This window comes from uncultured Dokdonia sp. (assembly GCF_937910895.1).
In the GTDB taxonomy this organism is placed as follows: Bacteria; Bacteroidota; Bacteroidia; order Flavobacteriales; family Flavobacteriaceae; genus Dokdonia.
Map to the genome: position 1 here is coordinate 1 of NZ_CALEMI010000040.1, position 104519 is coordinate 104519.

A 104519-nucleotide genomic window follows, 5' to 3' on the forward strand; every position below is an offset into this window, starting at 1 on the left:
GAAGAGAACATACCGTCATCCTTAAATACAGATTTTACTTTTTATGATGAACTGATAGAGAGTGATGCGTATAAAATACGTTTGCATGATCTGTCGCATTCCTACTTTAGCACGTTGGGAGTCCTTTTTGAAGAGCGAGATCCAAAACAAGATAAAAGCGATCAAAAAATCATGGCTTCGTATCGACTAGCGGCGACATATAGTTTACATTTTATGAACGCTTATCTTAAAAATGACCCAACCTCTTTAGAGTTTATAAACAATACGCCACTGGAAAACAAAATTTCAGAGCAACTCATTTCTATAGCTTCTAAAAAAGCGAGTAAAGTCCCACTTGATTTTTATCATTTTTTTAGCGAGGCAAAACAACAAGGATATAAAAATCTATTACCGCTTTATACAAACCTAAAAAGAGAACATCCTGCTTTAGTGATTCCAGAAGGAAATTTAAATACCCTTGGATTGCAACTCATTTTTAATCCTTCCATGTCTGAAGAAGGAATTGCGGTTTTTGAGTTTGCAACGATCTTATATCCTAACGCTGCAAATCTCTATGATAGTTTGGCTGAAGGCTATCTATCTATGGGAGATTATAAAAATGCCATTCAGTATTTTGAAAAATCACTTTCATTAAATCCTGACAATCAAAATGCCATAAAACGATTGAAGGAGTTGCGGTCTTAATAAAATAGAGATTGATCTCATAAAATATTATTTTTAATAAAACAGGTATCTTGTAAAAAAGTACGCATTCCTCATCACAAATAATATATGTCACCAGAACACATTGTCCAAAAACAACTAGATGCTTACAACAATAGAGATATAGATTCCTTTGTCGCTATGCACGCACCTGACGCCGAGTTATATATTTTCTCTGAAACAGTACCTTTTGTAAAAGGACAAGCGCAACTAAGAGCGACTTACAGCGAAATATTTGAAAACTCTCCTACCCTATTTTCAAAGCTTATTCATCGAATTGTCTTAGGTAATAAAGTCATCGATCACGAAGAAATTACAGGTCGTAAAGGAGTTGATGTGTTGGAGTTTATTGCGATTTATGAAGTCAATGAAGTGGTTATCACAAAAGCGCATTTTATACGTAAATAATTTTATTAATGATACTTCTCAAACACTTTTAAGGCTTCGTTATAGCTACTTTCAAAAGACATGGCATTGACATTATCATTTGCTTTTACAGAAGAAAAATAAGAGATTAATTTTTCTGTCGGCATATTTCCTGTGAGCTCATCTTTTGCCATCGGACAGCCACCAAAACCTTGAATAGCGCCATCAAAACGACGACATCCTGCTTTGTAAGCGGCATCTACTTTTTCATGCCAGGTTGTTGGTGTGGTGTGTAAATGAGCACCAAATTCTATGGTTGGATATTTGGGAATAAGATTCGAAAACAGATAGTTAATATTTTCAGGATTAGACGTTCCCACCGTATCAGATAAGGAAATAATCTTTACCCCCAAAGCACTTAACTTTTCGGTCCACTCCCCGACTATATCCACGTTCCACGGATCTCCGTACGGATTTCCAAATCCCATAGAAATATACACCACCACTTGTTTGTCATTGCTATGTGCCAGGTCTAAAATTTCTTTCAGTACCTCGACAGATTCTGCAATGGTTTTGTGGGTATTACGCATCTGGAAATTTTCAGATATCGAAAATGGATAGCCCAGATAATCGACCATCTTGTGGGTCACCGCATCGCTTGCGCCACGTACGTTGGCAACAATGGTCAGTAGTTTACTCTCCGTTTTTGAAAGGTCTAAGCTGTGCAATACTTCAGCGGAGTCTACCATTTGCGGGATCGCTTTTGGGGACACAAAACTCCCTACATCTATGGTATCAAAACCACAACGCAATAAGGACTGAATATACTGAACTTTAGCTTCGGTCGGAATCCAATCTTTAATTCCTTGCATTGCGTCACGAGGACATTCTATGATTTTTACCTTTGTATTCACTATGTAAAAATAGGGCTAATTACGCTTTTAAGGAACAACGTGACGAAGAAGTTTATGCTGAACAACGTTGAAGTACGAAAGCTAAATTAAAATGAAAACCGCGATCCCAATAAAAACAATAATCTGTAACCATTTAAGAATATTACCAATTTGATTGCTTTTTTTAAGATATCCCGAGATACTTCCCGCCAAAACGGCGATTCCGCCGAAAATAATAAACGATTCTATCATAAATAAAATCCCTAAAACATAAAACTGAAACACGGTATTGCCTTCTGGTTCCCATAAAAACCCGGGAAAGAACGCAAGAAAAAAGATGGTGACTTTTGGATTAAGAATATTCATCAGGACACCTTGTTTGAATAAACTCCAATGACTCTTTTTTGGAGCACCGTCTGTGAGAGAAACCTTAGCGTCACTCTTAAATACTTTATAGGCAAGAAACAAAAGGTAGGCAGCACCGAATACTTTGATAATAAAAAATATAGTAGGTGACGTGGCAATAATCGCCGAAACACCAAAAGCAACCAGCGTGGTATGAACAATGCAACCTGAGATCAGCCCAGCCGTAGTCGACAACCCAGAAGCACAACCGTTTACCACACTTTGCGTCAGCACATAGATATTATCAGGTCCAGGAGAAAACGCTAGTATGGCTGTCGCTCCCAAAAAGGCAAGCATGGATTCTAGCATGGGCTACAAAGTTTCATAAGGTATATTTCAGTAAAAATAAGTAAATAATTGTCTAGATAATTTATGAGCTATTGAAAGGAATATAATTTTACAATTTACAAAGTAAGCTTCTAGTTTAGTAGAACTTATGATTGCTTTAATTTTTAATCAATTAAAAATCCGTTAGATTTGTAGTGCATACATAGTATATAATAGCAATTGCTATTATATTGTTGTTAGCAACAAGCCAAAAAAACAATCTCAAATAAAATACAAATTGAAATCAGACTAAAATATAGTAATTCCTTATGCAGTGGCTCAACTCACCATATCCATTATTACAAAAAGCTAAATACAAGTGGTTATTTGCCTTATTATCAGGTCTTTTTGTTTTTGTGTTTTTGATTGTTTTTCAACCTTTCGGCGCAGCACAGTCAATAGCTTACAAATATGTATTCTTGGCGGGTTTTGGGGTTTCCGTTTTTCTTGGTGTGGCTGCTACTTATTTTATTCTTCCTAAACTATTTAGAGATTTTTTTCGCCCAGAAAAATGGACCATAGCAAAGGAAATTCTATTACAATTTTGTTGCATCTTGATCATAAGCGCTTTTAATTCCCTGCACAATTATAATTGGTGGCGCGATATTGATTTATATCAAAACTTTATTATTTTTCTTAAAATCACTACTTCGATAGGAATTTTCCCTATCATAGGTTTAATCTTTTTTAAAGAGCGCACCCTTTCAAAACGCAATATCGAAAGAGCACAATTGCTTTCTAATCGATTACCGATCGCAGCGGTAGAGGAAACGATTACAGTACAAATACAAGAAGAAAATGTAAAAGCATCGCCTATTGTAATGCAATTATCAGATTTTGTATATGCACAATCAGAAGGGAATTATGTAACGATATTTTATTTGGAGGATAGTACGCTTTCGCGAAAGCTAATTAGACTTTCTTTAAAACAGCTCGAAATACAGTTAGAAAATCATTCTCAAATAAAACGATGTCATCGCTCTTACCTTATTAACACAAAACATATAATGGCTATTGACGGCAATGCAAGGTCACTCACAATACAACTAGATAAGGTTGCTACACTTATTCCTGTTTCTAGATCATTTTCAAAGGCTGACTTTTAATAGCCTTCCCGTTCATCACAAAAGTGGCACACCCATCCCATTTTTTTATAACGTACTGATTTCAAGACTATTTTTGGGCTAAATAATTTTTAAAATATAGACTTATGAAAAATCGTATTCACAGCATCTTAATCTTAATGGCAGGAATCTTATTATTAAGCAGCGCTGCAAGTATGGAATCAGAAAAAAGAAATTCTAATCTCAAAGTAAAACTTAATGAGGTGGCATCCTATATTCCTGTACGGGATACAAAAAACCTTGAAGTTTCAGAAGCTGCTGTTGCGTGGCATATGGATCACATTTATTTAATGGTAAATCAGTTATATAAAGCGCTCGAGTATTCTGATGAAAGTAACTATAAAGCGGAATCCAATAAGACACGTGATTATGTCTTTACTTCTAATACGCTACCTAGAGGAAAAGTTACTGCGCCAGAGTCCGTAAGACCAGCAGAAAACTTAACTATCAATACGTTACGAATGCATTATGATGAAGCGCTTGCTAAAGTCGAAAAGTTGCCTATGCTTGCAGAAAAGAAGCACTTTAATCATCCTATTCTTGGGACTATGAATAGAGACGAGACCATTATGTTTCTTACTATTCATACTGAACATCACCTTAAGATTATACGAGATATATTGAAGGGCAAGTAGTTTTCTAGATCATTACTCATTGAATTAGGTAAAAAACCAAAAACCATCTAAAAATGAAAAAAATAATTATCCTTATAGTTTTAATTCAACTATCGTATTATGGATTTTCACAAACTTGTGACTGCTCTTCAAACCTAAAATGGCTCACTGAAACATTTGAAAAAAATGATGCAGGATTTCAATATGTTATTGACATAAAAGGAGAAAATTCTTATGCAACACATAATACACTTTATACTAAAAAAGCCTCAAAAATATCGGACTTAAATGAGTGCCATACATTATTAAATGATTGGACGGAGTTTTTTAGAGAAGGTCATCTGAATGTTCAGTTAATAGCACAAAGTCAGAATGCAATTGAGCAAACTGGACCATCGGACAAAGAAATCATAGAGAAATATAAAAATTCTGAACAATTTGAAATAGAGAAACAAGAGTTTGACAACTACGTAGATAAGCTTGGAAACAACTCAGGTTTTGAAGGTCTTTGGGCTTCGGGACCTTATAAAATTGGAATAATCAAGGACAACTTAAATCCTAACAGAGAATACGTTGGATTCATAGTTGACTCTGAAAATCCTTATTGGTTGAAAAATCAAGTTAAACTAGAGATTTTCAAAGCAAAAGATGGGAAACTTTCTATAAGGTATTACATGGGTGACCACTCACCAATTGATTTTGAAAGGTTTGAATTTTACGGAAAAAATTATGTGCTTGCTGGATCTGGTAATGACCTATATGCTAACCCAAGTAATATTTCTTTGAGAAGAATTTTACCAAAAATAATAACGAATGAAAAAGTTGAACGATACTTGAACTCAATATATTCCAACAAACCTTTTATTGAAAAAGTATCTGATAATACCGTGTTATTGAGAATTCCATCATTTAACTATTCAAATAAAAAATATATTGATAGTCTACTAAACAGCAATGATAATTTAATAAAGAGTACAGAGAATTTAATTATCGATGTAAGATATAATGGTGGTGGATCAGATTATAGTTATGAAGAAATAAAGCCTTATTTATACACAAACCCAATAAGAGGAATTGGTGTAGCATATTTATCAACAGAATTAAACAATAAACGAATGGTTGATTTTATGAATGATCCAGACTGGTCAGATGATGATAAAAAATGGGCAAAAGAAAGTTTAAATAAACTGAACAAGCATATTGGAGAATTTGTGAACTTAGATGAAAGTATTGTAAGTATTGATACGCTTAAAAATGTCTATCCAAATCCAAAGAAAGTAGCAATTTTGATAAATGGAAATTGTGGGAGTACTACAGAACAATTTCTATTAGAAGCAAAACAAAGTAAAAAAGTAAAACTTGTTGGAACCACTACAGCAGGTGTATTAGATATTTCAAATATGTACTATGTTAGTTCACCATCAAAAGAATTTGAATTATGGTATGGTTTGTCAAAAAGTTACAGAATCCCTGAAATGATAATTGACGAAAAAGGAATACAACCTGATTATTATTTTGATAAAACTATTAAACCCTATGAATGGATTGATAAGACAATAGAAATACTGAATTATAAATAGCTAGTTGCCAACACCGGTAACCGTTGCACAACCCCATAATTCTGATAAAAACGACTCATGCAAAGCCTCTCTTTCGAGGCTTTTTTTATGGCATCTCGTATGGATGTGTACTTTTAAAAACGTTTAGATACACGTATATGAGCTTATAAAAAGTGATTTTATGAAATCCTGACAAAAATCCCATTCTTACCCCACTTTTTACCTTTAAATGTCGCTATCGATCGCCACACATGAACCAAAACCTCTTGAAAAAGATCTTTGGCGTCTTCATGATCTTTTGAATAGATCGAGCAAATTCGGAATAGTTTTTCCTGATTTTCTTCTAAGGCAGTAAGAAATATAGTTTCACGTTCTTTTCTCATAATGAATTCTTGTCTCTACTATGTTAGTTACAGGAGGTGTATAAATATGACACTTTAGTATGGTTATTTTTAATGTGTGATGTATTAAAATTAATGGTACTTAGATTTTTTACTCCGATAGGACTATATGAATCGATATTGATAAAATAGCATTCAGTATCTATATTACAGAAATAGCATTAAATTTAAAGTCTAACTCATTAATATGAAATTTTACACTTCGATTCCAAAAGGATTAAAGCCCTATTACACATCAGAATTGGAAAAATACCGAATTGAATACTCGCATGGGAATTTAAGAAATGCGTGGAATCATTTAGAAAGAGCACACATTATAGGTCAAAAGTATCCCTACGCTCACACCTATGTACATTGGAAAATGTTACAATTCGGATGTAAAACTAAAAACAGAAAAGAAATCATCGGACAAATTCCACGACTGATTTTTGGGGGAGTAAAATCTTTTGTTGGAAAAATTCCTGTTGGAAATTCTGGAGGGGCAAATGTTCCGCCATTAAAACCATTTCCGATTAAAAAAGAATTACAAGATATTTTTACAAAAGCAGGAGTAAGCATAAGCTAAAAATATAAAACCAAACACTACAAAATCCACTTTATTCAATGAACTATAAATACATCCTTCTATTTGCAGTAACACTATTACTCACTTCTTGTGCTTTAAAGCCTATCACTTCTGAATTTACTTTTATAAAAACGGATTTAGAAAAAGTGGAACTTGAGAACTTAGGAAATGGGACCGTATTAATCTATAATGGAGCCGATATTTTGCATAAAATGGATAATACAGCCAGATTAAACATTTGGATAGACAATAAACCATTAGGTCAGATTCGACCGAGTGAATATGTAATTATTAACCTTAATGATGGAAAATATTTATTTGACGTGTTACATCTAGATCTTGTCAATATGAGAAGTTCGCATGATGTGCTTATTGATGGGAACACTAAAGTCATCAAAATCAAACCGAATCTTACCTCAAACAAATTAACCGTAACCAACGAATTACCAAAAAGATTTGAAAAATTTAGCTACGCAGAAAAAAGGTAACTCAAATACTAGAATTAAAAATATGGTTATTATAAAATACTAGGAACGCTAATTACCACTGACGCTCTTTCCACACCAAATAAAGCCCTAAGAGCAATAAGACACCCGCAATACCAACTTTTACAATTTGTGGGATAAAAGTAGCTAGGTCTGGTTTTAAAGAAAAAAGCAATACCATCACGGAAGCTAAAAGAACTTTATGAGAATTACGCATAGTGATCTAGATGCTTAAGAAGAATGAACCTCACGTTTTAAAAGCGCTTTATTAATATCGGTAATCAAGCTTGGACCTTCATAAATAAACCCTGTATATAACTGAATAAGACTCGCACCTGCATCTAGTTTGTCCAATGCATCTTGTACAGAGTGAATACCACCCACACCAATAATTGGGAAGGACTTGTTACTCTTTTCTGATAAATACCGAATCACACGTGTAGACTTGCCAGTGATCGGTTTGCCACTGAGGCCGCCGTTTCCTATTTCATCTAAGCGTTCTTTAGACGCTTTTAATCCGTCTCTAGACACAGACGTATTACTAGCAATCACACCATCTAAGTTGGTTTCTTTTACTAAATCTACAATCTCATCTAATTGCTGATCGTTTAAATCGGGTGCGATTTTTAACACGATTGGGCGTTGTACTTTGTATGTTTTGTTTGCTTTTTGTACCGCTTGGATCAACTCTATGAGATAATCCTTATCGTTCAGTTTTGCGTGACTCGACACATTTGGACAACTCACATTCAGTACAAAATAATCTACATACGGATGCAGTGCGTGAAAACATGTTAGGTAATCCGCTGTATAATCTTCTGGTTTGGTGTCTGTGTTTTTACCAATATTCCCGCCTATCAATACATTTCTATTCGACTTAAGACGTTCTACTGCGGCATCAACACCACCATTATTAAAGCCCATTCGGTTAATAATTCCTTGATCGCTTTTTAATCGGAACAATCTTTTTTTAGGATTTCCAACTTGTGCTTTGGGAGTCACAGTACCAATTTCTATAAAACCAAAACCTACATCATCCAGTTCTTTATACAACTTGGCGTCTTTATCAAAACCTGCCGCAAGTCCAACAGGATTCTTGAATTTCAACCCAAATATCTCACGTTCTAGTCTTTTATCTTTGACCTGCCACAAGCTTCGAAAGAGTCCGCCAAAGCCCAATTTGACCATATTCCGAATCAGAGAAAAGGTGAAATGGTGCACTTTTTCGGGGTCAAATAAAAAAAGAATAGGTCGGACAAGAAGTTTGTACATAATCGTTTGAGATCTTGAGTGCAAAAGTAATTGAAAATAGGTAATTTTATGCTTTCGCGAAAGCGGAAAAAAAATCAATGACATTTATGAAAAAAATATACGGTTTCTTATTCCTATTCCTCTCTCTATATACGTTCAGTATAGCACAACAAAACGAAACCATCGCCACCCTAAAAACAGTACCTTTTACGATAGGCGAAACCCGTACTTTTTATTCCAGCGAACTTGAAGAAAACAGAACCATAAACGTATACCTACCACTTTCTTATGATAAAAAAAAGGAAGCTTCCTATCCAGTGATCTATTTATTGGATGGTAGCAAAGACGAGGATTTTATACATATCGCGGGAATCGTACAATTTGGAAATTTCCCATGGATTGATATGCTTCCCGAGTCTATTGTAATAGGAATCAGCAACGTAGATCGAAAACGAGATTTTACCTACCCAACTACCAATACAAAAGACAAGGAAGATTTTCCTACCACAGGAGGTTCGGCAGCCTTTATTTCGTTTTTGGAAAAAGAGTTACAATCCTACGTCGCAAATACGTATCGCGTGACAGAAGAACGTACTTTAATTGGACAATCCTTAGGTGGATTACTCGCTACCGAAATTCTTTGGAAACAACCCACGCTTTTCTCTAATTATATTATCGTGAGCCCAAGTTTATGGTGGGATGACAACTCATTACTGCCTAAAGAACGCGCACCAATCACATCGCCTACAAAAGTATATGTGGCGGTGGGAAAAGAAGGTCCATACATGGAAAGTGCTGCATTTAGCTTGATAGGTGCTTTGAAAGAAGATCGGCAGATTACATCAAGTTTTACCTATTTTAATGGACAAGATCATTCCAATATTTTGCATAAAGCAGTATATGAGGCTTTTGTTAATTTTTATACGGTAGAGGAAGAAGATGGAAAAGAATGAGATCGCTTTCGCGAAAGCGTGGAAAAGAGAGAACATAGTTGGGAGTTGGATTTTTTTTTGAAAAGAGAGAAGAGATGAAGGAAAAGAGACTGGATGCTAGATGAGGGAAGTGGAAAGTTCTTTTTGTGATTTGAGATTTGGAACTTGTTTTAGAAAAATAATATAAATAAGAAAGCGGGATGAGATTTCCGCCTTCGCGGAAATGAAAATAGTATGATTGATAAACAAGCATTGATAGATCGTTTTGTAAGTTATGTAACGATAGATACGGAAAGTGATCCGAATAGTGATACCACGCCTAGTTCTGAAAAGCAATGGGATCTGGCGCGTAAGTTGGCGGGTGAATTAGAAGCTATGGGGATGACAGATGTTACTATAGATGAGAATGCCTATATCATGGCTACACTTCCTTCTAATGTGGCTCACAAAGTGCCAACGATTGGTTTTGTATCACACTTTGATACGACGCCTGATTTTACAGGAAAAGATGTAAAACCTCAAATTATAGAAAATTATGACGGTGGTAATATTGTTCTTAATAAGGAGCAAAATATCATATTATCTCCAGATTATTTTGATGATCTTCTCCAATACAAAGGACAAACTATTATCACAACAGACGGAACTACTTTATTAGGCGCCGATGATAAAGCGGGGATTACAGAAATTATGGAAGCGATGCAATACCTATTGGCGCATCCAGAAATTAAACACGGAACTATACGCGTTGGCTTTACTCCTGATGAAGAGATTGGTCGTGGGGCGCATAAATTTGATGTAGAAAAATTTGGCGCTGACTGGGCATACACCATGGACGGAAGTCAGATAGGTGAGCTAGAATATGAGAACTTTAATGCGGCAGGTGCCGTCGTGACCATAGAAGGTAAAATTGTACACCCAGGCTATGCTAAGGGAAAGATGGTCAATAGTATGTATATCGCAACAGATTATATCAACTCATTACCCAGATTTGAAACCCCCGAACATACAGAAGGTCGTGAAGGGTTCTTTCATTTGTATAGTATCGAAGGTGGTGTAGATAGCACAAAACTAGAATACATTATAAGAGATCACGATAAAAACCATTTTGAAGCACGTAAGGCAATGATGGTACAATTGGCTAACGAACTTAATGAACAACTAGAAAAGGAACTAGTCACTGTAACGATGAAAGATCAATATTTCAATATGCGAGAAAAAGTAGAACCTGTCATGCATATTGTAGATATTGCTGAAGAAGCCATGAAGGCGCTTGGTATCCGACCGCTTATAAAACCTATTCGCGGAGGTACTGATGGATCTCAACTTTCTTTTATGGGATTACCTTGTCCCAATATCTTTGCTGGCGGTCATAATTTTCATGGACGCTATGAGTATGTGCCTGTAGAAAGTATGATGCGGGCTGTAGAAGTGATTGTAAAGATTGCTGAGATTACGGCTCAGAGAGAACAATAATATCCCTATTCTATATAATTTAACAAAGCAGTCTTAAAAGACTGCTTTGTTAAATTATACTATTAAGTCAATATATTAGTTATAAAGGAATACTGTTTAAAACAGCGCTTACTTTATAAAATCATGTTAATCTTAGGTTAAGCTATAGCTATAAGAAGCAACCTTTTTACAATCTTTGACTCTATAGAATATATTAATTAAAACTACAATACTAAAAGATAGTAGATGTGTTTAAAAAAGTACATTTTTAGAATACTATCACTAACAACAATCCTTATGAAAAACAAGATCACATTTTTATTCTTAGCTATTACTACTATTGCTTTTGCACAAGAAGATGCAGATGATCAACCTGTAAATCTTAATGAGATCAATAACAAAAAACATGAGTTTCGTATAGATGTTCTAGAAAGTCTTGCTTTACCCGCTTTAGATATTAGTTATGAATACGTTCTGAGTAAATATTCAGGAGTCGGAGCGAGTATCAATATTAATTTTCAGGATGAAGATTCTGATTTTAGACAAGAATTTGCATTTACACCTTACTACAGACAATATTTCTTTAATAAAAAAGACTATGGAGCTAGAGGCTTTTTTGCCGAAGGTCTATTACAATATGCAACTGGAGAAAATGGAGATTTTCTATTTGGAGAAGATGGACTTGATGAATCAGAAAGAGGCACTTGGAATAAGTTTGGAGTAGGAGTTGCTATAGGTCAGAAATGGGTGAGTCGAAATGGTTTTGTTATAGAATTATCTTTAGGAGGGGGTCGTTACCTAGGAGGTGATGATCGCTTCTCACCCGAAGGATTCTTTAGAGGAGGCATTTCTTTTGGATATCGATTTTAATTAAAAATACATCTATTATATAACATAGAGAGCTGCCTTTTTAAGGTAGCTCTTTTTTTTGATGCCAATAGTTCCAATACGCAATTTCAAAATTTATAAAAAAGAAGCAAATTTGCGCTCCTTGCCTACACAATTGTGTAGTTCATCGATAAAAAAGATAATTAAAATTATCGACGAATCGATGAACTACACAAAATTCTGTTGTAAATGTTAAAATATCGAGTATTTGATCGAAAAAATCAATCCCTTCATCGTTGGCTTTAAGATTCTAATTAAATTAGTACCACCCAAATCAAGCAACCAATATGAAAATTTTTACTCCTCTAGCCTTAGCGCTATTTATTTCTTTCAGTTCTTTTGCTCAAATTTCTAACGCTGAAAAACAAGCTTTAGTTGACCTTTACTCACAAACAAATGGTGACTCTTGGACAAATTCTTGGGATTTACAACAATCTCCAAAATCCTGGAAAGGTGTTGTTGTTGTTAATGATAAAGTCATTGCATTAACACTTACTGATAATAACTTAACAGGTACACTACCCGAAAGTATTGGAAACCTAACCAACCTTAAGGTTTTAAATCTTCATAAAAATAATATAGAAGGAACGATTCCTGAATCTATAACCGCTATTACAGGATTAAAAGTGTTAAACATCTCTTTTAATAAATTAGAAGGTTCACTTCCTTCTAGGCTAACAAACCTTGCTAGTTTAGAGTATTTGGATTTATTCTTTAATAATTTAACGGGAACGTTACCACAAGACTTAGGTAATTTAACAAATCTTAAAAGATTAAGTTTATATAGCAACAACTTTGGAGGTCAGCTTCCATCATCTATTGAGAATCTTGAAAAATTACTAGATATACAAATTAGTAGCAACCAATTTGAAGGAGAGTTACCTGTAGGTATTGCTTCTTTAAATTCGCTTAAAAGGCTAAGTATTTTTGACAATAATTTTTCTGGAGAATTTCCAGAAGTAATTAATACGTTGGAACTTCAAGAACTTGCATACCAAAACAACAAATTCAATTCGGTAGCAGTAGTTGCTATCAGCGATAAATAAATTACAGTCATATACTAGTCGTAAGCTAGTGTATTTACCCCAAATCTTTATTAGATTTAGTTAAGAGCCTCTTTTTAGAGGCTTTTTCTATGTTTAAAAATGAAGGATTTATATTTCTAAACTCCCTTTTCCTTCTCGTATCAAGATAGGCTCTGCTCCTGTAAGATCAATCACTGTAGACGGTACATTGTCACCATAACCACCATCTACAACCACATCCACAAGATGTCCCCATTTCTCATAAATAAGTTCAGGGTCGGTCATATATTCTATCACCTCATCTTCATCATAAATAGAGGTAGATACAATCGGATTTCCTAAAACGTCAATAATGGTACTAGTAATTAAGTTATCAGGAACTCGGATGCCCACTTCTTTTTTCTTTTTAAAAACGGTAGGTAAATTGTTATTTCCGGGTAGTATAAATGTGTACGGGCCTGGCAACGCTCTTTTTAGAAGCTTAAACGTAGCGGTATCTATTTGTTTTACATAATCAGAAAGATTGCTTAAATCTTTGCACACAAAAGAAAAGTTTGCCTTCGCAAGTTTGACGCCTTTAATTTTTGCCACGCGTTCTAAAGCTCGGTTATTTGTGATATCACACCCTAAAGCATACACCGTATCACTAGGATAGATAATTAAACCTCCATCTCGTACAATAGAAACAATACGCTCTATATCCTTCGGATTAGGATTCTCTTCATATATTTTAATGAATTCTGCCATATAGCTAGGTAACGTTATTTACTATAAGTCAGTTGCTTGGATAAGCAATGACTTACAGTACTATTCTATTTTATTTTTTTAATTTGAAATATCTATGTTCGTCACAAATTTGATCATTCTTAAAAATTGCTTTTTTGAATACACCTTCTTTTTCATATCCATTTTTCTCAAGTACTTTCATAGAAGCCACATTGAATTCAAATACACCCGAATAAATTCTAACGAGGTTAAGTTCTTCAAATCCATACGTAGTTATTAATGCTACCGCTTCTGTTGCAATTCCTTTTCCCCAATAAGGTTCTCCTAACCAATATCCAATTTCTGCTGATTTTTTATAAACATCTTCTTGTAGCACTAATCCAATGACTCCGCAAATTTCTCCTTGGTATTCAATTCCAAAACTTTGTTTAGGATTTTCGTTATTGGTTAGGGTTATAAAAAATTCTGCATCAGTTTTATCGTAAGGATTAGGTATATAATCTCTTAAATTATTCCACACTTTTCTATTATTAGCAAGTTTCGCTAATTGTGATGTATCGGATACTTTGAGTGATCTTATTTTAATTTTTGGATTGCTCAATTATGTTCGATTTTCAAATGACATATAACCATCAAGTAAAGTTATGAAAAAAGTGGTACGCTTTCGCGAAAGCGTATAAAGTATCATAAAAAATACATAATACGTGTTCTTCATTATGAAACAGATACTGTAGAAAATAGTTGAAATTTTCAATTTTCATCTCAAACCTAAAGGAAAACTGAAAAATTCACAGATAATTACTTTCGCGAAAGCGTATAAAACATCTTAAAAAATATATTTTATATTTTCTCACTAAAAAGAGGTACACTAATTGATGAAGGATAGAAATCGTCTCTACGAAACATACGTAAAGCATCCATCCCAACGTTATACTAAAAAACTAGCTATGAAATATTTGCAAATCCTTTTAATTACAATTAGTTTTTCTATACTCTTTTCTAGCTGTTCATCTTCAGATGATCAGATCCTAACAGATGATACTACCGTCATTATTGATGCTTCCTTAGAAGCAGCAGTCTTGACAAATGTTTCTTATGGTGATAATTCGCAACAAGTGTATGATCTCTATTTGCCTGAAGGAAGAACAACTGAGACCACAAAAGTAATTGTACTGATACACGGCGGTGGCTGGACTTCTGGAGACAAAAGTGATATGGCAGCATCGGTTGCTTTTATACAAACGTTTCATCCAGATCACGCGATTGTGAATGTCAATTATGTATTAGCATCATTCCCAAATACACCTGCGTTTCCAAATCAATATTTTGATATACGTTCCATCATTAATCAGGTTACAGCACAAAGCGAAGAATTACAAATACTACCCGAATTTGGAATGATCGGCGTGAGTGCTGGAGCGCATCTGGCAATGATGTATGATTATGTATACGATATGAATGACCAAGTAAAATTTGTGATTAATATTGTAGGTCCTAGTGATTTTACAGATCCTTTTTATGCAGATGATCCTGACTTTGCGCTAGCCTTAGACTTTTTTGTAGATGAAAATCAGTATCCATCAGGTACCGATTATGCATTTGTAAATAGTCCTGCATTGGTAGCAACTGATAACAGTAGTCCTACCCTACTCTTTTACGGGAATCAAGACCCGCTAGTACCCCTTACCAACGGAACACGATTAGACAGTCGATTAAATACAGTCAATGTACCTCACCTATTTACCGTATATCAAGGCGGACATGGAAATGACTGGAGTGAGGAAAGCAACTTAGATCTAGCACTAAAATCAAGTCAATATATCGAAACTTATCTCCCGATCCCTATTATTCAATAATCTTAAGTTTGGCAAAACGTAATAGTAGTTTTTTTAAGCCACCGTTTTCAAAGTTGATTTCGGCTTTTTGATCCATTCCTTTTCCTTCTAGACCTTCTACAATACCACGTCCAAACCGAATGTGCTCTACAATAGCACCTTTTTCTAAAGCACCCACTACGCTAGATCCTGACACATCAGAAGCATCCGTAGGTTTGATCTTACGCAATTTACGCAACTGATCTCCTGTAGGCGTTCCTACGCTTGGCGGAGCGCCGCTGACAGGTTTTTTTAAACGTAATTTACTCTTATCTACATCGCCAAAAATATCGGTATCCATTAAAGGCTTATAGCGATACGTTTGCATAGGCGTTTGATAATCTAAATACGCATCATCAATCTCTTCTATAAACCGACTAGGCTCTGCTTCTACTAGTTTTCCCCATCGATACCGAGACTCTGCATAGGTAAGATAGGCTTGCTTTTCAGCTCGGGTCAATGCCACGTAAAAAAGACGCCGTTCTTCTTCGAGTTCGCTACGTGTATTCATACTCATCGCACTTGGAAACAAATCTTCCTCCATCCCGACGATATACACAAATGGAAATTCCAATCCTTTGGCTAAATGAATGGTCATTAACGCAACGCGATCTTCATCGCCTTTATCATTATCCATATCAGTAGCGAGCGCTACATCTTCCATAAACTCGGCTAATGATCCTGTGGTATCGGCAAGTTGTTTTTGCTCTTCCACAAAATCACGCATTCCATTCAAAAGCTCTTCTATATTTTCTATACGTGCCACTCCTTCTGGAGTTCCGTCTTTTTTGAGTTCTTGTAGTAAGCCTGTCTTTTTAGCAACCAATTCAGCTACCTCAAAAGCATCACTTCCTTCATTAAAGATTTGAAAGCTTTTGATCATGGTAACAAAATTTGCCAACTTGGTTTGCGTCCCACGGTTGATATTCATGGAGCCACCTAACTGTTCTATCTTTTCCATCACCTCAAAAATAGAACGCCCATAATGCTTGGCAGCGACGATGAGTTTATCGATGGTCGTACCGCCAATCCCACGTGCAGGATAATTGACCACACGCTTCAACGCTTCTTCATCCTTGGGATTAATTATCAAACGCAAATACGAAAGTACATCCTTAATCTCTTTACGTTGATAAAAAGATAGTCCGCCATAAATCCGATACGGGATATCGCGTTTACGCAACGCGTCTTCCATCGCACGCGATTGTGCGTTGGTACGATACAAAATTGCAAAATCACCATTCATTAATTGGTGATTCATTCTATTTTCAAAAATACTTGACGCTACATAACGCCCCTCTTCCCCATCAGTAGGAGATCTGTGGACTACAATCTGGCCGCCATCATCATTAGACGTCCAAACCGTTTTATCCAGTCGGGTTTTATTTTTTTCGATCACAGAATTTGCCGCCTCTACAATATTCTTCGTAGACCGATAATTCTGCTCCAAACGATACATCGCTACATTGTCATAATCCTTTTGGAAGTTGAGAATATTATTAATATTTGCTCCTCTAAAAGCATAAATACTCTGAGAGTCATCTCCTACCACACAAATATTCTGAAACCGATCAGAAAGCGCTTTAACAATCAAATACTGACTGTGGTTGGTATCTTGGTACTCATCCACCAAGATATACTGAAAACGATTTTGATATTTTGCCAATACCTCTGGAAACCGATTTAAAAGTTCGTTAGTACGTAACAACAGATCATCAAAATCCATCGCGCCTGCTTTAAAACAGCGGTCTACGTACTCTTTGTAAATCTCACCCATCCGCGGCCGTTTTGCCATCGCATCTGCTTCCACCAAATCGGGATCATTAAAATAGGCACGAACCGTAATCAAACTATTCTTAAAAGAAGAAATTCGGTTTTGTACCTGTTTGTACTTATAAATATCTTTATCAAGTTGCAATTCTTTAATAATTGAACTGATTAAGCGTTGCGAATCTTGCGTATCATAAATCGTGAAATTAGAGGGGAATCCAAGCTTATCAGCTTCAAAGCGGAGGATTTTAGCAAAAATGGAATGGAAGGTTCCCATCCACAAGTTTTTGGCTTCGCTACTTCCTACAATACTTGAAATTCGTTTTTTCATCTCACGCGCTGCCTTATTGGTAAACGTCAGAGACAAAATATTAAAGGCATCAACCCCTTGACTCATCAAATACGCAATCCGCATGGTAAGCACACGTGTCTTTCCAGATCCCGCTCCCGCAATCACAATAAGTGCCCCATCTTTATGTAAAGTAGGCGCTCGTTGAGCTTCATTTAAGCCCTCAATATATACTTCTAGTTTAGAATCCATAGCTATCCGCAAAGTACGATATGAAGCCCAATTTTAAAACCAATCCTTAGCGTTTTTATACTGATTTTTCAACAGGATTAAAAAAAGAATATGGAGCATAGAATATAGACTAATTAAAAAGGAGAAATCTCAAATAACAAAAAACAAACCTCAAAAGTCTTGTTTGTTAACTTGATGTTTTCTGATTCACTCTAATGAAAAAAAGAAGACCATTCTATTTGTGAAATATATTATTATAGTTTCCGCTTTCGCGAAATCAAATTAATCAGTCATCTCGAGCGTAGTCGAGAGATCACACAAGAAGCTCCATGCTACGTTTGCATACTGTTATGTGATTTCTCGTCACTCAAACCTCGCTCTGTCGAAAGGACGCAACTCTTCAAACAAAACATCCAGCATTCAGCAACTTCCAAATTCCAAAAAAACAAATCTCAAAAAAACTTCCCACACCCAGTCTCTTTTCTTTCATCTTTTTTCTCTTCTCTCAAAAATGCTTCCCACACCAGACAAAACATCCAGCATCCTACAAATTTCAATTTCGATTTCAACAAATTATAAAGTATCTTCACAGAGAAGAAAAAACGTATGAAACCACTAGTATTTATTTTTTGTTTATTCGCTTTCGCGAAAGCGTACCCACAACAACCTGTAGCCCAATCTGGAAATGTAATTCCTGAGTTTGGAAAAACCTATAAAACCCCCAATCCTGATTTTAAAACAGATACCGATTTGGTGTTTAAAGCCGTTTTTGATGTCTCCAAAGCACCCGAAGATCCCAGTGTGCGAAATCCGTATATCGAAACCATTGCACGTTTTCTGAATATGCACGAAAGCGCTGGCGTTCCTGTAAAAAATCTGCACGTACGTATGGCAATGCACGGACAGGCATCCTATGGATTACTGACCAATGAAGCGTATAAAGAAAAATTTGGCGTTGATAACCCGAACATTAAATTACTCGAAGCGATTGATAAAGCAGGTGTCGATATTATTTTATGTGGTCAAACGGCGGGCGCTCGAAATATTACCGAAGATCGTCGTTTACCACTGACCCAAACCGCACTTTCGGCGATGACGATTTTGATTCAGTCGCAAGGGGAAGGGTTTCGACTGATTGCTTTTTAGTACTTTTAAAATACATGATAATACTCGATACTATTCTCGATAACATTTAATGAGACTCCCGCCAGAGTTTATTCAGAGTGTCACACTGAGCTTGTCGAAGTGCGATAATTGAAGAGCGGGAATGAAAATTAGAATTATGAAAAAACACATATTCCCACTACTCCTACTAATGGTAGGAACTACATTTGCACAAACCAGTTTTGACGCAGACATTGAAGCTGTCAAAGATAAAGTCATTGAATGGCGTCGTGATTTTCACGAAAATCCTGAATTGGGAAATCGCGAATTCAAAACCGCAGAGAAAATTGCTAATCATCTTCGTTCTTTAGGCATCGAAGTCCAAACAGGGGTTGCCAAAACAGGGGTTGTCGGCATTCTAAAAGGAAACAAACCTGGAAAAGTCATCGCCCTTCGTGCCGATATTGATGCGCTTCCGGTGACGGAACGTAATGACTTATCTTTCAAATCAGAAGTAAAAACCACATTTCTAGGTGCAGAAACAGGTGTGATGCACGCTTGTGGGCATGATACACATACGGCTATTTTAATGGGCGTTGCAGAAGTTCTTGCCAAGAACAAAGATAAAATCAACGGAACGGTAAAATTCATTTTCCAACCCTCTGAAGAAGGTCCACCACCGGGAGAAGAAGGTGGTGCTAAGTTGATGGTGAAAGAAGGGGTACTGGAAAACCCTAAAGTAGATGCCATCTTCGGATTGCATATTAATAGTGGTACACCCGTCAATACGATCCGTTACAAACCTGGCGGAACGATGGCAGCCACAGAGCGTTTTGTGGTGAATGTTAAAGGAAAACAAACCCATGGGAGTCAGCCGTGGTCTGGGGTGGATCCGATTTATATTTCGGCGAAAATCATTGATGGGTTTCAGAGTATTATTTCGAGAGAAAGTAAATTAACCGACGAAGCTGCGGTAATTACCATTGGAAAAATCACATCTGGGCTACGTTTTAACATCATTCCTGAAAGCGCAGAGCTGATTGGTACCGTGCGCACATTAGATCCTGATATGCGAACTAAAATCATCAGACGTATGAACGAAATGGCACGAGACATCGCCAAAGCGTACGGAGGCGAAGCCACCATCGAATGGCAAAATATGACAGTGGTAACTTTCAATGATCTTGATCTGACTGCACAAATGCTTCCAACCCTTCAAAAGGTAGGCGGTACTGAAAATATTCAATTACAGAAAGCCGTAACAGGCGGAGAAGATTTCTCCTTTTTTCAAGAAAAAGTGCCTGGTTTCTATTTCTTCTTAGGGGGAATGACACCAGGAAATACAGAAGTATTTCCGCATCACACCCCCGATTTCTTTATCGACGAATCTGGCTTCCAATTAGGTGTCAAAGCGTTAAGTCAGATGAGTATTGATTATTTGAATGGGAAATAAATAGCTTCTTAATGGAGCGGGTGGTTGTTTTCTATTTTTTATAATTTGCGTAGCATAAAAAATAGAAAACTTTCCGTGCCACTCTTGTCGCCAAATGTCAATAGACTACTTGAATGGGAAGTAAGTTGTTCCTTTTGGAGCGGGTGGTTGTTTTATAAATTGCGTAATTTATAAAACTTTCCGTACCACTTCTGCTACCAGATGCGTATTGATTATTAGAATGAAAATACTATTTTAAAATATTTATGTACCTTGAAATAGAAAACGAACTCCCTATGGACAAGATCGACAAAGCCCTACAAAGCATGATTGATAATATGCCTGAAAAGACAGGTAAATCATTAGCGCAATGGAAAGCGCTTCTCAAAACAACTTCGTTCAGTAAACACTCTGAAGCTGTCAACTTTCTAAAGAAAGAACATCGAGTCACGCATGGCTTTGCAAATACCATTGTCGCTTTATCAAAAGAAGAAGACAACTCCCCTGCTGATCTTGTGGAAGCTCAATACAAAGGAAAAGAAAACCTACTTCCTATCTACAAACAATTACTTACGGTCGTTAAAGGTTTTGGAAATGATGTAATTATTACTCCTAAAAAAACCACGGTGAGTATCATTAGAAAAAAGCAATTTGCTTTAATCAAACCAGCAACCAAAACTCGTATTGATTTGGGCTTAAAATTAAAAGACACTCCAACCACAGAGCGTCTTGAAAATTCAGGACCTTTTGGTACGATGTGTACGCATCGTGTCAAGGTATCTCATAGTGATGAGATAGATGATCAACTTATCGGGTGGTTAAAAGAAGCCTATCAAATGGCTGATTAACTGACTATATCAACAAAACAGTTCCTTACTTCCATAAATTCCCTCAATTAATTCGTATTTTTCAGTCAAATCAATTTGTTATTTACTTCAAACCATACCTATGAAATATACAAAAGCACTCCTTTTAAGTGGGATGATTCTTGTGTCCGCTTTCGCGAAAGCGCAATCATTAGAAAAAGAAATTAAGGCAGTAGAATCTAAAGTCATTGAGTGGCGTAGGGATTTTCACCAAAATCCAGAACTAGGAAATCGCGAATTCAAAACCGCCGAAAAAATCGCAGCGCACTTAAAATCCTTAGGGATTGAGGTGCAAACAGGTGTTGCCAAAACAGGCGTCGTAGGAATCTTAAAAGGAAAACGTGACGGAAAAGTAGTCGCTTTGCGTGCCGATATTGACGCATTACCTGTCGAAGAACGTGTGGACTTACCCTTTAAATCAACCGCTAAAGGAACGTATCGCGGGAATGAAGTGCCTGTGATGCATGCCTGCGGTCACGACACACATATTGCTATTTTAATGGGCGTTGCCGAAGTACTCGCAAAAAACAACGACTTTGCAGGAACGGTCAAGTTTATCTTCCAACCTGCCGAAGAGGGAGCACCTCCGGGAGAAGAAGGTGGCGCCGAACTCATGGTGAAAGAAGGGGTGCTGAAAAACCCTGATGTCGACGCTATTTTTGGATTACACATCGGTGCAGGACAAGACATTGGTACAATTGCGTATAAAGCTGGCGGAATTATGGCGGCTTCTCAAAGTTTTGAAATCAACGTCAAAGGAAAACAAAGTCACGGTTCGACCCCGTGGACGAGTATCGATCCCATTATGGCATCTGTCAAAATCATAGACGGACTCCAAACAATTATTTCACGAGAATCCCCACTGACGCAAGAAGCAGCGGTACTTTCGATAGGAAAAATCAATGCGGGTGTGCGTAGTAATATCATTCCTGAAAGCGCACAAATTATAGGAACGCTCCGTACGCTAGATTATGATATGCAAGCCATGATCAACAAACGTATGCAAGAAATGGTCCCTGCGATTGCAGCGGCATATCGCGCCGAGGCGACCGTTGATATTTCAAAAGGCTATCCTATTACCTATAACCATTTGGATCTCACAGCACAAATGCTTCCGTCGATGGAAAAAGCCGCTGGAAAAGAGAATGTAAAACTCATCAAAGCCATTACGGGCGCTGAGGATTTCTCATTCTTTCAGAAAGAAGTGCCTGGAGTATATTTCTTCTTAGGTGGTAAAACACCCGGAGATACCAACGCAGCACCGCACCATACTCCTGATTTCTACATTGACGAAAGCGGATTGTTATTAGGTGTGAAGACGTTTGTGCAAATGACGACGGATTATCTTGGAAGTTAAAAGTGGTGAAAGGGTGGTTGTTTAATAAATTGCGTAATTTTTCTTTACGTAATTTATTAAACTTTCCGTTTCTATTTAGTTTGTGCAAATGACGACGGATTATCTTGGAAGTTAGTATCTGGTGAAAGGGTGGTTGTTATTGCTTTTTTGTAAAATGCGGAGCATAAAAAAGGAATAACTTTCCGTTTATATCCTTGTGAATGCAAATGACGACGGATTATCTAGGTAACTAAATGTGGTGAAAGGTTTTTAAAGAAGAAAAAACAGTTCTCGACTGCGCTCGAACGGACAATGATTATCAATTCATAGTGTTGGAAAATAAAATAATTAAAGTTTTCCATTTCTATTTCTTTGTATAAATGATGACGTGATTTCGATACACTCGACTTGCTGCGAAGTTGGCAATCAACTATAATTTAAATACATCACAAAATCACACGTTATTATTTTGTGGTGTATTTTTAACGGGAAATCTTTCGATGTATACATCATATTGTTCTTAAATAAACAACTACAATAATTTGAGTTATATTTAATCTTTGTATAGTAATCGATTAGTAAACTAAATGAATGAACTCATCTAAAAACGTGTCCCTTTTTGAAAACACAATTCAATCTATGAGCACTTCATTACACCTACACCATGACAGAAAATCAGCATAAGATCAATCAGCTTTTTAGTGCCGTAGAAAGGTTATTAAAGAAACAAGAGTCTATCGCTAACGATATTACCTTGTTACGCAATGAAATACAAAAAGTACAAGATGCTGAACCAAAAGTCGATGCTGTAAAAGAAAACTCTTCAAAAGAAGAGGCGACAACACCGCCAATTTTTGAAACTGTAAAAGAAGCAGAAGTAGTTTCCCCTACTCCTGTAGCGAAAGACTCATTTGAAGAACAAAAAATAGAACATACCCCAAAACCAACTGCCACACCTCCTACTAGAAAAAAACCAAAAACCAAGAATGAACTCGAAAAGTTTATAGGTGAAAACTTAATCAACAAAATAGGAATTGCCATTACCGTGATTGGTGTTGCCTTAGGTACAAAATACTCTATCGAGAACGAATTAGTGAGTCCGCTCACAAGAATTATTTTAGGATACCTTGCTGGAATAGGTCTCTTAGGATTTGGCATCAAACTCAAGAAAAAATACGAAAACTATAGTGCGGTACTCGTAAGTGGTGCGATTGCTATTCTATATTTCATCACATTTTCGGCATATAACTTTTATGAACTCATTCCGCAGACCATGGCGTTTGCGCTTATGGTGGTGTTTACCATCTTTAGTGTCATCGCTGCCATCAACTATGACAAGCAAATTATTGCGCATATAGGTTTAGTCGGCGCGTATGCAATTCCGTTTTTATTGAGTGATGGCTCTGGGAAGGTAGTGGTATTGTTGAGTTATATGGCGATTATCAATGTGGGAATTTTAATTATTTCTTTCAAAAAATATTGGAAACCACTCTACTATTCATCTTTTGGATTAACGTGGATCATTTTCTTAGTTTGGTATGTTGCCGAATTCCAAACCGACTTACATTTTAGTCTAGCATTTACGTTTCTTACGATCTTCTTTGTCATTTTTTATCTCACCTTTTTAGCCTACAAACTCATTAAAAATGAAAAGTTTGGGATTGAAAATATTGTGTTACTTCTTATCAATTCTTTTATATTCTACGGATTAGGATATGCAATTTTAAGTGAACACGAAACAGGCAAAGACCTCGTAGGACTTTTTACACTTTGCAATGCCATTGTGCATTTTGTGGTAAGTGTTATCATTTACCGTAAAAAATTAGCCGATAAAAACCTATTCTACTTGGTAGCTGGTTTGGTACTCGTATTTATCACGATAACCATTCCTGTACAACTAGATGGTAATTGGGTGACCTTATTATGGGCAGCAGAAGCCGTACTCCTCTTTTGGATTGGAAGAACAAAAAAGATTACGGTCTATGAAAAGCTATCCTATATAGTGATGATTATCGCATTTTTTAGCTTGTTACAGGATTGGACAGATGCCTATAACTTGTATTATTATGGTTATGACCAAGTGCAATTGACTACAGTATTCAACATTCATTTTCTAACATCTTTATTAGTGATCACTGCCTTTGGTGCGATACAGTTTATCAACAATACTAAAAAGTACATCTCTGCATTTGGCGAACAAAGTGGGCTTACTAAAATCATCTCATTCTTAATTCCTGCGGCACTTATCTTTATTAGTTATTTTGCAATTCGTTTAGAAATCTCAGCCTACTGGGATCAGCTGTATAATAATTCTAGTATTTCTAAAAATGCAGATGTTTCTACCTATATAAATAGCGATTATAACTATAGCCTACAAAATTTTAAAGCAGTCTGGTTGGTCAATTATTCCTTGTTATTTTTCTCACTACTGGCTTTTATGAATCTTAAAAAGATTAAAAATAACTACTTGACCTACGTCAGCCTTGTGTTACTAACACTGATGATTTTTGGCTTTTTAGTCCGTGGACTCTATGAATTAAGTGAACTCCGCGAAACGTATTTAGATCAATCATTATCAGAATATTATAATAGAGGTTTCTTTTACATCGGCATACGCTATATTTCATTTGTATTTGCAGCACTCGCTATTTTCTTGTGTTATCAACTTACACGACAAGAGTTTATAAATAAAAAACTTCATATCCTATTTGAAATACTGCTTCATATTACCATACTTTGGACACTAAGTAGCGAACTCATTCATTGGATGGATATGGGCGCATCAGAGCAATCCTATAAATTAGGACTTAGCATTCTTTGGGGGGTGTATGCACTTTTACTCATCGGGTTAGGCATTTGGAAAAAGAAACAATACCTACGTATAGGTGCCATTGTATTATTTGGGATTACACTCATCAAACTGTTTGTGTATGATATCTCACACCTCAACACCATTTCAAAAACCATCGTCTTTGTTTCCTTAGGCGTTTTATTACTTATCATTTCATTTTTATATAACAAATATAAAAGCAGTATCGCTAATGAAACTACAGACTAACTTAAGTATAGGAATAGGATTACTAGCTTCTTTCTATTCTTATGGGCAGATGCAAGACTATACCTATGCACGTGAGTTAAAAGGAATCAGCGACTCGTGGCACAAAGTCGTTATACCGGAAACGATGTTTGGTACGCTTTCGCGAAAGCTAACCGACATTAGACTCTACGGCATTACAAAAGAGAATGATACCATTGAAGCGCCTTATATTCTTCAAAAAACCAAAGATCAGGTAACTACTAAAGAAATTACATTCAATACCTTAAATACTTCTCGTAATAACGAAGGCTATTTTTACACCTTTGAAATTCCGTCAACGGCTCCTATCAATCAAATAGATTTGGATTTTGGACAACAAAACTTTGATTGGAAAGTCAGACTAGAAGGAAGCCAAGACCAACAAGAATGGTTTACCATCACAGATGATTACCGAATCGTCTCTATAAAAAATACTTCAACTAATTTTCAATTCAGTACACTCACTTTTCCTGATGCAAAATACCGCTATTTCAAACTGCGCATCAACGCCGAATCGGAGCCTGAACTAAAAAAAGTGAGTATCTCACAGCAACATATCATAGAAGGTAACTTCAACGACTACAAGATAAAATCAATTCAAACAGAAGAAAACAAGCAAGCCCGGCAAACCGAAATCAGCATCGACTTACAATACGCCGTTCCTGTGAGTCACCTAAAAATGAATCCAAAAGCTTCCTATGATTACTATAGGCCTGTCACTATCAAATACCTTACAGATAGTATAAAAACAGAAAAAGGATGGATTTATAACTACCGTACCCTCACGTCTGGCGTACTGAATTCTTTAGGTAAAAACGAATTCAAAGCAAGGAGTAGAGTCATCAAAAAACTCAAAATAGTCATCCATAATCAAGACAATCAACCGCTGGAATATGATGATATTCAAATCAAAGGATATGCGCACGAACTCATTGCACGTTTTACAGAACCTGCGACCTATTTTTTAACCTACGGAAATGCAGAAGCACGGCTTCCTACCTATGATATTCAGAAATTCAAAGAAAATATTCCCACAACACTGACCACCTTAGAACTAGGTGACGAAACGATGATCCAAAAAACCAAAGCAAAGACTACATCCCCATTATTTGAAAATAAAATCTGGCTTTGGGCAATCATGGGACTGCTGATCATCATCCTTGGAGGGTTTTCGTTAAAAATGATCAAACAGAAATAATGGTAGCGTCAAAAATACCTTTAAAAGGAATCTCACCTATTTTTGACCATTCGGCTAAGACCATTGTACTTAAAAAAAATAACACATATCTATGGATACTATTTTAAACGTTCTAGGAAATATCCCTTGGTGGGGTTGGATCCTCATTGTCATCGCTATTATTGCCTTGCGAGATATTTTACAACGTAGACACACCATCAGTCATAACTACCCTATCGTCGGACACTTACGCTATCTGTTAGAAAGTATTGGTCCAGAAATGCGTCAGTATTTTGTGGCAAATAACCGAGAAGAGTTGCCTTTCAATCGTATTGAACGTGGATGGATTTACGCTTCCGCGAAAAAAGAAAACAACTACGAAGGCTTCGGAACCGATCGAGATATCTATGCCCATCAGCATATATTTATCAATAATGCGATGATGCCTTATAAAATCGAGGATAACCATCCCAACGCAAAAGACAAAACCTTTTTACCTTGCGCTAAAGTCATTGGCGTCTATCACAACCGTAAAAAACCATTCCGTCCCGCATCTGTTATTAATATCAGCGCCATGAGTTTTGGTTCGTTGAGTGCCAAAGCTGTCGAATCCCTCAACAAAGGAGTGAAAATTGCAGGCGCCTATCACAATACAGGAGAAGGTGGTCTTTCTCCGTACCACAGTCATGGAGGTGATGTTGTTTTTCATTTTGGAACAGGCTACTTTGGCGTACGTGCCGAAGATGGTGGTTTCTCTATGGAAAAAATGATTAAACTTGTAGAAGACAATCCTTTTATCCGCGCTATTGAGGTAAAGCTATCACAAGGTGCAAAGCCAGGAAAAGGAGGCGTATTACCAGGTGCAAAAATCACACCCGAAATTGCAAAAATACGTGGCGTCGAAGTAGGTAAAGACGTCCTTTCACCACCGAATCATAAAGCCTTTTCTAACGTTCCAGAAATGGTTGATTTTATAGAAGAAATCGCAGCAGCTACAGGATTACCTGTCGGCATCAAAGCGGCTATCGGGAAACTAGGACAATGGGAAGAACTCGCTGATATTATGGTAAAAACAGGAAAAGGCCCTGATTTTATTACCGTAGATGGTGGTGAAGGTGGTACAGGCGCAGCGCCTCCGAGTTTTGCAGATCATGTCTCCTTGCCTTGGGTATATGGATTTAGCGATCTCTATCGCCTATTTAAAGAAAAAGGACTCTCAGAACATTTGGTCTTTATAGGAAGCGGAAAATTAGGATTTCCCGCCAAAGCTGCGATGGCATTCGCGATGGGTGTTGATTGTATAAATGTGGCTCGTGAAGCAATGATGAGTATTGGTTGTATCCAAGCGAAAGTCTGCCACACCAACCGTTGTCCTTCTGGAATAGCGACACAAAGCAAATGGCTTCAAAACGGAATTGATGTACCACTTAAATCAGATCGACTGGCACAATACTTTAGAACTTTTAGAAAAGAGTTTATCGAGATTACTCACGCGGCTGGCTATGAACATCCATGCGAGTTTCAAATGAGTGATATCGAAATCAACTTAGGCGATCATCATATTTCTACGGAGTTAGATAATACTTTTGCTTACAAAAAAACACCCGTTCCCTTCAATGGAATGCAAGAACTCTATGATTGCCAGTATTTAGGAGGTCAAAACAAAATGGAGATGGAAAAAGCAAATATTAGATATACTAAATATTAATATCAAAATTATTTTTATATAGTTTTTTTGGTATGAAAAGATTTTCGCAAAGTAAAATATATTCTTCTTCCTCTTCTGTTAAGGAGTATTTGTATATTTCATCAGATACTATCAACTTATATAAATTATCATTCCTGTATGCCCATTCTATTGTAAAAAACTTTTTGAAAATTTCAAAAGAGTCAAATACTTGATGATTATTTTTAAATTTTCTTATTAAATTCGAAAAATTTTGTTCAAATTCAATTAATTTTTGATTGTCAAAAACTTTATCATTATTGTTTATCAAGGAATTGTACAACACAATAAAACTTAATGGAATAAAGATAGATTTTTTAAAAATTGGTTTTTCAAACTCTAACCTATCTAAAAATTCAACAATAAACTTTATACTAAAATAGTTCTTACTTAAGTATTCAAAAACTAACTTATTAAATGCTATTGAATTATCAGCTGATAAACAAATTGCAATAGCAAACTCATTTGAAATACTAACACCATCATTTCCAATATATTTGTAAGGCAATTCATGCATTTTTATCATGAAATCAGCAGCTAAATATTCCTGCATAGATTTATGAGAAAATTGATACTTATCAAAACCTGTGTTAATTACAATTCCATTTTGAGCTTGTATTTCTTTAATTACTTTTTTGAGTTGATTTTTAGGTAAATCATGATTGTCATGAATTCTACTATAAGAATTAAAAAAATCATCTTCACTGTAGGCTCTTGATTTAACATTTACACATAAATCATAAGCAAATTGACTTAAAAAGTCATACTTGTCATCATTGTCAAATTTTGAATATTTAGACCCTTTGTCTAAAACACCTTTTCTATTAAGTATACCTCTTTGCAAATCCCATTCTTCATTTAAGAGTTGTATTAACTTCTTATAAATGAGTTTAGGTCTATCATACAATTTACCTGTAGATTCATAAATAGCACATAAATGTGCTAATGTTAATGGGCGTAATGATAAATCATAAAACTTTGAGTTATTTAGAGAATCCATAAAAGACAGAGATAAATTTTCATCATTAAACCATTTCTTAACGAACTCAGCAACTTGATTGTCTTTTAAGTCACATAGTTCATATTTCTTAGCATAATCAAAATTATAATCTAATGATGCTGATCTAGAAGTAAGAATAACTAATGAATTATCTAGACTTCTCATCAAATCTTCAATTTCCCTGTAAAAAAAAGATAAACGCTTTGGTTCTACTTCATCTAAACCATCTAAAATTATTACTGCATTGATCTCATTTAAAAATGCATTAATAATTTTTTCTCTAATTGTTATATTCGAAACAATAGATGTCTCGTTAGTTTTATTGTCTTTTACATGAAATAATATCCCTAAGTTGCCTGTTATTCTTGAATAAATTGTTTCATCCTCTAAAAGGTCTTTTAAATTTATTAAGATAGGTATACTGTAAATACTACTTGTATCTCCTTCAATTAGTTTTTTACAGAGATTTCTGACTGTTGTTGTCTTTCCAGCACCAGGACCTCCTAATAAAATAATATGTGAATTTACATCGTTAGATCTATTTTGTATTAAATCTTCTATTGTAGAATTACCATTGTATATTGTACTGTCATAACCCTCGATTCGAATGTTTATTCCAATATATATATCTTTTAAAAGTTTATTTCCTTTTCTATATGATGCAAAATTTATTGTATTTAAAATATAATTGATATGCCTGTTAATTGATTCTTCTGTATATTTTTTTGTTATCACTAATTCATAATCACTTTGCTTTGAAATTCTTTTTATTGCTTTAAAAGCTTCTGTTAACAATTGCCCTACTGCAAAATCAATTAAAAATTTATTCATAAAATACACTAATATATTGTTTTCCACTAAATTAATAAAAATACTATAGATACAAAAGTTGCTTTTTGTCTAGTTAGAAAACACAAGTGTTTATAAAATTTGAAGGTAAACAAGATTTATATTACTGCCAGTATTTAGGAGGTCAAAACAAAATGGAGATGGAAAAAGCGCATGGATAATAGATAGTTTCTATGTTTGCTCCTACCAGCAGGCAGGCAGGCTCGCGAAAGCAAAAAAACCCACTCAAAACGAGCGGGTTTTCTATTAATAATAAGGTGAAAAATATTAATCTCTAAGTACGTGTAATGACCCACTTACAGGTTGCACTGCCGCTGAGTTATCTGTATACGTACCTGTAAAGGTAATATCGATATAATCACCTACGGCACCAAAAGCATTGAGTTGAAAAGTAATATTGATAGGTGCATTATAATCTACATCTGATTGCGATAATAGTTCAAACATTTCCATTTCAAAAGAACCTGGAGGTGCTTGAATACCATTACCCCATACATACGTTCCTACCGTATTATCTGAACTACTCATATAGAAAAAGTCGTTTCCATTACTAGCATTAATACTGAACGCATCTCCGTTATCAAATGTATTTATTGGAGAGGTTAAGAAATGCTGTACACCTTCTATCTCCCACTCTATATATTCTGTCACTGCATTACAAGAAGTAATGGTTCCTAAGTCTGTCGTTGGAGGTGTAAATGTATAATTAATAACGCCACTAGACTGTTGATTTATAATATCGATTGCCTCAAGTGTAAAGACATTACTCGCTGGACAGCTAATCAAATTGATATCAAAAGTTCCTGCTGTTACTGGCTCATAAAATGTATTTCCTGCATACTCTAAGACAACATACCCATCTGTAATGGCAACATTAGAACAATCATCAAAGTTACCTACTACTTGCTGTGACGTTGATGAACCAGGGATTACTGAAATAGGTCCGTAAGTGACTGCTGCTGCAAAGGGTCCAATCACATCTGAAAAAACAGCGTTTCCACATAAATCAACAACCTCTATGGTCATGGTCAATCCAGAGGGTACTTTTCCACATACCTGTCCGTTCTGATCTGTAATTCCAGACCTTGGATACGGAGTGTTAGGACTCGTAATGTGTACCGTCGTATTTGCTAAAGGATTTCCGTTGTCATCTAATACCGTTGTACAAAAATCGACGACTGGAAATGGTGCATCACAATTCCAAAAAGAGAAGTGAGAAACCTGTCCTACATATTCGTTACCTTGTAAAGTCGCCTCTCCGTCTTCTATCCAATAGCCTAAGGTATCATCAAAACTCCATAACGGAATCGTCGCTGGTGCAATACCCTGTAAAGCTGGATCTAGTGGAAAACGTAATTCGGCGGGACTGTTAGGATCTATATTGAGTTCATTTCCGCTGGCATCGCGCAACTCTACAGAGATCATCCCAAACGTTTCAAGATATACCTCATCTCCCGCAACATCTTCTGCATACAACATCCCTGGCATGACAGCATCTAAGTCTTGGGATGCTGGATCGAGAAAGTCCAAAATAACATCTACAGTTCCTGCATAAGGATTTCCATTTCCATCAATATAATCTCCTGGTAAAGCAACGCTCGCTCCATTTCCTAATTGCACGGTTTCTGGTACACCACTAGTTACGGTGGCAGTCACATCTGCGCTCAATAACATCAATTTAATACGATTTGTACTGTCTGTAGGTCGTAAGGCTCTACCACTTGTGACATACCCAGATGCTGTAACTCGTAGGTACGCAAACTGCTCATTTACCGAAGCATCTTGCACAGAAAAAATTCCGTTACTGTCTGTAAATACCGTTTGTGCTCCTACGGCGACAAGCGCTCCGGAGATTCCATTATTGTTTTCATCGACGACTTGACCAAAAAAACTTCTTGTGGCGGCTGCTCCAAAAAACTGATCTAGATTCCCTGTATCATTCGGATCATCTACAATAACCGTATCATCAGGAATATCTGGATTGTCTTGTGTAAAATCATCATCTCGCTCACAAGAAGTAAGCGTTAGCATACATGCTATAAGTACGGTGGTTAAAATTCTAAGTGTTTTCATGAGTATATGTTTTGTTGTTACACCCCTATATCCAAAAGGATATAATTTTGTTACCCCTTAAATTCATTTTTTTTAAAACACGCTAATAAATTAAAGCAGACACGATAGTGTACATACAACATTCCTATAGCTTACACGTTGTAAAACTGTTCAAAAACAAGTACATTAGTCATCCCAAATTTGTAGATCTATGGAAATAAATTTAGTCAACCTCGCCTTTAACCTATTACCAGCACTTATCGTAGCGGGTATTTCCTATTTTTTCTTTAGCCAATACACCAAGAGTGAAGAAGGTAGAAGACGTTTCTTATTACATAAAGCCAATCAAGCCGCTGCCCTACCACAAAAATTACAAGCCTATGAACGATTAACACTGTTCTTAGAGCGTATATCACCTGGCAACCTGCTGATACGTGTAAAACCATATAGTGATGACAAAAACGAATATGAATCACTACTGTTACGGAGCATAGAACAAGAGTTTGAGCATAACTTAGCTCAACAAATTTATGTGACAGAAGAATGTTGGAATGTCGTTAGGACGGCAAAAAATGCCACGATTTCTATCATTCGTAAAACCAATATGAGTGGTAAAATAGATAATAGTGACAAACTTCGTAAGACCATTTTACAAGATCTGATGGATCAGCAAGCCCCTAGCGAAACAGGAATTACGTATATAAAGAGAGAAGTTGCGGAGATTATTTGAGATCGTCTAGAAATAGAGGTGAGAGAATATAGATCGCTTTGCTTTTGGTTGTTTACTAAATCACAAATTCCAAAAAATCAAATCTCAAATTCGATTATAATTTTAACTTCGATTTTAAAATCGGGATTTCGATACAATTTTTTGATAGCCTATTGGCGAAAAAAAATACTCAATCGTCTAGCTTTTTGATTCAAATCTCAAACTACAAAAACTTCCCGCTTCCACCTTCCTACCTCCAGCATCCTGCAAAAATAAAACTTCTAAATAATCGTAAATTTTCAATTTAGATTTGAACTTTAGTTTTACTGATTACACCAGTCTCATTTCACTTTTCTCATTTAGTCTTCTTCCCGCTTTCGCGAAAGCGTACATAATTTAAAACAATTAGGATTCAAGACAAAAAAGGGGGCTACGAGCCTATGAGTCGTGAGTTTTGAGTTATCTTGACCGCAAAAGAGATCACGTATCTGGCTTACTCTCATACAATTTCTTTCACTCGTACCTCGTCGTTCGTACCTCGTATTTCTTATCTCGTACCTCACTAACATGACTAAAAACAACGTCGTGAGTCGTGAGTCATCAACCCCAGCGATCCTGAGTCTTTTATTCCTAATATAAACTTCTATACTCATTTTAACCTATATCCTTTAACTTTTAACCGTTATCCTCCTAATCTTTTATTTTCTTTGCACCCTTACTAAATAATTAATAAGTTTGAAATATTAGAAGAACTATCTTACTTTTAAACATAAAAACATAGGGTACGTATGGCATCAAAACTATTAGATTTCAGTAATTTAAAAGGTGATTTAACAGGTGGTCTGGTTGCCGGAATCGTCGCTTTACCTTTGGCACTTGCCTTTGGGGTACAATCAGGAATGGGTGCTACAGCAGGGCTTTATGGAGCTATTATGGTTGGGATATTTGCTGCTATTTTTGGCGGAACACCCACACAAGCCAGTGGACCTACAGGGCCGATGACGGTGGTTTCTGCTGCCTTAGTTGCCGCAGCCATACAACTAACAGGAAGCCTAGAGACTGCTATGGGCATCATTCTTTTAAGTTTTTTATTAGGAGGTGTGTTACAAATTGTTTTTGGACTCATCAATATTGCAGGATATGTTAAGTATTTTCCGTATCCAGTGGTCTCTGGATTTATGAGCGGTGTTGGATTGATTATTATCATTCTCCAAGTATTCCCCTTTGCAGGACTCAAATCTGGAAAATCCACCTTTGCTATATTACAAGATTTACCAAGATTTTTTACCGAATTTAATATCTATGCACTCGCATTAGGTGCTTTAACTGTTTTGATCTACTATCTATTTCCGCTGATTACCAAAGCAATTCCAAGTGCTTTGGTAGCCTTAGTCGTCGCTGCGCTTGCAGGCTATTTTCTAGGATGGGATGTGCCTATTATTGGAGATATCCCATCAGGAATCCCAAGTATACAAGTCGGCACCATGTTTAGTAATATCCCACCAGAAGCGTATATGTTAATCGTAGAATATGCCGTCGTGCTTGCTGTATTGGGTAGTATTGATTCTTTATTAACATCGGTTATTGCAGATAATATGACAAAAACACGTCATAATAGTAATCGAGAATTGATCGGACAAGGAGTTGGTAATATGCTCGCTGCTATTTTTGGCGGAATTCCTGGTGCAGGAGCCACAAAAGGAACCGTTGTCAATATTAATGCGGGTGGTAAAACCCGTATTTCTGGAGCCGTTCATGGACTGTTTTTGCTAGCCGTTCTTTTAGGGTTAGGATCACTCGCAGCTTATATTCCTTTATCCGTTTTGGCAGGATTACTGATCCCTATTGGTTTTAAAATCATTGACACCAAAGGATTAAAACACCTACTTCGCGTACCAAAAGCAGATGCCGTTGTTTTAATTTTAGTTCTACTGATTACCACTTTTGGCAGCTTGATTCAAGCTGTTGGAATAGGCGTCGCATTGGCGTGTATCTTATTTATGAAAAAGGCAAGCGACCTTGGCGAAAAAGGGATTACGATGGAGTTGGTAGAAAATTTAGAAGACGAAAAACCTTGGCAAGATGAATTACCCTTTTACGATCTATACAAAGATAAGATTCTAATAAAGCACTTAAAAGGTCCACTATTTTTTGGATTTACTGCCCATCTTAAAAACCAGATAGCAGCCATAGATAAAAACATTAAAGCATTAATTATCCGAATGGATGAAGTCCCGCTCATCGATCAATCAGGATTGTACGCGTTGGAAGATATTGTCTTTGATTTGGAACAGCGAGGCGTACAGGTATTACTGGTAAACCTACAAGAGCAACCTTTAGATATATTACGATCTATTGATATTATTCCTGATCTCGTTAGCGAAGATCATATTTTCACTACGGTAGAAGGTGCTTTCGCGTATCTAAAAGAGACTATTGGAAAGTAATGAAAGGCTCTACTAGAGTTGTGTCTTCGCTCCTATCTCCCGACAGGCAGGTGCGCGAAAATGAACCAAGAATCAAAGGATTCAGTAGTCGGTAGTCGGTAGTCGGTAGTCGGTAGTCGGTAGTCGGTAGTCGGTAGTCGGTAGTCGGTAGTCGGTAGTCGAAAAAACTATAAAAAATCTTTGAAATAAGCAATTCTGAGTTTTTTTCTCGCTTTCGCGAAAAGGAAACAGGACGCAAAAGAATCATGAGTCAAGATGAAAACTCAAAATAGTCATGAGTTGTGAGTCCTGAGTCTTGGAGTATAGCGATCCTGAGTCATCTCGACGGCAGGAGAGATCACATATCTAACTCACTGTGATGCGATTTCTCGTTGCCCGTATCTTCGCTCGTTTAAAATGATTATAACAAAAATAGTACTACGTCCTATGTCGTATTCTCTAATTTCAAAATTACCATCCCTACTCTCATCACTCCCTTCTCTATATTCTATACTCTCTTTTCTATATTCTTTTTTTACTCCAATTGTGGGAAACCGTAAATAAATATCGCGTATGTTATATATATTCACAACTCAAGATAGCTGTTTATAACGGTTATAAACGTTTATATTTCCTAGTATTACCACGAAAACTACTCACAAACAAATAATTACAAAACCTTATTTTAAAATTTAGTGTAGATTTGTGAGTAACTATATAATAGGAATATCGTACATGTGCGATATAAACTAGTTGCCCACAATTTGAAAAAACATCATCGAAACATATTAACCTTTATTTTATTTATGGGATTTTTAAGTAAAATCTTCGGACAATCTGAACCGAAAAATGAATATCAACCTGATTGGACATTTTACTTTTCGAACGTAAATGACAAATTAAGTTCAATTGCAACCGATTTGAATTTAATAAATGTTGCACCTATAAAAGGACAAGAAAATGTAGTTTATGTCTCAATCAAAATGCCTAATCCGAAAGACAATGGATTGTCGAGTAACGAAGATGCGGATGAATTATGGAAAATTGAAGACGTAATAATAAGCGGATTTGACAAAAACAATCTGAATTACACTTTTGCTGGTCGTTTGACTTCTAACGGATTTCGAGATTTGTACTTTTTTGCAGAAAACACCATTTTAATGGAAAAAGAAGTCTCATCTGCAATGACAGCATTTCCGAATTTTAAATTTGATTTTGGACATAAAGCAGATAAAGAATGGAGCGGATATTTTGACTTTTTATATCCTTTGCCAAGACAAATGCAAATTATCCAAAACAGACGAGTACTTGAACAATTAGAAAAAGGTGGAGACAAACTAACGAAAGAAAGAGAAGTTTTTCATTGGATATATTTCAAAACTCAAAATGAACTTGACCAATTTGAGAAATTTACAAATGAATTAGATTTTAAGACAAAAAATAAAGGAAAAACAGAACAACCAAATGAATATAAATTTGTTATTCAAATATCACGAATTGACAAAGTTGGTTATGACGAAATAGATGAATATACATTGGAATTGTGGCAAAAAGCATCTGATTTGAATGGAGAGTATGATGGCTGGGAAACATCAATTGAGGAATAAAAACTGTGGGCAACACCGGTAACCGTTGCACAAGTCCATAATTCTGATGAAAATGGCGCATTATAAGCCTCTCTCTAGAGACTTTTTTTATGACACCTACTATTGAGATGGAATTTTAGAGACGTTTATATCGAAGAAAAAAAGCGATGGGAGGATGATTTACAAAATCCTAACAAAAACTCCATCCCTACCCCACTTTTTACCCGTTTTTGAGTGAATTTGAGGTATTTCTTAAGATTATACGCTATGGCAGATAAGTGCATCACCTTATTTGCCTGCACAATCCCTATCGTATTGATCTTCCTCAGCCCCATAAATTGAGTTAATGTACCAAATACGGGTTCTACCGTACTCTGCCGTTTTGATTTCATATAACGCCCCTCTGGACTGTTTACTCTAGCTATGTTGCGTTCATACTCCTCTCGGTAATACGTGACCGTAAATTTCTTCTCCTGTGCCCTCTTGCCTAAACAACTACTCCTAATAGGACAATCTATGCATAACCGTTTTGAACAACCCCTCGCTGCTAAGCAATTGTATCGCGTTCCAAAAGAAAAGGGATAGCGAAGCGACTTCGAGTCTTTTTAAAAAAGAAACTCACATCACTAGAAATACCCCTACCTTTGCCAAAACTAGCCATCTACAAAACGGCTAACATCACTATGGAAAAAACTGAATTTTTAGAAAAGCATATTTTTACAGATCTTCAAAACCTAAATACCAACGTTGAGGCAGATGATATCTATTCATTTTCAGAATTAGATTTTGGGACTATTCTTGAGCGCATTGAGCATTTTGGAATAGGTATCTATACGATTGAAGGTTTTTTGAACGGAAAATCGTATGATGTTAAAACCAATGAAGATTCTAGAAAGAAAGCCACAGATCCAAAATGGTATAAAGGAGCTTATTCAGGTCTTAAAAAACGCCAAGCCGATCTACAGTACACTGCTACCTTTAAAATTTCAGATAAGTTGCTAGCCAAAGAAAACATACAAGGTCCAAGCGCTCTTCCTAAAGCTGCTTCTGAGACGAGTGTTGATGAAGATTCAAAAGAATCATAAACACCTAGAATTCTGTAGGAAAATCTCAAATCAGAAAATATTGGATCCCTGAGTCATCTCGACCGCAGGAGGGATCACACAAATAGCGAAGACCCCACAACTAAATACCAAATATGATGCGATTTCCTACCTACGGCAGGCAGGCTCGTCACTCGTGCCTCGTTCTGTCGAAATGACTACAACAAAAAAGTCTTACGTCTTAAAGCGAAGCAGTCTTAGGTGTTCTTTTTAAAAAATATAGTTTCTAGAAGTGTAGCGGTCTAATATCTTTTTTAAGAATCTCAAAAAAATCTCACATCCTAGATCTTTCAGCGTAGCGATCTTTCGTCTTTCAAATACCCTTCCTTTTTCCTAAATTCGTTTAAAAATAAGCACATGAATCAAACGTGGTGGAAAGAAGGCATTGTCTATCAAATATATCCAAGGAGTTTTAAGGATACGACTGGAAATGGTATAGGCGATTTACAAGGCATCATTGAAAAACTTGATTATATCGCAAGTCTGGGTGTTGATATTATCTGGCTCAATCCTGTGTATGACTCTCCCAATGATGATAATGGCTATGATATCCGGGATTATCGTACCATCATGGCCGAGTTTGGCACCATGGCTGATTTTGACCAACTACTTTCAGGTATGAAAGCTCGCAACTTACGCCTGGTCATGGATCTGGTCGTCAACCATTGTAGTGATGAACACGAATGGTTTCAACAATCCCGATCCTCGCGTGAGAATCCGTATCGGGATTATTTCCATTGGTGGCCTGCTGAAAAAGGAACACCTCCCAAACGCTGGAGCTACTTTGATGTTAACGAAAATGCGTGGCAATACGATGCCCAAACGGATGCGTATTATTTACATTATTTCGCTGTAAAGCAACCCGACCTCAAGTGGGAGAATCCGCAGGTGCGTCAGGAGATTTATGAGATGATGCACTTCTGGTTTCAAAAAGGCGTGGATGGTTTCCGTATGGATGTGATTCCGTTTATAAGCAAGGACACGACCTATCCTGAGATAGCCGCAACGGCGCCGCATGAGTTTATTGCCTATTATGCTAACGGTCCCAAAGTACACGAATACCTTAACGAACTTAATCGCGAAGTGATCTCTAAATACGATGCGTTTACCGTTGGCGAAGGTCCTGGCATTCACATCGATCAGGCGCTGGATTTTGTGCATGAAGACCGTAAAGAAATGGATATGTTTTTCCATTTTGACTTGATGTCACTGGATCGTAAACCGGGCGAGGTGTTTACCATGAGAGAAGACAAATGGAAGTTATCGGAGTTTAAAAAAGTATTTAGTGATTGGGATTCCGCTTTCGCGAAAGCGGGATGGGGCAGCTTATTTTTAGCTAACCACGATTTTCCGAGATCCGTGAGTCGCTGGGGAAATGACAGCCCAAAACATTGGAAAAACAGCGCTACCCTACTCCATACCTTTTTATTGACCATGCGTGGTACACCGTATTTTTATCAAGGCGACGAAATCGGCATGACCAATGTTCGCTTTACAGAAATCGAAGATTATCGGGATATCAATACCATTAATCGGTATGAAAATATAAAAAATAACGGAGGTGATCTGGAAGCTTTTATGCAAAGTGAGCAGCACGCCGCCCGCGAAAATGCACGTACACCAATGCATTGGGATGCGACACCTAATGCGGGTTTTACAAAAGCTACACCGTGGATTCGATTGAATCCAAATTATAGTGATGGTATTTCCGTTGCTCATCAAGAGGAAGAGGATCATTCAGTACTTTCCTATTTTAGAAAGATGACGGCTGTCCGTAAATCAAATGTTGCTTTAGTGTATGGAGTGTATAAATGTTTAGATCCTGATCACGAGCAAATCTACGCCTACACGCGAACGTTAGGCGAAAATCGGTTTTTAATTCTGCTTAATTTTTCTGAAGATACGGTGACCTATACCCTACCTCATCATATTACTTACAATCGAAAAGAAAAAGTCATTTCTAATACACTCATCTTGGATGATAAAACCTACAGAGAGTTTATGCTCAGTGGTTGGCAAGCGGTGGTGTATCGATTGGAGGATTGACGATTGTTAAAACAATATATTACACATCAAAACAAATTATAACTACGCATGCATTCAAATTCTTGGAACACTTTTTTAAACGATACGCAGCAATTGACCAAACCTGCACGAGCAACCCAATTAATTTCAAAGACAGATATCGTCGAAATAAAGCTATTGATTATTGACGTTTTAAAAGGTTTTTTGAATAAAGAAGACCTTCATGTAGGGTTAAAAGTATATATCGATCATACCCTTCGTAACGATATGATTGATGAGATGGCGATGAATCCGCCTACAGTAGATGGGGATCTGGAGGAATGGTCACAACACATTTTTGGGAATCAAAAATTTGGTATAGTTCTCGTAGGTTTGGAACAATACAGTAATGCCTTTTCCGAAAAAGCGGCTACCATTGTTCAGCCTTTGCTAGAGAGGGCAGGATTACCCCTTCATGGATTGTCTTTCCTCTTTTTTATGGGGAATTATGGGTTTACGCCTTTTGGTATTCACAAGGAATCTACTGGAGAAGATGGCATTCTGTTTCATTTAGGTCCTGGAGATAAACAATTCTATACCTGGGACGATCCCAAATACAACGCTATAGAACATAATTCTGAAGTCTTTCATAACATTTCAGAAATGCTTGAAGATGGACAATCGTATAGATTATCATCAGGAGATGCCATGTTTATTCCACATTATGTCTACCATGTTGCCAATACACCTGAGTTTTCTTTAAGTTTTGTATTGGATTATATCAATCCGCCTAAAGATCGATTTGAAAATGAACTACTACAAGAGACGGCAGAAGAAGCACTATCAACTCAAACTGAATACGAGAAACCCATATCATTAGACACACCTTTAAATCAACTGAATACTACAATCGATTTTCAGTCAATTCAGAAGAAAATAGAAATTTCATTTGCTAGAAAAATACTACGTTTGAAGAGCAATGGAGGGATCAGAAGAAAATCAAATAACGCAAGAGTCGCCATCCCACCGATAGAAAATTTTTCGATCAAAGGCAAAAAAGCATTTCCTATCTATCTGGATGAAGAAGATTCAAAAAAGACCTTTATTTTTGCAAGAGGTCATCGCATCATGAAAGCAAAACATCCTATGCTCTCACAACTTATTAAGCAATTAAATCAAGGAGACGTGATCACTATGGCGTCTATAAGAGATCAAATGGAACCTTTATGGGATCTCATAGAAGTGCTAGGTTTTGTGCAAGAACTTTTGAATACAGAGGCTGTTACTGTAGAAAATATTTAAAACAAAATGTTGACGACACAGTCGTACATCTTTGTACGATTTCGTATCTTTAGATCAAACATTTTTAATGAATATTCCCACTATCGACTTACCCAGAGTTGTTGTTATCGGAGCAGGATTTGCAGGGCTTCAAGTTGCTAAAAAGATCGATACAAGAAAGTATCAATTGGTCATCATTGACAAAAACAATTACCACACCTTTCAACCTTTATTATACCAAGTATCTTCTGCGGGATTAGAGCCAGACTCCATCGCCTATCCTATTCGGAAAATCTTACAAAAAAAACAGAATGCATTCTACAGACTTACCAACGTAGAATGTATAGATACCCAAAACTCAAGTATCAAAACTGACATTGGAGATCTTACATACAACAAGCTGGTGATTGCGACAGGTGCGACAAATAATTTCTTCGGAAATGATGCGATTGCTAAGGATTCACTGCCTATGAAGTCGCTGACAGATGCATTGAACTTACGCTCTAAAATCTTAGGTAATTTTGAAAAAGCCTTAAACACCACCGATTTAGAAAAACGTAAAGAACTCATGAATTTTGTGATCGTAGGTGCGGGACCAACAGGTGTCGAACTCGCAGGTGCGCTTGCTGAACTTAAAAACAAAATTCTACCTAAGGATTTTCCGGACTTGGACTTGAGTCTTATGAAAATACATTTGATAGAAGGTGCAGACCGAGTGCTCGCAGCTATGCATAAAGAATCTTCAGAAAGAGCATTTGCAGATCTAAAAAAATTAGGTGTTCATCTTTGGATGAACACCTCCGTTACCAATTATAAAGATAATCTCGTCACGACCAACGGCGATCAATCGTTTAGAACCGATACCCTCATCTGGGCGGCGGGTGTTAAAGGAGATTTCCCAGAAGGGATTACCACAGATATCGGAAAAGGACATCGTATCATCACTGATGATTTTTGTAAAGTAAAAGGTGTAGAAAACATATACATTCTCGGTGATGCGGGACTTATAAAATCTGAACAGTATCCGGAAGGCTTACCTATGCTAGCCGCTGTAGCAATGCAACAAGGCATCTATCTTGCAAAAATATTTAACCGCTTGGCGCGAAATAAAGAAGCAACACCTTTTGTATATATCGACAAAGGATCGATGGCAACCATAGGACGTAATAAAGCCGTTGTCGAAGTCAAAAGCTTTAGATTTCAAGGAATTTTTGCATGGTTGGTCTGGATGTTTGTACATCTTATGCTACTCGTTGGCTTTAGAAATCGACTCATTGTTTTTATCAACTGGATGTGGAATTATTTTAGATATAATAATGGCTTACGTCTTATTGTAAGACCTTATAAAAATTCTTCCAAAACATAAGAATCCTATTTTTTCAATAGATTTAAAAATCAGTATATAAAGCTACCTCATTTTCAGTAGTTGTACATACTGATTTTTGCGTTTAGGATATTTGAAAAATAGCTACACGATCTTCCCGTTATTTCAAATACAATTTCTAAAAATGCTTTATACGCTTTCGCGAAAGCGTGTAAAAAATCAATTCCACATATCTCAAAATAACAAGCACTCTTTTCCTTTGAATAATCAGGAATGCATCTTTGTATTTCAAGCAACATGTCTTTTTAAGGAAAGGGATTTATAAGCAAGAACACAAAACTGTAATAGCTTCACTACAAGTGCTGTAGGTTTTTATATTTAAATTTCACAAACGACTGAAACTACTGATCCAATCCTGAAAAAGTAGTATAATTTATCCCTTTCCAAAGTACTTTTATCCTGTGATTATGATGAAAGACATCATAATTATGAGTGTGAATACTAGTAAAGCACGAGTAACGATTAATTAATTTAAATCAAAAAAAATGAACAATTACAGAAGAAAAGAAGCGTTGGCAAAACGAAAAGAAGCCGCGCAACTTGCATTCGATCGCGAGCACTTACCACATATAAGTAATGGCGACGAACAAAGTTTTAGACACAAGCAAGAGACTGCTGAAAGACACGGTATTGCAAAAGGAGAGTCTTCTTACTTAATGACATTTACCAAAGGAATGCCGCACAATGAGAAAACGGGGTTAGTAAATACTCCAGACAATGTGCAAAAATTTATTAGAGCTATAGATAGTGGTGATGTACGAGATTTTAGAGATACACCATTAGGTAGTGAAGAAAATGTAGGGGATAACTGTGTGGTACCTGATTGGTTATCAGTAAAAGCAAAAACTGGAAATAATGGAGGACCTGTTGGCTTACGCGCTTGGGAAAGCCAGAGTGCAGGACTTGCATTTGATCTTGAAGGGCCTGATGCACAAGCAGTAACTATGCCACCTGCACCAAACCTTGCAAGTGAAGAACTAGAAGGTGAAATGGCGGAGGTATACACACAGGCTTTGTTAAGAGACACTCCTTTCCATGCATTTAGTAATGGCGTTATGGGATTAGGCGCTGGTCAAGATCCTAAAAAGGATATTTCGCCTAGTGGATTTTTGAAGGCTTTTAACACCAACACTAGTAATGTCAATTTTGTAAATCAATTCACTAAGAATTTACAAAAATTAGATTGGTTTAATGAAGAAGTATCATTAAAATTAAATGATCAAGAAGAAATTCGTAGATGTGATCGTTTTTGTCCGACTCCTGCAACTGGATACAGAGGAATCACCCCTGGTGATGACATAGGTCCTTATATTTCTCAATTTCTTTTAGTAGGAAATACAGGAATTAATGGAAATGATGCAGAGCGTTTATCCAGCGATGGATTGATCACTTACGGAGGTATTTCTGTAAATCAACGTGTGCGTACTGCAACGCCAGGACAGGATTATATGCAAACTTGGGAAGAGTGGTTAGATGTTCAAAACGGAGCTGCTGTAGGCGCTTTGGAAACATACCTTCCTGGAAATACTGCAGCAGGTCGTCGTTTTATCTATACACCGCGTGATCTTGCTACATACGTGCATTATGATGCTTTATATGAAGCGTATTTAAATGCTTGTTTAATTCTTCTTGGTAACGGTACACCATTTGATCCAGGAATTCCTTTCCAAGCAAATGATAAAGTAGATCACCAACAAGGATTTGCTCATTTTGGAGGACCACACATCTTGTCATTAGTAACAGAGGTAGCAACACGTGCGTTAAAAGCCGTACGTTTCCAAAAGTATAATGTACATAGACGTTTACGACCAGAAGCATTGGCTGCAAGATTGTTTCAAATTGATCAATTACAACACATGGCTCCAGATTTAAGAGAAATGTTTGACAATTTAGATGCATGTGACATTCTAAAAGCTGTTGAAGATAGAAATGGACAAGCAGGTAATTATTTATTACCAATGCCTTTCTGTGAAGGATCACCAATGCACCCTGCGTATGGAGCGGGTCACGCAACAGTCGCTGGTGCTTGTGTTACTATACTTAAAGCATTCTTTGATCATAGTCATAAACTGGAAGTAGTGCCTAAAAGTGAACTTCAAGATGATATTTTTGAGGTGTTCAAAACTATAGATCCAAACATTACAGAAGATAAGATTCATTCATCAAATCTTGCGTATGTATCTATAGAAAAAGGGCAAAAATTAGATCCTATACCTGTATTAGATAGTAATAACAAGATTGCAAATCTTACCATAGAAGGAGAGCTTAACAAATTATGTTCTAACATTTCTATAGGACGTGATTGGGCTGGTGTACATTACTTTACAGATTACTATGAGTCTATATTAATGGGTGAAGAAATTGCCCTTGGTATTCTTGAAGAGCAAAAATTAACGTTTGGAGAGAACTTCTCAATGACCGTTCCATTGTTTAACGGAGAGTCAAGAAGAATATAAGTATTCGTATTGTCTTAATTGATAAAGCGTCACTCATCTTTGAGTGGCGCTTTTTTTATATAGCTTTTTTAATTTTCTTCTGGACATACTTTATCACGACTGTCAAATACGCTTACACTACTATTCTGTTAACTAAAATATACATTCTCACTCACCCTTCTTGCTTTGTTTACCTATGGATATAATTAGTTGAACGACTTTCCGTTAAAGGGGCAAACACCCCTATCTAATTAATAAACAACACTATAAATTTGTAAAGTTGTTAAAACAACATGAGGGAATCACTAATTTTAACTTGAAAAAAAATGAATAATTACAGAAGAGAAGAAGCTTTAGAAAGAAGACGAAAAGCAGCACAGCTCGCCTATGACAGGCCACATCTACCACACATAAGTAATGGTGATGAGCAAAGTTTTAGACACGACCAAAATACTGCCGATAGCCACGGTATTTCAAAGGGAGAGTCTTCTTACTTAATGACTTTTACCAAAGGAATGCCGCACAATGAGAAAACAGGATTGGTAAACACACCGCTTAATGTGCAAAAATTTATTAACGCGATAGATAGTGGTAATGAAAGAGATTTTAGAGACACACCATTAGGTCGTGAAGAAAATGTAGGATATGTATGTAAGCTTCCTGATTGGTTATCAGAGAAAGCCAAAACAGGTAATAACGGAGGACCTGTTGGTTTAAGAGCTTGGGAAAGCCAAAGTGCAGGGCTTGCCTTTGATCTTGAAGGACCCGATGCGCAAGCAGTAACAATGCCACCTGCTCCTAATCTTGGAAGTGAAGAATTAGAAGGAGAAATGGCAGAAGTGTATACGCAAGCCTTATTGAGAGACGTCCCTTTTAACGCATTTTCTAATGGAGTGATGGGATGTGGACCTGGATTAAACCCTAAAAAAGACATCTCCCCTAATACTGTTTTGAATGCTTTTAACACAGCGCTTGCCGATGTAAAGAAAGTGAATGAATTAACAAGTAGATTACAAAAACTTGATTGGTTTAATGAGAAAAAAGAATTAAAATTAAACGAACAAGAAGAAATCCGTAGATGTGATCGTTTTTGTCCTACACCTGCAACTGGGTATAGAGGTATCACGCCTGGAGATGATATAGGTCCTTATATTTCTCAATTTCTCTTGGTAGGAAACACAGGAATTAATGGAAACGATGCAGAACGTAAAACCAGAGATGGATTGATCACGTACGGAGGTATTTCTGTAAATCAGCGTGTGCGTACCGCAACGCCTGGACAGGATTATATGCAAACTTGGGAGGAATGGTTAGATGTGCAAAATGCAGCCGCTGTTGGAGCTCTTGAGGAATATCTTCCAGGAAATACACCTGCAGGGCGTCGATTTATCTATACCCCTCGTGATCTTGCTACATACGTGCATTATGATGCTTTATATGAAGCGTATTTAAATGCTTGTTTAATTCTTCTTGGTAACGGTATACCATTTGATCCAGGAATCCCTTTCCAAGGAAATGATAAAATTGATCACCAACAAGGATTTGCTCATTTTGGAGGACCACATATCTTATCATTGGTCACTGAGGTAGCTACACGTGCATTAAAAGCTGTACGTTTCCAAAAGTATAATGTACACAGACGTTTACGCCCAGAAGCATTAGCTGCTAGATTGTTTAAAATTGATACCTTACAACACATGGCTCCAGATTTAAGAGAGCTATTTGATAACTTAAAAGATTGTAAAATTTTAGATGCTGTAGCAGACAGAAATGGACAAGCAGGAAATTACTTATTACCTATGCCTTTTTGTGAAGGATCTCCGATGCATCCTGCCTATGGAGCGGGTCACGCAACAGTCGCTGGCGCTTGTGTAACCATCCTTAAAGCATTCTTTGATCATAGTCGTCTTCTTGAAGTAGTGCCTAAAGATGAATTATCAAGAGAAGATTTTGAAGTCCTTAAAAAAGTAAAACCAGGAATTACTAGAGCTAAGGTTCACTCATCAAATCTTGCCTATGTATCTGTAGATAATGGTCAATCATTAAGTGTAGTACCTGTACTAGATAGTAATAATGAAATTGCAAAGCTTACGGTAGAAGGAGAACTTAACAAGTTATGTTCTAACATTTCTATAGGACGTGATTGGGCTGGTGTCCATTACTTTACAGATTATTATGAGTCTATATTAATGGGTGAGGAAATTGCACTTGGTATTCTTGAAGAACAAAAACTAACGTTTGGAGAGAATTTCTCAATGACTGTTCCATTATTTAATGGAGAGTCAAGAAGAATATAAACACTTTATAGTCTTAATTGACAAAGCGCCACTCAGTATTGGGTGGCGCTTTTTTTAAATTCTTATTTATAGAAATAGCTTACAAATAATGTACGCGTTTATTTCTAAGACTTTCTTCGGTGGCGACTTTGATTATTTTTAGAGCGACTACTACTAGCACCTTTTGATGCACCTTGCCCTTGTCGAGAACTACGAGGTTGCCTTCTATGATTTGCTTTATTTTCGGCAGCTTGTGCTTTTAACTCTTCGATGGTATCGGTAGGTTCAAAACCAGGTACTACGCTACTTGGTAAACGCTCTCCTAGTAATTTCTCAATTCCGCGTACATATTCCATTTCATCTACACCTACTAGTGAGATAGCTTCTCCGCTTGCTCCTGCTCTCCCAGTACGACCAATACGATGTACATAGTCTTCTGGCACGTTAGGAAGTTCGTAATTAATCACATGAGGTAATAACGGAATATCAAGACCACGTGCCGCAATATCTGTTGCCACGAGTACTCTGATGGAACCTTTTTTAAAACCTGCTAATGCTTTTGTACGTGCGTTTTGTGTCTTATTTCCATGAATCGCTGCCGATGTAATCCCAGCCTTATCTAGCTTCTGACTTAGTCTATTAGCTCCATGTTTAGTTCTTGTAAAAACAAGCACCTGATTCCAATTCCCTTCTTCGATAAACTTGGTAATCAATTCTGTTTTCTTTGATTTATCAACACGATAGGTCGTTTGATCTACTTTTTCAGCAGTCGTGTTTTCTGGAGTAGCTTCCACCAATATAGGGTTATTCAACATACTACTAGCTAGCGCCTTAATATCTTTAGAAAAGGTGGCGCTAAATAATAAGGTTTGTCGTTTTTTAGGTACTAAAGAAATTACTTTCTTAATATCTCTCACAAATCCCATGTCTAGCATACGATCTGCTTCGTCTAGAACCAGAAACTCCACTTTAGAAAGTGATAACTCTCCTTGGTTGAGTAAGTCTAATAATCTCCCAGGAGTCGCAATAAGAATATCTACCCCTTGCCGTAACGTACGTACTTGCGGATTCTGATTGACACCTCCAAAAATCACGGTAGATTTCATATCTAAAAACACGCTGTATTCTTTTACATTATCAAACACCTGAGCTGCGAGTTCGCGGGTAGGTGTAAGTACTAATGCTCGGATAGGGCGTCTGCGTTGTGGTGGTGTTTTTGCTAATAATTGCAACATCGGCAAGGTAAACCCTGCTGTTTTTCCTGTTCCCGTTTGTGCAGAAGCAAGCACATCTTTTCCCTCTAATATAGGAGGAATGGCTTTTTCTTGAATAGGAGAAGGAGTTGTATATCCTTTTTTACTCACTGCTTTGAGTAGGGCATCAGATAAGCCCAATGATTGAAATGACATAAATAAGTCTTAAGAAATGACTTTTAGTTAGTGGTGTCATTTCGTGTAAGGTGCAAAGGTACGTATATTTTAAGGGATACTATATTTTACTGTTTCTGTATACGCTTTCGCGAAAGCACATAATACATACTTAGAAATCAATTAGTTACAAATACATTGCTATGAACGCTTCCAGAATTTGAGTTTTTTCTTAAGTCTCTTTTTTTTGTGAAATCCTTTTTGGAAATCTTGGATGCCTTGCCACATTGCTCTAAAAACCGTTGTAGGATCTTCGCCGCTGGCACTAGCATAAGCATCTGCCATGACTTGTACCTGCGATTCAATAGATGAGAGACGTCTAAAATTTGACATCCGAGTGTTAAAGTCCATAGGTCCAAATTCCATTCGATTGAGATCCACCAAGTAAAAATCGTACCCATTATCTTTGATCGTAATCAGGGTATTTCCGGGAGAGTGGTCTAGAAAATGAATATTTTTTTTGTGTAGACTATGAGTAAATTTCGCGAAAGCGGACAACATATCCACATCCCCTACATATTCTGAGTCACGTATGAGTTCGCGATACGTCAAGTCATACGACTGATGCTTACTCACGTAATAACTCCTCCCAAAAAACAATCCCCGTTCTTCAAAATAACCGATAGGCTGCGGAGTGAGCACCTTATTTTCTAATAAACGATGGGCATACTCAAAAGAGCGTCTTGCCTTTGAGGTTCTGAAATATCGATACGCAATCTTATTGATAAGGTTAGGAACTTTAAAGGATTTTACATTGATCGTCTCGCCGTTAAGGTCAAATAACTTAAGGGAATTGCGGTTACGCTCATCAAAGTTTTTACCTCGCGACTCAAAATGAGTCACGATATCCAAAATATGATCTGCCTGATCTTGATATGCAGGTGCTATATGATACTTCACGGTGCAAAACTACAGAAACTACCGTTTATAAAACAATGAACAATCAGGAGTTTTCATTTATCTTTGTCGGCATGTCCAGAATTCCTAGTATTTTTTTAGAAAGTCATAATATCAAAAACCCATTTTCGGGTTTTGGACAGTTTAATTATCATCTTATTAAAGGGATCTATGAAGCTAAAATTTCTGACCTGCGTTGTACCTTATACGCAAAGAACCCTACACCATTGCAAGAAGAATTTGGCAATTACTTTGACTATAAAAAATACTACACCCTCCACAGGCGAGCTCCTTTTAGAATCCGTAAAAAGTATGATGTGTGGCATTCACTCAATCAAAATCTAAAAGTAGAACCACATCACGATATCCCATACATACTGACCGTACACGATGTAAATTTTATAGATGAAGTCTCTACAGATATGCACCATGAGAGCAATCAACGGTTTCAAGCGAAGTTAGACCGAAGCCATGCGATTACCTATATTTCTAAATATTCACAAGCGTCTACGCACAAGTACTTTAATGTACCCAATGTACCTGAGTATATCATTTATAATGGGAACACCTTAGAGACCATTACCCTACCCGAAGATCATATATCAAAGATTCCTATTGAAGGTCCATTTTTGTTTAGTATTGGGGAATTTAGCGAACGCAAAAACTTTCATTCGCTTGTTGAAATGCTCGCACTCGTACCTGAATACAAGCTTGTACTCTCTGGAAATAGTAACACTACCTACGCAAAAATAGCCTTACAAGAAGCCATTGATAAACACCAACTTCAAGACAGAATCATTATCACTGGGAAAATCTCTGAATTTGACAAACAGTATTACCTAAAACATTGCACCGCTTTTGTGTTTCCATCCTTACGAGAAGGATTTGGAATCCCGCCTATAGAAGCGATGCGATTTGGCAAACCTGTATTTATATCCAACAATACATCCTTACCAGAAGTAGGTGGCACACATGCTTTTTATTGGGATCACTATGATCCTGAATATATGGCAACCGTATTAAAAGAAGGACTAGCCGAGTATTTTAAAAATGAAAATACGCTCTCAAAAACATATATAACGCACGCACAACAATTTAGTTGGGCGAAGGCAGCACAACAATATATAGACGTCTATAGAAGTCTTACATCTTGATATTATACTTATGAAAGAAGAACACGACAACGCCATTGCAACGCTTAAAAGAGGCGGACTCATCTTATACCCTACCGATACGGTTTGGGGTATAGGATGTGATGCGACAAATGCTGATGCCATAGAAAAAGTGTATCAACTTAAAAAACGTGCCGAAAGCAAAGCATTAATTTGTCTTGTCAGTGACTTTAAAATGTTGCAACAATATGTCGAGGAGATTCCTGAAGTGGCGTATGATATTTTAAAATATGCTGTAAAACCTACGACAATTATTTATGACGATCCCATCCGTATTTCTGAAAATCTAATCGCACCAGACAACACCTTAGGATTTCGCGTATGTCGGAATAAATTTTGTAATTTCTTACTGAAGAAATTTAGAAAACCGATTGTGTCCACGAGTGCCAATATAAGTGGTGCGCCAACCCCTCGTAAATTTAGCGAGATTGACCCCATTATTTTGGAAGGCGTAGACTATATTGTAAATTTGGATCGAAATAAAAAAAGCCTTGCTCCATCTGCCATTATCAAACTCACTAAAGATGGAAAAGTCACGATCATTAGAGAATAACAGACAGGATTAAATACAGTACGAATGCCTAATTACCAAAATGCTTTATCACAACCTATTTTTAAAACCATCTCTCAAGCAGCCGATGCTCTAGGCGTAGAAACGTATGTGATAGGTGGCTTTGTACGCGATTATATTTTAAAACGAGATACCTCAAAAGATATAGATGTTGTCGCTGTGGGAAGCGGTATTACGCTTGCGCGAAAAGTATCACAGCTACTTCCAAATACACCTAAAGTTCAAGTTTTCAAAACCTACGGAACCGCCATGTTAAAAAGTGGTCAAACCGAAGTAGAGTTTGTAGGCGCACGGAAAGAATCCTATACTAAAGACAGCCGTAATCCCATTGTAGAAGACGGTAGTTTGCAGGACGATCAAAATCGGCGTGATTTTACGATTAATGCCCTTGCCATCCGACTGAATGATGCTCAATATGGTGACCTTATAGATCCGTTTGGTGGAATTGAAGATTTAGAAAAAGGAATCATAAGAACGCCACTTGATCCAGATATCACCTACAGTGACGACCCGTTGCGTATGATGCGTGGAATTCGATTTGCCACACAACTGAATTTTACGATTGAAAAAGAATCACTTGCTTCGATCAAACGCAATGCAGATCGCATCAAGATCATAACCAAAGAACGTATCGTTGTCGAACTTCATAAAATCTTACTCAGCCCTATTCCTTCTAAAGGATTTTTATTATTAGAAAAAACAGGATTGTTACCATATATTCTTCCTGAGTTAGTTGCTCTTAAAGGAATTGATGAAGTCGAAGGGCAAAAACATAAAGACAATTTTTATCACACGTTAGAAGTTGTCGATAATATTTCTCAATATACAAACGACGTATGGTTACGATGGGCAGCACTCCTTCACGATATAGGAAAAGCCCCCACCAAGAAGTTTAGCAAAAAAGTGGGATGGACCTTTCACGGACATGAATTTGTGGGTTCAAAAATGGTGTATAAACTGTTCAAACGTCTCAAAATGCCCTTAAATGACAAAATGAAGTTTGTTCAAAAAATGGTGTTAATGAGTTCGCGACCTATTGTCATTTCTGAAGATCACGTAACGGACAGTGCTGTACGAAGATTGGTATTTGACGCAGGAGACAACATCGAAGATCTCATGACCTTATGTGAAGCTGATATCACCACCAAAAATCCTAGACGTTTTAAGAAGTATCACAATAACTTCAAAGTCGTACGCAGTAAAATCAAAGAGGTAGAAGAGCGGGATCACATCCGTAATTTCCAACCACCTGTTTCTGGAGAAGAAATCATGAAAACTTTTGGACTTCAACCAGGAAGAGAGATCGGTATTATTAAAGAAGCGATTAAAGAAGCGATTCTTGAAGGCGTCATTCCTAATGAATATGACGCTGCTCATGCTTTTATGATAGAGAAGGGAAAAGAGATTGGGCTTCAGTTAAAATAAAATCTCAAAAAAGGAAATCTCAAATCACAAAAGAATCCATAAACGTATTATATGATTTGAGATAAAAAGATTAAAAATAAAAAATGCTGATTGTATAATTACAATCAGCATTTTTTATATAACGTATTTTGCTTTTTTATTTATGTGATCCATCGCAATACGGTGGATTCTTAGTTAATTTACAGGTACATAAATAGACTGTAGTTGTTTCTGTAGCTTCAAAACGTAAGCTAGGAGTGCTTTCGGCCGCTTTATGAGATCCGTCACAAAAAGGCTGATTTTCACTATGCCCACAGGTACACCAAGAATATTTTTTCCCTTCAGCTACTTCACATGCAATAGGAGCGTCTCCTCCTCTTTTTTTATTGTCTTCCATATCAATTATATTTCCGTGTAAACAGAAATCGCATTTTTTAAGTTAGTATTATACATCTAAGATATACATAAAGACTTTTGGAATTATTCTAAATTACTTCCAAGAGTATCGTTGGTGGTAAATAACTCAATGGTGTAATCGAGTAATGATATATCCCCTTTGCCTCCGTGTCCAGGAATGATAGTTTGTACTTCTGGATAGGCTTCTTTTACTTTCTTTACCGTTTTTGACCACACCTGAGTATCTGCATCTTTAATATTTCCTTGACTTGCATGTAAAGATTTTATCATACAGCCCCCGTATAAAATATGTTCCTCTTGGATATAAGACACAATGTTATCTTGTGTGTGTGCTGGGCCAAAATAAGTGTTTTCGACAGTGGTATTTCCAACTTTAATTTCTTGCTTGGTTTCAAAAGGATATGTAATTACTTTGGAATCTTTGGCTAGAATTTGAGCTGTTTTGCTAGATGCATAAGAAGGAATGTTCGCTTTCGCGAAAGCTTTCAATCCGCCGGCTGCATCGGTATGGGAATGATTTACCACAACACCTACAATCTTAACATTCAACTCTTTTTGTAGAAACTTAATAAGTTGAGAGGCACTCACTTCATCTACTGGAGAATCAAAAATTATGGCTTCTCCATTAGAAATGTAAACATATCCATTACACGGATAAAAATCAGATTGTTTTAGCTTTAAATAAGAAATATGTTGGTATTTATTTTCCGATAGCTTAACGATCTCTAAAGGTCTTACGTAGATGTCTGGATCAAATTTATTATCTCCTCCCATACAGGAAGATAAAAACAACGTGAAAAGACAAAAGATAGCAAGCCTAAAGAGAAATTTTTCTATCATTTACGTTTATTTCTTTTATTATAGTTCTTATCACCTCTCGTTTTAGGCTTTTTATATTTTTCTTTTATAGTCCGACTATAAGATCCACCTAAATTAACTTTTCGGTTTTTTTCTTTTTTCTCATGAAATGCAGGTCCAGGTGCGTCTTCATCTTCCTTATTTTTTCTATGAATAGGATTATAAATTTCTTTGGCTTCTGGTCGCTCTTCTGGAGCGAGTTCTTCTGAGATTTCAATAGTCTCTGGCAGCGCTGTCTGAGGAACTTTAAATTGCATTAACTCCTCTATATCTTCTAAAAACTTCTCTTCCTTTGGGGTCGTAAACACAATGGCTGTTCCTTGTTTTTGCGCACGCCCTGTTCTACCTATTCGGTGCAAGTAATTTTCGGGATAACTAGGAGTATCTACATTAATGACATGAGAGATATCATCTATATCTAATCCTCTTGCCATTACATCGGTTGCTACGAGGATGCGGACGACGCCTTCTTCAAAATCCTTAATACTATTAAGACGATAGTTTTGCGTTTTATTAGAATGTATGACTTCACATTGTGAGGGAAAAGCCTCGTCTAGCTTCTTAAAAAGACGATCAGCCATCCGTTTATCTCTTGTAAAGAGTAATGCTTTTGGGTACGCTTTCGCGGAAGCGAGTTCTTTTAAAAGAAAGTTTACTTTGGTATAAAAGTTAGGTATTTTATAACCTATTTGCGTAATATTCTCTAAAGGAGTACCACTACGAGCGACAGAAATACGTTCAGGATTCTGGAAAAAATCAGTGATTAAGGCATCCACATCATCTGTCATCGTTGCAGAAAACATAATGTTTTGTCTACGTGGAGGTAAGATATCAAAGATGTTCATCAACTGAGGTCTAAATCCTAAATCCAGCATCACATCTACCTCATCAATCACTAATTTCTGAATGGATTTGAGTTGTAATACCCTACTCACAGCAAGGTCATACAATCGTCCAGGTGTGGCAACAATAATATCCTGACCATCTGCAATTAGCTTTTTTTGTGTGTTGATATTTGCGCCTCCATAAACTCCTGCAATACGTATATTAAGGTAGGCAGATAGCTTTTCTATTTCGTCAACTACCTGAACAACGAGTTCTCGCGTAGGGACTAATATTAAAACTCTAGGCGTCTCTTGACGAGAATGTGTAAGAATTCGTAAGATTGGAAGCATGTATGCGTACGTTTTTCCCGTACCTGTTTGGGCAATACCCACCACATCTCTACCAGACATTACAGGGGAAAAAGCGAGTTCTTGTATGGAGGTAGGCTCAGAAAAACCTAGGTCTTCCAAGGCGTTCCACAAAGAATTATTAAGATTAAGTTCTCTAAAAGTCATAAGATTAGAAGGATCGAGCAAAGCTAGTGAATTTTAACAAATTTTTGTAAGAAATTCGCATGAACGATTTACGTATTAAAATTTATTGTAAAACTACACCTCTTTTTAACTCATATCTAATTATAAAAGGTATTAAACAAGAAACCCACTGAAAAAGCGGGATTTGTATTAACGATTCAAGTAGACCCAACCCGTCATATCATCAAAACCGTCATCACTTAATTTCAATACCCAAAAGTACACACCCGTTGGGGCTTCACTACCTCCAATACCTTCATTTGGAATTCCATCCCAAAATGGAATGGAATTATCTCCTTTGTAAATAAGATTGCCCAATCTGGAATAAATGGTAAGTTCGTAATCAAATATATCTCTAAGACCACTGATTTCAAAAGTATCATTGATAGTATCTCCGTTAGGAGAAAATCCTTCTGGCACAAAAGGAGGACAATTTTCTATATTTAAACGTAGGAGTGCCAGGTTGTAGCAGGTATCACTATCAGCACTATCGGTACGAATAAAAATGGTTTGGGGATTGATGGTATTAGTATATGCAAATGGATCTGTAATCTGATTTTCTTCATTAAAGGCATCGATTACGGTTACATAATAGCCTGTTATGGTTTCAGTATTCAATAAAACAATAGTTTCTGCAGCTGTGACTAAATCAAAAACAGCCATCTCTAGTCCTTCATTACAAGATATAATATCTGGTAGTATTTGTGGAGAAGCTATGGTTTGTACTTCTAAAGAAAAAATCCCTAAATCAAAGCAGTCAGGATTTGCTGGATTTTCTAATCGTACGTAGATGGTTTCAGGATTGGTTACATTTTGATAGCTCTCTGGATTCTGTATCGTCCCTATGTTATTTTCTGCATCTTCTATGGTCGTGTGATAGCTTATTATAAAGTCTTCTTGGTCAACGAGTATGGTAGCTTCTTGTTGGGTTAAGTCAAATATTAAAATACCATCATTGCTACTATCATCACAAGAAGACAGATCATCCAGAGAAGGGAGGATGGGTTGCTCAAACACTTCTATAAAAAAAGAGTCTATGGTAACACAAAGCGTATCGTCATCTTGTACAATGCGTATATAGATGGTTTGTGGAGATACCGTATTATCAAAAGTATCTGGATTAGGAATAGGGTTTGTTCCCTCGTTTGCATCTTCTTCTGTAAGGTGGAAGGTCACCGTGACATCTGTTTGATTTCCTATGGCAAGTGTTTCATTGATGGTGAAGTCAAACGTAAATACTCCGTCATTTCCTTGATCATCGCATACCAAAAAGTCTTCTAATGGATTTGCAATGACAGGAACGTCCTCTACGATGAGTTGAAAGGAAGCAATATCAAAACAAGCTGTTGCAAGTGTATTGGTAAGCCTTACAAAAATGGTTTGTGCATTTGAGGTATTTTGAAAAGCTGTGGGTGTTGTGATAGGATTGGTTGCTTGCTGTGCATCAGTAAGACTAGTATAAAACTGAAGAGCTACATTGGTTTGTGTTCCTATGATAAGTGCATTCTGAAAAGTGAGATCGAATGTCGCCACTCCGTCATTACTCACATCATCACAAACTTTACTATCGTCTAAAGTAGGAATGACAGGTTGTGCTTCTACTATGATCATAAAAGATTCAATAACGACACATAATGGATCTGCCTCCAAACTAAATCGTATGAAAATTTCTTGTGGGTTTGTGGTATTGGAATATGTATCTGGATTGGAAATGGGATTGTCTCCAGTTAAGGCATCTGCTTCACTTTCGTGATAGGTGACCATAATTCCTGTTTGTCCATCTAATGCCAAATTACCATTAACGGTAAGGTCAAAAATGACAAACCCATCATTACTCTCATCATCACACATAGTTAGGTCTGGCAAAGGAGTTACAATATCAATTACATTGAGATTTACAGTCACGCCTACTGATTCATTATTTACCTCGTTGGTTTCAGTGACGATACCATTTCCTGTGCCTTCATCATCTACTACGGTGATTAAGTTAAAAACGTCCGGAATCCCGTTAGGAATCGTGATTGTACTAGTTGCTAATAGCGATTCATTAGGAAGTATCGCTATTGTGGTTGTGGTTGTCCCCAGCAGTATTCCATCAGCATAAAACGCTATAGGGGTTCCTACAGGTAACGGATCTGTTCCAAGATTTGATACAGTGTAGCTAAGTTCTATATCTCTACTACCACAAGTCACATCTACCGTATTTATAGCAATCACGCCATCGGGAAGCTGACTATTTAATACAGTAATAATATTATTAATCATCACAAAATCTTGCCCTGATGTAAGCATAATCGTGGCAGATGTATCTCCTACATTGATGTTGTTTTCAATATTATAAAAATCAATATCCATATTATACAGATCATCTTGACCTGTGAAACTATTGGTTCCATTAAACTGATTGTCGGCTGGATTTAATGGTAGATTACTCAGGATATTTCCGTTAATCGATAAGGTTTCATTAACAGCAATGCCTGCATCGCCTTCCCAAGCGACGAACCCGATTCGTGCATTTTCATTATCTAAAACGTTGAGGTTTTCTAATTCTATAGTGAGTTCGTTATTAAACTGAGATACATTTTCTAGTCCATCAAATACATTGACCAGATTGAGGGGTAGATCTGGGTCTTCAAAAATCACTGTGATTGCCCACCCAGCAAAGTTGGTACCTGTAGGACAGAAAGGTGGAATCACATCGGTTAAGTCCAAATCACCAAAGGTATATTCGCCAGAACCTGTTTCTTGAACAATGGTGGTCACATCTATAAATCCAGCAAAAAATACACGATCTGCATCTATTTGATCTGCAAACGTACGCTCTGCGGTAAGGGGGATATCATTCAGGGTAATATCAAAATCTCCAGTGCCTGAACCTGCCCAGTATAGGTAAGCAGCTTCTACAGTCTGATCTGTTGCAAGCGTTAAGGTGGCGGTACTTTCGGTGAGAATTTCACAAGGCGCGTTTACACCATTTTCTCCTGTATTCAGGGTGTTTCCTATCGCTGTATAATCAAAACGTCCAGCAAAAACGGTAAACTGCGTGATCTCTTGTGCCTTTATAAAAGGACTTATAAAAAGAAATAAGAATAGGAGTGTTTCGTAGTTTTTTTGCATAACTGCCTCGTATCCTATAAATGTACCATTTCTTTTTTTTATGCGCTATATCAGAATCTTTTCAAGATGTATCAGTCTTTTTACGCTTTCGCGAAAAAGAGTCAGGAATCAAGATCGCTTTGCTACAGGGATCAGGACTATTTTGTGTACTCCCATCTTTAAAAACGGTATTTATTTACATCTTGCTTTATCAATTTTCGCGAAAGCATATAAAAAAAGCCAAGACTACAATATGAAGTCTTGACTCTTGATTCTTTTATGCTTTGATTCTTTTTTTGCTTTCGCGTAAGCAAAAAACTATAAATCCCGCCTTTTAAGTAATGCGAAAGATCCATAAATGAATAGGAAAATCCACGCAGACACAATGGCAATTTCATACCAGTATACAGCATAATCAAAACCGATATCGGTTTGTAATTGGTTGGCTGCAGACTGGATCACATTTAGTCTCGTAAAGGGTTGCTCTATAAGGTTACTCATAGATTCTAATGGTAAAAATTGTACCACAGAAGAGCGTAGTCCTTCCACGTCATATTTATTTTCAAAGAAGAGCATGATTAACTGTATAATTCCTTCTATAAAATACCAGAAGAGCAAAAAGCCTATCGCAAAAGCTGATCGCTTGATTAAAATTCCTAGGAATAAACAGAAAGAGAAAAAGCCCACTAATTTTAGAAAAAATGCAAATAAGTATTCTAAATCCTGTGTGATAATACTCAACTCATTAAAGTCTGAAAATACTAATCCTAATATCAAACTCACCACAAAAATAAAAAGTGTAGAAATTGCTGAAAAAACAATCACAGTAATAAATTTGGAAAGAATGAATTCCTTTTTACTTAATCCATCTATCAGGTTTTGTTTTAAAGTTCTGTTGCTATATTCATTGGCTGTCATTGATACGATCACAACCGCTAAGAAAAATTTGAGAATCGCAGCGATATAGGTATTAAAATGCCATATATATGGGAAGTTAAAAATCCCTTGATCTGCTAGTCGGAACTCAGCACCAAAAAGATTGAACTTTATGGAAGCCAAAAGTGCAATGGCTGAGAGTAATATAAAGTACCCTAAGATTAATACCCTTGAGGTCTTATTATGTTTAAGTTTATAATATTCTATCGTTAAAAGTCGTAGCATGGCGGTTTAGTTTAAGTTGTTAGTCAATTGTAAGAACTGCTCTTCTAAGCTTTCTTTACGTTGTACAAGATGGCTAAGAACAATGCCTTGCGCATGAAGTTGGTTATTTAATTCTTTCGCGCTAAGCGGCGTATTTAAAAAACCAGTCACCAAATCGCCTTCTGTTTTGACTTCTCCAAACATCGGATTGCTTTTTAGATATGTTATGAGTTTTTTAGTATCATCACATTTCAACTCAAAGAAACCGTGACTTGCATTCATTGCATCTACACGTCCAGAATATAGCTTGATCCCTTTGCGTAAAATCACCACGTGTGAACATACTTTTTCTACCTCATCTAGCAAGTGAGAGGCTAATAAAATAGTTGTTCCTGCAGCGGCAATTTTTTTTATGATCTCTCGTATTTGGTGTATTCCTTGAGGATCCAAACCATTGGTAGGCTCATCTAGTATTAAGATTTCAGGATCGTTTAATAAGGCGGATGCAATGGCTAGACGTTGTTTCATCCCTAATGAATAGGTGCTAAATTTACTATCCTTACGATCTAATAAACCTACTATTTCTAGCTTTTGGTCTATTTTATCATTAGAAACGCCTTTTATCTTACAGACCAATCCAAGATTCTGGCTTGCTGTCATATAGGGATAAAAGTTAGGACGCTCAATAATGGCTCCTACTTTTTTAAGTGCATTGTGTGTAGAGTCAGATCCATCAAACCAATGATAGTCTCCTCGTGTAGCATTTACGACATTGAGCACCATCCCTAAAGTGGTTGATTTTCCACTTCCGTTAGGTCCTAAAATTCCGTATACATTGCCTTTTTCTATAGTAAATGAAAGATCATTTACTGCGCGTACTGCACCATAGTGCTTGGTAAGCTTGTTTAAAGTGAGTATTGTTTCCAAAAAGATGTTGTTTTTTTGATTGTGTTATGTAAACAAGACGTTAAAGCCTAGCAATTGTTACATCACTTTCTTATATTGGGTTTTAAACCTACGCTATGGAAGAAAAGTTAATGTCAAAAAAAAAGCCAGCTTATCCCGTAAGCCAAAAGCTTCAAGATTATCTAAGTAGATACAACAGAGATATTAAAATTTCTGTCTCTTATGATGATCTTTTACGCTTTGCCGATGGGGTTAATCTTTATGACCAACAAGATAAAGATACCTTATGGATTAGTGTGTATTATGAGGAGCATGAAAGAGAAGAAATCATGGATAGCCTTAAACGTGTGTATGCTGTACTTCATTCTGATGGGAATGAGCAAATTCTCCCGTTTCTAGAAGTTGCCTCTATAGATTATTGCACATTTGGAAATTCAAAACCCTTCCGGATAAAGATCAAAAATATCTATAATGACAACTATACATATTTCTATGTAAAAAGAGCTGATGCTAGTAGAATTTACGGCTTAGAACTAGAACATATATTATCTCCTAATAGGATTAATTTCTTAGTATATTCCGACACACTTATAGAAGAGCATATTGCAGGAATTCCAGGTGATGAGTTTATAGAAAACTATCTTGAAAAATGTGATGATGTAGGAAAAGCACAAATTGCTAAAGAGTTTGTGAAGTTTAATGAGCGATGCACCATATTATTACTTGGAGATATGCGCTCTTATAACTATGTAGTGATCCCTACGCATGATTTTGATCATATCAAATATAAAATACGTGCGATAGACTTTGATCAACAATGTTATGAAGGCAAGCTCAAGGTGTACAAACCACATATTTTTAAAGAAAATTTCAAAATGGTAGATTTGGTTTCTAATATGTTAAGTACAGGTGTTATAGAATTGTACCAAAAAGAAGAACGCGCAGTACTTGCAAAACGTATCATTACCTCTCGTACACGACTTAAACAGCTCATGACGTGCATGACAACTGATAAAATATCTACACAAGAAAACTTACAACAGTTACGAACTGAGTTATACGAATACACCAAAGACATCAAGTTTAAACGCTCTCGATCTATGGGTCAAATTGTAAAAAATGCGTTAGAATTTGTAAGCCGAAATTACGAAGATGTAAGTCTTAAAAGATTAATGCAACAATCGTTTTAATTTTCTTTATTAAAATATACGAGATAATAATACATTTGCTTCTCTTCATCCCAACCTTTTTCGACATATTTTTCTGCACTCTCAGGATTTATAAAATCAAGTTTGATTTGAATGTTTGTATCTAACTGTATTAAGTTTTTAATCTTTTTACGTTGTGTACTTACTGCTTTATTACTAATATGAAAATCGGTTAAGTCTTCTATTTTATATTTTGGTGCTTGTTCTGTTTTGTAATGCTTAAACTCAGGAATCAATTCTGGATTTTCCATCACCTCATTCATAAAAGCAGTTTCATTAAAAGAATCGTTTTTTGCAAAGTGATTCACTGCTCGGTTCATAAAGAGCACTTCTTCCTTCTTATCCTCGGCGGGAAGAACAACATCTTTTGCAAAATCCTGACAAAACTTTAAGTACTTTTTGGTATAGAAATTATCATCCTCAAAAATCTCAACACCCAAAAAATTTTCAATCCAGTATTTAGTGTCATATCGATTAGAATCTACCGAAAGGATTTTATATCCTTCTTCTGCTTTGTGATTTATAATCAAGCAACCTTTATCTAATTTATTAAGATTGATCCCTTGTTCTAAAAACATTTCTAGGTTAGACCCGCTTTCGCGAAATTGTAAAAAGTCTTGCTTTAATTCGCTTTTGAAGATACCGATAGCATCTGTCTTAATATTATCAATCATCACATTTTCTAAATGTGCGATGTATAATTCCCCAGCTTTGATATGTGGGTGTTCACTTTGATCATACAGATGTTTTGCAATTTCTTCAGACAGGAGATGCGTGGCACTTGGATTTTCAAAAACCTTTTGTGCGATTCCAAATAAGGTGTGAAATTCCAAATCAGTTTCATGATCAAAACGATAATAATTTTCTTCCTTTTCTCTAAAAGATTTAAAAAAGAACTCCTTTACCAAAGGTGTGATTTCATCACTTAGAGGATATGGATCATTAGATACAAAGAGACCTTCTGCTTTACTTTTATTCCCTACTCTATGAATAGAAAGTGACTCTATTTGCGCATTGTATAAATTAATCATGTGTGGTTTGTTGTTGATTGTTTCAGGTAGGTGATTTTAATAGAATTTTCTATAAAATCAGTTAATCACCTCAAGAGAAATAAAATACTGTCTTGTTACATAGTAAATTCGACTAATTCCAGTTTTGATCAAAGTTAAGATCATCCAGATCGTCTATATCCAGACCATCTTCAAATTCAATGTCATCATCACTCTCCTCAGCTTCAAAAGTAATCTCTGGTGCTTGATCTGGAATTTGTCCGTGTACATACATAAGATTAGGATAGGTAATCCCATCTTCACGTTCTGCAATCTCTCCAAGCTCTAGCATAAAGCGCCACATACTTAAAAAGTCATATACATATAGCAAACGAGTTTCTGCCTCACTGATCACATCTTCCACCAAAGTCTCACTCATGAGGCGCACATCTGTATCACCTTCACTCATATCAAAAAGGGAAATTTCCTGTCCTTGATTCCACTGGTCATCACTCTTATAAAAAGAAGCCATCTCGCCACCATCAAATCCAAAAGATTGATTAACAGCATTATGCAAATCTTCAAGAGTCGCTTGTTGATCAATCTCTAAGTCTCTAAACACATCTTCTTCCGTATCTAGAATGACTCTAAAACGATATATCATATCCTACAAATTTTTGGTCTGTAAAGATACTAATACCATTAGGAGTATACGCATGGTATGGATAAGAAGTTATTAAAAGGTATTTTTCTTTTGAATTAATTGATGCTGTTACTGAATAGTATTGATAAACATATTGAAAAAAAAGAAGTACACAAAACCGCAACAAACACTAATAAAGAGATCAAAAGATATATCAGTGCTTAGTAATAATTTTTCTACGCCACTAAGAGCCAATAAACTTGAAATTAGAAATTCTGTAGGGTCTGTAGGAATATAACCTATAAAGAGATAGTTAGGAGTTAAGCTTTCTTCAAAATTTCTTACCGTACTAAAAAATATTAGCTTAAATCCATATTTATTTTACGTTAAAAACGTAAGAATTATCTTATATAAAAAATTTCATATTATCGTCAAGTAACACAAAAAATACTATATTTGTCTCCCCAAATCAATATTATATGTTATCCCCCAAATTATATAAGTTAGTTGTAATACTATTCGTTTTTATTTTTATTTCGTGTTCTGAGGAGACTGATGAAGATACTGGTATTGAAGATGCACCCCCAGCCTATGAAGTAAATATCTTGCCACTTGGAGATTCAAGAGTTCAAGGAAACAGACCCAATCATGAAAGTTACCGCTTTGAATTATGGAAAAACTTTGTAGAAAATAATTGGACTATTGATCTTTTAGGACCCAATACAGATACAAGTGAATATCCTCAATTTTTAGGGTTAGATTTTGATCCAAACCATGCAGGTGTCGGTGGATATACCACTATACAGGTATTAAATACACTAGAAAGCACGCTAGAAAATGTAGAAATGCCAGATGTAATTTTACTAGGTATTGGAGGAAACGATTTGGTGAGAAACAGCTCTTACGAAGACGCCATTGTAAACATACACGGAATCATCGATATTTTACAAGAACATAATCCTGATATATCTATCTTTATAGAACAAATAGCACCCGCCAAATCTGATATAGTAACAGAAGAAGATACAGCCTTACTTGAAAATTTCAATGCTAATATTATGACTGTTGCTGAAGAACGTTCTACAGAAGATTCAAGTGTAATCTCTATTGATATGGCAGAAGGATGGAATGACAATTTATTGGCAGACGATGTACATTATAATCAATTAGGAGCTAAATTTGTTGCCGATAAATACTTTGAGGCTATAGATGAACACGTAGAGTAATAAAAAACGTATTTGAATACTAGAAATTTAAAAAATACTCTTGAACAAGAAGGATATGCTGTTTTAGATAGTTTGTATTCAATTCCTGAAATACAACAGATAACTACTTGTATAGAAGAAGCCTCTCAAAATGGTAACGGTTTTCTAAAAACAAAAGACTTATTTGCTATTAGACAGCTCATAAACAATATTCCTCAACTCAAAAAAATCGTATTCAACGAAAACCTCATTTCGTTATTATCTACTATTTATACGACTCCATATTTCTTAACAAAAGCGATTTATTTTGATAAGCCAAGCACATCCAATTGGTTTGTTCCTTATCATCAAGACCTTAGTATTTCTGTTAATCAAAAAATTGATTCAGAAAAATATATAAACTGGACTTACAAGAAAGGGCAATATGGGGTACAACCGCCTTTATCTATTTTAAAAAATACGACTACTGTTAGAATACATCTTGATAATACCAACGCTCAAAATGGCGCTTTAAAAGTAATTCCTAGATCACATCAAAAAGAAATCATTCGTACGGATCAAAAAGATTGGAATACGCAAGAAGAATATACGTGTGCTATAAAAAAAGGAGGCGTCATGCTTATGAAGCCATTAATTTTACACGCATCAAATAGAACGACCAACAACAAACAACGGAGAGTTATTCATTTAGAATTTTGCAACCAAGCCTTAGAAACTCCCCTAGAATGGTTAGAATATCAAGAAATTTAATATCTCCAGTATTTTCAACCAATAACGTTAAAGCTATTTTAAAATTCCCAGTTCATCAATTATAGATAGTACCTTAGACATATTCTGTTTAAACCAACCAAATATGTATAAGAAAGTACTCCTTCTTAGTATGTGCCTGTTAGCTATTTCGCTTCAAGCGCAAGACCTCACCTTTGAAGAATACAATCCTATTTCTACCCTAGTGGTTCCTGGAGCGATTGTAAATAAAGCAAAATTTCCTTTTATAGACGTACACGGTCATCAATACCAGATGCCTACGCAAGATCTTGCACCTGTCATTGCTGCAATGGACACCCTCAATATGGGAATCATGGTCAACTTAAGCGGTCGTTCTGGTGAAAGTTTACAAAAATCAGTTCAAAATATTGCCGACCATTATCCCAATCGCTTTGTCGTATTTGCCAATATTGATTTTGAAGGTGTCGGCAGTATGGGATGGACAGAAAAAACAGTTGCACAATTAGAAAAAGATGTACAGCACGGCGCTAGAGGTTTAAAAATATATAAAAGTTTAGGATTACGCTATAAAGATACCAATGGAAAACGCCTTGCTGTAGATGATCCAAGACTTGATCCTATATGGGCATTGTGTGGAAAACTAGGTATTCCCGTATTGATTCATACTGCAGATCCAAAATCCTTCTGGGATGAATTTAATGGTGATAATGAGCGATGGCTAGAATTAAAAACACGCCCCAATAGAAAAAGAGCAGCTGATAATCCTGCACCTTGGGAAACGCTGATTGCAGAACAGCATCGTATGTTTAAAAAGCATCCTAACACTACGTTCATCAATGCACACATGGGCTGGTATGCAAATAACCTTCCGAAGTTAAGTCAGCTACTAGACGAAATGCCAAATATGAATGTGGGAATCGGTGCCATTATCGCCGAATTAGGAAGACAACCACGACAAGCTAAATCCTTCTTTATCAAATATCAAGATCGTATCTTATTTGGGAAAGACAGCTGGAAACCGGAAGAATTTCCTACGTACTTTAGAGTATTAGAAAGTGACGATGAGTACTTCCCATATCATAAAAAATATCATGCATTCTGGCCGATGTACGGACTAGACTTACCTGATGAGGTTCTCAAAAAAGTATATTATAAAAATGCTTTACGCATCGTTCCTGGACTAGATAAAACATTATTCCCAGAATAATAACTTTGTTAAACTTTTTTAAATAATTATTAAACAAAATTACTATTTCATACTTTAGAGGTATAAAACTACCTCATCATGAAATTTTCAAAACTTTCTTCTCATTTTTTATGCGTATGCGCTACTAGTATATTTCTTATTTCATGCGGATCTGATGATGCTGATACTACAACTGAAATGATAGATCCTGTTATTCCAGAAGCACAACGCACCCTTATCCCTGACCCAGCTTTTGAAGCAGCACTCATAGAATTAAATTTAGACAATGAATTAGATGGATCTGTAGTAACAGAAAATATTGAAGATGTCATGGATTTAATACTTAACGATAAAGGAATTTCTGATCTTACAGGGATTGAAGGCTTTACAAATCTGTACAACTTATGGCTTAATGATAATTCCATTTCAGAAATAGATTTGTCACAAAACAATAGAGTTAAATTTATTTTTATAGAAAATAATAATCTTTTTGAGATTCAAGTAAATAACATGCCTAATTTAGAAAAATTGGAACTTAGTGGAAACAATATTTCTACTTTGAATCTAGCTAATAATCAACAACTTCAATTTTTAATCTTAGATGATAATAACGTGTCTTCTTTAGATGTATCCAACAATCCTGAACTCTTTACCTTAGAAGTGCTTAACAATCCATTAGACTGTATTAAAGTAAGTGAATCCCAACTTAATAATACTCCTGCCAATTGGGTAATTGACGAGAATGACACTTTAGCTTTAGAGTGTAATTAAGAGTCTGCTACCAGTGAAAATCACGATCTTTTACAGGTAAATCTTCACGTACCAAATAATCTGTGATTTTACGACGTTTGTTAAACTGTTTGTGAGTATATGAGAGTGTCAAGGAATCATTACTTAGGTACATGATTTTAAAAAATTTCTCATTGGATTCCTGACCTAACAATTCAGAAATTTGATCACTGGTTAATTTCAAATATGCATCTCCATTTTCAGAAGTGGTAATTTCCCAAGAGGCTTCCAAACTAGGACCACAATTTCTTAGATCGCCATTGTTATCTTGTACTATTCCGCCGGAGTTTACACTGAGCTCTGCCGAAGTGCGAAAGCGTTGCCTGTATCCCAAGAAGCAATCTCCCATATTCATTCGAGTTTTACCGTTATATCGTCTTGCAATTTTCCAAGACTTTATAGAATCTGAGGTTAATAATTGTACCGCATTTTCAGGAACTACGTAAGGCTCTTCTGGCTTTTCTTTACAAGAAATGATCCCATAAATTAAAAGAACATATAAAATTAGAATCTTCTTCATCCCACTAAAATAAACATTCTACCTATTTAAGAAGTATCATCTTATACGTTACTACAAATTATTTTTAGTATTGTATCTTAGAAAGAAATTACACGTACAATGAAATCAGTGTTTATCATTTTCTATTGATTATATCAATGAGCTGTCAAAAGCACGCCGCTGCAATCGGATATGATAACAACAATATCTGGGTTAGAGTATAAAATGATTAAACGATTGGTTGGTCAACTTAATGTTCCTACTTCTTTAAATAAACGTACAAGCTACCCTCCTATTTTATCCAAAAGATTTCAGCATTCTATAAAAAATAGTACTTATTTATATCAAAAAAATAAACATCTAATTATGAAAGAAACGATAGAAAAATTCTATACTGCTTTTGCCGCAAAAGATCCCGAAGGAATGGTCGCTTGCTATCATAAAGATATCCATTTTGAAGACCCAGCTTTTGGTGTTCTTAAAGGAGAACAGGCGGGAAGTATGTGGCGTATGCTATGTAATTCTCAAAAAGAAAAAGAATTTTGTGTTACGTTTTCTGATATTACGTACACGGAAGGAAAAGGGACTGCGCATTGGGAGGCACAGTATGAATTTAGTGCCACTGGAAGAAAAGTACATAATAAAATAAATGCTTTCTTTGAATTTGAAGATGGAAAAATCATCAAACATATTGACTCTTTTAGCCTTCGGAGGTGGGCGAGTCAAGCTATGGGAATTAAGGGTTTTTTAATAGGAGGCACTCGCTTTTTCAAGAACAAACTTCAAGAAAAAACGAAGCATGCACTAGCTGCTTATATGGCAAAACAAAATAGCTAGTCGGCGATTGACTAGCTATTTCTTCATATTATACTCTATACGCTTTCGCGAAAGCGAACTCTTTATCTACTATAATTAGGTGATTCTTTGGTGATGGTTACATCGTGAGGATGGCTTTCATTAATACCACTTGCGGTAATCTTTACAAAACGACCATTCTCTTTTAAAGCATCTATAGTTCCTGCGCCACAATAGCCCATACCTGCTCTGAGTCCTCCTACAAACTGATGGATACTTTCATTAAGCTCCCCTTTATAAGGTACACGACCTACAATTCCTTCTGGAACTAATTTTTTGATATCATCTTCTACGTCTTGGAAATAACGATCTTTTGATCCTTGTCTCATTGCTTCTACAGATCCCATGCCTCGGTACGACTTAAATTTACGCCCTTCATAGATAATGGTTTCTCCTGGAGATTCTTTAGTTCCTGCTAGTAATGATCCTAACATCACACAATCGGCTCCTGCGGCGATAGCCTTCGGAATATCTCCAGTATATCGTATCCCGCCATCGGCTATGACAGGTACGCCAGATCCTTTGATGGCTGCTGCACATTCTAATACTGCAGAAAACTGAGGAAACCCAACTCCAGCTACTACGCGTGTGGTACAGATAGATCCTGGGCCTATTCCTACTTTTACAGCATCGGCACCAGCTTCTACTAGATATTTAGCTGCTTCAGCAGTGGCAATATTTCCTACGACACAATCCAAGTTTGGATACAAAGCCTTTACCGCTTTAAGGACAGAAACTACCCCTTTTGTATGTCCGTGCGCTGTATCAATCACAATAGCATCTACACCCGCTTTTACTAAAGCTCCTGCACGCTCTACAGCATCTGCAGTGACACCTATCGCAGCAGCGACACGTAAACGTCCATAAGAATCTTTATTGGCGTTTGGTTTTAGCGTAAGCTTTGTAATATCTCTAAAGGTGATCAAACCTACTAAGGTATTATCATCTGTGACAACCGGTAACTTTTCTATTTTATGATCTTGTAAAATTTCTTCTGCTTGTGCTAGTGAAGTACCTTCTTCTGCAGTGACTAGGTTTTCAGAAGTCATTACTTCTGAGACTGGACGTTCGTTATCTTTCTCAAAACGGAGATCTCTATTGGTCACAATCCCTAAGAGTTTTCCCGCATCATCTACAATAGGAATTCCTCCAATACTATGCTCACGCATTGCATTTTTTGCATCTGATACAATAGAGCTTAAAGGCAACGTCACAGGGTCTATAATCATCCCACTTTCGGCACGTTTTACTTTACGTACTTTCATAGCTTGTTCCTCTATCGTCATGTTTTTATGAAGTACGCCTATACCGCCTTCTTGAGCAATAGCAATCGCCATACGACTTTCTGTCACCGTATCCATCGCCGCAGATATGATAGGTACATTCAGGGTAATATTTCTAGTAAATTTTGATTGTATACTTACTTCTCTTGGGAGTACTTCAGAAAAGGCTGGAACTAGAAGTACGTCATCATACGTGAGACCTTCTCCTAAGATTTTATTCTCGTGTGCAGTCATTGCAATTATGTTTTATATTTCGCTACAACTACTTATTCAGTGTATGCTTTCGCGAAAGCGTAAAGACTAAGAATAGTCATTACTAGTTAACATTTAATTGCGTGCAAAGATACTAATAAAAAGGAGACTTCTTACACGGTAAACTTAATTCTTACGCGGTGACAATCCTTTGGGCACATACACCATTTCTTCATCATATAAACTGATGTAGAAAATGAAAGGTTCTTTTAATCCTTCATAGGTAAGTTGATACTTATCTAGCAAAGCTATTCCGCCTAATTGCGCATTTTCACTCTCATAACCGCAGCAACTTCCTAATCTTACAAAGCGCACGGTCTCTCCATCAGGACCTGCTAGTGACGCAAAATAACGTCTTTGATTGCTCGCACCACTTGAAAATCCACCTCCTATCATGATGGGATTTTTCTCAGAATATCCATAAGTTGCGTCCTCAGAGACTTCTGTAATGTCTAAAAAGGGTTCAATATTTTCACTCGAAAACATAGGTAATTCTCCGTTTACGTAGGTGGTAGATCCCACTTTGTTGGATGATCCGCAACTAAGACAACCTATTGCCACACATAAAATAAGTACTGCTTTTTTCATTCTTTTTGATTTTTGTTTGCATCAAAACTATTAAAACAAATCATATTCTAATACTTTAAATGAGGGAATAGTCATTTTGAATGAGGGAACGAAATACGAAATACGAAATACGAAATACGAAATACGAAATACGAAATACGAAATACGAAATACGAAATACGAAAATTAAAAAATCGACCGAGGAAATACTATTTTCAGTTAATTTTTTCTTATCAGTTTTCACCACTGCACTAAAATCTATGGATGTATGCTGAATCACAAATCTTTAAAATGTTATGTTGCTTTCGCGAAAGCAAAAAAAGGACAAAACAAGAATAACGAAAATTTTAAAACAATTGACTGAGTAAATACTTTTTCAGTCAATTTTTTATTGCTGTTGTTTTTACAACTTAAACTGCAAGGTCGTATAAAAAGCTAAAGGTTCTGCTGGAATAATACCTGGACCAGGATATCCCGTGGCTCTTCTGGTAAAATAGGATTCGTCGAGTGCATTATTAAGTCCAGCTTCTAGTTTCCAACGCTTATAGGTATAGGCCGCCGAAATATCTAAAATCCCATAGGAAGGAATACTCCCTTCAATCCCTCGTTGATTATCATTGACATCTTGTGCTGCGTTGGTTGCATCTGTAAATTGCTCTGTCAGATACGTATATTGAATACTTGCTGTTAAGTTCTTATACCCAAAATTCACACCTGTTTTTAAATTGACATCAGGAATAAACTCTACTTGATTACCTTCTACACCTATTTCTTCTGAGCTTATATATTCTGATTCTGTCAGCGCTAGATTGACAAATACACTTAGTTTGATATTTTCTTTTTCTTCAAAAAAAGTATTTCTCAAATTCCAATCTCCGAAGAATTCAAGACCGTAGATAAATGCATCTCCTATATTTCCTCTTCGTCTTTTTAGACTCCCGTCTGTGTCTTCAAATAAAACTTCTCCCAATCGGGCATCATAACGTACGCCAAACAGACTCATATCATACGAGAGTTTATTATCTAAACGTCCTCTGGCTCCGATATCAATTGTAAAACCTTCTTCGTCGGTGATATTTTCATCAATCACAAAGGAAGGATTCACCACACGGATATCATTAAAGGTCACCGAACGGTAGTTCTGACTTATGTTTCCATACAGCTCTACGGCTCTTTGGAATCTATAGGTAATGCCTGTACCGAGCAATACGAAGTCTCTTTCAAAAGTTCTGTTGTCAGGTACATCTTCATTTAGTAAAGGATTTCCAGCCAGATCTAATACGATGTTTTTAAAGCTACCTTCACTTTCGGTTTTTATGTATTCAAAACGAAATCCAGGGGTAACACTCAGTCTATCTGTAATATTAAAAATGTTTTCTCCAAAAACGGCTAAGTTCCTATTTGGAAAATCAAATTGTGCCTGACGTTCATAATTAGGAAATTGATCATCTGCAAAAGAAAAGTCAGCATCACCAGCTGTGGTGCCAGGTCCTTGTCGCTGATTATTATTCGCATCATAATATTTTGATCCGACTAAAAGAACCGCATTTTGATTTCCGATATCATAACGTGTAAGTAATCGTGCCTCGGCACCCCAGTTTGTAAAATTATCCACCAATACTTCTCTAGGTTCTTCCAAATCGTCTGGTTGCGAAACCCGGTTGGTACGAAAACCAACAGCGCTTCTGGTCGCATCCAATCCGAAAAGATTCAAACTAAAATTGGTCTTCTGACTAAATGTATGATGGAGTCGTACTGAATATACTTTCCAATCAATATCAAACCAATTACGATCTCTGTTGCTAAAATCAGGATCTTCTAAAAATTGTGCATCGGTCAATCCACCTGCTTGTTTGGCTAGGTAATTAAATAAGGTAAGTTCTCCTGTAATGGTGGTTTTCTCACTGAGTTTATACCCAAGATGCGCAAAATAATTTCGGCTATTGAATTGGGAATTTGATCGAAACCCGTCGCCTTCTTTATAATTAAAATACGTGTAGTAACTAAATTTCCCAACGGTTCCGCTCAAACTATTAAAGGAAGTGCGTAATCCAAACGAACCTACGGTTTGTCTTGAGATCAGTTCTATGTGCTTATCTGGATTTGGTTTTTTAAACTTGAAATTAATCAGTCCGCCAAACTGTGTTCCATATTGTAACGATGCGGCGCCACGTACCACTTGGATCTCGCTTAAGGCTTCGGCGGGTGGCGTGTAATAACTTTCAGGATATCCTAACACATCGGCACTGATATCATAATTATTCTGACGAATATTAAAATTTGCTGATCGATTCGGGTCTAATCCTCTTCCTCCAATATTCAGCTGTAAACCTGCATCACCATTCTCATAAATATTCAATCCAACCACTTGACTATAGATTTGCCGAGGTGCATTTGCCGCCAAGTTTCCTGTGATTTGATCTATGAGTACAACTTCACTTTTCTTCCCTGCATAAATAGCAGTTCCTTCTACTTTTCTAAGGGATCTTAAAGCAAATATTTTCTCTTTACGCGTACTTAAAACGACTTCAGATAAAGATTCTCCCAAAGGTAGTAAACTGTAGTTTTTTTGAACATTTTCTTGAATGGTAATAAGTTCTTCTACTAATTCATAAGACAATCCAAATACCGTAAGTACGTACGTTCCTTCTTTTACATTTTCAAAAACATACCCACCTTGAGCATCTGTTTTTGTGACTTTATCAGCGCCTTGCAAATAGATTTCTACATCAGATAATGGCGTGTTGGCTTCATCTGTAATGATACCAGAAAGCGTGTATTGTGCGTGTGCGCAAAGTGATATAAATGCAAAAAATACTAAACTATAAACCTTTAATTTCATCGTTGAAGGGTTTGATCCAATGTTTGTGTGTGAATGATTCTTTGATTTCGGCAAGATTTACTGCTGGATCAATATACGTAGTACTTAGCCGCCCGTTAAGCGCTACATACGATTCTACGTAGACCTCAACATTTTGATGTCCTTGTGCTGTAAAATGATCACGCAAATAGTGTGCATATTCCAATATAAAATCGGGTTGAAAACTCATTTGCTTTTCTTGTAGCGGTGTTAGAAAATCGGCGTTATTTACATAAAAACGTTTGCCTGTGACTCCGTCTTTAATCTTAAATTGTGCATAGCCAGACTTTTCCATAAGCATCACGCGCCATGAAAAACGATAGCCTTCTTCGGTCCAAAAAAGTTCGCCTGGATAGAGTGCGTATCGCCATGGCAATAGCAATTGTATACAAAAGAAAATCGCTATAACAGCTAATGAAATTTTGTATTTTTTGATAGAAACGGGTTGCCAAATAGTGGTAGTTTCTAGTAATTGTTTGGGGTATTTTACCGCTTTCGCGAAAGCGTATATCACCTTTTTATGAAGACTTGCATCAAAAAATATAAACGCACTTACGATCATAATGTAAGGAAACATCCCAATGGGAAATAGCACGCGTGTTAATATGTGGAAAATCACAACGGTCACAAAAGCAAAGGTACGGGTGGGTTTCCAAAGTAATAAAAACGGAATGAATAGATCATATCCAGCGCCTATCCAACTAAAGGCGTATTGCACCCATTCTTGACCTAACAAATCTCCAATCAATGGAATATCAAACTTAGAAGGCAACCAGATTTTAAGCGGCATGGCGTTGAGTAGCCAATCACTATTTAATTTGGCAAGACCTGCATATACATACACGATTCCCAACAATAATTTAATACTATCTAGAGTCCATCGGGGGATGTATTGTGTAGCCCTTTTGGATGCTTTTGAAGTACGCTTTCGCGAACCTACTTTGCCGGCAGACAGGAGCGTATCCAGCGAAAAATAATTCCCAGCTGGTAAAAAGATGAGTAAAAAACTAAGTATGGATATAAAATAGTAATGATTGAGATACATCGTTTTATCCATCAATTCTATATACGTAAAGCTCAAAAAGAAGGTAATCATTGCGAGACGGTATTTCCATCCTAGCGTGATCATAATTGCGCTTGCTGCACAGATTCCAAATAATAAGTAAGTCCACTCACCCAAAGGACGTACCCAACTAAAGCCATAAAACGAAAAGTGAAAATCGGGAGCGATGTAAAATTTTTCAATCCATCCATAACTCCAAAATCGAAGGATACTGACAAACATTAACACACCGAAAAACACACGAAAGACCGCTAAAGGAGCGGCCTCTGTGTGGCTATTCAAATATGTTTGTAGGTGTCTATTCATGAGGGGTTAATCTCCGTCTGCATCTGCAAAATCAATGCTGATGCTTAATGCGCTGACCATATCTACTTTTAATAAAGGAACGATACGCTGTACCTCATCATAGGCATTTAAAAAATTGGTAGGTGGATTGTTTTGTAGTTCTTGCTCAAAGTTCCCTAGTTCTTGTACGGACTGTCTCGCCGTGTTAAACTGACTGTTAATAATAGCACTTAAATCGGCACCGTCTTTTATCACATTTAAGGCGTCGAGATAGGTGTTTAAACTTTCGCCTTGAGCGTTTCCATTATAAGCACGACCATTAAAGAAATCTTGGACAGCATCTAGTCCTACTAAAAAGAATTGTTTTGAAAGATTTCCAGCGTACAAGCCTTCTATATTTCCTGACTCTACAGATCCCGAGAATACACCACCTGGGATTCCCATTTTACCAGCTCTTAAATGTCGCTCATAATAAAAGATATAATCGTTTACTAAACGATCTAAAGAGGCTGTAGAAGAAGCGCCGTTGTTACTTACAAACGTATCTCTAAACCCGTTTTGCCATTCAGCTAGTACGGTCGCGGTAAGTGTTTGCATATCTGTGACAAGGTCTTGTAGATATTGTCTGTATTGTGCTCCTTGTCCTCCTGTGTATATAGCAACAATGCTTGCATCATCAGAAGCAATTCCGTATAGCAGATAGTCTAATGCTGGAAAACCTTTGGCTGATCTGTTTGATGATAAATTGAGATCATACGCACCGCTGGTGATATTGTCTTCTATCGTTGTTACGTTGGCTGGGAAGATATTTACGTTCAATCTCAATCCTACCGCTTCTGCAGGTCCAGTTTCAAACATAGACACCCGTTGCCACGTCGTGTAGGCATCTAACCAAGATGCTCTAAGCGTTTCAAGATTTGATTCGTTAGGTTGCGTTGTAAAAAGAATCGTACTGCTTTCTAAAGAGCTTAGTTTTGAAGTAAAATCAATATACCCAGGGATAATGATATTGTCTGCCCAGTTTTCTAATAAGGCTGTTCTATCAAAAGCAGAAGGTATAGGATCAGGTCCTTGATCATCTATTGTGCTATCATCACTTGAACAAGCGTATATAAATAATACCAATGTTAAAATTCCAACTATTTTTTTCATTTATTTTTCTTTTTATTTTTAGTTAGCTTCCTGCTTGTGTCACTGTAAACGTGAAACGATTTGCAATGGTGCTTGACATCTCATTTAAGGTTGCCGGAGTGATATCCCAGAATCCGTTACCAGCTGTCAACTGATCCATAAAACCTTGTACTTCTGTTGCTGAGAAATAGGGTGCATTGGTTTGCGGATTTCTAGTGAATTGTAAGCTGTAGATAAATCCGAATCCTTCTGATAGATCGTGGAAAGCAGTACCTAAATTATTAGTTTCGATTCCATTTTTTCCTTGTTGTAAATAATACACAGCACGTATTCCTACTACTTCAGAAAGTAATTCTCTTAAAATAGCTGCTTGCTGATCTCTAACATCATAATCTTTGGCGACGATGGCAGCACGTCCTAATTTAAAGGCATTGAAAACGTCTTCTGCAATTCCTGCAAAGTCAGGATCACCTTCTACTCTTCCTATATATTTATTTAAGAAGTTATCGTCTAATCCTATGGTTGTATTTGGATTTGCTAAATCTGTAGCGGTTCCATATACATATCCATAAGCTTCATCCCACTTATGCTCCATATCTGTATATGCTTCCCCATCGACAACAACATCATTAGTATTATCGGCTATATTGGTTCCTGCGTCTAGAACAGCGGTTCCTAAGTAATTATTAAGTGCTTGATCTATCATTAAAGCACCGATGAGTCCTTTGTTCACGGCTTGATCGTACTCTAATCCTTTTGAGTTGATATATCGAGTGCTTCCGCCATCTGCTATTTGTCCAGCAACTCCAATAGAAGCTACGGTATTTTCTGCTGGAAAAACTTCTGTGATTTGAGCTGAAATAAGATCTGCGAAATAGGTTTTGATTATTGCAGATGCAGCGCTATTCGTACTAAAATAATCCTGAGAAGCAGCTACCTTCGCTCGTATGTTTTTTGTAGAATTATTAAGTGCATCACTCTCAAAAGGTGAGTTCTCATTCGCATACATATTTAACAGCAATTCTTCAGTTGCTGTATCAAAATCTCTCATAGAGGAGATCAATGCTTCTCCCATCAGAATACGAGTGGTTTGTCCTGAAAAATTTACTGTAGACACCCCTTCTCTTTCAAAAGAATAGGTTGTAGGAACTTCTATCGTTACTTGTGAACCTGGTGGATCTATGATAGCTCCATCGTCATCATTACTACACGAAGTAAATGCTAATATTGCAATGGATAAGGTAGAAAATAGGATTTTTTTCATGTTTATTTAGACTTAATATAAATAGTTTTTTGTTTTCGATGACAAAAATAATACAGAGAATTGATTCTGCAAAGTTTATTTAGATTAAATTTAAATAAGATATATTATCTTTTAGTTATGAGATGTTTAAATTAAGTTACATCTGACTTTGTAGTTGAGTTCGTACAGATCTAGCCCAAGTTTCTAGCAGTTCTTTTTCCTCCTGAGATAAATTTCCGTGAATGAGTGTATAGGATTCTAATGGCATTTCGCCTTCTTCTACCTCTTCTATAAGCTCATCTAGTTTGTGATCTTTCTTTTTTAAAGAATAGCTTTCCCATTTTGCAAAATCAAGGTGCTTTTTACCATCTTCTATATGTTCATCAATAAAAAAGGTAAGTGGAGCTACTTCTGCATACCAAGGGTATACTGTGCTATTACTATGACAGTCGTAACAATTATTTTTAAGAATTGCTTTTACTTCTTCAGATGGTTTTGTTTCTGCTTCAAAAGCAGCAATATCTGAGTAATCTCCTAGATTTTTTTCTGGTCTGATAAACTGAATAATAACCAATGCGATAAGTGCTACAACAGCAACAATTTTTAAAACTTTACGGATCATAATATTTTTATATACCGCAAAAATAAAAATATAAACACGTATTCACAATACTTATTTTTAATTATTCTAAATAAAAGAAATACGTCACAAATCAAAAATACACGTTAAAACATTCCAAAACGTCTAGTTGTATAACTGAAATATTATGTAGACTTTTATAAGAATGAAAATAGTAGACATCATACAAAATTGGTCAGGGTATTTCACTTATCCTATCTATGATAAAAAAGGGAATATATCTGAGGAGGAGGAGGAACGCGTACGTTTTCAAATGTCTATAAATCTGCATCATGGAACATTTACTGGGACTGCTACAGATGAAGAATCTAAACATCTTTTTGATAAACCTGCTTTTATAAAAGGGTTTATAGAAAAAAATCTAATTAGTTTTACGATACAGTATCCTTGTCATTATTACATAAACGAACAAGGAAAACTTACTATTGATCCTCAGGAAAAACATCCAGAAATACGATATACAGGTTTTTTTAATGAAACAGAAGACGAAATTATAGGGAAATGGGAAATGGGCGAATCGCCAGGTGAAGGAGATTGGGGTGAATTTGAATTAAAAAAAGGATGATGGAAGACTTTATAATAGACCATTTAGATCATGTGGCAATACGCGTAAAAGACATAGAAGTATCTGCGTCTTGGTATGAGAAGACTCTAGGACTCAAACGCAAAATAGTGCCTGAATGGGGAGCCTATCCTATTTTTCTTTTAGCGGGCAAAGCAGGAGTTGCCCTATTCCCTGCAACGATAGAGGATCCTATGGTAGATCCTACTTCAAAAAATAGTAAGATAGACCACTTTGCTTTTCACGTAAGTGCAGAAAATTTTATAAAAGCAAGAAAGAAATACGAAGCTTTACAATTGGACTACATCTTTACAGATCATCACTACTTTCATTCCATATACACCAAAGATCCTGATGGACATACAGTAGAGCTGACTACGATTGTTGTAGATGCAACTGCATTTTATACCTAAAAATACTTGTGCCTTCTTAAAACAGGACAATCTTATGCATCAAAAAAGCCCTCTTAAAAGAAGGCCTTTCTAATACAAATTTCAACATGTTTCTTTTTAGAGACATCAGGGACTTTCGATGTTTACTTTATGTTTCATCTTGAAATAGGTCTTCTATCAAAAACAACGAACGTTTGTTCTTTTTTTATTGTCTACTCTTATCTATATAGAATCAAAGAACATACCACAAGTAATTATAAAGTTGATAGTTCCTGTCGCTATTGCTCAAATTATTATGACAACATATAAAAACAAACATCATTTATCTTATATTCATACAAGAATTAATTACATATTCAAATGATCTCTATTATATAAAAAATAAAAATGTCCCCCTTTATCAAAACAGTATCGTCTTACTCATGAACAATCTTAAAAACAACTAGTATGAAAGAATTTATGATGATTTTTGTAGGAGCCGATTATGCCGACCTTGGTTTATCGCCAGAAGAATTACAAAGCCGCATGGGAAAATGGTTTTCTTGGGGTGATAAAATGGAAAAAGCAGGCGTTTTACGTGGAGGAAATGCATTAACTCCTGATATACGTAGAGTTTCTGGAGAACACAGAACAGTCACAGATCTTACCTCTGCTGAGGTAAAAGAAATTGTAGGGGGTTATTATATCGTCGAAGCAAAAGATATGGATCATGTGCAAGAGATCGCACAAGACTTTCCCGATTATGACTTGGGTGGTACTGTAGAAATACGCGAAATCATGGTCTTTGACGAATAAAAGATGAACTCTCAGACCTTAAAATCGACCTAAGGGTCAAGGTATAAAGCCTTATATCCCGCTACAAAAGCGGGATTAGTTCAACTAGCCATTTTAAATTTATTGCTTCGCAATTCTTTAAAACAGCGTTTCACTAATAATTATGGAACCAAAACTTATAGACCATCTTTTCAGGCACCACTACGGAAAGATGGTCTCTGTTTTGGTCCGTATTTTTGGATTAGCACATTTAGAAACCATTGAAGATGCCATACAAGATACCTTTATAAAAGCCACTATCTCTTGGAAGAATACGCCTCCAGAACATCCTGAAGCTTGGCTCACACAAGCGGCTAAAAATAGAGTTTTAGATCTATTTAGAAAATTAAAAGCAGCCCACAAAAGAGTTCCTAATCTGACTACAGGAACAGAAACTATTGCTATCCAAGAACTATTTTTAGATACTGAGATTGAAGACAGTCAGTTACGTATGATCTTTACAGCCTGTCACCCTCGTCTCAATCCAAAAGACCGGATCTCATTTGCATTAAAAACAGTCTCTGGTTTTAGTCATAAAGAAATTGCTGCAGCTTTGTTGACCAAAGAAGAAACGATTAAAAAGAGATTAAGTCGTGCAAGAACCGTCATTCAAAGAGAAGGGGTTTCTTTTAAAATTCCACAGGGCAAAGCGCTGTCCAATCGATTAAACAGTGTGATGGAAGTCCTCTATCTCATCTTTAATGAAGGATTCCATTCTACCAAAAAAGAGTTACTAATACGCAAAGAATTGTGCGCCGAAGCTATGCGTTTGTGTCAGCTATTACTCACACATAAAAGCACACAAACCCCAAAAGTGTATGCGCTATTTGCTGTGATGTGTTTTCACGCCGCGCGTATAGACTCCAAAACAAATCACGATAATGAGCTCATGGATTTACGCCATCAAAATAGATCTTTATGGTATTTTCCATTAGTTGCATTAGGAAATACTGCCATGCATAAAGCTGTTGAGGGAGCTGATTTTTCTTCGTATCATTATGAAGCTGCGATTGCTGCAGAACATCTTAAAGCGTCCTCTTTCGAAAAAACAAATTGGAAAGCTATTCTAAAATGGTATCAGCACCTATATGAGTTGGAACCTATGTCTATATATATTCTCAATATGGCGGTTGTTCAATTACAAGATAAACGCTTTCGCGAAAGCTACCAACTTCTACAACAATTAGTCCCTGAAACTTTAGGACAACGTAGATACCTTTACTACGCAACACTGTCGGATTATTATCTCACACAAGAAGAGTATCCAAACGCCATAAAATATATTGATCTTGCGCTAGATCTGGTAACTAACTTACAAGAAAAAAAGTATTTAGAAAAGAAGAGGGTCGCGATGATTCTTTAAACCATCTACCTCATCCTTAAGTGTTTTTTCTGCCCAAATCATTGCTTCTTCTAACCCATTATTGAATAACTGAAAAGGTTTTCTACAAAAGATTTGCTCTATAGCGGTTGTAGAGGGATCTGTACCCGTTGGGACAACAATAGAAAGCGCTTTTAAAGTGTTAATTTTATGTAGATATTCGTAATCTGTAGGCACTACAGAGTACGAGTGTACACGATGAGAAATATAAACCCAATGCCGATTTTTCAAAACCAATAATCCCTTAAAGAGTAGCGATGCCGCCGAAGCATAAGAAAGATTAACACCTTCATGTACCTCTACAACAGCGATATTCTTGTTGTAAATATAAATAGTTGCAATCTTACTAGTGATTCGATTCGTAAGTTGGAATCTATCACTTAAATGATGAGGGCTTGAGGACTTCATTGATTAGCAATATAGTTTTTTTATTCTAATTTACAATTCCCAAAACAGAAACCTACTGATTCTATAGTTTTATATAATTATAAAATAATAAAACCCTGTGAAAGATCATTCACAGGGTTTTATTATAGTCAACTTGATATGTTTATTTGGTAGCTTCTTAGAGTACTATTTCTTAATAATTTGTTTTACAACACCACCTCTATTTTTAGATTTTATTTGAAGAAAATATACTCCCTTTGCATAATTTTCAAGTGATACCAATGTTTCAAGAAATGAATCTTTGAGGTCTATTACTTTAAGTACACGCCCCCTCATGTCTGTAAGAATAGCACTGCTTAATTCTATATTTCCTCGATTTTCAATAGTAAACAGATTTGTTGTTGGGTTTGGATATATAGCTATTTCTTTAGCAAGTAGATTATCTTCTATACTGAGAGGTTCTTCAATAGTTACAATGAATGCACGTTCCTCACTTATATTACCTGAAGTATCTGTTACACTCATTACAACATTAGCAGTGTCTCCTATAGTAAATACAGTTCCGGGTAAAGGGTTCTGATTAATAATAATATCAATAATACAGTTATCGGAAGCCGAAACTAATGATGTAAAGTCTTCTAGTATATACGTAGTTTCTCCTATCTCTGTGTTGACAATCATATCACTAGGTAAGTCAATAATAACCGGTTCTATAGTATCTACGACAGTTACTATAGCCTCACAGACACCTGTTTCACCTCCATCAATTACGGTAACTGTAACGACTACTTCTCCTAAATCATCACAAGTAAATGTAGAGATATCTATACTTGCTTCTCCTATCATTTCTACTAATAAATCTTCTGCAGAAATAGACGCCACACCTGAATTATCTAACGCAACAGTAATATCGGTACATTCAATCTCCAATGGTGGCAAAAATGGCTCTCTTGAAAATAAAATTTGAACACTACTTGAAGGTAAACCACATCCGTTGTCTGCATTATCCTCAAAAATTAATATAAATTCCGAGTCATCCAAACTATCAAATTCACCACCTTCAGAGATAGGGTCTAAAACAACATCAAATACACTACATTGGGATGTTGTCACTTGTCTTCCTGAAAAAGTTACATTATTGGTACACTTATCAAACGCCATGATATATGGCGTATCAACACCAAAATCATTATAATCTGCCTCAAAAGATCGCTCGTTAATATCTAAAGGTTCTGACGGGTCAGAAGGATTTATATCTAAAAGTTCTATAGGCTCATCTGTAGGACTAAAATATTGATCACTAAAAGCACCTGGGGTTAATTGTTGTATATAATAAGGTCCTGTAAATAAACTAGGCACTATATCCGGAGCACATGACTCCTCTACAGTTATTGTAAATATACAAGTCTCACTCATATTACCTGAAGCATCAACAGCACTGATTTCAACACCTATAGTATCTCCAATTGTGTATGGCGTACCTATTGCAGGGAACTGTTCAAATGTAACTGTACAGTTATCATCAAAAAGCAAAGACCCAGAAGAATTAGGATTCTGAGAAGTATAATCTTCTAGAATATATATTCCATCTTCGTAATCTGCACTTACTACAGTATCATTAAAACAACTTAACAATAAAGGAACTGTAGTATCTACTACGGTTACTGTTGCCTCACATTCACCTATAAGCTGCCCATCAATTACGGTTACTGTAACAACAACTTCTCCTAGATCATTACACGTAAAAGTAGAAATATCGATACTTGCCTCTCCTATAGTTTCTACTAAAACATCACTCGAAGAAATAGACGCGATACCCTCTTCGTTTAATTCTACTGTAATATCTTGACACGTAATTTCCAATGTAGGTACAATGGGTTCTCTTGAAAATAAAATCTGAACAATTTGTGATGAACTACCACAACCATTACTTGCATTATCTTCAAAAACTAATATAAATTCAGAATCGTCATTAGGATCAAACTCCCCTCCTTCTGACACAGAATCCAAAATAACATTACTTGCACTACATAAAGAAGTTGTCTCTTGTTCACCAAAAAAAGTAACATTATTCGTACAGAGGTCAAAGTCTATTACATAGGTTATGTCAACACCAAAATTATAATAATCTGCTTCAAAAGAACGCTGACGGACTCCTAAAGGCTCAGGTGGATTACCACTTGTCATGGTCTCAGAAAGCGCTATAGGCTCGTTTATGGGACTAAAATATTGATCACTAAAAACACCTGGATTTAATTGTAATATATAATATTCTCCTGTAAACAAACCAGTCGCTATATCTGGACCACAAGATTCTTCTACAGTAATTGTAAATATACAAGCGTCGCTCATATTACCTGAAGCATCTGTAGCTGTAATTACCATATCAATGGTTTCTCCAACTGTATAGGATGTACCAATGGGCGGAAACTGTTCTATTATCAATGGGCCACAATTATTTATGAATCTAGGTGTTAGTAGACCATTATTGTAATAGGGAGAAGAAACTGCTCTAAAATCTTCTAATATATAAACTCCATCTTCAAAATCGACTTGTACTGAAAAATCATCAAAACATCTGCTTACTAAAGGAGCAATAGTATCTATTACGGTTACTGTTGCCTCACACTCGCCTATGAGTTCTCCGTCAAGTACAGTAACTGTAATGACTACTTCTCCTAGATCATTACACGTAAATGTAGAGATATCTATACTTGCTTCTCCTAGAGTTTCTACTAAGATATCTCCTGGAGAAACAGATGCGGTGCCATTTTCATTTAATTCTACGGTAATGTCTTGACACGTAATTTCCAATGTAGGTACAATAGGTTCTCTTGAAAATAAAATTTGAACAGATCGTGATACTCTACCACACCCGCTTTCTATATGATCTTCAAAAACTAATATAAATTCAGAGTCATCGGTAGGATCAAACTCCCCACCTTCTGATTCTGGGCCTATTAGTACAGGAGCAATACAATTTGCATCTGTAACTTCTATATCTGAAAAAGTGACATTACCCGTACAGGTATCAAACTCCATGATATACGTAAAATCTTCATTTAAAGTCCCTACATATTCTGCATTAAAGGATCGCTGATTAATCTCCAAAGGTTCTGATGGCTCATAAGGAGTGGGAACTGTCATTACCTCAGACAGTTCAATAGGCGTATCAACAGGACTAAAATATTGATCACTATAAGCTCCTGGTATTAATTGAAGTATGTAATATTCTCCTGTAAATAAACCAGGTGCTATCTCAGGACCACAAGGTTCTTCTACAGTAACTGTAAATGTGCAAGCCTCACTCACATTGCCAGAATCATCCGTAGCCGTAATCACGATATCAATAGTTTCTCCAGCGGTATATGAGGTACCAATAGGCGGAGATTGTTCTTTAGTTAGTGTAGTACAATTATCACTAAAAACAGGAACACCTGTAAAATCTTCTAATATATATACCGTCTCACCAACATCCACCCCGACTGCAAAATCATCAACACAAGTGATCAATTGAGGATTCATAGTGTCTACTACAGTCACTATTGCCGAACAACTTCCAAGTTGTTCTCCTTGAGTTACAGAAACTGTCACTACTACTTCACCAATATCTTCACAGGTAAAAGTAGTGACATCTATAGCTGCCACTTCTGGGGTTTCTACTAGGATGTCTTCTGGAGAAATAGAAGCCAAACCCTCTTCACTCAATTCTACTGTAATATCTTGACACGTAATTTCCAATGGTGCTAGAATAGTTACTGTAGAACTACACGAACTAACATGACCATCACCATCTGTAACTGTTATTGTTACGGTATTTTCCCCTACATCATCACAAGTTAATATCGGTGGATTTATATCGTAGGTTAAAGGTATTGTACAGTCACTTGTAGATATCTCTTCTACAAAATGAAAATCTTTTATGTTTGTTTGAAGGTTTTCAAAAATTAAGACTTCAATTTCATAATCATCGCCATTTAGATCTATTAAATAGATTCTTTTACATAATTCTCCTGACGATAAAATACATTTACCATCACCCACATATTCCATTGCTTGAGTAGTACAAGAAATTGCAGGGATAAATTCAAATATAACATTTGGAATAGCAGTCGCTATTGGAATTTCTATTATTTGAGCTGGGGAACCTCCTACACCTACTAATAATCTATTTTCATCCTTATCAAAAGTAAGACTAGGATCACCTCCTTGAAGTGTATTAATAGACGAAGCATCTACAAAAGGGCTCATCACTAATGTAACTAAATCAAACTTATTAATCTCTCCATCTAAATACAGGAAGTAAAGATTTCCTTGATTGTCAAATGTCATTTTTATGGGAGAGTTCTCTCCCGTAGCAGAGGTCGGGTATAGTAGAAGTTGAAGAATTGGTTCTGGATCATTCAAATCTAAAGTATAAAGACCTCTAAAATCTATTAATCCTCCTAAAAAATATGCGATTTGGGTCGTTGGATCAATAGCTATTGAAAACATAGAATCATAACTCAACCCTAAATTACTAAAATATGTATCATCTAAAACAAGATCATTATTTTCTGACTCAAAATAATAGCGATCTATACCACCAGGATTATCTGCAGTTAAAGCATACAAAAAACCATTATTAGTCCCTCCAAGTAGTTGTTCTGGTTGTAACTGGACTTCACATGAGTCATCTAGAGCTATTGTAATATCTTGACATTGTATCGTACAATCTGGATTTGTTACATCAGAGGTAAGTACCTGTTTGGAAGAAGTCTCATTGCTTGTTAAGTTATCACTTCCATAACTAGTTGTCATAGTTAAAAAAAAACAAAAAAATAATAGGGTGTATTTTTTTATCATTATATATTCTTTTTGAGTGTTGAGAAAAATCCTTTCATTCATCTACAAACTATAATCATAGTAAATATCTTAGAAGATAAACTTCAAAAAAAGGGAGGGGAAGTATAATTTTATACTCGTAAAAATACAACAATTTTTTTTTACAAATTCATTCCCCAGTTTGCTTACTTTTTTATCTTTAGTCGTTTTCTAAGGCAACAGGATCACGAGAAATGGTTATAGGGAATTAAGTTTTACTTTCTGGAGAATATAATACTTGTTTTCATCTAATGATTTTAAAAAACAGAAATCAAATTACTTAGATTTTTAAGTAGTGGTTACTCCCCTATTCGCTTCCTTCTCTTTTTCTCTTTGGGAGCTTCTTCACTTTGCGTTGAACTTATAGTTGATGTTGGAACTGGAGTTGATGTTGGCGTCAACGTGCTATACTTATCAATCACACGATCTACACAGTTAATACCATCAATCGCAGCAGAAATAATCCCACCAGCATATCCAGCACCTTCACCACAAGGATACAACCCTTGCACTTCGACATGCTCTAAAGTAATATCATCGCGAGGAATAGAGACTGGAGAAGATGTTCTACTTTCTGGGGCATGTATGACAGCATCATTGGTTAGATATCCTTTCATTTTTCTACCAAAAGCGACAAACGCTTTCTTAAGACGCTTTGCAATTAATGGAGGTAATACCTTATTCAAATCAACAGAAACAATACCGGGTTGATAGGAGGTTTTGGGGAAATCTTTGGAGACACGCCCTTCTACAAAATCACGCATCCGTTGTGCAGGAACAGCTTGTGTTTTTCCTGCTGCTTCCCAACAATCATGCTCTACCATTTTTTGAAAATCCAGACACACAAACGGATCTCCTTCTTTGTAATTAGGTAAATCTTCAGGCGTGACACTTACAACAATCCCAGAGTTTGAATACGGATTATCACGTTTGGAAGGACTCCAACCATTCGTCACTACCTCTTCTTGTGCTGTGGCACATGGTGCTATAATCCCGCCTGGACACATACAAAAAGAATATACACCCATCCCGTCTACTTGTTGTACTAAGCTGTAAGAAGCTGGTGGCAAATAGGGATTATCGTTATCGCCATGGTATTGAATCTCATCTATTAATGCTTGTTGATGCTCAATACGCACACCTATTGCAAAAGGTTTTGCTTCTATTTTGACGTTCCGTTTGTTTAATAAATAAAAAATATCCCGCGCGCTATGTCCTGTTGCCAAAATCACGTTATCAAAAGGCAACCAATCTCCATCATTAATCTGAATTTCTTTGATCTGATTTTCTATTATTTTAATGTCCGTAAGCTTACTCCCAAAACAAACTTCACCGCCTGCTTCTATAATTGCTTCTCGCATCGCAGTAATAATACTAGGTAACTTATTAGTTCCAATATGCGGATGTGCATCTACCAAAATATCTTCGACAGCACCAAAATGTACAAACCACTCCAGTGCCTTTAAGACATTGCCTCGTTTTTTAGAACGGGTATATAACTTTCCATCCGAGTAGGTGCCTGCACCGCCCTCGCCAAAACAATAATTAGAATCTTCATTAACGATATGTTCTTTATTGATCGCGGCAAGATCCCGACGGCGTGCGCGTACATCTTTTCCTCGTTCAAATATAATGGGTTTCAGTCCGCCTTCTACGGCACGTAACGCGGCATACAATCCCGCAGGTCCAGCACCTATAATTGCTACTACTGGCGCATTGTGTACTTTTTGTGGTACAAACGAGGGAATGGATTCCCGTGCTTCGTCATGCTTCCAAAACTCAATCTGTAAGGATACACGCACTGGTGATTTACGTGCATCAATGCTTCGTTTGCGGATATCCCATTCTCGTACATCCTCTGCTCTTAATCTCGCTTTCGCGAAAGCTTTCTCAGCAACATAATCATCATCTTCAGCTTGGTGCGGTAAGACATTTATTTGAACGAGTGTGCTCATGGGATGGTTGTTGAATCTGTTAATTCGTTATTCGTTATTCGTTATTCGTTATTCGTTATTCGTTATTCGTTATTCGTTATTCAAAATAGAGTACTACTCTATTTTGAATGTTCACTATGTTATATTTTAACCAGATTATCTAAATGACTACTCTATTTATACGCTTTCGCGAAAGCAGAAATCGTAATCATTCAGTCATCTCGACAAAAGGAGAGATCACACAAGTAGCTTCTGTGATGCTCACTGTCATGCGATTTCTCGTCACTCGTTCCTCGCTCTGTCGAAATGACTACTCCATTTATACACTACTTCGACAGGCTCAGCATGACATTTCGCGAAAGCGATCTCAATAACTATACGCTATATTCTCTTTATTTCAATCTCTCCATCAACACATCCAATGTCACTGTCTCCTGCTCTCCTTCTACCATGTCTTTTACCGTAAATGTATTATCTTTCATTTCTTCTTCTCCTGCTAAAATTACAAACGGAATCTCTCGACGATTGGCGTGTGTCATCTGCTTTTTCATCTGTTTCCCTGAAGTTACTTTATCAGGATACAGTTCTGCAACAATTCCTTGCGCCCGAAGACTTTTAATCGCTTTCATCGCATACAAAGCTTCTTTTTCTCCAAAGTTGATAAACAACACTTTGGTGCCTTCTAGGGTTTCTTTTGGAAATAAATTGAGTTCTTCAATGACCAGTGCAATCCGATCGAGTCCGAACGAAATTCCTACGCCACTCACATTTGGGAGTCCAAAAATTCCTGTAAGATCCGCATAGCGACCACCGCCACCAATACTTCCCATATCCACACCTTCGGGAGCGGCTACTTCAAAAATAGCGCCTGTGTAGTAATTAAGTCCGCGGGCAAGTGTCACATCTAGTTGTAGCTTAGCACTTTCTAGTCCAAGATTTTCTATCGCTTTGTTGATGAACGTTAACTCCTCAATCCCTTGCATTCCTGTTTCAGAGTTTGCAAGCAAGATTTGTAATGTTTCTAACTGATCGCCAAAACTTCCATTAAGTGTAAAAAGTGGCGCTACGGTATTAATAGCTTCTTGCGTGATGCCTTTGGCAAGCATTTCTTTAGTCACGCCGTCTTCGCCTATCTTATCTAACTTGTCTAAAGCAACGGTAAAATCTATGAGCTTATCACTCGCGCCAATCACTTCAGCAATGCCTGAAAGGATTTTGCGGTTGTTCATTTTGATGGTGACTCCTTCTAGTTTCAACGCAGTAAAAACGGCATCATATAACTGTACAAATTCTACTTCTTGCCATAAAGAATCACTTCCCACCACATCGGCATCACACTGATAAAATTCTCTAAAACGCCCTTTCTGCGGACGGTCTGCTCTCCAGACGGGTTGCATTTGGTAGCGCTTAAAAGGAAATTCTATGTCGTTTTGGTGTTGTACTACGTAACGGGCAAAAGGCACGGTAAGGTCGTAACGTAATGCTTTTTCTGAGATTTGTGGAGTAAGTGCGGTTGAGTCCGCTTTCGCGAAAGCGTCATCCTTCACCTTCCCTAAATAATCTCCACTGTTTAAAATTTTAAAAATCAATCGGTCTCCTTCTTCCCCATATTTTCCCATGAGGGTACTACTATTTTCAAAACTAGGGGTCTCAATTGGTTGAAATCCATAACGCTGAAACTGCGTACGAATGGTATTCATAATATAGGCCCGTTTTGCCACCTCTACAGGTGAAAAATCACGAGTTCCTTTAGGTATCGAAGGTTTTTGTGCCATTTCTTTTAGTCGTTAGCTTTTAGTCGTTAGCGCTTTTGCTATTCAAAATAGCATTCTATTTAAATATAGCCTCTTTAAGCGTAAGCGTCTGCAAATATCTTAAAAATTGAGGGTATGAAATAATTAATTGGAAAGTTTGGTAACTTTTTTACAAGTCGATAGTCTTATCACAAACAACTATCAAAATTTGTATAGATGAAAAGAGTATTATTTGTTGTTTTAGTAAGCTTAATCAATCTCATTTCTTATGGTCAAAATGCGACGGGAGATTGGTATGGAAATTTAGAAGTACAGCCTGGCATGGTGCTTCCGCTGGTGTTTCATATCACCGAAGCAGATGGCACATATAGTGGCACTTTAGATAGTCCAGACCAAAAAGCATTTGGAATTCCAATCACAACCGTCACCTACACAGATGCAAATCTACAGGTAGAAATTACAAATATGGGCGTTAAGTACACTGGTACTGTAAAAAGTGATACTCTAGTTGAAGGTACTTTTACGCAAGGTCCACTTACTATCCCGTTACAACTCACACGTGAAGCAATAGCTGTAGAAGCACCAAATAGACCTCAAGAGCCTCAAGCTCCTTTTCCTTATACTGTACAAGAAGTTACCTTTGAAAATAAAGCGGCCAATGCTATTTTTTCAGGAACAATCACGCTTCCTAAAGTTGTTTTTAAAGGAAAAAAGAAATTACCTGCCGTTATTTTAATTTCTGGTTCTGGTCCCCAGGATCGTAATGAAGAATTATTAGGTCATAAACCTTTTCTTGTGATTGCGGACTATTTGACGCGAAATGGTATTGCTGTACTGCGATATGATGATAGAGGAACTGCAAAATCTACAGGAAAATTTACAGGAGCGACCAGCGCTGATTTTGCGACAGATGCACAAGCTGCTTTTGATTTTCTAAAAACCCATCCCGATATAGATGCTTCAAAAATAGGATTTGCAGGCCATAGTGAAGGTGGATTGATCGCTCCTATGGTTGCAGCAACCAATAAAGAAGTAGCGTTTATTGCACTTATCGCTGGTGTAGGACAACCAGGCGATGAGTTACTTATGGATCAAGGATACTTAATTGGTAAAGCACAAGGGCTTGATGACGAGATGCTACGTAAAAATCGTATTGCTCAAGAGACCATGTTTAACATCGTCAAAGAAAATTATGGGGATACTGAAAAAATCAAAACAGCACTTACCGCATATTTAGAAAACGCATTAGATCAGAATCCTGAAATGATTCCAGAAGGATCTACCAAGGAGAATCTTATGAAGAGAGAAATAAATACACTTGTATCTGATTGGTTTCAGTATCTCATCATTACGGATCCAAGACCTACCTTAGAAAAGGTAACCTGTCCCGTGTTGGCAATTAACGGATCATTAGATTTGCAGGTGCCTTCAAAGAAAAACCTTGATAATATTGAAGAATCTGTTAAAAAAGGTGGAAATACAGATGTCACTATTGTAGAATTCCCTAATTTGAACCATCTCTTTCAAACAACCACTACTGGTAGTCCTTCTGAGTATGCACTACTAGAAGAAACATTTTCTCCAGATGCTTTGAAGGTACTTAGTGATTGGATTATAAAAAAGACTAAATAAACAACCCATTATGTTTTCACTCTTTAGAGAAAATCTTCGTATTGCATCTGATAGTATTAAAAGTCAACTACTCAGAACTATCCTAACGGTTCTCATTATTGCCATAGGTATCACAGCACTTGTGGGTATTCTCACTTTTCTAAAAGCTTTTGAAAACACACTTACTAACGATTTTGCATCTATAGGGAGTAATACAATGACGATACAACGGTATGAGTTTACAAATCAACGTAGAGGGGAACGTAAGATCATCAATCCTGTGATTGGCTATCGCGATGTAAAAGAGTTCACCGAATCCTTCTCATATCCTACAGCACAGACAGCTGTTTCCTTTACAGGAACCCGTACTGCAGAAGTAAAATATGAAAATGATAAAACAGATCCTGAAGTTACTGTTCTTGGGGTGAATGAAAATTTCTTGCAAAATTCGGGTCTTAAATTAGACAAAGGACGCAACTTTACTCCATTTGATATCAGCAATAATACTAGAGTCTGTGTACTGGGAAGTGATTTTTATAAAAATCTTTTTAAAGATGATAATCCTATTGGAAAAACGATTAGTATACGGGGTACCAAATTTAATGTGATTGCCATCCTTGAAGAAAAAGGATCTACGTTTGGGAATAATCAAGATTTACGAGTTCTTATCCCTATACAGGTAGCACGCACTATGTTTACACAACCTAGTATTAATTATAGCGTAAGTATCATGGTAGATGATCCAGAATATCTAGATAGTGCAGAAGAAGAAGCGATACTTACCTTTAGAAATATACGTAAGCTATCCCCTGTGCAGCCCAACAATTTTGGAATAGGACGTAGTGATGACCTTGTCAATCAAATTGCGGAAATTACTGGATTTTTAAGTGTTGCAGCTTGGGCAATTAGTTTGATTACTATTTTTGGTTCTTGTATCGCACTCGTCAATATTATGTTGGTATCTGTAACAGAACGTACACGTGAAATAGGGGTTAGAAAAGCTTTAGGCGCAAAAAGATCTACCATCGCTTTTCAATTTTTATATGAAGCTATTATTGTAGGACAGTATGGCGGTTTATTGGGAATTGCCCTAGGTGTAGGTATAGGCGCTTTGATTGCTAAGTTATCAGGATTTGTTTTTACAATCCCGTGGAGTGCTATTCTTGCAGCCACGACAATTACCTTTTTTATAGCGATTATATCTGGTTTATTTCCTGCACTTAAAGCAGCAAAACTTGATCCTATTGAGTCGTTGAGGTATGAGTAATAAATAAAATTACTCCTTAATATCTACAAAACGAGAAAACCAAGTATACAAATCTCCTTTAGTAATGACAGCACCTTCTTGGATTAATTTAAATTTATCTGCATTTGGTTGATCACTATAATCCTTACTTGCACTCATAAACACAACTACATCATCTGCTAAGTTTTGTTGCAACCATTGATATCCTTCTTTTGTTGTGATATCGATATCTTCTTTATTAATCTTAACAGCGATCAACGTCATTTTATCTTCTCTTAAGTTAAAAAGATGCATTTGATTGGGAGAAATATGTTCTAGATACTTTGCCTTTGTCAATACATTTTCCCAAACAAGATCAGAAAAGATATCAATCTCTTCTTCGGCGACGTGAGGTTTAGTGATTTTGATTTCTTGCCATTCATCTGCAGTAATGGACTGTGTTGCTAAAAAATTAATGAACTCTTGGTGAAGTTCTTCTAGTTGTTCTTTGGTAAGTCGAGCGTATTGCATGCTATACTTTTTATTTCTGAGTACGCTTTCGCGAAAGCATACAATTTATTCTAATAAACGATGACACTTATGTCTATAAAAAAACCGCTTTCATTGGCTGAAAGCGGTTTTAAAATTATGTATTTCCAATTATGCTTCGGCAATTACGTCAAATGCAAATGGTACAACAACATCTCTATGAAAACGAATAGATGCTTCATAGCTCCCTAAACGTTTGATGTTATTACCAGGAATTGTTATAAATTTTCTCTCAATAGAAACACCAGCTTTTTCTAAAGCGTTTGCTAGGTCTGCATTGTTTACAGATCCAAAAAGCTTATCTCCATCTCCAGTTTTAGAACTAATCTTAATTTCTAAATCTTTCAATTTATCTGCTTCTTTTTGAGCTTCATCAATAACTTTTTGATCTTTATAAGCTCTCTGCTTTAAGTTCTCTGCGAGTACTTTTCTAGCAGATGGTGTAGCAAGTACTGCTGCGCCTTGTGGAATAAGGAAGTTTCTTCCATATCCATTTTTCACACTTACGATATCGTCTGCAAATCCTAGATTCTCAACGTCTCTTTTTAATATAAGTTCCATGAATGTCTAGTTTTTATTTGTATAAGTCAGTCACATAAGGCATAAGAGCCAAGTGGCGTGCGCGTTTTACAGCGACACTAACTTTACGTTGATATTTTAATGATGTTCCTGTAAGACGACGTGGTAACAATTTACCTTGCTCATTTACAAAAGACAATAACCAATCTGCATCTTTATAATCAATGTATTTAATACCTGATTTTTTAAAACGACAGTATTTTTTTGCCTTATTCGTCTCAATATTTAAAGGCGTGAGATATCTGATATCTCCGTCTTTTTTTCCTTTTGCTTGTTGTTCGATAGAAGATGCCATAATTACGCTTGTTTTTTGTTTCTAGCTACTCTCTTTTCTGCCCAAGCAACTGCGTGCTTGTCTAACTTAACAGTAAGATAACGCATTACACGCTCATCTCTACGGAATGTAAGTTCGTATTCAGAGATTGCCTCTCCTGGTACGGTAAATTCAAATAAGTGATAGAAACCACTTTTTTTGTTTTGGATAGGATAAGCAAGCTTTTTAAGCCCCCAGTCCTCTTTGTTAACCATCTTAGCACCCTTGCCTTTAAGAAAATCTTCGTACTTCTTAACTGTTTCCTTTATCTGCTCATCAGATAAAACGGGATTCAAGATGAAAACAGTTTCATAATGATTCATATACGTATGAGTTTAATTTAAAAATGTGTGCAAAATTAAGTATAGTTATTGGTTTAGCAAAGCATATATTAACAAATATGAAGATTAATTAACTATTTTTAGTTAACACGCCATAAAAGCTGATATAACCATCAGAATTTTAAATTATTATACGTCTATACACCTCGTTATTGCAAACACAAAGAGTCGATAAAAAACATAAAAATCCGACGAAATTCACTTTTTAATTGGTGTTTCCTTTTTTTTTGAGTATTATTGTATCACTTAACCTATTTAAATTAAAGACTGTGGAAGGAGTAATTCTAGATTGCGCTGTTGTTGACGACTCGAGTCTACAACGCCTTGCGATCGTAAAAATGATCAGTGATCACCCTAATTTACGACTCGTAGCCGAATACAATAATGCCATAGAGACAAAAAATGGTTTGCTTGAAACAAAAGTAGATCTTATTTTTCTTGATATCGAAATGCCTATTTTATCTGGATTTGACTTGCTTGATGACCTTATCCACAAGCCTCAAATTATATTTGTTACTGGTAAAACAAAGTATGCTTACAAAGCATTTAATTATAATGCCATTGATTATTTACGTAAACCTATCACAAAAGATAGATTTACAAATGCAGTTTATAAAGCTATAAGCTTATATAAACTAAAAACAGAAGGTGCTGTAGATGATGACGATTACATCTTTGTAAAGAGTAATCTAAAGAAGAAAAAAGTAATGCTTAATGAGTTAAAATACATAACCGCATTAGGTGATTACGTAAAACTTGTTACAGTCCACGACCCTATTGTAGTTCTTGCTACTATGAAATCCTTTGTAGCGCAATTACCGCCAGAGCGTTTTATGCGTATTCATAAATCGTACATTATCAACATTGATAAAGTAGATAAATACAACAGTAGAAATATAGAGATTGATGGGGAAAAAATACCGTTAAGCCGTCACAAGAAAACTGAATTAATTGAAGCATTATCTGCTTAAATCAATTCTATAATATATCATAAAAAATCCACTCACATCGAGTGGATTTTTTTATACGCTATATTTCCAAAACACTTTTCCAGAGGAATTATTTTTTTATATGCTTTCGCGAAAGCGAACAACAGCATCTAGGATTCAATATAAAACGAATCTTAATAAAAGGTATTACAACCCAAATCAAGACCTGAATCCTAATAATCTAGCCAAGGGTAGAGGTATTAAACCATAGATTCCACTGAAAAAGAGAGATTAGTTCAACTAACTATTTTGTATGGGGCTTTAAGACTTTATAAAACAGTTTTTTACTAATAACAATCTACATCTATAATAAGACGCACACTTCGATATTGCGGTATGGCTTTAAAACTTGTTTGCACTCTACCTATAAGTCCTTTGATTTGTGTTAGGTTTTGTTTTCTATTAATTTTAATGAGCACATTACGGCGGTATTGATTGCGTATACGTGCTACAGGAGGTGTTTCTGGCCCTAAAACAGCATCTGCTCCTAATACTTGACGCAAGGCTTTTGCCGTCCAAATACTAGCCTCTTCTATCTTTTGATAATCGCGATGTTTTAAAGTAACACGAATCAATCTATAAAAAGGAGGGTATTTAAAATTACGTCGTTCCTCCAATTGCTCTTCATACATAGCATCAAATTTATTGGCAGAAACTTGTTGTAAAATTTGATGATATGGATTGTAGGTCTGTACTAATACTTTTCCTTGTTTTTCTGTTCGACCTGCCCTACCTGAAACTTGTGCGATCAATTGGTAACTTCGTTCATGCGCTCTAAAATCTGGAAAATTCAGCATACTATCTGCATTCAGAATTCCCACTAAGGTGACGTTTCTAAAATCAAGCCCTTTGGTCAGCATTTGTGTTCCTACAAGGATATCGATCTCCTCCTGTTCAAAAGCAGTAATTATTTTTTCAAACCCATACTTTCCCCTTGTTGTATCAGAATCCATACGGGCAATTTTATGCTCTGGATATAGTTCTTTAAGCTCTACCTCTATTTGCTCTGTACCAAAGCCTTTGGTGGTTAATTCTGCGCTTCCACATGCCATACATTTTAATTGCATCGCAATGTGATGACCACAGTAATGACATCGCAATTGATTTCTATATTTATGGTAGGTAAGGCTTACATCACAATTAGGACATTGTGGAGCGTGTCCACAAGTTTTACATTCCAACACAGGAGAAAACCCTCTCCTATTCTGAAACAAAATAACTTGCTCTCCTAAAGCAAGTGCATCTGTGATTGCCCTTAATAAGATATCACTAAAATGTCCTGTCATTTCTCTCTTGCGTTGCTTTTCTTTTATATCCACAAGATTGATTTCAGGCATCAAAATATCACCATACCGATGTCCTAAATACACAGATCCATATTTTCCTTGTCTGGCATTATAAACCGTTTCTATACTAGGTGTGGCCGACCCAAGTATCACTTTTGCCTGAAACATATATCCTAATACAATAGCAGTATCTCTAGCGTGGTATCGTGGTGCTGGATCGTATTGTTTAAAACTACTCTCGTGTTCCTCATCTACAACAATTAATTCTATGTCGTGAAATGGAAGTAACATCGCACTACGAGCACCGATAATGATTTGTGCTTTTAATGCATGATGTAGTACATTATTCCATACTTCTACACGTTCATGCACAGAGTATTTGGAATGAAAAACAGCTACTTTTTCTCCAAAGTAATTTTGTAATCGTCCTATTAATTGCGTGGTTAATGCAATTTCTGGGAGTAAGTATAGAACTTGTTTCCCTGTATGTAATAACTCTTCAATTAAGGATACGTATATTTCTGTTTTACCCGAGGCAGTAACCCCATGAAGTAAACATACATTATGGATTTCAAAGCTTTCTTTTATTTGAGAGAGCGCCGTAGTTTGATGGATATTTAATGTTTTTGTGGTATTAATTTCCCCTTCAAATTCTATGCGATCTTTTCGTTTTTGGTAGGTTTCAAATACTCCTTTTTCGATGAGTGCTTTCAACTGTGAAGACGATGCATTTGCCGCTTTTTGTAATGCTATTGTAGTGATGGGTTTATTGGTTTTCGCTTTAAGCGAAAAAAAAGAAAGTAAGAGTTCGCGCTGTTTTGGAGCTCTTGATAAGGTATCGAGCAACTCATTAAAGGCAGCTTCTTCCTTATACTCGGCATGTAATTGAACAAATGTGACAAGTTTAGGTTTGTATCGCTCGTACACCTCTTCTTGAACAGATATGGCGCCTTTATCTAACAATTTTTTGATGGTAGGCAATACTTTACGTTTGCCTAAAATATCCATCACTTCTTGTATCTTGATAACAGATTGATGTTGAAGGGCTTCATAAATTAAGAACTCGTCATCTTGCAAATCTTCATCCTGAAGCTGTACACTAGGCTCCAAACTAATAATAGTCTCGCTCTCCAATAAAAAGGCACTAGGAAGAGAGGCTCTCATGACTTCACCTTCTGTACACATATAATACGAAGCCATCCAAGACCATAACTCAAATTGCTTTTGAGTGACGATAGGCGTCTCGTCAAGAATGTGTTCTATTTCTTTGGCTTCATATAATGTAGGTGGTTGTGCATGTATTTTTTTAACTAATGCGGCATAGACTTTTGATTTTCCAAAAGGAACTGCTACCCGCATTCCTGGTTGCAAAAATACTGCTTCGGCTTCTGTAATACTATACGTAAAAGCTTTTTCTACAGGTATTGGGAGTATGACGTCTATAAAGTATGGCATCCAATCTTAAAATATAGACGAAAATACAAAGTAAGTCAGATGATCTCATCGAATCTGAATGAGATTTATAAACAAAGTTTAAGATGTTACTAAAAACAAAAGGAAGCTACCCAAAAGTCGCTTCCCTTATACATATTCAATTCTATTGATTGAATTACTATTATTCTTAGTTTCTACTTGGGAATACTCCTTGTAGTGCTATGATATAATGTACTCCTAAAAATGGTTGTAAGTTGCTGTATGGCTGTTGTCCTCCATTCATTCCTATCGTAGTTGCTGTTGTTACTGCACTATCACTTAATTTACTTCCAGCTGCTGCGGCTGAGCTATATACCTGTCCAGTACCTAAAAAATTTCCGTCTGGCTCATCTTCATTATTATTATCCCCTACGTTTACCGTTGTTGCAGAAGTAGCTGTATGATTATGAGAAGGTAAGTTGCTGATAGTAAGGTGAATTTGTTCTTGTCCTCCTCTTTGTCCTAAACGATAAGTACTTAGTCCAGGTCCGTTCCCTGGATGAATGGCTGCTCTACCTCTTAAATCTGGTAATGCAAATGTTGTTCTACCATCCCCTCCATAGGTAGTTCCTAATATAGAAAATAGTGCTGAGTACTGACTTATAGCTAATAATTGTCCATCGCAATACGCCCAAGATCTTGGTGCGAAGTTACCTGCGAATAATTTAATTTCTCCTAAAAATGGATCCATAATATATTGTTTTTTGTGTGTTGTTAGTAAATTGGTTGAATTGTATATTAATTTCTAGATGGATATACTCCAAATAGTGCTATAATATAATTGGCGGTACCGAAAGGCTCAACAATTGAGAACCCTTGACCACTACCCGTATTTGACATCGTGTTAGCAGTTGTTACAGCGGCTCCACTAAGCGTGCTTCCAGCAGCTGCTGCTGAACTAAATATTTGGCCAGTACCTACAAAGTTCCCGTCAGGCTCATCCTCATTATTATTATCTCCTACATGTCCAGTAGTATCACTTGCTGCAATGTGATTGTGCGTAGGCATTGTAGCAATAGTAAGAACTTCTTGTTCTTTTCCTCCTTGCTCTCCTAGTCTATATGTAGATAGTCCGGGGCCGTGTCCAGGGTGAATAGGAACTCTCCCTCTTAAATCGGGTAATGCAAAAGTAGTTCTGCCATCTCCACCATAGGTAGTTCCTAAGATAGAAAACAAGGCCGTATTTGAAGATATAGCCAATAACTGCCCATCACAGAACGCCCATTGCCTTGGTGCAAAATTACCTCCAAACATAACGATTTCGCCAATAAATGGATTCATAATTGTGTGTGTTTTAGTGTTAGTTAATAAATATTTTCATTGTCAATTTAGTAAAAAAAAATTACTAATTTTCAAATCTAATACTTATACACAAAAAAAACCCACGTATTTCTACGGGGTTTTTCACTGAAATAATTATTTTACTAGTACTATTCTACGCGAATCCAGTCTTGAGTTCTGTAAAAGATCGCAACATACCCTCGTAAATGTAAAATAGATGGATCTTTTTTATCTAGCCAAATCTTGGCGGTATATTTCTTTCCTTTTTCTGGGTCAAAAACAGTTCCACCAGAATATTCTCCATCATCTTCTTCTAGATTTTTGATAATCTCTAGTCCAATAATAGGAGTATTCTTTTCTTCTCCTTCACATTTATCACAGATTTCGTTTTGATGATCTGGATCTGTGATAGCAACTACCTTCCCAAAAACTTTATCTCCTTTCTTATAAATCTCTACCGTAGATTTTGCCTCTCCGGTTTCATCATCTACTGTTTTCCATTTTCCAAAAATAGTTCCTTCTTGCGCAAAACCTTGCATAGCGAGCGTAAGGAATAAGATATATACTACAGTCTGTCTAATCTTCATCAGTTTCAAAAATTACAAATTTTGCAAAAAATAACGGTAGACTTTATTTAAGCCTACCGATTTATTATCTAAAAACAAAAGTTAATCAATTCCTAACATGCCTTCTTTAAGATCGTCGTCTGCTGGGTCTTCTCCTAACCAAATTCCAAATAATGCTTTCTTAAAGTCCAATCCTTCAATGACACCTACTTTAGTCCCATTCTTATAGACTACAGTTCCTTGTCCTTTGATATAAGCAATATCAAACACGTTGGTCTTTACAATTTCTTCACTAAAAAAACTTTTAAATTTCTCTATTCGGTCTGCTAATGGAGCAATATTATCATCTGTAGATGCTTCAAATCCATCATCTACAGCGCTTTTCATTTTCTTACTAGAAACAAGTTTAGAAACTATATCTAGTTTCATAGCCATTGTCTCATCTGCATTGATAATGCGTTTTGCATCACTACTTTTAGTTTGAAGATATAATCCTCCTGCATAGAGATCAAATACTACTTTCTCTCTCATTCCTGCACCATTAAGTATAAGGTTTGTACCTTCGATAGTCATTTGATTAGGAAGTGTTGCATCTCCTACTTTCGTTTGCGCGTTTGCAAATCCAATACTAAAAACAGCCACTAAGGCTAACATAAAATTTCTCATAATTTATTTATTGAGGGTTTTGATTCATTTTTAATTTTTGTAACACTGCGTTTAATTCAAATCCTAGTAATAGTAAGTTTGAATTAAGCCAAATATATAACATCATGATTAAAAGAGCACCTATAGAGCCATACAACTCATTATAATTGGAAAAATTATCAATATAAATACCAAATAGGTAGGTTGTAAGCATAAAAAGCACAGTTGTCATCAATGCTCCTGGAGAGAAAAATTTACTAGTCCTTCCTTCTTTTGTTCCAAAATAATATAATGTTGCCACGACTGTATATATCATACTAACAAAAAAAACATAACTTCCTATAGAGACTAAAGTAACATCAGTGCGATCACTCATCATATTTCTATCTCTTAACATGTGTAGTACATATTCAAAATATATTAATACCGTTACCATGGTTACCAACAACAATGCCAAAACAATAGCAACGCCCAATGCAACGGAATATTGTCTTAAAAAACCTCGATTGATATGTACATTAAAAGACCCTTCAAAACCACTGAAGATAGCATTAACACCATTGGTCATTAAGATTAAGGCAAATATAGCTCCAAAAGATAATAAACCTGTTCTTGGATTTTGCGAGATATCATCAAACACAGGTTCAAAAAACACCAATGATTGTCTCGGTATAACATCATGAATAAATACCATAAATTTATCCTGAAATTCAGCGATAGGAACAAGAGGAATAAGATTTAATAAAAACAGTAAGGCTGGAAATATTGCCATAAAAAAACTATATGCTATAGATCCTGCTCTCGAAGTTAATGTGCCCCTAAAAATACCTATTACATACGCTTCTATAAGATGAAATAATGTCATCCCTTCAAAACCAGGCAGTACAATTCTATTAAGAATACCTACAAGGTATTTATAAGGTGTAAAATGCTTTAATCTTTCTCCTAGCTTTTTTGACATTATACAGCTTTCAAACTTAAATCTAGATTATATACAGAGTGCGTCAGTGCTCCGCTAGAAATATAATCTACACCACACAAAGCATATTCTCGTATGGTTTCTTCATTAATTCCTCCTGACGATTCTGTAAGACATAAATCACCAATACGTCGTACTGCTTCTTTGGTATCTTCATAATTAAAATTATCTATAAGGATCCGATACACATCTGTATGGCTTTGCAAAATCTCATCAATTTCTTCTAAATTACGTGCTTCTACAATAATTTTTAAATCACGATTGGTTTTTTTGAGATAGGCAACTGTTTTCTGGATCGCTTGTGTAATACCTCCTGCAAAGTCAATATGATTATCTTTAAGCATAATCATATCATACAGTGCAAATCGATGATTTTCTCCACCTCCTATTTTTACGGCCCATTTTTCCAGTGCACGTATACCAGGTGTGGTTTTACGAGTATCTAAGATCTGTGTTTTAGTACCATCTAATAAGTTGACAAAAAAAGCAGTCTTTGTGGCAATAGCACTCATACGCTGCATGGCATTAAGCACAAGGCGTTCTGCTTTCAAAATAGATTGTGAAGGACCAGAAACATAAAATGCGATATCACCATAAGCTACACGACTTCCATCTGGGATACGCTCTTCTATTTGTAGTAAAGGATCTACATAGGCAAATACCGCTTTCGCGAAAGCTACCCCAGCAAGAATCCCTTTATCTTTTACTAATAATTTTGCCTTCCCCATAGCTGTTGCTGGAATACAGGCTAACGAACTATGATCCCCATCACCTACATCTTCCCGTATGGCATTGACAATGATACCTTTTACCTCTTGATCAAATTGCGCTTGAGAAATCATATATCCTTAGTTTATGTAAAAATAAGCAAAGCCTTACAAATACCGAATACGAAATACGAAATACGAAATACGAAATACGAAACTTATAAAAACTATTCTTAATAAAGTAAAATATAAAATACTTTTAACTCATCAATTCATAGATGCTTTGCTTATAGACAAAAGAAAAGGAATAAAAGATCGCTTTGTCTAAAAAACACATTCATAAAATTCCTCAACCCCTCAACAGATTGCCAAAAACTAATTACTTTCATAACAAGAATTAGTATTTTCACAGAATGAATATCAAATTGCTTTGTATAGGAAAAACAGATGATAAGCGTTTACTAGCGCTTATCGAAGAATATAGCAAACGCTTGAATCATTATATCAAATTTTCTCTGGAGGTGATCCCTGATATTAAGAATACTAAAAACCTCAGCGAATCCCAACAAAAAGAAAAAGAAGGACAGCTTATTCTTTCCAAGGTAGGTTCACAAGATCATTTGATTATTTTGGATGAAAACGGAAAAGAAATGAATAGTGTTGGCTTTTCCCGATACTTACAAAAAAAAATGAATGGGGGTTATAAAACGCTTGTTCTTGTCATAGGAGGACCTTATGGTTTTTCTGAAACGGTTTACAAAGCCTCCCAAGGTAAAATTGCTTTGTCAAAAATGACGTTTAGTCACCAGATGGTGCGTCTTTTTATTACTGAGCAGTTATATAGAGGTTTTACCATCTTAAAGGGCGAACCGTATCATCATCAATAACTAATAACCTAATGATATTGTCTATTCATTCTTCTCTATATTTAGGGTAGCTGTTATTTAAAAATGTAGTTTTCTGTACATTTTTAAATAAATTTTCTGTTATCTAAATTCTCCAAAGGGAGAACCGTATCATCATCAATAATTATAGGAGTATAAAATCCGATACAGCAGGTTTTTAACTGATGGATACTGGGTGTCGGATGCTACAGGTTTTATTTGGATATTGAGTGTTTGGTGTTGAACATTGAGAATTGAACGTTTAAAAAACAACCGCATTAATTAATTTTAAGTAGTAAGTAACCTACAATGAGAAATCATATAGTCGAAAGAAAAGCAATCTTTTCTAAAAATAGAGTCACCTTTTAAAATAGAGTATTACTCTAATTTTTAAAATGTTGAAATCAAAGATTTAATAGTAGAAAATGGAGCATCCAAATCTGGCTTTATAAATAAAAAAAAAATAAAATTATTTATGAATGGTGCTAAAATATTTATGTTTACAATAGCAAATATTCCAAAAAATATTGAGAAACTTTTAAAACTTTCAAAAATAAAAAAAAAAGATATAAAAATATTTTTTTTCCATCAAGGAAGTAAAGTCATTTTAGATAGTTTAAAAAACTCA

93 protein-coding genes are annotated in these 104519 nt (G+C 36.2%); 46 read left to right on the top strand and 47 right to left on the bottom strand.

Features of this window, described 5'->3' with window-relative positions; genetic code table 11:
- Positions 1-684: tetratricopeptide repeat protein (locus tag Q0505_RS04330; protein WP_299209327.1), on the top strand; the 684-nt coding region annotated here is incomplete at its 5' end.
- Positions 685-771: 87 nt separating this feature from the next.
- Positions 772-1110, top strand: coding sequence for a nuclear transport factor 2 family protein (locus Q0505_RS04335; protein ID WP_299209330.1), 339 nt, complete (start codon positions 772-774; stop codon positions 1108-1110).
- Between the two features lie 5 nt (positions 1111-1115).
- On the opposite strand, the gene Q0505_RS04340 is transcribed toward Q0505_RS04335, so the two are convergent.
- Both Q0505_RS04340 and Q0505_RS04345 read right to left on the bottom strand, forming a co-directional pair.
- Positions 1116-1982 (bottom strand): hydroxymethylglutaryl-CoA lyase, encoded by an 867-nt coding sequence (locus Q0505_RS04340; RefSeq protein ID WP_299209333.1) that lies wholly within the window; start codon positions 1980-1982, stop codon positions 1116-1118.
- 81 nt (positions 1983-2063) lie between these two features.
- The gene (locus tag Q0505_RS04345; protein WP_299209336.1) at positions 2064-2675 is read right to left on the bottom strand and encodes a LysE family translocator; all 612 of its coding nucleotides are present in this window, start codon (positions 2673-2675) and stop codon (positions 2064-2066) included.
- Between the two features lie 287 nt (positions 2676-2962).
- Here Q0505_RS04345 and Q0505_RS04350 point away from each other — a divergent pair, with 287 nt between their 5' ends.
- The 3 genes from Q0505_RS04350 (at position 2963) to Q0505_RS04360 (ending at position 6011) form a co-directional block, all read left to right on the top strand.
- Positions 2963-3799: a LytTR family DNA-binding domain-containing protein gene (locus Q0505_RS04350; RefSeq protein WP_299209338.1), complete on the top strand. Its 837-nt coding sequence runs from the start codon at positions 2963-2965 to the stop codon at positions 3797-3799.
- Between the two features lie 104 nt (positions 3800-3903).
- Positions 3904-4452 (top strand): hypothetical protein, encoded by a 549-nt coding sequence (locus tag Q0505_RS04355; RefSeq protein WP_299209341.1) that lies wholly within the window; start codon positions 3904-3906, stop codon positions 4450-4452.
- A 53-nt stretch (positions 4453-4505) separates the two neighbouring features.
- Entirely contained in the window at positions 4506-6011 is a 1506-nt protein-coding gene (locus tag Q0505_RS04360; RefSeq protein WP_299209344.1) for a S41 family peptidase, read from the top strand.
- A 158-nt stretch (positions 6012-6169) separates the two neighbouring features.
- Here Q0505_RS04360 and Q0505_RS04365 read toward each other — a convergent pair whose 3' ends face one another.
- On the bottom strand, positions 6170-6373 hold the full coding sequence (locus Q0505_RS04365) for a sigma factor (RefSeq protein ID WP_299209347.1): 204 nt from the start codon (positions 6371-6373) through the stop codon (positions 6170-6172).
- 205 nt (positions 6374-6578) lie between these two features.
- Here Q0505_RS04365 and Q0505_RS04370 point away from each other — a divergent pair, with 205 nt between their 5' ends.
- Positions 6579-6956: a DUF3703 domain-containing protein gene (locus tag Q0505_RS04370; protein ID WP_299209350.1), complete on the top strand. Its 378-nt coding sequence runs from the start codon at positions 6579-6581 to the stop codon at positions 6954-6956.
- Between the two features lie 38 nt (positions 6957-6994).
- Positions 6995-7444 carry a hypothetical protein gene (locus Q0505_RS04375; RefSeq protein ID WP_299209353.1) on the top strand — a complete coding sequence of 150 codons (450 nt, stop codon included), beginning with the start codon at positions 6995-6997 and terminating at the stop codon, positions 7442-7444.
- 52 nt (positions 7445-7496) lie between these two features.
- Here Q0505_RS04375 and Q0505_RS04380 read toward each other — a convergent pair whose 3' ends face one another.
- Entirely contained in the window at positions 7497-7658 is a 162-nt protein-coding gene (locus tag Q0505_RS04380; RefSeq protein ID WP_299209356.1) for a hypothetical protein, read from the bottom strand.
- A 14-nt stretch (positions 7659-7672) separates the two neighbouring features.
- Positions 7673-8713: a quinone-dependent dihydroorotate dehydrogenase gene (locus Q0505_RS04385; protein ID WP_299209590.1), complete on the bottom strand. Its 1041-nt coding sequence runs from the start codon at positions 8711-8713 to the stop codon at positions 7673-7675.
- An 86-nt stretch (positions 8714-8799) separates the two neighbouring features.
- Between Q0505_RS04385 and Q0505_RS04390 the strand changes: the two genes are divergently transcribed.
- The 4 genes from Q0505_RS04390 (at position 8800) to Q0505_RS04405 (ending at position 13013) form a co-directional block, all read left to right on the top strand.
- The gene (locus Q0505_RS04390; RefSeq protein ID WP_299209359.1) at positions 8800-9645 is read left to right on the top strand and encodes an alpha/beta hydrolase-fold protein; all 846 of its coding nucleotides are present in this window, start codon (positions 8800-8802) and stop codon (positions 9643-9645) included.
- Between the two features lie 213 nt (positions 9646-9858).
- Positions 9859-11100 (top strand): peptidase T, encoded by a 1242-nt coding sequence (pepT, locus tag Q0505_RS04395; RefSeq protein WP_299209362.1) that lies wholly within the window; start codon positions 9859-9861, stop codon positions 11098-11100.
- 276 nt (positions 11101-11376) lie between these two features.
- Entirely contained in the window at positions 11377-11949 is a 573-nt protein-coding gene (locus Q0505_RS04400) for a DUF3575 domain-containing protein (protein WP_299209364.1), read from the top strand.
- A gap of 305 nt (positions 11950-12254) precedes the next feature.
- On the top strand, positions 12255-13013 hold the full coding sequence (locus Q0505_RS04405) for a Two component regulator three Y domain protein (protein WP_299209367.1): 759 nt from the start codon (positions 12255-12257) through the stop codon (positions 13011-13013).
- 108 nt (positions 13014-13121) lie between these two features.
- Here the strand turns inward: Q0505_RS04405 and Q0505_RS04410 are convergent, their stop codons facing one another.
- Entirely contained in the window at positions 13122-13739 is a 618-nt protein-coding gene (locus Q0505_RS04410; RefSeq protein ID WP_299209370.1) for an L-threonylcarbamoyladenylate synthase, read from the bottom strand.
- Positions 13740-13809: 70 nt separating this feature from the next.
- Positions 13810-14319, bottom strand: coding sequence for a GNAT family protein (locus Q0505_RS04415; RefSeq protein WP_299209373.1), 510 nt, complete (start codon positions 14317-14319; stop codon positions 13810-13812).
- Between the two features lie 274 nt (positions 14320-14593).
- Between Q0505_RS04415 and Q0505_RS04420 the strand changes: the two genes are divergently transcribed.
- The gene (locus Q0505_RS04420; RefSeq protein ID WP_299209376.1) at positions 14594-15574 is read left to right on the top strand and encodes an alpha/beta hydrolase; all 981 of its coding nucleotides are present in this window, start codon (positions 14594-14596) and stop codon (positions 15572-15574) included.
- Here the strand turns inward: Q0505_RS04420 and Q0505_RS04425 are convergent.
- Positions 15564-17903 carry a UvrD-helicase domain-containing protein gene (locus Q0505_RS04425; protein ID WP_299209379.1) on the bottom strand — a complete coding sequence of 780 codons (2340 nt, stop codon included), beginning with the start codon at positions 17901-17903 and terminating at the stop codon, positions 15564-15566. The two genes, Q0505_RS04420 and Q0505_RS04425, sit on opposite strands and share 11 nt — an antisense overlap.
- A 585-nt stretch (positions 17904-18488) precedes the next feature.
- Between Q0505_RS04425 and Q0505_RS04430 the strand changes: the two genes are divergently transcribed.
- From Q0505_RS04430 to Q0505_RS04460, 7 genes are all read left to right on the top strand, one after another.
- Positions 18489-19028, top strand: a complete 540-nt coding sequence (locus Q0505_RS04430; protein ID WP_299209384.1) for a DsrE family protein — start codon at positions 18489-18491, stop codon at positions 19026-19028.
- 136 nt (positions 19029-19164) lie between these two features.
- Positions 19165-20439, top strand: coding sequence for an amidohydrolase (locus Q0505_RS04435; protein WP_299209387.1), 1275 nt, complete (start codon positions 19165-19167; stop codon positions 20437-20439).
- A 275-nt stretch (positions 20440-20714) separates the two neighbouring features.
- The gene (locus tag Q0505_RS04440) at positions 20715-21266 is read left to right on the top strand and encodes a DUF4287 domain-containing protein (protein ID WP_299209389.1); all 552 of its coding nucleotides are present in this window, start codon (positions 20715-20717) and stop codon (positions 21264-21266) included.
- Positions 21267-21366: 100 nt separating this feature from the next.
- Positions 21367-22641 (top strand): amidohydrolase, encoded by a 1275-nt coding sequence (locus tag Q0505_RS04445; protein ID WP_299209391.1) that lies wholly within the window; start codon positions 21367-21369, stop codon positions 22639-22641.
- Between the two features lie 643 nt (positions 22642-23284).
- Complete coding sequence (locus tag Q0505_RS04450) at positions 23285-25678, top strand: DUF2339 domain-containing protein (RefSeq protein WP_299209393.1); 2394 nt, start codon at positions 23285-23287, stop codon at positions 25676-25678.
- On the top strand, positions 25662-26894 hold the full coding sequence (locus tag Q0505_RS04455) for a DUF3999 family protein (RefSeq protein WP_299209396.1): 1233 nt from the start codon (positions 25662-25664) through the stop codon (positions 26892-26894). The genes Q0505_RS04450 and Q0505_RS04455 overlap by 17 nt, the downstream gene beginning before the upstream one ends.
- A 91-nt stretch (positions 26895-26985) precedes the next feature.
- Complete coding sequence (locus Q0505_RS04460; protein WP_299209399.1) at positions 26986-28581, top strand: FMN-binding glutamate synthase family protein; 1596 nt, start codon at positions 26986-26988, stop codon at positions 28579-28581.
- On the opposite strand, the gene Q0505_RS04465 is transcribed toward Q0505_RS04460, so the two are convergent.
- A complete protein-coding gene (locus Q0505_RS04465) occupies positions 28571-30430 on the bottom strand; it encodes an NACHT domain-containing protein (protein WP_299209402.1) in 1860 nt (619 codons plus the stop codon). The genes Q0505_RS04460 and Q0505_RS04465 overlap by 11 nt on opposite strands.
- Before the next feature lie 285 nt (positions 30431-30715).
- A complete protein-coding gene (locus tag Q0505_RS04470; RefSeq protein WP_299209405.1) occupies positions 30716-32521 on the bottom strand; it encodes a hypothetical protein in 1806 nt (601 codons plus the stop codon).
- A 190-nt stretch (positions 32522-32711) separates the two neighbouring features.
- Between Q0505_RS04470 and Q0505_RS04475 the strand changes: the two genes are divergently transcribed.
- On the top strand, positions 32712-33230 hold the full coding sequence (locus Q0505_RS04475) for a hypothetical protein (protein ID WP_299209408.1): 519 nt from the start codon (positions 32712-32714) through the stop codon (positions 33228-33230).
- A gap of 338 nt (positions 33231-33568) precedes the next feature.
- On the opposite strand, the gene Q0505_RS04480 is transcribed toward Q0505_RS04475, so the two are convergent.
- On the bottom strand, positions 33569-33712 hold the full coding sequence (locus Q0505_RS04480) for a hypothetical protein (RefSeq protein WP_299209411.1): 144 nt from the start codon (positions 33710-33712) through the stop codon (positions 33569-33571).
- A 285-nt stretch (positions 33713-33997) separates the two neighbouring features.
- Here Q0505_RS04480 and Q0505_RS04485 point away from each other — a divergent pair, with 285 nt between their 5' ends.
- Positions 33998-35656: a SulP family inorganic anion transporter gene (locus Q0505_RS04485; protein ID WP_299209413.1), complete on the top strand. Its 1659-nt coding sequence runs from the start codon at positions 33998-34000 to the stop codon at positions 35654-35656.
- A 350-nt stretch (positions 35657-36006) separates the two neighbouring features.
- Here the strand turns inward: Q0505_RS04485 and Q0505_RS04490 are convergent, their stop codons facing one another.
- Entirely contained in the window at positions 36007-36225 is a 219-nt protein-coding gene (locus Q0505_RS04490; protein WP_299209416.1) for a hypothetical protein, read from the bottom strand.
- Positions 36226-36399: 174 nt separating this feature from the next.
- On the opposite strand from Q0505_RS04490, the gene Q0505_RS04495 reads away from it, so the two are divergent.
- A complete protein-coding gene (locus tag Q0505_RS04495; protein ID WP_299209419.1) occupies positions 36400-37242 on the top strand; it encodes a DUF695 domain-containing protein in 843 nt (280 codons plus the stop codon).
- 125 nt (positions 37243-37367) lie between these two features.
- On the opposite strand, the gene Q0505_RS04500 is transcribed toward Q0505_RS04495, so the two are convergent.
- Entirely contained in the window at positions 37368-37739 is a 372-nt protein-coding gene (locus Q0505_RS04500) for a transposase (RefSeq protein ID WP_299209593.1), read from the bottom strand.
- A 165-nt stretch (positions 37740-37904) separates the two neighbouring features.
- Here Q0505_RS04500 and Q0505_RS04505 point away from each other — a divergent pair, with 165 nt between their 5' ends.
- The 4 genes from Q0505_RS04505 to Q0505_RS04520 all read left to right on the top strand — a co-directional run bounded on the left by Q0505_RS04505 (position 37905) and on the right by Q0505_RS04520 (position 42975).
- Positions 37905-38306, top strand: a complete 402-nt coding sequence (locus Q0505_RS04505) for a hypothetical protein (protein WP_299209422.1) — start codon at positions 37905-37907, stop codon at positions 38304-38306.
- Between the two features lie 375 nt (positions 38307-38681).
- Entirely contained in the window at positions 38682-40370 is a 1689-nt protein-coding gene (locus Q0505_RS04510; RefSeq protein WP_299209425.1) for an alpha-glucosidase, read from the top strand.
- A gap of 48 nt (positions 40371-40418) precedes the next feature.
- On the top strand, positions 40419-41630 hold the full coding sequence (locus Q0505_RS04515; protein ID WP_299209428.1) for an RNA methylase: 1212 nt from the start codon (positions 40419-40421) through the stop codon (positions 41628-41630).
- A 67-nt stretch (positions 41631-41697) separates the two neighbouring features.
- The gene (locus Q0505_RS04520; protein WP_299209431.1) at positions 41698-42975 is read left to right on the top strand and encodes an NAD(P)/FAD-dependent oxidoreductase; all 1278 of its coding nucleotides are present in this window, start codon (positions 41698-41700) and stop codon (positions 42973-42975) included.
- Positions 42976-43028: 53 nt separating this feature from the next.
- On the opposite strand, the gene Q0505_RS04525 is transcribed toward Q0505_RS04520, so the two are convergent.
- The gene (locus Q0505_RS04525; protein WP_299209434.1) at positions 43029-43232 is read right to left on the bottom strand and encodes a hypothetical protein; all 204 of its coding nucleotides are present in this window, start codon (positions 43230-43232) and stop codon (positions 43029-43031) included.
- A gap of 246 nt (positions 43233-43478) precedes the next feature.
- Here Q0505_RS04525 and Q0505_RS04530 point away from each other — a divergent pair, with 246 nt between their 5' ends.
- Together Q0505_RS04530 and Q0505_RS04535 are read left to right on the top strand one after the other, a co-directional pair.
- Positions 43479-45449: a vanadium-dependent haloperoxidase gene (locus Q0505_RS04530; RefSeq protein WP_299209437.1), complete on the top strand. Its 1971-nt coding sequence runs from the start codon at positions 43479-43481 to the stop codon at positions 45447-45449.
- Between the two features lie 305 nt (positions 45450-45754).
- Entirely contained in the window at positions 45755-47725 is a 1971-nt protein-coding gene (locus Q0505_RS04535; RefSeq protein ID WP_299209440.1) for a vanadium-dependent haloperoxidase, read from the top strand.
- Positions 47726-47829: 104 nt separating this feature from the next.
- Here Q0505_RS04535 and Q0505_RS04540 read toward each other — a convergent pair whose 3' ends face one another.
- Both Q0505_RS04540 and Q0505_RS04545 read right to left on the bottom strand, forming a co-directional pair.
- Positions 47830-49113, bottom strand: a complete 1284-nt coding sequence (locus Q0505_RS04540) for a DEAD/DEAH box helicase (protein WP_299209443.1) — start codon at positions 49111-49113, stop codon at positions 47830-47832.
- A 159-nt stretch (positions 49114-49272) separates the two neighbouring features.
- Positions 49273-50031: a Kdo domain containing protein gene (locus Q0505_RS04545; RefSeq protein ID WP_299209446.1), complete on the bottom strand. Its 759-nt coding sequence runs from the start codon at positions 50029-50031 to the stop codon at positions 49273-49275.
- A gap of 35 nt (positions 50032-50066) precedes the next feature.
- Here Q0505_RS04545 and Q0505_RS04550 point away from each other — a divergent pair, with 35 nt between their 5' ends.
- From Q0505_RS04550 to Q0505_RS04560, 3 genes are read left to right on the top strand one after another with little or no spacing between them, the layout of a single operon-like run.
- Positions 50067-51182, top strand: coding sequence for a glycosyltransferase family 1 protein (locus Q0505_RS04550; RefSeq protein ID WP_299209449.1), 1116 nt, complete (start codon positions 50067-50069; stop codon positions 51180-51182).
- 10 nt (positions 51183-51192) lie between these two features.
- A complete protein-coding gene (locus Q0505_RS04555; protein WP_299209452.1) occupies positions 51193-51753 on the top strand; it encodes an L-threonylcarbamoyladenylate synthase in 561 nt (186 codons plus the stop codon).
- A 24-nt stretch (positions 51754-51777) separates the two neighbouring features.
- On the top strand, positions 51778-53196 hold the full coding sequence (locus Q0505_RS04560; RefSeq protein WP_299209455.1) for an HD domain-containing protein: 1419 nt from the start codon (positions 51778-51780) through the stop codon (positions 53194-53196).
- 136 nt (positions 53197-53332) lie between these two features.
- On the opposite strand, the gene Q0505_RS04565 is transcribed toward Q0505_RS04560, so the two are convergent.
- The 6 genes from Q0505_RS04565 to Q0505_RS04590 all read right to left on the bottom strand — a co-directional run bounded on the left by Q0505_RS04565 (position 53333) and on the right by Q0505_RS04590 (position 60971).
- Positions 53333-53572, bottom strand: coding sequence for a CDGSH iron-sulfur domain-containing protein (locus Q0505_RS04565; protein ID WP_299209458.1), 240 nt, complete (start codon positions 53570-53572; stop codon positions 53333-53335).
- 83 nt (positions 53573-53655) lie between these two features.
- Positions 53656-54432, bottom strand: coding sequence for a subclass B1 metallo-beta-lactamase (gene bla, locus Q0505_RS04570; RefSeq protein ID WP_299209461.1), 777 nt, complete (start codon positions 54430-54432; stop codon positions 53656-53658).
- Complete coding sequence (locus tag Q0505_RS04575) at positions 54429-55790, bottom strand: DEAD/DEAH box helicase (protein WP_299209596.1); 1362 nt, start codon at positions 55788-55790, stop codon at positions 54429-54431. The genes bla and Q0505_RS04575 overlap by 4 nt, the downstream gene beginning before the upstream one ends.
- 168 nt (positions 55791-55958) lie before the next feature.
- Positions 55959-58925, bottom strand: a complete 2967-nt coding sequence (locus Q0505_RS04580) for a gliding motility-associated C-terminal domain-containing protein (protein WP_299209464.1) — start codon at positions 58923-58925, stop codon at positions 55959-55961.
- Positions 58926-59222: 297 nt separating this feature from the next.
- Complete coding sequence (locus Q0505_RS04585; protein WP_299209467.1) at positions 59223-60065, bottom strand: ABC transporter permease; 843 nt, start codon at positions 60063-60065, stop codon at positions 59223-59225.
- Between the two features lie 6 nt (positions 60066-60071).
- Positions 60072-60971 carry an ATP-binding cassette domain-containing protein gene (locus Q0505_RS04590; protein ID WP_299209470.1) on the bottom strand — a complete coding sequence of 300 codons (900 nt, stop codon included), beginning with the start codon at positions 60969-60971 and terminating at the stop codon, positions 60072-60074.
- A gap of 95 nt (positions 60972-61066) precedes the next feature.
- Here Q0505_RS04590 and Q0505_RS04595 point away from each other — a divergent pair, with 95 nt between their 5' ends.
- Positions 61067-62140, top strand: a complete 1074-nt coding sequence (locus Q0505_RS04595; RefSeq protein WP_299209473.1) for a hypothetical protein — start codon at positions 61067-61069, stop codon at positions 62138-62140.
- Here Q0505_RS04595 and Q0505_RS04600 read toward each other — a convergent pair.
- Together Q0505_RS04600 and Q0505_RS04605 are read right to left on the bottom strand one after the other, a co-directional pair.
- A complete protein-coding gene (locus Q0505_RS04600; protein WP_299209476.1) occupies positions 62137-63189 on the bottom strand; it encodes a nucleoid-associated protein in 1053 nt (350 codons plus the stop codon). The two genes, Q0505_RS04595 and Q0505_RS04600, sit on opposite strands and share 4 nt — an antisense overlap.
- A gap of 112 nt (positions 63190-63301) precedes the next feature.
- Positions 63302-63811 carry a hypothetical protein gene (locus Q0505_RS04605; protein WP_299209479.1) on the bottom strand — a complete coding sequence of 170 codons (510 nt, stop codon included), beginning with the start codon at positions 63809-63811 and terminating at the stop codon, positions 63302-63304.
- 458 nt (positions 63812-64269) lie between these two features.
- Between Q0505_RS04605 and Q0505_RS04610 the strand changes: the two genes are divergently transcribed.
- The 4 genes from Q0505_RS04610 (at position 64270) to Q0505_RS04625 (ending at position 67681) form a co-directional block, all read left to right on the top strand.
- Complete coding sequence (locus tag Q0505_RS04610; protein WP_299209481.1) at positions 64270-65016, top strand: GDSL-type esterase/lipase family protein; 747 nt, start codon at positions 64270-64272, stop codon at positions 65014-65016.
- A 12-nt stretch (positions 65017-65028) separates the two neighbouring features.
- Positions 65029-65745 (top strand): phytanoyl-CoA dioxygenase family protein, encoded by a 717-nt coding sequence (locus Q0505_RS04615; RefSeq protein WP_299209484.1) that lies wholly within the window; start codon positions 65029-65031, stop codon positions 65743-65745.
- A 103-nt stretch (positions 65746-65848) separates the two neighbouring features.
- Positions 65849-66931 carry an amidohydrolase family protein gene (locus Q0505_RS04620; protein WP_299209487.1) on the top strand — a complete coding sequence of 361 codons (1083 nt, stop codon included), beginning with the start codon at positions 65849-65851 and terminating at the stop codon, positions 66929-66931.
- Between the two features lie 78 nt (positions 66932-67009).
- Positions 67010-67681: a hypothetical protein gene (locus Q0505_RS04625; RefSeq protein ID WP_299209490.1), complete on the top strand. Its 672-nt coding sequence runs from the start codon at positions 67010-67012 to the stop codon at positions 67679-67681.
- Between the two features lie 7 nt (positions 67682-67688).
- Here Q0505_RS04625 and Q0505_RS04630 read toward each other — a convergent pair whose 3' ends face one another.
- Complete coding sequence (locus tag Q0505_RS04630) at positions 67689-68219, bottom strand: hypothetical protein (protein ID WP_299209492.1); 531 nt, start codon at positions 68217-68219, stop codon at positions 67689-67691.
- 345 nt (positions 68220-68564) lie between these two features.
- Here Q0505_RS04630 and Q0505_RS04635 point away from each other — a divergent pair, with 345 nt between their 5' ends.
- Entirely contained in the window at positions 68565-69035 is a 471-nt protein-coding gene (locus Q0505_RS04635; protein WP_299209495.1) for a nuclear transport factor 2 family protein, read from the top strand.
- Between the two features lie 62 nt (positions 69036-69097).
- On the opposite strand, the gene guaB is transcribed toward Q0505_RS04635, so the two are convergent.
- The 7 genes from guaB to Q0505_RS04670 all read right to left on the bottom strand — a co-directional run bounded on the left by guaB (position 69098) and on the right by Q0505_RS04670 (position 78359).
- Positions 69098-70570: an IMP dehydrogenase gene (gene guaB / locus Q0505_RS04640; RefSeq protein WP_299209498.1), complete on the bottom strand. Its 1473-nt coding sequence runs from the start codon at positions 70568-70570 to the stop codon at positions 69098-69100.
- 144 nt (positions 70571-70714) lie between these two features.
- Positions 70715-71176 carry a hypothetical protein gene (locus Q0505_RS04645; protein WP_299209501.1) on the bottom strand — a complete coding sequence of 154 codons (462 nt, stop codon included), beginning with the start codon at positions 71174-71176 and terminating at the stop codon, positions 70715-70717.
- A 382-nt stretch (positions 71177-71558) separates the two neighbouring features.
- Entirely contained in the window at positions 71559-73997 is a 2439-nt protein-coding gene (locus Q0505_RS04650) for a TonB-dependent receptor (protein ID WP_299209504.1), read from the bottom strand.
- Entirely contained in the window at positions 73978-75384 is a 1407-nt protein-coding gene (locus tag Q0505_RS04655) for an HTTM domain-containing protein (RefSeq protein ID WP_299209507.1), read from the bottom strand. The genes Q0505_RS04650 and Q0505_RS04655 overlap by 20 nt, the downstream gene beginning before the upstream one ends.
- A 6-nt stretch (positions 75385-75390) precedes the next feature.
- Positions 75391-76515 (bottom strand): imelysin family protein, encoded by a 1125-nt coding sequence (locus tag Q0505_RS04660; RefSeq protein ID WP_299209510.1) that lies wholly within the window; start codon positions 76513-76515, stop codon positions 75391-75393.
- 22 nt (positions 76516-76537) lie between these two features.
- The gene (locus Q0505_RS04665) at positions 76538-77758 is read right to left on the bottom strand and encodes a DUF4856 domain-containing protein (protein ID WP_299209513.1); all 1221 of its coding nucleotides are present in this window, start codon (positions 77756-77758) and stop codon (positions 76538-76540) included.
- Between the two features lie 136 nt (positions 77759-77894).
- Positions 77895-78359, bottom strand: coding sequence for a heme-binding domain-containing protein (locus Q0505_RS04670; RefSeq protein ID WP_299209516.1), 465 nt, complete (start codon positions 78357-78359; stop codon positions 77895-77897).
- Between the two features lie 163 nt (positions 78360-78522).
- Between Q0505_RS04670 and Q0505_RS04675 the strand changes: the two genes are divergently transcribed.
- From Q0505_RS04675 to Q0505_RS04690, 4 genes are all read left to right on the top strand, one after another.
- The gene (locus Q0505_RS04675) at positions 78523-78942 is read left to right on the top strand and encodes a hypothetical protein (protein ID WP_299209519.1); all 420 of its coding nucleotides are present in this window, start codon (positions 78523-78525) and stop codon (positions 78940-78942) included.
- Positions 78942-79352, top strand: a complete 411-nt coding sequence (locus Q0505_RS04680; protein WP_299209522.1) for a VOC family protein — start codon at positions 78942-78944, stop codon at positions 79350-79352. The genes Q0505_RS04675 and Q0505_RS04680 overlap by 1 nt, the downstream gene beginning before the upstream one ends.
- 426 nt (positions 79353-79778) lie before the next feature.
- Positions 79779-80126, top strand: coding sequence for a YciI family protein (locus Q0505_RS04685; RefSeq protein ID WP_299209525.1), 348 nt, complete (start codon positions 79779-79781; stop codon positions 80124-80126).
- Positions 80127-80268: 142 nt separating this feature from the next.
- A complete protein-coding gene (locus Q0505_RS04690) occupies positions 80269-81507 on the top strand; it encodes a sigma-70 family RNA polymerase sigma factor (RefSeq protein ID WP_299209528.1) in 1239 nt (412 codons plus the stop codon).
- Here Q0505_RS04690 and Q0505_RS04695 read toward each other — a convergent pair.
- From Q0505_RS04695 to Q0505_RS04705, 3 genes are all read right to left on the bottom strand, one after another.
- The gene (locus Q0505_RS04695) at positions 81475-81933 is read right to left on the bottom strand and encodes a hypothetical protein (protein WP_299209531.1); all 459 of its coding nucleotides are present in this window, start codon (positions 81931-81933) and stop codon (positions 81475-81477) included. The genes Q0505_RS04690 and Q0505_RS04695 overlap by 33 nt on opposite strands.
- A gap of 165 nt (positions 81934-82098) precedes the next feature.
- A complete protein-coding gene (locus Q0505_RS04700; RefSeq protein WP_299209534.1) occupies positions 82099-86712 on the bottom strand; it encodes a T9SS type A sorting domain-containing protein in 4614 nt (1537 codons plus the stop codon).
- Positions 86713-87074: 362 nt separating this feature from the next.
- On the bottom strand, positions 87075-88730 hold the full coding sequence (locus tag Q0505_RS04705; RefSeq protein ID WP_299209537.1) for an FAD-dependent protein: 1656 nt from the start codon (positions 88728-88730) through the stop codon (positions 87075-87077).
- Positions 88731-88873: 143 nt separating this feature from the next.
- Here Q0505_RS04705 and Q0505_RS04710 point away from each other — a divergent pair, with 143 nt between their 5' ends.
- A complete protein-coding gene (locus tag Q0505_RS04710; RefSeq protein ID WP_299209540.1) occupies positions 88874-89083 on the top strand; it encodes a hypothetical protein in 210 nt (69 codons plus the stop codon).
- An 18-nt stretch (positions 89084-89101) separates the two neighbouring features.
- Here the strand turns inward: Q0505_RS04710 and hisS are convergent, their stop codons facing one another.
- On the bottom strand, positions 89102-90484 hold the full coding sequence (gene hisS, locus Q0505_RS04715) for a histidine--tRNA ligase (RefSeq protein WP_299209543.1): 1383 nt from the start codon (positions 90482-90484) through the stop codon (positions 89102-89104).
- Positions 90485-90679: 195 nt separating this feature from the next.
- Between hisS and Q0505_RS04720 the strand changes: the two genes are divergently transcribed.
- Together Q0505_RS04720 and Q0505_RS04725 are read left to right on the top strand one after the other, a co-directional pair.
- Positions 90680-92095, top strand: a complete 1416-nt coding sequence (locus Q0505_RS04720) for an acyl-CoA thioester hydrolase/BAAT C-terminal domain-containing protein (RefSeq protein WP_299209547.1) — start codon at positions 90680-90682, stop codon at positions 92093-92095.
- Positions 92096-92105: 10 nt separating this feature from the next.
- Positions 92106-93341 carry an ABC transporter permease gene (locus Q0505_RS04725; RefSeq protein WP_299209550.1) on the top strand — a complete coding sequence of 412 codons (1236 nt, stop codon included), beginning with the start codon at positions 92106-92108 and terminating at the stop codon, positions 93339-93341.
- 9 nt (positions 93342-93350) lie between these two features.
- Here Q0505_RS04725 and Q0505_RS04730 read toward each other — a convergent pair whose 3' ends face one another.
- The 4 genes from Q0505_RS04730 to rpsF form a co-directional block, all read right to left on the bottom strand.
- Positions 93351-93830: a DUF6495 family protein gene (locus tag Q0505_RS04730; protein ID WP_299209553.1), complete on the bottom strand. Its 480-nt coding sequence runs from the start codon at positions 93828-93830 to the stop codon at positions 93351-93353.
- Positions 93831-93959: 129 nt separating this feature from the next.
- Positions 93960-94409 (bottom strand): 50S ribosomal protein L9, encoded by a 450-nt coding sequence (rplI, locus tag Q0505_RS04735; protein WP_299209556.1) that lies wholly within the window; start codon positions 94407-94409, stop codon positions 93960-93962.
- Between the two features lie 13 nt (positions 94410-94422).
- A complete protein-coding gene (gene rpsR, locus Q0505_RS04740; RefSeq protein WP_299209559.1) occupies positions 94423-94722 on the bottom strand; it encodes a 30S ribosomal protein S18 in 300 nt (99 codons plus the stop codon).
- A gap of 2 nt (positions 94723-94724) precedes the next feature.
- On the bottom strand, positions 94725-95063 hold the full coding sequence (rpsF, locus tag Q0505_RS04745; RefSeq protein WP_299209561.1) for a 30S ribosomal protein S6: 339 nt from the start codon (positions 95061-95063) through the stop codon (positions 94725-94727).
- A 287-nt stretch (positions 95064-95350) separates the two neighbouring features.
- On the opposite strand from rpsF, the gene Q0505_RS04750 reads away from it, so the two are divergent.
- Positions 95351-96052 (top strand): LytTR family DNA-binding domain-containing protein, encoded by a 702-nt coding sequence (locus Q0505_RS04750; protein WP_089373490.1) that lies wholly within the window; start codon positions 95351-95353, stop codon positions 96050-96052.
- A gap of 305 nt (positions 96053-96357) precedes the next feature.
- Here Q0505_RS04750 and priA read toward each other — a convergent pair whose 3' ends face one another.
- From priA to nadC, 7 genes are all read right to left on the bottom strand, one after another.
- Entirely contained in the window at positions 96358-98811 is a 2454-nt protein-coding gene (priA, locus tag Q0505_RS04755; protein WP_299209569.1) for a primosomal protein N', read from the bottom strand.
- 166 nt (positions 98812-98977) lie between these two features.
- Positions 98978-99520, bottom strand: a complete 543-nt coding sequence (locus Q0505_RS04760; protein WP_299209572.1) for a tail fiber protein — start codon at positions 99518-99520, stop codon at positions 98978-98980.
- A 47-nt stretch (positions 99521-99567) separates the two neighbouring features.
- A complete protein-coding gene (locus Q0505_RS04765; protein WP_299209575.1) occupies positions 99568-100110 on the bottom strand; it encodes a tail fiber protein in 543 nt (180 codons plus the stop codon).
- A gap of 149 nt (positions 100111-100259) precedes the next feature.
- Entirely contained in the window at positions 100260-100697 is a 438-nt protein-coding gene (locus Q0505_RS04770) for a DUF2147 domain-containing protein (protein WP_299209578.1), read from the bottom strand.
- Positions 100698-100778: 81 nt separating this feature from the next.
- Complete coding sequence (locus Q0505_RS04775; RefSeq protein WP_299209580.1) at positions 100779-101342, bottom strand: chalcone isomerase family protein; 564 nt, start codon at positions 101340-101342, stop codon at positions 100779-100781.
- Positions 101343-101349: 7 nt separating this feature from the next.
- Positions 101350-102282: a YihY/virulence factor BrkB family protein gene (locus Q0505_RS04780; RefSeq protein WP_299209582.1), complete on the bottom strand. Its 933-nt coding sequence runs from the start codon at positions 102280-102282 to the stop codon at positions 101350-101352.
- Positions 102282-103142 (bottom strand): carboxylating nicotinate-nucleotide diphosphorylase, encoded by an 861-nt coding sequence (nadC, locus tag Q0505_RS04785; protein ID WP_299209584.1) that lies wholly within the window; start codon positions 103140-103142, stop codon positions 102282-102284. Before nadC ends, Q0505_RS04780 begins: the two co-directional genes overlap by 1 nt.
- A gap of 278 nt (positions 103143-103420) precedes the next feature.
- On the opposite strand from nadC, the gene rlmH reads away from it, so the two are divergent.
- Positions 103421-103894, top strand: a complete 474-nt coding sequence (gene rlmH / locus Q0505_RS04790; protein ID WP_299209587.1) for a 23S rRNA (pseudouridine(1915)-N(3))-methyltransferase RlmH — start codon at positions 103421-103423, stop codon at positions 103892-103894.
- Positions 103895-104519: the final 625 nt, after the last annotated feature.

Excerpts from the sequence above, each read along its gene's own strand:
- Q0505_RS04335 (WP_299209330.1), top strand. The coding sequence starts at position 772 with ATGTCACCAGAACACATTGTCCAAAAACAACTAGATGCTTACAACAAT.
- Q0505_RS04345 (WP_299209336.1), bottom strand. The coding sequence starts at position 2,675 with ATGCTAGAATCCATGCTTGCCTTTTTGGGAGCGACAGCCATACTAGCG.
- Q0505_RS04350 (WP_299209338.1), top strand. The coding sequence starts at position 2,963 with ATGCAGTGGCTCAACTCACCATATCCATTATTACAAAAAGCTAAATAC.
- Q0505_RS04355 (WP_299209341.1), top strand. The coding sequence starts at position 3,904 with ATGAAAAATCGTATTCACAGCATCTTAATCTTAATGGCAGGAATCTTA.
- Q0505_RS04360 (WP_299209344.1), top strand. The coding sequence starts at position 4,506 with ATGAAAAAAATAATTATCCTTATAGTTTTAATTCAACTATCGTATTAT.
- Q0505_RS04365 (WP_299209347.1), bottom strand. The coding sequence starts at position 6,373 with ATGAGAAAAGAACGTGAAACTATATTTCTTACTGCCTTAGAAGAAAAT.
- Q0505_RS04370 (WP_299209350.1), top strand. The coding sequence starts at position 6,579 with ATGAAATTTTACACTTCGATTCCAAAAGGATTAAAGCCCTATTACACA.
- Q0505_RS04375 (WP_299209353.1), top strand. The coding sequence starts at position 6,995 with ATGAACTATAAATACATCCTTCTATTTGCAGTAACACTATTACTCACT.
- Q0505_RS04380 (WP_299209356.1), bottom strand. The coding sequence starts at position 7,658 with ATGCGTAATTCTCATAAAGTTCTTTTAGCTTCCGTGATGGTATTGCTT.
- Q0505_RS04385 (WP_299209590.1), bottom strand. The coding sequence starts at position 8,713 with ATGTACAAACTTCTTGTCCGACCTATTCTTTTTTTATTTGACCCCGAA.
- Q0505_RS04390 (WP_299209359.1), top strand. The coding sequence starts at position 8,800 with ATGAAAAAAATATACGGTTTCTTATTCCTATTCCTCTCTCTATATACG.
- pepT (WP_299209362.1), top strand. The coding sequence starts at position 9,859 with ATGATTGATAAACAAGCATTGATAGATCGTTTTGTAAGTTATGTAACG.
- Q0505_RS04400 (WP_299209364.1), top strand. The coding sequence starts at position 11,377 with ATGAAAAACAAGATCACATTTTTATTCTTAGCTATTACTACTATTGCT.
- Q0505_RS04405 (WP_299209367.1), top strand. The coding sequence starts at position 12,255 with ATGAAAATTTTTACTCCTCTAGCCTTAGCGCTATTTATTTCTTTCAGT.
- Q0505_RS04410 (WP_299209370.1), bottom strand. The coding sequence starts at position 13,739 with ATGGCAGAATTCATTAAAATATATGAAGAGAATCCTAATCCGAAGGAT.
- Q0505_RS04420 (WP_299209376.1), top strand. The coding sequence starts at position 14,594 with ATGAAGGATAGAAATCGTCTCTACGAAACATACGTAAAGCATCCATCC.
- Q0505_RS04425 (WP_299209379.1), bottom strand. The coding sequence starts at position 17,903 with ATGGATTCTAAACTAGAAGTATATATTGAGGGCTTAAATGAAGCTCAA.
- Q0505_RS04430 (WP_299209384.1), top strand. The coding sequence starts at position 18,489 with ATGAAACCACTAGTATTTATTTTTTGTTTATTCGCTTTCGCGAAAGCG.
- Q0505_RS04435 (WP_299209387.1), top strand. The coding sequence starts at position 19,165 with ATGAAAAAACACATATTCCCACTACTCCTACTAATGGTAGGAACTACA.
- Q0505_RS04440 (WP_299209389.1), top strand. The coding sequence starts at position 20,715 with ATGGACAAGATCGACAAAGCCCTACAAAGCATGATTGATAATATGCCT.
- Q0505_RS04445 (WP_299209391.1), top strand. The coding sequence starts at position 21,367 with ATGAAATATACAAAAGCACTCCTTTTAAGTGGGATGATTCTTGTGTCC.
- Q0505_RS04450 (WP_299209393.1), top strand. The coding sequence starts at position 23,285 with ATGACAGAAAATCAGCATAAGATCAATCAGCTTTTTAGTGCCGTAGAA.
- Q0505_RS04455 (WP_299209396.1), top strand. The coding sequence starts at position 25,662 with ATGAAACTACAGACTAACTTAAGTATAGGAATAGGATTACTAGCTTCT.
- Q0505_RS04460 (WP_299209399.1), top strand. The coding sequence starts at position 26,986 with ATGGATACTATTTTAAACGTTCTAGGAAATATCCCTTGGTGGGGTTGG.
- Q0505_RS04465 (WP_299209402.1), bottom strand. The coding sequence starts at position 30,430 with ATGAATAAATTTTTAATTGATTTTGCAGTAGGGCAATTGTTAACAGAA.
- Q0505_RS04470 (WP_299209405.1), bottom strand. The coding sequence starts at position 32,521 with ATGAAAACACTTAGAATTTTAACCACCGTACTTATAGCATGTATGCTA.
- Q0505_RS04475 (WP_299209408.1), top strand. The coding sequence starts at position 32,712 with ATGGAAATAAATTTAGTCAACCTCGCCTTTAACCTATTACCAGCACTT.
- Q0505_RS04480 (WP_299209411.1), bottom strand. The coding sequence starts at position 33,712 with ATGAGAGTAAGCCAGATACGTGATCTCTTTTGCGGTCAAGATAACTCA.
- Q0505_RS04485 (WP_299209413.1), top strand. The coding sequence starts at position 33,998 with ATGGCATCAAAACTATTAGATTTCAGTAATTTAAAAGGTGATTTAACA.
- Q0505_RS04505 (WP_299209422.1), top strand. The coding sequence starts at position 37,905 with ATGGAAAAAACTGAATTTTTAGAAAAGCATATTTTTACAGATCTTCAA.
- Q0505_RS04510 (WP_299209425.1), top strand. The coding sequence starts at position 38,682 with ATGAATCAAACGTGGTGGAAAGAAGGCATTGTCTATCAAATATATCCA.
- Q0505_RS04515 (WP_299209428.1), top strand. The coding sequence starts at position 40,419 with ATGCATTCAAATTCTTGGAACACTTTTTTAAACGATACGCAGCAATTG.
- Q0505_RS04520 (WP_299209431.1), top strand. The coding sequence starts at position 41,698 with ATGAATATTCCCACTATCGACTTACCCAGAGTTGTTGTTATCGGAGCA.
- Q0505_RS04525 (WP_299209434.1), bottom strand. The coding sequence starts at position 43,232 with ATGTTGCTTGAAATACAAAGATGCATTCCTGATTATTCAAAGGAAAAG.
- Q0505_RS04530 (WP_299209437.1), top strand. The coding sequence starts at position 43,479 with ATGAACAATTACAGAAGAAAAGAAGCGTTGGCAAAACGAAAAGAAGCC.
- Q0505_RS04535 (WP_299209440.1), top strand. The coding sequence starts at position 45,755 with ATGAATAATTACAGAAGAGAAGAAGCTTTAGAAAGAAGACGAAAAGCA.
- Q0505_RS04540 (WP_299209443.1), bottom strand. The coding sequence starts at position 49,113 with ATGTCATTTCAATCATTGGGCTTATCTGATGCCCTACTCAAAGCAGTG.
- Q0505_RS04550 (WP_299209449.1), top strand. The coding sequence starts at position 50,067 with ATGAACAATCAGGAGTTTTCATTTATCTTTGTCGGCATGTCCAGAATT.
- Q0505_RS04555 (WP_299209452.1), top strand. The coding sequence starts at position 51,193 with ATGAAAGAAGAACACGACAACGCCATTGCAACGCTTAAAAGAGGCGGA.
- Q0505_RS04560 (WP_299209455.1), top strand. The coding sequence starts at position 51,778 with ATGCCTAATTACCAAAATGCTTTATCACAACCTATTTTTAAAACCATC.
- Q0505_RS04565 (WP_299209458.1), bottom strand. The coding sequence starts at position 53,572 with ATGGAAGACAATAAAAAAAGAGGAGGAGACGCTCCTATTGCATGTGAA.
- bla (WP_299209461.1), bottom strand. The coding sequence starts at position 54,432 with ATGATAGAAAAATTTCTCTTTAGGCTTGCTATCTTTTGTCTTTTCACG.
- Q0505_RS04575 (WP_299209596.1), bottom strand. The coding sequence starts at position 55,790 with ATGACTTTTAGAGAACTTAATCTTAATAATTCTTTGTGGAACGCCTTG.
- Q0505_RS04580 (WP_299209464.1), bottom strand. The coding sequence starts at position 58,925 with ATGCAAAAAAACTACGAAACACTCCTATTCTTATTTCTTTTTATAAGT.
- Q0505_RS04585 (WP_299209467.1), bottom strand. The coding sequence starts at position 60,065 with ATGCTACGACTTTTAACGATAGAATATTATAAACTTAAACATAATAAG.
- Q0505_RS04595 (WP_299209473.1), top strand. The coding sequence starts at position 61,067 with ATGGAAGAAAAGTTAATGTCAAAAAAAAAGCCAGCTTATCCCGTAAGC.
- Q0505_RS04600 (WP_299209476.1), bottom strand. The coding sequence starts at position 63,189 with ATGATTAATTTATACAATGCGCAAATAGAGTCACTTTCTATTCATAGA.
- Q0505_RS04605 (WP_299209479.1), bottom strand. The coding sequence starts at position 63,811 with ATGATATATCGTTTTAGAGTCATTCTAGATACGGAAGAAGATGTGTTT.
- Q0505_RS04610 (WP_299209481.1), top strand. The coding sequence starts at position 64,270 with ATGTTATCCCCCAAATTATATAAGTTAGTTGTAATACTATTCGTTTTT.
- Q0505_RS04620 (WP_299209487.1), top strand. The coding sequence starts at position 65,849 with ATGTATAAGAAAGTACTCCTTCTTAGTATGTGCCTGTTAGCTATTTCG.
- Q0505_RS04625 (WP_299209490.1), top strand. The coding sequence starts at position 67,010 with ATGAAATTTTCAAAACTTTCTTCTCATTTTTTATGCGTATGCGCTACT.
- Q0505_RS04630 (WP_299209492.1), bottom strand. The coding sequence starts at position 68,219 with ATGAAGAAGATTCTAATTTTATATGTTCTTTTAATTTATGGGATCATT.
- Q0505_RS04635 (WP_299209495.1), top strand. The coding sequence starts at position 68,565 with ATGAAAGAAACGATAGAAAAATTCTATACTGCTTTTGCCGCAAAAGAT.
- guaB (WP_299209498.1), bottom strand. The coding sequence starts at position 70,570 with ATGACTGCACACGAGAATAAAATCTTAGGAGAAGGTCTCACGTATGAT.
- Q0505_RS04645 (WP_299209501.1), bottom strand. The coding sequence starts at position 71,176 with ATGAAAAAAGCAGTACTTATTTTATGTGTGGCAATAGGTTGTCTTAGT.
- Q0505_RS04650 (WP_299209504.1), bottom strand. The coding sequence starts at position 73,997 with ATGAAATTAAAGGTTTATAGTTTAGTATTTTTTGCATTTATATCACTT.
- Q0505_RS04655 (WP_299209507.1), bottom strand. The coding sequence starts at position 75,384 with ATGAATAGACACCTACAAACATATTTGAATAGCCACACAGAGGCCGCT.
- Q0505_RS04660 (WP_299209510.1), bottom strand. The coding sequence starts at position 76,515 with ATGAAAAAAATAGTTGGAATTTTAACATTGGTATTATTTATATACGCT.
- Q0505_RS04665 (WP_299209513.1), bottom strand. The coding sequence starts at position 77,758 with ATGAAAAAAATCCTATTTTCTACCTTATCCATTGCAATATTAGCATTT.
- Q0505_RS04670 (WP_299209516.1), bottom strand. The coding sequence starts at position 78,359 with ATGATCCGTAAAGTTTTAAAAATTGTTGCTGTTGTAGCACTTATCGCA.
- Q0505_RS04675 (WP_299209519.1), top strand. The coding sequence starts at position 78,523 with ATGAAAATAGTAGACATCATACAAAATTGGTCAGGGTATTTCACTTAT.
- Q0505_RS04680 (WP_299209522.1), top strand. The coding sequence starts at position 78,942 with ATGGAAGACTTTATAATAGACCATTTAGATCATGTGGCAATACGCGTA.
- Q0505_RS04685 (WP_299209525.1), top strand. The coding sequence starts at position 79,779 with ATGAAAGAATTTATGATGATTTTTGTAGGAGCCGATTATGCCGACCTT.
- Q0505_RS04690 (WP_299209528.1), top strand. The coding sequence starts at position 80,269 with ATGGAACCAAAACTTATAGACCATCTTTTCAGGCACCACTACGGAAAG.
- Q0505_RS04695 (WP_299209531.1), bottom strand. The coding sequence starts at position 81,933 with ATGAAGTCCTCAAGCCCTCATCATTTAAGTGATAGATTCCAACTTACG.
- Q0505_RS04700 (WP_299209534.1), bottom strand. The coding sequence starts at position 86,712 with ATGACAACTAGTTATGGAAGTGATAACTTAACAAGCAATGAGACTTCT.
- Q0505_RS04705 (WP_299209537.1), bottom strand. The coding sequence starts at position 88,730 with ATGAGCACACTCGTTCAAATAAATGTCTTACCGCACCAAGCTGAAGAT.
- Q0505_RS04710 (WP_299209540.1), top strand. The coding sequence starts at position 88,874 with ATGACTACTCTATTTATACGCTTTCGCGAAAGCAGAAATCGTAATCAT.
- hisS (WP_299209543.1), bottom strand. The coding sequence starts at position 90,484 with ATGGCACAAAAACCTTCGATACCTAAAGGAACTCGTGATTTTTCACCT.
- Q0505_RS04720 (WP_299209547.1), top strand. The coding sequence starts at position 90,680 with ATGAAAAGAGTATTATTTGTTGTTTTAGTAAGCTTAATCAATCTCATT.
- Q0505_RS04725 (WP_299209550.1), top strand. The coding sequence starts at position 92,106 with ATGTTTTCACTCTTTAGAGAAAATCTTCGTATTGCATCTGATAGTATT.
- Q0505_RS04730 (WP_299209553.1), bottom strand. The coding sequence starts at position 93,830 with ATGCAATACGCTCGACTTACCAAAGAACAACTAGAAGAACTTCACCAA.
- rplI (WP_299209556.1), bottom strand. The coding sequence starts at position 94,409 with ATGGAACTTATATTAAAAAGAGACGTTGAGAATCTAGGATTTGCAGAC.
- rpsR (WP_299209559.1), bottom strand. The coding sequence starts at position 94,722 with ATGGCATCTTCTATCGAACAACAAGCAAAAGGAAAAAAAGACGGAGAT.
- rpsF (WP_299209561.1), bottom strand. The coding sequence starts at position 95,063 with ATGAATCATTATGAAACTGTTTTCATCTTGAATCCCGTTTTATCTGAT.
- priA (WP_299209569.1), bottom strand. The coding sequence starts at position 98,811 with ATGCCATACTTTATAGACGTCATACTCCCAATACCTGTAGAAAAAGCT.
- Q0505_RS04760 (WP_299209572.1), bottom strand. The coding sequence starts at position 99,520 with ATGGATCCATTTTTAGGAGAAATTAAATTATTCGCAGGTAACTTCGCA.
- Q0505_RS04765 (WP_299209575.1), bottom strand. The coding sequence starts at position 100,110 with ATGAATCCATTTATTGGCGAAATCGTTATGTTTGGAGGTAATTTTGCA.
- Q0505_RS04770 (WP_299209578.1), bottom strand. The coding sequence starts at position 100,697 with ATGAAGATTAGACAGACTGTAGTATATATCTTATTCCTTACGCTCGCT.
- Q0505_RS04775 (WP_299209580.1), bottom strand. The coding sequence starts at position 101,342 with ATGAGAAATTTTATGTTAGCCTTAGTGGCTGTTTTTAGTATTGGATTT.
- Q0505_RS04780 (WP_299209582.1), bottom strand. The coding sequence starts at position 102,282 with ATGTCAAAAAAGCTAGGAGAAAGATTAAAGCATTTTACACCTTATAAA.
- nadC (WP_299209584.1), bottom strand. The coding sequence starts at position 103,142 with ATGATTTCTCAAGCGCAATTTGATCAAGAGGTAAAAGGTATCATTGTC.
- rlmH (WP_299209587.1), top strand. The coding sequence starts at position 103,421 with ATGAATATCAAATTGCTTTGTATAGGAAAAACAGATGATAAGCGTTTA.